This is a genomic window from Streptococcus loxodontisalivarius, from assembly GCF_016908645.1.
Classification (GTDB): domain Bacteria; phylum Bacillota; class Bacilli; order Lactobacillales; family Streptococcaceae; genus Streptococcus; species Streptococcus loxodontisalivarius.
On sequence record NZ_JAFBEH010000001.1, the window covers coordinates 57,672 to 154,262 of the forward strand.

Consider the following 96,591-nt stretch of genomic DNA (forward strand, 5'->3'; position numbering starts at 1 on the left):
CTACGTGAGGAATTTATAACTGAGACTATAAGTATTTTGACAAGAAAGTTTAGAAGGAGTTAATATATGTCACAATATGATTATTTAGTAGTAGGTTCAGGTTTGTTTGGAGCAGTCTTTGCTCACGAGGCAGCCAAAGCAGGAAAAAAAGTAAAAGTTATTGAAAAGCGTGAACACATCGCTGGTAACATTTACACGAAAGAAGTAGAGGGCATCCAAGTTCACCAATACGGAGCTCACATCTTCCATACCTCAGATAAGGAAATCTGGGATTACATCAACCAGTTTGCGGAGTTTAACCGTTACACAAACTCGCCAGTAGCTAATTATAAAGGTGATATCTATAATTTGCCATTCAATATGAATACCTTCAATAAGCTCTGGGGTGTTGTGACACCAGCTGAAGCACAAGCGAAGATTGAAGAACAAAAAGCAGTGCTTAATGGTAAAACGCCAGAGAATCTTGAAGAGCAAGCTATTTCGTTGGTTGGTACAGATATCTACCAAAAATTGATTAAAGACTACACGATGAAACAATGGGGCAAAGAGTGTACAGAGCTTCCAGCCTTTATCATTCGCCGTTTGCCTGTTCGTTTCACTTATGACAACAACTACTTCAATGATACTTACCAAGGTATTCCAATCGGTGGTTATACTCAAATCGTTGAGAAGATGCTTGACCACGACAATATTGATGTTGAGGTCAATGTTGACTTCTTCGCTAACAAGGAAGCCTATATGGCAGAGTTTCCAAAGATTGTCTTTACAGGTATGATTGATCAGTTCTTCAACTATGAGTTGGGAGAGCTTGAATACCGTAGTTTGCGTTTTGAAACAGAGACACTTGATATGGAGAACTATCAAGGCAATGCGGTAGTCAACTACACAGATGCAGAGACACCATACACACGTATTATTGAGCACAAGCACTTTGAGTTTGGTCAACAGGAGAAGACCATCATTACGAAAGAATACTCGAAAACATGGGCCAAGGGAGATGAGCCATATTATCCAGTAAACAACGATCGTAACAACAAACTCTACAAGGCGTATAAGAACTTGGCAGCCCAAGAAGATAAGGTTATCTTTGGTGGACGTCTAGGTCACTATCGTTATTACGATATGCACCAGGTTATTGCAGCAGCCTTGCAATGTGTTAAGAACGAATTGGGGTAAACCATGAAAAGTATTTACATTATCGGTTCAAAAGGAATTCCTGCAAAATACGGTGGCTTTGAGACTTTCGTAGAAAAGCTAACTGAATATCAGAAGGATAGCTCAATCAAGTATTTTGTAGCTTGTATGACTGAAAATTCTGCTAAGTCAGGCATTTCAGATCAAATGTTTGAATATAATGGTGCAACTTGTTTCAATATTGATGTTCCAAGCATTGGACCAGCTAAAGCGATTGCCTATGATATTGCTGCCTTGAAGAAAGCTATTCAAATTGCTAAAGAAAATAAGGATGAAAATCCTATTTTTTACGTTCTAGCTTGTCGCATTGGACCTTTTATCAATCGCTTCCGCAAACAAATTCATGCTCTTGGTGGACAATTATTAGTCAACCCAGATGGACATGAGTGGCTACGCGAAAAATGGAGTGCTCCAGTTCGTCGTTATTGGAAGTATTCTGAAAGTTTGATGGTTAAGCACGCAGACCTACTTGTTTGCGATAGTAAGAATATTGAGTCATATATCCAGAAGGACTATGCTAAATATAAACCTGAGACAACCTATATTGCATACGGAACTGAGCTTGCTGGTACTTGTCTCAAAGCAGAAGATAACACAGTCAGAACTTGGTTTTCAGAAAAAGGTGTTACAGAGGATAACTACTATCTTGTCGTTGGTCGATTTGTTCCTGAAAACAACTACGAAACAATGATTCGTGAGTTTATGAAGTCAAAATCTAAAAAGGATTTTGTTCTGATTACGAACGTAGAGCAGAACGCTTTTTATGAACAGTTGAAAGCAGATACTGGTTTTGACAAGGATAGTCGAATCAAGTTTGTTGGAACAGTCTATGACCAAAGCCTACTTAAATATATTCGTGAAAATGCCTTCGCTTATTTCCATGGACACGAAGTAGGTGGCACAAATCCTTCACTCTTGGAAGCTCTCGCATCAACAAAATTAAATCTCTTGCTTAATGTAGGCTTCAATAGAGAAGTCGGAGAAGATGGGGCAATCTATTGGGATAAGGACAATTTACATCGTGTGATTGACGAAGTAGAGACCATGTCTGAGGCGGAGATTTTTGTCATGGATAAGCTGTCAACAGAACAGGTCAAAAACCGTTTCACATGGGACTTTATCGTTGATGAGTATGAGAAGTGTTTCATGAGCGGGGGTAAGAAATAATGCAAATTTATTATACTGCAGTTGTTGTCTATAATTCATTGCTATCAGATTCAGAAACCTTATCAAATTTAAGCAAAATTAATAATCACAATATCAAGGTAATAATTTATGATAATAGTGATAATAAAGAGTATTACTCCCAAAATGAGTTGCTTGCTAATACAAATAATTGGAAATATTTATCAAATCACGAAAATGTTGGTTTATCACGTGCGTACAACAAAATTTTAGATTCTATATCCGATTCAAAAGGTATTGTGGTTTGGTTAGATGATGACACTAATATAACGCAAGAGTATTTTGATGCACTAGACAGTTCTATTTCTGAAAATATTGACATATATACTCCTGTTATAAAAGCTCAGAATGGAAAATTTTATTCTCCGAATGAGGAAGGTTTTTTTAAGAACAAGCAATTAAAATCACCTTCTGGAAATATTAATCAAAATAAGTTTAATGCAATTAATAGCTGTACTGCAGTTAAATTGTCTATATATAGCAATTATAGATATGACGAGAATTTATTTCTGGATCAAATTGATCACGACTTTTTCAGAAGTCAGAGACTTTTGGGGCGAAGTTTTCTAAAATTACCAGTGATAATCCATCATAATCTATCTCTAAAAGATACCTCTGGCAATATAGAGAGTGTGAAGAAAAGATTTAAAATTTTGATACCTGATTACAAAACTTATGTTGCAAAAAAGGGTAGAACTGCGGTAGTCTTTTCTAAGATAAAAATAGTTGCCTGGGGAGTCCAACAATCTATAAAGAACAGAAATGTCGGTTTTACCTTTTGGGTAATTAAAAATTTTCTCTAAAGGAATATATTATTAATTATGAAAATAAATATAAGTGACTTATTTTTCTATGTAACTTTCGTTTTTATTATTTTTTTTGATTTTCTAACGAAAACACAGTTTATTTCAACTTATCCATTTGTAAATGCTATGATTGTTCCTGGATTTGTGTTTACAAGTATTTTGTTAATAATAACAATTTTTTTAGAGTTGAAAATGACATTAGGGCGTTTTGTCTACGTTATTATACTGTCGGTTTTTATTTTGATTTTAGCTAGAACCTCAGGTAACTATCAAAAAGTTGTTACGTTAGGATTATTATTATTAGCCGTAAAGAATCGAAATTTAATTTCTATTCTTAAAGTACATCTGTATACAGTTGTTACCCTCATTATTCTTCTATTATTTTGTTATGGAATAGGATTATTACCTGGAGGTTATTCATTGAGGGAATCTACTATGAGATACTATCTTGGATTCTCTTATACCTCTTACTTAGCAAATTTCTTATTTCATATTATTATTACAGCAATCTTTGTTTATAAAGAGAGACTCAGTTTGCTTGTCTGTGCAATACTTCTGATAATTAATTATGGTGTCTATGTTTTAACAGACACAAAATCTGCATACTATCTTTCTCTATTGGTTCTATTAGTATTTATTTGTCTGAAAGTGTTTCGATTAGATTTGAGACATGATATGATAAAGAATTCTAGAATATCAAGGTGGGTAGAGCAAATCGCTTTTCCTCTGAGTACAATTTTTGTGCTTATCCTGACCTTGCTATATAATACTGGAAATTCGTTTATGATTAGACTTAATCAAATTTTGACATACAGATTAATGTTGGGTGCTAAGGCAATTGATAAATATCCAATAAATTTATTTGGTCATAAAATTGTTTGGGCAGGTTTTAATACAGGTATGGAATATTTATATGTTGATTCATCATTTTTGAATATCTTATTGAATTACGGAATAATCTCAATTGTATTGTTTAGTTTAGGATATTATATTTTAGGGAAAAAGAATATTTATCGAGATGGTTTTTATATGTTGGCGTTCGTTTTCTTAATATTACATTCTCTATTTGATCCACAATATATTGAAATTTCCTATAATCCATTCACATTATTCTTGAGTCTAACCTTGTTAACTCATAAGGAAGTTCAAAAAATAGAGTTATAAAATATAAAAGGGGCTTAGATGAAAACTAATATTACAACACGAGATATCCAACTACTCGAGCTTGAAGCGTTGATTGAATTAAAGAAATTATGTGATGATAACGGTCTGAAATTCTACCTTCGTGGTGGAAGTGTCATGGGTGCTGTTAAATATAAGGGTTTTGTACCTTGGGATGATGATGTTGATATTGCAGTTCCTAGGAAAGATTTTGAGAAACTTATTGAGCTATCTCAAACAGATTGGTCTAGGAAATTTGAGATAATTTCTTATCATTATCAAGAGGATGCTGGATGCTATTTTCCACGAGTATTTTTAAAAAAACAGTTCATAAAGGAATATGGAGTACCAGAAAATAATCGACACGGTGTATCAGTAATTGATATATTGCCGCTTGATGGTGCACCTGATAGTAATTTTAAGCAAAAGATTTACTTTGCTCATGTATATTTTTTGAGGATAATGGGTAGTCTAACGACAAAAAATTTAACTGGACATAAACTACATAGAAGAATTTTGTTGCGATTTTTATATTTATTCGGTATTGATAAAAAATATAGTCAGACTGATATTTATGAAAAGTTAGATAGATTGTACAGTAGCCATAGCATTGAAGACAGTAAATTTATTGGTACTATTACTGGCTCATTATATACTAAAGAAATTTTTCCGAAGGAAGTTTGGGGAGATGGAGAACTTTTAGATTTTGAAACTGAAAAATTTTTAGTTCCAACTCAGTTTGATTCTTATTTGAAGAAGTTGTATGGTGATGATTATTTAACCTCTGAACCATCTGATAAAGCTAAAAATTGGAAAAAACACATAAAGGAAGTGGAGTAATAAAGATGTTTTGTTTTGTGATATTGCATTACATGGTAATTGAAGAAACAGTAGCATTTGTCGAAAATTTATTATATAAAGTTAACGGTGAGAAGAAAATCGTTATTGTAGATAATAATTCATCAAATGGTAGTGGAAAAGAGTTACAGAGAATGTATTTGGATAATCCAGATATAACTATAATTCTAAATAATGAGAACCTTGGATTTGCTAAGGGAAACAATATCGGATATCGATATGCAAAAGAGCATTTTCAGCCTAAGTTTATTGCAATTGCAAATAATGATATTGAACTTCCACAACCTGAGTTTATTCAATTAGTAGAAGATATTTATAAGAAGGAGAAATTTGCTGTATTAGGTCCAGAAATATTCTCGACAAATGAAAAAATTTATCAAAGTCCCAAGAAGTTGTCACACTATACATATGATCAAGTTCTTGCTGAGAGAGATAAATATGCTAAGAGAAATGCTAGTCAATTTATTGTTCCTCTGAAATCTACACTTAAGAAAAATAAGCTAGTTAAATCACTGAATAGTAAGAGAAAAAAAATCACTTCTCAAATTGATCCGACTAAAAAGTATGTTAATCCAATTATTCACGGTTCGTTTTTAATTGTATCTGAATTATTTATTGAAAAACGTGATAATGCATTTTTTGAAGGAACTTACATGTACTTTGAAACTGAAATACTAGACTATCAATGTCAACGTGACGGTCTTAAGGTTATCTATGATCCAAGTGTTAAAGTACTGCACCACCACAGCACCTCTACAGCATCAAGTTTCTCTTCTGAACTAAAGAAAGTAAGATTTATGAATAGATGTATTTTAGATTCACTGAATGCCTTTTTAGTTGAGATGGAGAAAGAAAAATGAAAAATTATATTATTACACATAAAGAATTTTCTCCTGTTACAGAAGAGATTATTTATGAACCATTGCTTGTAGGAGCAAATAAAAATCATGTTGAAAAATACCCACTAAAAGATAATCTTTACGAAGACAATATTTCTGATAAAAACTCAAGCTTTTGTGAGTTAACTGGCATGTATTGGATTTGGAAACATTCAAAAGAAGATATTGTAGGAATTTCTCACTATAGACGTTATTTTACTAAAAATAGATATTTACTCAAAAAACATGCTATTTTATCACAAAAAGATATTGTAAAAGATTTAAAGAGTTTTGATGTAATCGCTTCTTTGAGAGGGACAGGTGAAATTCTTGATAATAATACGAAAGAATATTTTTATGAAAAACATGATGGAATCGTGTGGGAAGAATGTAAAGAAATTATAAAAAATAAGTTCCCGGATTATCTTGATGCATTTGAATGGTATGAAAATCAAACAGATACCTATGTTTGTAACATGATAATAATGAAAAAAGAATTGTATGACTCATATTGCGAATGGTTATTTTCAATTTTATTTGACCTTGACTTAAAAATCGATTATTCAAAATACGATAATTATAATTCAAGGATGATAGGTTTTGTAGCAGAGAGACTACAAAATGTATGGATTAAGAAAAACAACTTGAAAGTTAAAGAATATCCAATTTATTTTACCGAGGATACTCTTTGGAGTAGATTTACAAAAAAAGTAAATAATTTAAAGCAATAAATAGGGTTAATTTGAATTTGGCGGATATACCTTATTGCTATATGGATAACAGAGAGTGTCAGCTGATGCTCTCTGTTTTCTATCTCAAAGGGCTGATTCACTTCAAATTTCCCATAAATGTAATAAATATTAAATATGAGAACATTCTAATGTAGTTTCTGTATATTCTGTGTTATAATGTAAATAGATTTAACATTTAGAGGAAGGGGTAGTTAGATGTCTGTTGTAGAGAGTAATTCTCATAAACTTTTGGTGCGTACTTTGACGATTAGTCTGCATTATCTAGGTCTTTTTGAAGATGAGCTTGAACTTGTCAAGTCGCGCCCGTCTGTGCTATCCCCATTGGGTTCACCCTTGTCTATTAGAGATGAGGTGAGTCAAATTCTGGATGAATTCTCTAAGATTTCTAGACAGCGTGAGTTGATTAAGAGTGCTTTTTGGTATGATGATCAGGGCTTTTATCTCTTGAATGAGGCGCTTGAACTTGTCGAAACATGGACGAATATGCTGGATGATCTTATCAGCTTTGCCTATTCAAAACCCTTGGTACAAGGGGTTTTGCGTGAAGGGAAGAAGCGTAATTATGGGATTTTAATCAACAATTTTACAGCCTTGATTGACACCAATGATTCTGTGAAGGATATGAATGCCGTTTATCGCAGTCATGATGAGATAGAGCTTGATTCGGAGGCGATTTTGTCCTATGTGGAGAGCTTGGATCCGACGACTACTATGTCGTCAGAGCTTTTTGGGGCAAGCCCAATAGCAGAGCCTGTCAAAAAGTCTACGGGTACAGTTAGTGCCTTGGACCGTTTGGCTGCTAGAGTTGGCAATACAGCACTCATGTCATCTGAAGAGCTTGAACGTAGTTTGGTTCAATCTATTTCAGAAAGTTTGGCATCGTCAGAGCTACATTTCGAAGAGAGTTCTCAGAGTATGGCTTTCTCAGAATCGCTCAATTTGCGTGAGACTATTGATTTGTCTTATACCTTTATTGGTGTGCAGTCGTCAGAGAACGCCCATCAAGCAGTAGAAATTTCAAGTATGATTGCTGCTATTGAAGAAAATCAGATGCTGGATGATATTGACTTTACAGATAATATTAGCCGTAAGGATCTGGTTTCAAAAGTGAAACATTGTCTTTTTGACATGTCTAAGAATACGGTTTTGGTCATTGATTCCAATGAGAGTTTAAAAGCTGATTTGGTGGGCTATTTCGGTTTCAAAGGGCTGACTTATCTCGATGAATCTGAAGGATTGATTTCCTTTGATTCATATTTGAGTGACCAGTCTTTGGCCTATGTCTTCTATCCAAATCAATTGGCTGTTTTGGCTGGTTTCCAAACTCAGTTGAAGTTGCTTAAGCAGACAGCACCTCAAGTTATTTTTCATTCATTCTAACTTGACAAGCTACTTAGCTTAGTCTATAATAGTTACAATTTGTAAACCTTTAAGCTCGTCCAGAGAGGCGGCAAGGGAGACGGTCTGTGGATCATCATGTAGCTCAGGAACTAACTGCGGTTAGTTAACATGTAGAGAGGATGTCCTGCCTTTGTGCGGTCATCAGCCTTTCTATGGAGAATTTGTCTAGACAAATTCAGTCTATGCAACTACAAACCTTGCTGCCTTGGGCGGTGAGGTTTTTTCTATGTATTAGATTAAAGGAGGATATTATGGGTCCAAATTGTGGTAACCGTCATTTTTTGAAAGAGGATTTAACAATTGTAAGTCAGGTTGAGATTGCACCGAGAATTTTTGAGATGGTCTTGACTGGTCGTATGGTTGCTTTTATGAATCCTGGTCAGTTTTTACACCTGCGCGTGCCAGATCCATCTAAGCTCCTCCGTCGTCCGATTTCTATTTCGGAAATTGATAAGGACAAGAATCAGGCTACCATCGTTTATCGTGTGGAGCGTGCTGGGACTGCTCTGCTATCTCAGCTGCAGGCTGGTCAAACGGTCGATACCATGGGTCCTCAAGGGAACGGATTTGATCTGTCGGTGGTGTCAAGTGGGCAAAAAGCTCTGCTCATTGGTGGAGGAATAGGTGTGCCGCCCTTGGTAGAAACGGCTAAGCAGCTGGCAAAAAAAGGTGTCCAAGTGGTTTCAGTGATTGGCTTTGCCAATAAGGATGCGGTTATTTTGGAGGAAAAGCTGAGCGCCTATGGTCCAGTTTATGTAACGACAGATGATGGGTCTTACGGTCTTAAGGGCTATGTGTCAACGGTTGTTGATGAATTTGACTGGACAGCGGATGCTATTTACGCCTGTGGTGCTCCAGGAATGCTCAAGTACGTGGATAGTAAATTTGAAGATCATCCGCATGCCTATGTGTCCATGGAATCTCGTATGGCTTGTGGAATGGGGGCTTGCTATGCCTGTGTGGTCCATGTCAAGGGCGAGGATGAAGCTAAGAATAAGCGTGTCTGTGAAGAAGGTCCTGTTTTTGAGACAGGCAGCATCATTTTATAGGAGGTTGATATGTCAAAGTCAAATAATCGTTTAGCCATTCAGTTGCCTGGTCTCGATTTGAAAAATCCCATTATCCCAGCTTCTGGCTGTTTTGGTTTTGGGCAGGAGTATGCCAAGTACTACGATCTTGATAAATTAGGCTCTATCATGATTAAGGCGACAACCAGTCAGCCTCGTTTTGGTAATCCGACGCCTCGTGTAGCCGAGACACCGTCTGGTATGCTCAATGCCATAGGTCTTCAAAATCCCGGTGTTGATGCTGTTCTAGCTGAAAAACTTCCTTGGTTGCAGGAGCATTATCCAGATCTTCCCATTATCGCTAATGTTGCTGGTTTCTCCAATGAGGAGTACGCAGAGGTGTCCCACAAGATTTCAAAAGCTAGCAATGTGACTGCCATTGAGTTAAACATTTCCTGTCCTAACGTGGATCATGGAAATGCAGGGCTTCTGATTGGGCAAGTTCCTGAATTGGCTTATGATGCCGTTAAGGCTAGTGTCAGTCATTCTGATGTGCCAGTTTATGTCAAATTAACGCCCAGTGTTGCAGATATCACAACTGTTGCCAAGGCAGTAGAAGATGCAGGGGCGACAGGATTCACCATGATTAATACCTTGGTGGGCATGCGTTTTGATCTTGCAAATCGTAAACCAATCATTGCCAACGGAACAGGTGGTATGTCTGGTCCAGCAATTTTTCCCGCAGCACTTAAGTTGATTCGTCAGGTAGCTCAGTTTTCAGATCTTCCTATTATTGGTATGGGTGGTGTTGATTCGGCAGAGGCGGCTATTGAGATGATGATTGCAGGAGCGTCAGCTATTGGTGTGGGAACAGCTAATTTCGCTAATCCATTTGCTTGTCCAGAAATTATTGATAGACTGCCTGAGGTTATGGATCGCTATGGTATTAAGGATTTGGAAAGTTTGAGAAGAGAAGTGAAAGAGAGCTTGAACAAGGGTTATTGAGGAGTTTCTATGGTTTTTGCAAAAGAAGAAGATGCCTATAAATGGCTAGATAAACTGGGAATTTCTTATCAGTCTTATGAGCATCAGGCTATAACTACCGCTCATGAATTGACCTTATCTTTTCCGGGTCAGCAGGTTAAAAATTTACTCTTAAAAAATAAGAAGAAGTCTCAATTTTACTTGTTGGTCTTGTCTATTGACAAGCAAGCAGATTTAGGTAGTTTAGCAGAAATTCTGGGAGAGAAACGTCTATCTTTTGCTAGCGAGAAGGACTTGGAAGACTTGCTGCATGTGCCAGCTGGTACAGTCACACCCTTTGGATTACAGTTTGATCAAGAAGACAAGGTCCAGCTACTTGTTGATGACGAGCTAGACCGCTCACAGCACATAGGCTTTCATCCTTTTAGCAACTCAACAACGGTAATGCTAGCTTATGATGACTTTGATAATTTGATGGAAAACTTCAAACATTCTATTAAACTTGTTTCTTGTTAGTTGAACCATTCCCGTTGTTGCCTATCCCAACCCAGACAAGGGATTACTGAACTGAGAAAATAAAAATCTCCACGAGAAATTAAGGTTCTCGTCATGGAATGAGAAGTTGATTTTAGAAGCATTAGCTGTAGGCGTACGAAGTACGCCATCTCCGATAGTCTCCGCCGTGGTGCAAAGAGCGACAAAGTCGTTTGGGAGTGAAACAGTCCAGTGGACTGTTTCAGGTCTGAGCCTTGAAATTAGAAAGCGAAGAGAAAAGACCCTAGGCTTTTCCTTTAGTAATGAAACCGAAGGTTTGCTTACGACCTCACCACCTAAGGAGACTATCAAAAAAACTAAAAATCCAACAACGGGAATGATTCTACTTTGTTTTTCATTGACAGAGTCTTAAAAAAAAGATATACTAATACAAATTGAAAACCTTTAATCATGTCCAGAGAGGCGAGAAAGGTTGGCTATCTGCGGGTAGCCTTGTTCTACGAATAAGAGAAAAGTATTCTTTTCTACAAGAGTTGGTTGATTCCTTCTTTTTCGTGTAACCTCGTCTCATGGCGAGGTTTTTTCTGTATTTGTCAGATGGTTACCTGGTGGCTTTGGATCATGTTATTTGAACACAGCCTACGAGCAGTGCAAAAAAGATAGTTTTCGTTAGAGCCTTGCGTCTCTCTCAAACTCCTATTTTTGCCTTGCTTGATAACGACTTTTGTATCATTTTATTTGAACACGCCCTAAAAACTTGGAATTTAGATAAGTCTCCTTGTGTACAAGTACACTGCGTTGACTTCCTAAAATTCAGTCGTTTTTTAACGGGCTTTGTATCATTAGAAAGGAATCTTATGCGCGAAATTCGTCCTATTGTTGCTCTTGATTTTCCCTCTTTTGAGGATGTTAAGGCTTTTCTAGCTCTTTTTCCTGAGGAGGAAAAACTTTATGTGAAGATTGGGATGGAGCTCTATTATGCTGCTGGTCCTGAGATTGTCCGTTATGTGAAATCACAAGGACACTCGGTCTTTCTGGATCTGAAGTTGCATGATATTCCCAATACTGTCAAGTCAGCCATGAAGGTCCTTTCTAACCTTGGTGTTGACATGACAAATGTTCATGCGGCTGGTGGTGTAGAGATGATGAAGGCTGCGCGTGAGGGTCTTGGTCAAGGTCCAAAACTCATTGCGGTGACTCAGTTGACATCAACTTCAGAAGAGCAGATGAAGGACTTCCAAAATATCCAGACCAGTCTTGCTGAATCAGTTGTTCATTATGCTAAGAAAACGGCTGAGGCTGGACTTGATGGTGTGGTCTGCTCTGCTCATGAAGTTGAGGCCATCAAATCAGCTACAAACTCAGACTTTGTCTGTTTGACACCAGGTATCCGTCCAGCAGGCTCTGCTATTGGCGACCAAAAACGTGTCATGACACCAAGTGACGCTCGTCAAATTGGGTCGGACTATATCGTGGTGGGTCGTCCAATTACCCAAGCGGAGAATCCAGTCGAGGCTTATCGCCAAATCAAAGCAGACTGGAATGCTTAATCGTCATGGGTAAGATTATCAGCAAGGACCTACTGAGAGGTGGCTTCAAGTATCGCTATAATGATGGCAAGGTTGAACACTTTATGCCTAAATTGTTTGGCGATTACAAGGGAGACGATGGCTCGGTGGTCACCAAAAAGTTTCTTGGTGGTTATCAGGTCAAAAGACGTGATGGTTACAAGGAAAATTTTGAAATTTAAGTTAACCTGCTTACGACCTTGAGATTTTCAAGTAAAAGAATTTATAGTAGAAAAGGGTGTATCAAGCCCTAAATTGAAAAGGAGAATTATTATGACACTTGCTTCACAAATTGCATCAGATTTATTGGATATTAAAGCAGTTTACTTGCAACCAGAAGAGCCTTTTACATGGGCGTCAGGTATCAAATCACCTATCTATACAGACAACCGCATTACGCTTTCATATCCTGAGACACGTACTCTGATTGAAAATGGTTTCGTTGAGAAAATCAAGGAAGAATTTCCAGAGGTAGAGGTTATCGCAGGGACAGCGACAGCAGGTATTCCTCACGGTGCCATCATTGCTGATAAGATGAATCTGCCATTTGCCTACATCCGTTCAAAACCAAAAGATCATGGTGCTGGTAACCAAATCGAAGGCCGTGTGGTTAAGGGGCAAAAAATGGTTATCATCGAGGATTTGATTTCTACTGGTGGTTCTGTTTTGGATGCAGCAGCGGCAGCTATTCGTGAGGGGGCTGATGTCCTCGGTGTGGTAGCAATCTTTACCTACGAATTGCCAAAAGCAGCTGAAAACTTTGAAAAAGCTGGCGTGAAATTGGTTACTCTTTCAAACTATTCAGAGCTGATCAAGGTTGCCAAAGTTCAAGGTTACATCAACGCAGACGGTTTAACGCTGCTTAAAAAATTCAAGGAAGACCAAGAAAACTGGCAAAACTAGTTGTTCTTCCAAAGAGGTGAGCTTATGTTTAAAGACCTGCTCGAATAAAATGATTTGATTTTTGCTGAAAACGATCGTTTTCGCTATATTAAAAACGAAAAGCTTAATCTGCGTTACTATGAGAATTACCTCTCTTACAAGATTCAGCCTGATCTTGCGACCTTTCAGTCTGATTTAAAGTATCTGGTTGAGCAGCAGTCCAACTATCCTGACCCCTTTGCCTTCTTCTTTTTTGCGGAAAATGCAGAGCTGACAGGTGATCTTAAGGACTATCTGACAGGCGCAGGTTTTGACTTATCCAAGCATCTGATTTTCACAAATCAATTGAAAAATTTAAATCTCAAAGAAAAGGATATTTCTCCTGTCAGAATTGAGCTTTTGGACGAGTCCTACTTAGCAGATTTTGTTCAGCTAGAGTATGAAGCGCAGCTAGCTTATGGACAGGACTATGCCAATCAGATGAAAGTCTATCATGAAAATGATCTCTTGGCAGATCCTTCTAAGATTTATCTGGCCTTGGATGGTCAGAAGATTGTGGGTGCTGTAACAGCCTGGCATTTTGGAGATTACATTGAGATTGATGATTATCATGTCGATGAAGCTTATCAAGGTCGTGGTATTGGTACAGCTCTGCAATCGGCTGCAAGCCGTGGCTATGAAAAAGTTATCCTCTTATCGGAGGAGCTTAATCGAGAGATGTATGAACATCAAGGATATGAGGAGGTCGGCTATTATTGGACGGCGCTCAAGGCTTGATTTTCTGCAAGAAATAAAGTGAATCACTAGAGTCCTGGAGGATTTTCTTATACAATAGGTATGGGAAGTCTCTGGGATTTTTTGCTGGAGTCAGTACAGTTCGCTAAAAAGGAGAAAATATGATCGAAAAAGATGCTTCAGGCTTGGCCCAGGCAGTAAGAGAAGGACATTTGTCGGCCTTTGAATTAGTCCAAGAAACGATTGAGAGAGCAGAAGAGGTCAATCCAACCATCAATGCCATATCAAGTAGACGATATGAAGAGGCTCTGAAAGAAGCTCAAGAAAGGGATTTGACCGACCTACCCTTTGCAGGCGTTCCTATCTTTCTGAAAGATTTGGGTCAGGAGCAGGCTGGTCAAGTTTCGACAGCTGGATCTAGACTTTTTCGTTCTGTCGTTTCTAAGCAATCTGACAATTATGTCAAGGCGCTAGAAAAGCTTGGTTTTATCGTGCTTGGTCGAACAAATACACCTGAATTTGGTTTTAAGAATATTTCGGATAGTCTCCTACAAGGCAAGGTCAATCTGCCAGATGATATCAGTCGTAATGCAGGTGGTTCTTCAGGCGGTGCTGCAGCCCTACTTTCTGCTGGTGCGGTGAGTCTTGCGCCTGCAAGTGATGGCGGTGGCTCAATCAGGATTCCTGCTTCCTTCAATGGCTTGATTGGACTGAAACCGACTCGTGGACGAATTCCAGTCGGTCCTGATTCCTTCCGTGGTTGGCAGGGAGCATCGGTTAACTTTGCTCTTACTAAGTCGGTCAGAGACACGCGCAGACTCCTCTATTATTTCCAAACCTGCCAGATGGAAAGTCCCTTTATTCTACCCGAACTTTCTTACCAATCCCTTTTTATGGCTAAGAACAAACCTTTGACAATCGCTGTGCAAACTGAGTCACCTATCGGTGGCGAGGTGTCAGCGGATGCTATTGCAGCAGTGGAAGCTGCTGCGCATTTCCTTGAAAAAGCAGGTCATAAGATTGTTTATCTGGATAAACAAATTATCGATGGAGTTGAGGCTATGAAGACCTACTACCTCATGAATTCCGTTGAGACGGCAGCTATGTTTGATAAGATTGAGGCTGCTTTTGGTCGCGAGATGACCTTGTTGGATATGGAGTTGATGACCTGGGCAATCTTTCAGAGTGGTCAGAAAATTCCTGCCAAAGATTACTCAGCAGCCCTGTCCAAGTGGGATCAGTATAGTCATCAGATGGCTGTTTTTCATGAGACTTACGACCTGCTTCTGACTCCGACGACTGCTGGTCCAGCACCTAAGCATGATCAGTTTCTTTTGTCAGATGACTTGCAGCAGAAGTTGATTCAGATGGCTGAGTTTGACCAACAAGAGCAGCAGGAGTTGATTTGGGAGATGTTCTCAGAGAGTCTGGACTGGACACCATATACTCAGCAGGCTAATTTGACTGGTCAGCCATCGATTAGTCTTCCGACTTATCGTAATGAGCAGGGCTTGTCCTTGGGGATTCAGCTGACAGCAGCCAAAGGGCGTGAAGATTTACTCTTGCAAATAGCAGAGCTTTTTGAAAAAGAGGGACAGTTTAAATAGTAGGGAAGATGGATGGATTTAAGATAGATTCGTCTGTCTTTTTTAATTTAAGCAGATTTCTTGCACAAAAACTGAAAATAGTCTAATGTATTTCTGTAAGCGTTTTATGTATGCTTATGAAAAAGAAAAAAAGAAGGAACTGAAGATGAAAAAAATTCTTTCACTTGTTAGTCTTGCTGCAGCGCTTTTTGTGCTAGTAGCCTGTTCAACTAAGTCCACTTCATCAGATAAGTGGGAGTCAATCAAAGAAGCTGGAACACTTAAAGTAGCCACTTCTGGAACGCTTTATCCGCAGTCTTATCACGATGATGACAATAATCTGACTGGTTATGATGTCGAAATCATCAAAGAGATTGCAAAACGTTTGGACTTGAAAGTTGAGTTTACTGAAATGGGCGTTGACGGCATGTTGTCAGCCTTGAACAGTGGTCAAGTTGATGTTGCCGGTTATTCTATCGAGAAAGATAGTGCCAATGCCAAGAAATTCCTATATACAGATCCTCACAAGTACTCATTTGGGTCAATGATTGTTCGTCAATCAGACGATTCTGGAATTTCTTCTTTGGAAGATTTGAAAGGGAAAAAAGCAGCAGGTGCGTCAACGACTTCTTACATGAAAGTCGCTAAAAAGTTCGGTGCGGAGCTTGTTATCTATGATAACGTAACCAATGATGTCTATCTTCAAGATGTTGCCAATGGTCGTACTGACGTTATCCTTAACGATTACTACCTTCAGTCAATGGCTGTCAAAGCTCTTCCAGATATCAAGGTTAAAGTTTTAGAGGGCGTTTACTATAACCCTTCACAGGCTAACTTTGCCATCAAACTTGGAAATACAACCCTTCAAGAGAAGATGAACGATGCCCTTGCAGACATGAAGGAAGACGGTACGCTAACTGAACTTTCAGAGAAATTCTTTGCAGGACAAGATGTCTCACAAGAAAAGGATTATGATTTCCAAACGATTGATGTTTCTGATGTTGTCATTGAGTAAAGAGAGTAGATAAATGCGATTTATAGATTTTGGCTTGATGTGGGATAGTCTCGGATATGTTTTAACAGGTCTTCCCTATACGCTTGGAATTGCAGCACTGAGTTTTTTGACGGGGATGACCTTCGGTTTCTTTCTAGCTTTGATGCGTCGCTCAAAGAACGGTTTTATTTCTATTTTTACCAGAGTTTACGTATCAATCATGCGTGGTGTTCCTATGATTGTTGTCCTCTTCATGCTGTTTTTTGGACTGCCTTATTTCGGGGTTCAATTGCCTGCGCTGCTCTGTGCTTATATTGGTTTTAGTATGGTGTCTGCCGCCTATATCTCAGAGATTTTTCGCTCTGCTATTTCAGCAGTGGACCACGGTCAGTGGGAAGCGGCTAGGGCCTTAGGTTTACCGCAGAAAACCATTATCAGACGGGTCATTTTGCCACAAGCTTTGAGAATAGCTGTGCCTCCATTGGGAAATGTCGTGGTAGACATGATTAAATCAACGTCCCTAGCTGCTATGATTACGGTGCCAGATGTCTTCCAAAATGCTAAAATCGTCGGTGGACGCGAGTGGGACTACATGTCTATGTATGTTCTGGTTGCCATCATCTATTGGACGCTTTGTTTTCTCTTTGAACGCTTTCAAGCTATGCTGGAAAGGTACCTGTCATATTAATAGATGTAAGAGTTGGAGTTTATCTGACTCTCAGAATGTAGAAAAATCCAACTTTCAACGGAATTGGATACAAAAGCTCTGCTTACTTAAAATAAATTTTCCGATTTTTGCGAGCGTTAGCGAGCACCTCAGGATACTTCCGCCGTGATGAAAGTGTAAGAAATGCCTATATAAAAGCATTTCTTATACTCGGAATGTTTCAGGTCTGAGCCTTGAAACTAAAAAGCGAAGATGCTCAAATGGAATTCCACTGATTCCTGAAATCATCCACTGGATAATTTCACCTGACGTCCGACATCACTTAAGGAAAGTATCGAAAAAGACATTATCTTCAACTAGAGAGTCGGAATTTATCCGACTCTTTTTTCTGTTTAATGCTAAAAAGGTACGGATTTTCTCTTAAAATATACTCTATTTATGGTAAAATAAGACTTAGAAAATTCTAAATCAGGAGGCGCTTATGCAAATTAAAACATCGTTTACAGATGGTGTTATTCCAGACAGATACAGTAAAAAGACTGATGAATTAGTTCAGGGCTGTGCTGCAGTTTCATTTCCCTTCCAAGTCCTTGATCTTCCAGAAGCTTGTGAGACCTTGGCCTGGTCTTTGGTAGATTATGATTCTATTCCTGTCTGTGGCTTTGCCTATATTCACTGGGTAGTGGCAAATGTCCCTGCCAGTCAGACGCAGTTTGAAGCTGATTTTTCTCGTTTGGACAAGACGCATTTGCACGGTGTTAATAGTCTGGTCAGCAAGTTTTTGACAGATGATTTTAGCTTGGTAGATCATTATTATATCGGACCTTATCCTCCTGATAAAGATCATCGTTATACCCTTACCGTCTATGCTTTAGATAGTCAGCTGGACTTGCCAGAAGGTTTTCACTTGAACGAGCTTATGCATGCGACAGAAGGGCACCTTTTAGCAAAAGCAGAGGCTGATTTTATCGGTAAGTTTTAGTTATTGTAAAAGGGAAATTGAGATTTATAGAAAGGATTTACCATGCTTCATTCAACATGGCACGATAAGATAAGAGCTGAGCTACCTGAAAATTATTTTGCGCAGATAAATGCTTTTTTAGATCAGGTATATAGTGAGGGGAGGATTTTTCCGCCACGACAAAAAGTCTTTGCGGCACTTCAAGAGACAAGTTTTGAGGATACAAAGGTTGTTATTTTGGGGCAGGATCCCTATCATGGACCAGGTCAGGCTCAGGGTTTGTCCTTCTCAGTGCCAAATGATTTTCCTGCTCCGCCATCGCTCAAAAATATTCTAAAAGAGTTGGCAGACGATGTGGGTCTTCGTGAACACAATGATTTGACGCCTTGGGCGCAGCAAGGCGTTCTCTTGCTCAATGCCTGTCTAACGGTGCCAGCGGGTAAGGCTAATGGGCATGCTGGCTTGATTTGGGAGCCTTTCACAGATGCTGTTATCAAGGTACTGAATCAAAAGGAAGAGCCGGTGGTCTTTATCCTTTGGGGTGGCTATGCTAGAAAGAAAAAATCCCTAATCAAAAATCCCCTACACAAGGTCATTGAGTCTGCTCATCCAAGTCCCTTGTCAGCTTACAGAGGATTCTTTGGGAGTAAGCCATTTTCACAAACCAATAGCTATCTCAGTCAGGCGGGGATAGAAATAGTTGATTGGTTGAGGTAGTGGAGGCTAGTAGGAGTTCTAATGCAAGTAACAATTTCAGATTTACAGGCTTATCTAGCCCAACATTATAGTCAACATGGTAATGAGACAGCACTTTTTATGAAGTTGGTTGAAGAGATTGGTGAAGTAGCTGAGATTCTCAATCAACGTGCAGGGCGAAAAGCTCATGATAATAGTGATTTGGACAAGGAGTTGTCAAAAGAGATTGCTGATGTCATTCATTATGCAGTTGCTTTAGCAGCCATAAACAAGCTTCCTTTGACGGAAACAATCCTTGAAAAGGATAAGAGCGCAGCGATTAAATACCAACATAGTATTGATTTAGAGACCTTTCTCTCAAAAGAATAGGAGTATTTTGATGATTTTAATTAAAAACGGTCGTGTAATTGATCCTAAATCAGGATTTGACCAGATAGCAGATGTCCTTTTAGAGGGACAAAAAGTGCTTAAAATTGCGGAATCTATTGATGCAGAAGTAGATCAAACCATTGATGCGACTGGTTTAGTTGTAGCACCTGGATTGGTTGATATCCACGTTCACTTCAGAGAACCTGGTCAGACCCACAAGGAAGACATTCACACAGGTGCACTGGCAGCGGCAGCTGGTGGTTTTACGACAGTTGTTATGATGGCGAATACAACCCCAACAATTTCTACTGTTGAGACCCTTACAGAGGTTTTAGAGTCAGCTGCCAAAGAAGACATTCATGTTAAAACAGTGGCAACTATTACCAAAGAGTTTGATGGGCAGAATCTGACTGATTTCCCAGCTCTCTTGGATGCAGGAGCCGTCGGTTTTTCAGATGATGGTATTCCTTTGACTTCTGCTAAGGTCGTCAAGGAAGCCATGGATTTGGCTAAGGCTAATAAGACCTTTATCAGTCTCCACGAAGAGGATCCAGAGCTCAATGGTATTCTGGGACTTAATGAACACATTGCTCAGAAACACTTCCATGTTTGTGGGGCGACAGGTGTCGCTGAGTATTCGATGATTGCGCGTGATGTCATGATTGCTTATGACAGACAGGCACATGTCCACATTCAGCATCTGTCTAAAGCAGAGTCTGTCAAAGTTGTTGCCTTTGCCCAGCAGCTAGGTGCTCAGGTCACTGCAGAGGTAGCACCGCAACATTTCTCAAAAACAGAAGATTTGCTCCTGACAAAAGGTAGCAATGCCAAGATGAATCCTCCTCTTCGCTTGGAAAGTGATCGACTTGCCGTGATTGAGGGACTCAAATCTGGCGTTATTTCAGTCATTGCGACCGACCACGCCCCTCACCATGCCGACGAGAAGAATGTGGATGATGTCACCAAGGCTCCTTCAGGCATGACTGGACTTGAAACGTCACTTTCACTAGGCTTGACCAACTTGGTTGATGCGGGACATTTGACGCTTACTCAACTGCTCGAGAAGATGGCATCAAATCCAGCAGATCTTTACGGCTTTGATGCGGGTTATTTGGCGGAAAATGGCCCAGCTGACTTGGTGATTTTCGCTGATAAGGAAGAACGTTTGGTTTCTGAAGATTTTAAATCGAAAGCAGCAAACTCTCCATTTGTCGGAGAAAGTTTGAAAGGTCAAGTTAAATACACTATCTGCGACGGAAAAATTGTCTTTCAAGCAAAATAGAGAATTAAGAAAGTGACGAATGATGAATAAGTTCTCTTCGTAAATCGTTCACTTTATGGTATACTGTTAAGAGAAAATGTGAAAAAGGAAAGCAACATGAAAAAGAAATCACTTTTAATTCCAGCTTTGTCGACAGTCTTTCTATCGACACTTGTTTTATCAAATGCTGTTAAGGCTGATGAGACAAGTAGTGACCAAACTGCCGAAGCAACAACTAGTCTTGTTACAACAAGCGCTAGCGATCTTGCGACTGAAGCAAGTAGCCAGACTGAAACAACAACTGCTGATGCGAGCACAGTAGATAGCTCTGCTATTGCCACAAGCCGAGAAGAAACTACAGTAGCTGATAGCACTACTGAAACAAGCGTGACTGTAGCAGTTGCAGCAGAAGAAACTGCCAGTCAAGCGACAGCAGAAACAAGTGCGCCATCAAGCTCAGATGAAATCACGATCATCCACACCAACGATGTTCACGGTCGTATGCAGGAGGCTTCAGGTGTTATCGGTGATGCCAAGCTTGCAACAATTGTAAATGAGAGCCGCCAAGAAGGCGAAACAATCGTTCTTGATGCAGGTGATGTTTTCCAAGGTCTTCCAATCTCAAATAGTTCAGAAGGTGAAGACATGGCTACCATCCTTAATACTATTGGATACGATGCCATGACTTTGGGAAATCACGAGTTTGACTTTGGTCTTGAACAATTGAAAAACTTGAGTAGTCAACTTAATTTTCCAATGGTTAGCTCAAACGTTTATGTAGATGGTGCTCGTCTCTTCCAAGCCTACACGATTGTAGACAAAAATAAGGCAGTAACTGGTGATGAGTTCGTTGTTATCGGTGTAACGACGCCTGAAACAGCAACAAAAACACACCCGTCAAACGTTGTTGGTGTAACCTTTACAGATCCTGTAACAGAAGTTAATAATGTCATCGCACAAGTTGAAGCGCAAGCTGCAGCAGAAGGCGTGAACTATGAAAACTATATCATCCTTGCTCACTTGGGTGTTGATACAACAACGCCTACTGAATGGCAAGGAACTTACCTAGCGGAAGCCCTTTCAAAAAATGAACTCCTTAAAGGTAAAAAACTTATCTTGATTGATGGTCACTCTCATACAGTTCTTTCAGGAACTTATGGTGATTTCACTTATAATCAAACAGGTAGCTACCTTAACAATGTTGGTATTATCAAGTTGAACTCACAAGAAGTCTTGTCAGCAGGCGTTATCACTGCTGCAGAAGCTCAGTCAGTTACTCCAGATCCAACAGTAGCTAGCCTTGTTCAAGCTATCGAAGACAAGTACAATGCTGAAAATTCAGTAGTTGTTGTTGAAGAAAGCCCAGTTGAGCTAAATGGCGATCGTATTAATGTTCGTGTACGTGAAACAAACCTTGGTAATGTTGTTGCTGATGCCCTACTTGACTATGGTCAAACAGGATTCAGCCACAAGTCAAATCTTGCCGTTACAAACGGTGGTGGACTTCGTGAAACGATCAAGAAAGGTGAGCCAATCACTAAAGGTGATTTGATTGCTGTTCTTCCATTCGGTAATGTTATTTCTCAAATTCAAGTGACAGGTCAAAATATCTATGATATGTTCGCTAAATCATTGGGATCAATCCTTCAGAAAGACGCTGATGGCAATCTTGTTCTTGATGAAAACGGTCAGCCTTTGATGGAGCCAGCTGGTGGTTATCTTCAAATCGCTGGTGCGCACGTCTATTATGATACAACGCTTGATGCTGCAAACCGCATTCTCTACATCGATATTCTTGACCCAGAGACAAATACTTACAAAGCTCTTGATTTGAACGCTACCTACTATTTGGCGACTAATGATTTCTTGGCTGCTGGTGGTGACGGTTATACAATGCTGGGCGGAGCTCGAGAAGAAGGTCCATCTATGGACGTGGTCTTTGCAGATTATTTGACAAGCCATGCAGCAGAGCTTTCAAAATATGCAGTCATCAATCCTAACTCACGTGCTATTTCAATCTCAAGCACTAAAGATGACAATGGAAATGGCATCGCTGACTATCTTGAATTGATTGCAGCATCAACTGTCAAAGCAGTAGAGCCAACTAAAGATATTTCTGCTACTAACTTCCACAAATCAGATTCACAAGCTCAACCACAAGCCTATACTGGTTGGACATCAGCTAACTACACTGTTTACAATGCCAACTACAAAACAAGCGTTAACCCAAATACTTCAGAAATCGTAACCGTACCAGTTACCTATAAATCTGAATCAAGTAAGACTAACCAGACAGAACTCCCAACAACTGCTAGTCATGAATCAATGCTTGCTATCCTCGCAGGAATTGCACTTATCGGCTATGGTATGTATGGTGTTCGTCGTAAATCACACTAATCAAAGCAAAAAATCAAGACCCGAGATGTTTCTCAGGTCTTTTTGCTATGTCGTTTTCTATTTGAATAAGAAAAAACTCGAGCCAACAAACTCAAGTTTCGTATTTTTATTTTTTGATTTGCTTTGATAGGTTTAGACCAAATGGAACCAGGTTTTCAGATTTATTTCTGATACGTTGGATATTATCCTTATGACGATAAATAATAAAGAGTCCCATGATGATGATGATTAAGGTAAAGAGCCAATCATAGCTAGTCAAGATGAAGTGAATAGCAGGGAAAATCAGAACAGTGATGATTCCAACAACAGAAGCCACAACACTTGATAAGGAAATCATACTATAAAGGTAGAGAGTGATTCCAAATACTAATAGTAGGAAAAGAAGATAGACAGGAGCAAATCCTAAAAGGACTCCTGCACTTGTCGCCACAGCCTTACCACCTTTGAATTGAGCAAAGACTGGGAAAGTATGCCCCAGGATCGCAAAGAAACCAATCAAAAGGGGTGAAATCTCAGTAACACCTAACCAAACTGGCAAGAGAGTTGCTAGCGTTCCTTTTAAAATATCAATGACAAGCGTAGTTGTTCCAGCCTTAACACCCAGAATACGGAAAGTGTTGGTTGTTCCAGTATTTCCAGAGCCATGCTCTCTTAAATTAATATGGTAAAAACGTTTTCCAATCCAAAGTCCAGTTGGAATTGAGCCTAAAAGATAGGCAATGATGATTAATCCTATAATTTTCATACTGACATTATAGCATATTTAATTTGAAAACCAAACTACTTTTAAGCTCTAGACCATAATTCAGTCAGAAACTTCAAATTTCTTTTGCAAAAATTTTCAAAAACTTGTAAGATAGAAAGGATGAATAAAGCAAAGCGGATTTTTGATAGAAAAAGAAGAAGCTGCTTTACTAGAGAAGAATAAGATGACACATTGCGTCTACGGAGCTTTGTCTCATAGTTTTGGAGGTCATAATGGCTAAGAAAGAAATTAACATAAAAAATTATAATGATGATGCCATTCAGGTCTTGGAGGGCTTGGAGGCTGTTCGTAAGCGTCCTGGTATGTATATCGGCTCAACAGATGGCAATGGCCTTCATCACATGGTCTGGGAAATCGTTGACAATGCCGTCGATGAAGCTCTGTCAGGTTTCGGTGATAAGATTGATGTGACCATCAATCAGGATGGTTCGGTTACCGTCTCTGATAGCGGTCGTGGGATGCCTGTTGGGATGCACGCTACTGGTCGTCCAACGGTAGAGGTGATTTTCACCGTCCTACACGCAGGTGGTAAATTCGGTCAAGGTGGCTACAAGACCTCTGGTGGTCTCCACGGGGTTGGTTCCTCTGTGGTAAATGCTCTTTCGAGCTGGCTTGAGGTTGAAATCACACGTGACGGTGCTGTTTACAAGCAGCGTTTTGAAGATGGTGGTAAACCAGCCACAACACTTAAGAAGATTGGCACAGCTCCAAAGTCCAAATCAGGAACAAAAGTTACTTTTATGCCTGATGCGACAATTTTTTCAACGACAGAATTTAAATTCAATACCATTTCAGAACGCCTTAAAGAGTCCGCTTTCTTGTTGAAAGAGGTCACAATGACTCTGACAGATCTTCGTGGCGATGAGGAGATTCATGAAGAATTCCATTATGAAAATGGTGTCCAAGACTTCGTTGCCTACCTAAATGAAGATAAGGAGACTCTGACACCGATTATTTCCATCGAAGGGACGGATCAGGACTTCCAAGTTGAGGTTGCTCTGCAATACAACGACGGCTTCTCCGACAATATCCTATCCTTTGTCAATAACGTCCGCACCAAGGACGGGGGCACCCATGAAACAGGTCTAAAATCAGCTATCACTAAGAGTCTCAACGACTATGCAAGAAAGACCAACCTGCTCAAGGAAAAGGACAAAAATCTGGAAGGCTCTGACTACCGTGAGGGCTTGTCGGCTGTCCTATCCATCCTCGTTCCCGAAGAGCATCTGCAGTTTGAAGGGCAGACCAAGGACAAGCTGGGCTCGCCTCTAGCTCGTCCAATCGTGGACGGCATTGTCTCAGAAAAGTTGACTTTCTTCCTTTTGGAAAATGGTGAACTGGCGTCAAATCTGGTCCGCAAGGCTATCAGAGCTAGGGATGCGCGTGAAGCAGCTAGAAAAGCCAGAGACGAAAGCCGAAATGGCAAGAAAAACAAGAAAGACAAGGGTCTTCTCTCAGGAAAATTGACCCCAGCCCAGTCTAAAAATGCAGCCAAAAATGAACTCTATCTGGTCGAAGGAGACTCAGCCGGTGGTTCTGCTAAGCAAGGACGTGACCGTAAGTTCCAAGCCATCCTACCTCTACGTGGTAAGGTTCTCAATACTGAGAAAGCCAAGATGGCGGACATTCTCAAAAATGAAGAAATCAACACCATGATTTATACGATTGGTGCTGGTGTGGGAGCAGACTTCAAGCTGGACGACATCAACTATGACAAGGTCATCATCATGACCGATGCCGATACTGACGGCGCCCACATCCAGACCCTACTCTTGACTTTCTTCTATCGCTATATGAGACCTTTGGTCGAAGCAGGACATGTCTATATCGCTCTGCCACCTCTTTACAAGATGTCCAAAGGCAAGGGGAAGTCTGAAAAAATTGCTTACGCTTGGACCGACGGTGAATTGGAAGAGCTGCGCCAGCAATTTGGCAAAGGAGCTATGCTCCAACGCTACAAGGGTCTCGGTGAGATGAACGCCGACCAGCTTTGGGAGACAACCATGAATCCCGAAAGCCGCACCCTAATCCGTGTGACCATCGACGACCTCGCCCGTGCAGAACGCCGCGTCTCAGTCCTCATGGGTGACAAACCAGCTCCACGCAGACAGTGGATTGAAGATAATGTTAAGTTCACGCTGGAGGAGAATACGGTGTTTTAGGGAATACTAGATAGAAAGTAAGGTGATTATATGTCAGAAGCAATGTTGGAAAAAGAATTTCAAGAACTTATTTATAGTAATAAAGATATTCAAGGAAGTATAGTCTCTCTATTGAACTTCCCTGATTCAAGTAAATTCGAGAGAGAAATTGAATTTATTAATGGTATTACATCTGATTTTATTATTTATGATACCAACAAAGAAATGAAAGCAATTTTAGAGTGTAAGAGAGCAGATATCGGAGTTACTGAGTATGTTCGAGGTGTAGGACAATTATTTCAATATGAATATTTTCAAGATGAGCATATCAGCCCTCGTAAACATAGTGATATTACTTATTCTTCTGACTGTAATAATAATGCTTTAGTTATTCCATCATCTTTCATAAAAAATACAAGTTTAAATATTGGTCGTTTTAGATATCCGGAGCATTCAGTTATTTTGGAAATTCATGAAACCAATCATCATGTTAGATTGATTGATGAAAATGAGTTAAAAAAACTCTCGGATGCTTCAAAACATGATTTAATAACAATTTGTCAGTATTATGTAAGAGATACAAGAATTTTTGAACACTATATTCTTTTACATTTTTTAAAACTTTTACATGAGTTTAAAAAAGATTTGAATAGAAGAAAAATAGAAAAAGACTATTTAATTGATATAAATGTTATCAATAATGGAAATTGGAGAAATGCTTTTATTTCATTATCTAGCTATGGTCTAATTGGACGAAATAGTCAGTTGACAAATGTAGCATTTTCACTTATGGGTTTATCAGTTTTTGAGTTTATTAATTATGTATACCGAGATTATATTTCTCCTTTTATAGACGAGATTATGGCTATATTAATAGATAATGTTGATGCTAAAACTGGTGTAGTCTCTCTTAATAATAGAGAAATTGCTCAAAAAATTCGTGATAAACACAATGGAAGAGATATTCTTTTCTTAACTGATAGTGATAGTCGTTATATTTCAAGTTGGCTTAATATTATGCGAGATGATATTGGATGTATTTCATTTGAACCTCGAAAACCAGAAAGAAAAATTAATTTTACACCAAGTGAATTAACTGATGAACAACGTTGTAAAAAAATAAAAGAGTTCTCAATAGCTCAAAAATTTATTAATAATTACGAGGGAACGAAAGAAAAATTAGTGAGGAAAATAATAGATGGCTGCTAATACAGGTTATACCATTTTTGAAACCTTTGTTGGTGCTGGAGGCTCTCATCTAGGTTTTATGCAAGAGAACTTCAGGACTGTTTATGTAAATGATTTTGTTAAAGAATGTTTAGATACTTTAGTCTATAACAATCCTAACTTAAAAGAAGAGAAGGCATTTATTGATAATAGTTCTATCACAGATATCAATCCAGCGGCATTACGTCAAAAATTAAATGTAAAAAAAGGGGAGATTGATGTTTTCTTTGGAGGAGTGGTTTGTAAAAGTTTTAGTCTTGCAGGGGAAAGGAATCCTATTGATGAACGTAATTATCTCTATCATAAGCAATTAGAATTAGTAGAAGAGTTCTTACCAAAGATTTCTATCGTTGAAAATGTACCAGGAATCCTAAATGCTAAAATCTATATTGGAGATGATAATGATGAATTAAGAAATGAGATTACTGAGTTATGGACTTCACTAGAAAACTATAAAGGAAGAAAATCGGCGTTACGAAAATCAAAATCTATAACAGAGGAGTTTGAAGAAGAGGGAAAGCGACTTCGAGATCAGAAAAAAATTCTTCTAAAGAGGATAGAAAAATCAGAATACTATATTTCTGTAATGGAGGATATTGAACGTATTTATAAAAGGTTGGGTTATAAACTATATACTTCTGTTTTAAACGCTTCTTGGTATGGTTCTTCTACAAAACGAGAACGTGTTATCATAGTTGCAGTTAGAGAAGATATAAAGTTAGATTTTGTTTTTCCTGAACCTAAGTTTATGAGTCCTTCGGTTTATAAGTCTAGTCTAGATAAAAAATACCTATCATTACCACCAGTACGAACTGTTAATGATGCTCTAGCAATGATTGATTATCAAGATAAAGAAGATATAGATAATCAGCCGATGAATCATAATGCAAAAACAGTAGAACGTTTTAAATATATTCCAGAAGGAGATAGTATTGCTAATCATATTGATGAACTACCTCAGGAGTTAAAAATTAGTAAGTTTTATTCTCGAGGTTCAACAATGCGTCTAGACGGAAAAGAACCTAGTCCAACTTTAGTTCCAGGACATAGTAATTTTCCAGTTCATCCTAAAGAACATCGTAGCATAACAGTAAGAGAGGCTGCTACAATTACTGGTTTTCCACTGAATTATAAATTTTTTGGAACACATAGTAAACGTTGTGAACATGTTGGGAATGCTGTTCCTCCTCATTTAGCTAGGGCAATAGCTCAGGAATGTGTCAAATTACTAGATTCTTACTATGGAAAAGTCTAGGATGTTCTATCTATAAAACCGTCCCAAACTCAGACAACTAGACTTTCTATAAAGTTTATACAGTCTTAGATTAAGTCAGTCACATTTAGGTAATCGGAGTATTTAACTTAGTTTAGGACAAGGATAAAATCTTTTGGGACTAGCTATCTTAGTCTAAGACAGTCTTTTATGAAGTGAGACTTAGTTTGTCTTAAACTAAGTCGGTCGTCTTGTTATGGTTATTGCTATGGCTTAGTCTATGTTTTGCTGTTTGTTTAACTCTGTCTTGTATTTTTAGAAAGGAAAAATGATGAAGAAAAAAATTTATGATATTCAATCTCTGACACTTAGTGTTCTTGATAGTCAGGAGTTTGCTCAGTTGATGACTGAGAGCGCTGAGGTGATTAAGGCTTTTACAAAAAAAGCAAAGCCTGAATTGACCTATGTATCCAAATTAGCTCTTTTTGAACCAACTCTGGATTCTTATAAGGCTAGTCTTCATCAGGCTAGAAAGAGCCAGACAGCGGCTAATCTTTCAGAGGCAGATCGTGAACGTGATGAGGCATTGCTGACACTTTTTCGTCTCCATAAGGCTTATGCCTTGGTTAAGACTCCTGCAACTAAGACAGCTTATGAGGGCTTAGCTCAGCTATTTAACAATTACAAAGGTATCGCTGAAGCTAACTACGAAAAAGAAACAGAAAGTATCAACCATCTTTTGAAGAAGTTAGCAGAGCCTAATTACCAAGATGCTCTTACTCAGCTTAATTTGACAGCTTTTGTTGATAGTCTAACTAGCAGTCAGAGAACTTTTGAAAAGTTATATCAAGAGCGTCTCAAGGAAACAGAAGGTAAACAAGTAGGAAAAACGAAGGAACTGCGTCGTCAACTGACTGAAATCTATGACTTCTTTGTTGATTATACAGCTATCAGTGTTTATGCTTATCCAGAACGTGCTTATTTTGCAGAACTACGTGACCAACTCAATGCTATTCGTAGTCGTTATAAGAAACGTAAAAGTGGGAAGAAGACGATAGATACCTCAACGGATAGTGAGAAATAAGCTGAGGGGAATTGATGATGACTTTACTTGTTAATCGTGAAGAGTTATCTATCATGGGAGTGACTTTCGATAACTTAGCTGATTTTGAAGCAGTTTGGTATGCGATTGGCTCTTCAATGATAGAGGACTTTCAGCCAAAGAAACAAGATGTTGAATACTTGAAAAACTATATCATGAATAAGCGGAAGTGAAAAAATGATATTTAAATTTTTAAAACATAAAGTAAATCTTGATAATTTGAAAGAGGAGCATTATCAATCAAACTATTTAGAGGAGTTGAAATACATTTGGGAAACATACATTCCTACAAATGGTGAGTCAACTTGTTTGCAAGGTGAATTACTTCGTCGGTTAGAAAAGATTCGTTGGGAAGCGCAGGAACATGGTAATATAAATTGGTGGCGTCAGTATGATGAAGATTGTGATTTTATTCGAGATACTCTTGTGAAAGAAAAAATTTATAATCGTCAGCAAAAAGAATGACCGTTATTATGAACTATTTAAAAACTTGTGGTCAATATGCAGAAGCTTATCACAATAATCTCATATCAAATGAGGAGTTAATTATTGAAAATTTAGCTTATGTGGATGATAATCTTTATGACAAGGTGGGAGACATGATTGCCATGTTCTATCACGTTAATAGAGAACCGATTACAAGCTTTGAGAGTTAGCAAATTAAGTAATTTAAATGAAATTTGAAATACACTATTAGCCGTTAATCAGGTCAGAAGAAAGGAATGTTTGATTCGTTTGAATTGAACACGCCCGAACGACTGTGTGAAAAAGACCAATTGCCTAGGAAATCAGGATTTCCTGTCGATTGCCTATTTTCACTGTGTCGTTTACGGGCTTTGTATCTTAAATTATGAGTAACATTCAAAACATGTCCCTTGAGGACATCATGGGAGAGCGTTTTGGTCGCTACTCCAAATACATCATTCAGGAGCGTGCGCTTCCTGATATTCGTGACGGGTTAAAACCTGTTCAGCGCCGCATTCTTTATTCCATGAATAAGGATGGTAATACGTTTGAAAAAGGCTACCGCAAGTCAGCCAAGTCAGTCGGCAATATCATGGGGAATTTCCATCCTCACGGTGATTCATCCATTTATGACGCCATGGTGCGTATGAGTCAGGACTGGAAAAACCGTGAGATTCTTGTTGAAATGCACGGTAACAACGGTTCGATGGATGGTGATCCGCCAGCCGCTATGCGTTATACAGAGGCTCGTCTTTCTGAGATTGCAGGCTACCTTCTGCAGGATATCGACAAGAAGACAGTCCCTTGGGCTTGGAACTTTGACGATACAGAGAAGGAGCCAACGGTACTTCCTGCGGCCTTTCCCAACCTTTTGGTCAATGGTGCAACGGGGATTTCTGCTGGTTATGCAACGGATATTCCACCTCACAATCTCTCGGAGGTAATTGATGCGGTTGTCTACATGATTGACCATCCGTCTGCTAAACTAGACAAGCTCATGGAGTTCCTGCCTGGACCAGATTTTCCGACTGGAGCTATCATTCAGGGAGCTGATGAGATTAGGAAAGCCTATGAGACTGGTAAAGGTCGTGTGGTCGTTCGTTCACGCACAGAGATTGAAAAGCTCAAGGGTGGCAAGGAGCAGATTGTCGTTACCGAGATTCCTTTTGATGTCAATAAGGCTGTGCTGGTCAAGAAGATTGACGATGTCCGTGTCAACAACAAGGTGCCAGGTATCGCAGAAGTTCGTGATGAATCAGACCGTACAGGACTTCGTATCGCTATTGAGTTGAAGAAGGATGCGGATAGTCAGACTATTCTTAATTACCTGCTCAAGTACACTGATTTGCAGGTTAATTACAACTTCAACATGGTGGCTATTGATAATTTCACCCCACGTCAGGTTGGATTGCAGAAGATTTTATCTAGCTACATTGCCCACCGTCGTGACATTATTGTGGCTCGTTCTAAGTTTGACAAGGAAAAGGCTGAGAAGCGCTTGCATATTGTTGAGGGCTTGATTCGAGTAATCTCCATTTTGGATGAGGTCATCGCCCTCATCCGTGCTTCTGAAAATAAGGCTGACGCTAAGGAAAATCTAAAGGTCAGCTATGCTTTTTCAGAGGAACAGGCAGAAGCCATCGTAACCTTGCAGCTCTATCGCTTGACCAATACCGATATCGTTACACTTCAGAAAGAAGAAGCTGATTTGCGAGATCAGATTGCTACATTGACAGCAATCATCGGTGATGAACGCACTATGTTCAATCTCATGAAGAAGGAACTGCGAGAAATCAAGAAAATCTTTGGAAATCCACGTCGTTCAGAATTACAGGCTGAAAGCCAGACCATTGAGATTGATACCGCTAGTCTGATTGTCGAAGAAGAGACCTATGTTAGCGTGACAAGAGGTGGTTATCTTAAACGTACTAGCCTTCGTTCTTTCAATGCCTCAACGCTAGAAGAAGTCGGTAAGCGTGATGATGATGAGCTGATTTTCCATAAACAAGCTAAAACAACTCAGCATCTTCTGATTTTCACCAATCAAGGAAATCTGGTCTATCGTCCAGTTCATGAGTTAACAGACATCCGTTGGAAGGATATCGGTGAGCATCTATCACAGACAATCACCAATTTTGCGACAGATGAAGAGGTTATCTACGCTGAAATTCGTGATGACTTTGAGTCAGGAACATATTTCGCAGCGACTAAGCTTGGTCAAATCAAACGTTTATCTATCACAGACTTGTCACCTTGGCGAACTTATAAGTCTAAATCAAGCAAGTACGCTAAGATTAAAGATTCTAGCGACAGCGTCATTACCGTATCGCCTATCCTCTTAGACGATGTTATGCTGGTCACATACAATGGTTATGCTCTGCGATTTTCAATCGAAGAAGTGCCAGTAGTAGGTGCCAAGGCAGCTGGTGTCAAGGCTATCAACCTCAAGGATGGCGACCATGTCCAGTCAGCCTTCATCGCCAACACAGATTCCTTCTATATCTTGACGCAGAGGTCTAGCCTCAAGCGTGTTGCAATGTCTGAAATCCCTCAGGCTAAGCGTGTTGGTCGCGGTCTTCAAGTTCTGCGCGAGCTCAAGAGCAAGCCACATCGTGTCTATATGGCAGGACCGGTTTTGACGGATAATAGCAGTGCTGACCTTGGTTTATTCACAACTGAAACTAGCATGGTCAAACAAAAATTGAAGGTTCAGTCAACAACTGGCGAAAAAAATGAAAGAGTTCTAGCAGAACTAAGTTTGTCAGACAGAACAAGTAACGGCAGCTTTATCCTAGAACAAGATATTTTCTCAGCACAAATAGTTGATGAAAAGTAACTCTATAAGCCTACGCTCAGCGTAGGTTTTTCTTTTAGCGTCATAGAAAACGCTATCATAAAACTAAATTGTCAGAATTTTACAAAAATCCTTGCCAATGCTTCTAAAAAGCGATATACTAGACAACAGTTAATCACAGAAAAGAGGATACTCATATGACAGTAGATATTGATTGGGAAAACCTAGGATTTGCTTATCGTCAACTTCCATTACGCTATATTTCTTACTATAAAGATGGTAAGTGGGATGAAGGACAATTGACAGAAGATGCAACCCTCCACATTTCAGAAGCATCACCTGCACTTCACTATGGTCAACAAGCCTTCGAAGGTTTGAAAGCCTACCGTACTAAAGATGGTTCAGTGCAACTTTTCCGTCCAGACCAAAATGCAGAGCGTCTTCAACGTACTGCAGACCGTCTTTTGATGCCACAAGTTCCAACAGAAAAATTTGTTGAAGCTGCAAAACAAGTGGTTAAAGCAAATGAAGACTTTGTCCCACCATACGGAACAGGTGCAACTCTTTACCTTCGTCCACTTTTGATTGGTGTTGGTGATATTATCGGTGTTCATCCAGCTGAGGAATATATCTTTACTATCTTTGCTATGCCTGTTGGTAACTACTTCAAAGGTGGTTTGGCACCAACTAACTTCTTAATTCAAGATGATTATGACCGTGCAGCTCCTCATGGAACAGGTGCAGCCAAAGTAGGTGGTAACTACGCTGCCAGTCTTCTTCCAGGTCAGTATGCAAAATCTAAAGGATTTTCAGATGTCATCTATCTCGACCCAGCAACTCATACTAAGATTGAAGAAGTTGGTTCAGCAAACTTCTTTGGTATTACAGCAGATAATGAATTTATCACACCACTCAGCCCATCAATCTTGCCATCAATTACCAAGTATTCACTCCTTTATTTGGCTGAAAATCGTTTCGGTATGAAAGCTATCGAGGGTGATGTTCGTGTAGATGAGCTTGATAAGTTTATTGAAGCAGGTGCTTGTGGTACAGCAGCAGTTATTTCACCAATTGGTGGCGTGCAACACGGTGATGACTTCCATGTTTTCTATTCAGAAACAGAAGTTGGACCAGTGACACGTAAACTCTATGACGAGTTGACAGGAATTCAGTTTGGTGATGTTGAAGCACCAGAAGGCTGGATTGTCAAAGTTGACTAAGAGCTAAGATTTTGAAAAGCTTTGCAGGTTAATCTTGCAAGCTTTTTTGTTTTCGTGTAAAATGGTAAGGAAAATGAGGTCAAGAGGTAAATTATGAGTAAAAAAGACAAAAAAATCGAAATTCAAATCGCTGACGCAAAAGTTTCAGTAAACAATGTGAAACTTGATGGCTATTCACTATCAATCGGTAAGAAAGCTATTGGTGAAATTGCAGAGCTTGACGACCAATTTGTTATTGTTAAAGATGGAATCGCAAGTTCTTTCCACAAGAAGCTTGAAGCAGCCGTAGCAGTAATCGTTGAAGAATATAACCTAAATCGCTAAAAAAATAAAAAAAGTCTTGCACACCAACAAAATCTATGATAGAATAGTTTTTGTTGTTAAGGAAAGATAGCGAAGAGGCTAAACGCGGCGGACTGTAAATCCGCTCCTTCGGGTTCGGGGGTTCGAATCCCTCTCTTTCCATTTAATGGGGTATAGCCAAGCGGTAAGGCAAGGGACTTTGACTCCCTCATGCGTTGGTTCGAATCCAGCTACCCCAGTCAAAGGTATCAGATTTTATCTGACACCGTCAAAGAGATAATTGCTTGTCCTTGCGGGTACCTTGAGAAAATATATTGTTATCAAAAGCTAGCTCTGCTAGCTTTTGTTGGAGGATTTTTTAGAATGAATGAATTTGAAGATTTGCTAAACAGTGTTAGCGAAGTTAACCCTGGTGATGTTGTCACTGCGGAAGTTTTAACTGTTGATAATGGTCAAGCAAACGTTGTTATCGAAGGCACTGGTATTGAAGGTGTTCTTACTCTTCGTGAATTGACTAACGATCGTGATGCTGACATCAACGACTTTGTTAAAGCTGGCGAAACACTTGAAGTGCTTGTTCTTCGTCAAGTTGTAGGTAAAGATACTGATACTGTTACTTACCTTGTATCTAAAAAACGCTTGGAAGCTCGCAAAGCATGGGACAAGCTTGTTGGTCGTGAAGAAGAAGTTGTTACTGTTAAAGGTACTCGTGCCGTTAAAGGTGGACTTTCAGTTGAATTTGAAGGTATCCGTGGATTTATCCCAGCTTCAATGATCGATACTCGTTTTGTTCGTAACACTGAACAATTCGTAGGTCAAGAATTTGGTGCTAAAATTAAAGAAGTTGATGCTTCAGAAAACCGTTTCATCCTTTCACGTCGTGAAGTTGTTGAAGCAGCTGCAGCAGAAGCTCGTAAAGAAATTTTCTCAAAAATTGAAGTTGGTTCAGTTGTAACTGGTAAAGTTGCACGTTTGACAAGCTTCGGTGCTTTCATCGACCTTGGTGGTGTTGACGGACTTGTTCACGTGACTGAATTGTCACACGAACGTAACGTTTCACCAAAATCTGTTGTATCAGTTGGTGATGAAGTTGAAGTTAAAGTTCTTGCTATTGACGAAGAAGCAGGTCGTGTATCACTTTCATTGAAAGCTACAACACCTGGACCATGGGATGGTGTTGAACAAAAACTTGCTGCTGGTGATGTTATCGAAGGTAAAGTTAAACGTTTGACTGACTTCGGTGCTTTCGTTGAAGTATTGCCTGGTATCGATGGACTTGTTCACATCTCACAAATTTCACACAAACGTGTTGAAAATCCAAAAGATGTTCTTTCAGTAGGTCAAGACGTTACTGTTAAAGTTCTTGAAGTAAATGCTGATGCAGAACGTGTATCACTTTCAATCAAAGCTCTTGAAGAACGCCCAGCACAAGCTGAAGGTGAAAAAGAAGAAAAACGTCAATCACGTCCACGTCGTCCAAAACGTCAAGAAAAACGTGATTACGAACTTCCAGAAACTCAAACTGGATTCTCAATGGCTGATCTTTTCGGTGATATTGAATTGTAATTATAATACAGAGCTTGCTTAGCAGGCTCTTTTCTATAGTTTGAACCAATCGTTCAAACTACTTTCCATCCTTAGTGTAATGGATATCACGCAAGATTCCGGTTCTTGAAATAGGGGTTCGATTCCCTTAGGGTGGATAAACACAAGCTAAAAACTCTTGATATATAAGAGTTTTTAATTTTCTTGCTCCAAATCAAAGAAAAGAGATTGAACAATTTTATTCAATCTCTTTTTTCTATTTGTTTTTGAGGTCTTAAATTAGTTACTTAAACCAACTTGATTTTCAGTAGTTAAGATATTATTTGTAAAGTTCAATTCAACTTGTGCTGTTGAATCAGTTTTGAGTCCACTAGTCCAAATTGCTTGAACTTGTTCGCTATCTGAAGAAACTGCACGAGACATAACGTCTGGTTCACCCAGAATTTGTACTGCTTGATCATAGGTAGTTTCATTAACTTTAAGCTTATTATAGTCTTTTAAGGTAACCTTGGCATCGCGAATAAAGCTAAAGCCTGAAATTGATTTTGCAATCGTAGAGTTGTTATACAATTGAGCTTCAATTGTTATTGCATCAATTTGCCAAGTATATGCTTCTACAGTTGCGTCGCCAGCTGCTCTTTGTTCATGGCTGTTAGGTTGACCGAAAAGTTCAGTGAGTTGTTCCAAGGTAGAACCACCTTGGAAATTATTAGCAGCTGTTCCTGTAGTGATTTTGTTAAAATTTAAACGAGTTTCTTGATTATCAGCAGTTAGCTGGTTAACACTACTAGATGAGCTTGAAGAAGTGTCTGTACTTGATGTTGAACATGCAGCTAAGCTTAGACTTGCAATAATTGCCAGTGAGAGACTGACTAGTTTTTTTGATTTCATAAGTTTCTCCAATTTTTATTTATTAAATATTATAGCATATTTAATATGATAATTCCTCTTGCTTATTCTTTGTAATATAAAAGAAAGAACCTAAGACATTGTCTCAAGTTCCTTTTCTGATGGAGCCGGTGGGAGTTGAACCCACGTCCAAACACCTGCCAACATATTTGTCTACAACCATAGGTTATGTTTTTGATTTAACCATCAGACGAGACATAACTCAACCCTTCAGATAGCGAGCCTATCAATCTCTTTTTAACTAGCTAGGCAATAGTTAAACGTATCTTGCTAATAATAAGACCTGAAACTAAACGCAAGCAATCCAGTCCAAGTCACGCGAGCTGGTGTTTAGGCAGCTACAGCGTAAGAGTTTGTATTTTTTGCAGTTATATTTAACTGAGCGTTTACGTCGCCACACGAGTCGCAAAATATGCCTCATAATGCCTGTCGAATCCGTAACGACCCCATATGAGAAATGATACTTCCTTATTATAACAGAGAGTTCTTGAAATAGCAAAAATTTCAATATTGAATCATTCCTGTTGTTTTTGTTTTTTCGATATTCTCCTTAGGTCGGCAACCCAAAATTCAGACTTGCTATAAGTTCATCGGTCTGTTTGAGGAGGGTAACAGGAAACGAAGAATTATCGAAATTACCATTTCGTGTCGCAAACCTTCAGTTTCATTACTAAAGGAAATGCCTAGGGGCTTTTCTCTTCGCTTTCTAGTTTTAAGGCTCAGACCTAAAATAGCCCACTGTGCTATTTTACTCCTAAACGAATGTGTCGCTCTTAGCACCACGGTAGAGAGAATCGAAGGTGGCGTACCTCGTACGCCTAAAGCATCGTCACGATAAATTAACCTCCCATCATATATGATGATATTTTTAATTTATCGTCGCGATTTTTTTGACTTAGCAAAGCCTTGTCTATGCTGAGATAAGCAACAACTGAACTTCTTCAATATCAGGTATGCTAAGAGAACTTTTTGCCTATTTTATCCTATTCATAGTATAATAGATAAGATAAATCAAAAAAGAAGGAGGGGATTTGCCATGTTTGCACCCTTGGATACCAAAACGGTCTATTCCTTTATGGATAGTGTGATTGACTTGAGGACCTACATTGACCGTGCTAAAGATTTGGGTTATAGCCATGTCGGTATCATGGATAAGGATAATCTCTATGCTGGCTATCATTTTATCAAAATGGCAGAGCAGGCTGGTTTAACTGGTGTTCTTGGCTTAGATTGTCAGATTGATTTTTCTGGTCAATTACTATCCACACGTTTGCTTGCGCTGTCTAGTAAGGGCTACCAAAATCTGATGAAAATTTCAACGGAAATCATGTCAGATAATCATGACTATTCTCTCTTAGAAGCCTTCTTTGAAGATATTTGTTTGATTATTCCTCATTTTCAAGGAATTGAGACTCTTAATTTAAATCGTGATTTTTATATTGGTGTTGATTTGGAAACAGAAGAAACTGTCTTTTCAAAACCAATTCTCCCTCTCTATACCATCCGCTATTTTTCAAATGAAGATAGGGAGACCATCCAGGTTCTACATGCCATCAAAGATAACCTACCTCTGAGAGAAGTGAAGCCGGTTGCTGAAAATCAGTTACTGTTTCCAATGAAGACAATGGAGCAAGCCTTTCTTTCAAAATTCCCTGAGAGTATTGATAATTTAGGAAAAGTTATCTCTTCAATTCATTATGACTTCGATAGCAATCTTAAATTACCACGATTCAATCGTCAGAAGGACGCTTACCTTGAACTTCGTGAGAAAACTCAGGCTGGTTTGGAGCAGAAAGGTCTTTGGTTAGCAGACTATCAAGAACGTCTGGAAAGAGAGCTTGCGGTCATCCATAAGATGGGCTTTGATGATTACTTCCTCATTGTTTGGGATTTGCTCCGCTTTGGGCGTAGCCAAGGCTATTACATGGGGATGGGACGAGGCTCTGCTGCAGGAAGTTTGGTTGCCTATTCACTTGATATTACTGGGATTGATCCAGTTAAGCATAATCTTCTTTTTGAGCGTTTCCTAAACGAAGAGCGTTATAGTATGCCCGATATTGATATCGACTTGCCAGATGTTTATCGCAGTGAGTTCCTGCACTATGTTAGAGATCGTTATGGGCGTGATCATGCAGCGCAGATTGTGACCTTCTCGACATTTGGTGCCAAGCAGGCGGTTCGTGATGTCTTTAAGCGTTTTGGTGCTGCTGAGTACGAGCTTTCTAACCTAACCAAAAAGATTGGCTTTAGAGATAACCTCACCAGTGTTTATGAGAAGAATGCCTCTTTTCGTCAGTTGGTTAATAGCAAAGCAGAGTACCAGAGAGCCTATTCTATTGCTAAAAAACTTGAAGGGAGACCAAGACAGACTTCTATCCATGCCGCTGGTATCGTGATGAGTGATGATTTGTTGACAGATCATATCCCACTTAAGCCAGGTGAGGATATGATGGTGACCCAGTATGATGCAGGAGCAGTTGAAGCAAATGGTCTCTTAAAAATGGACTTTCTAGGTCTGCGAAATCTGACTTTTGTCCAGAGAATGAAAGAACTCCTTTTGTCAGAACAAGGGATTGATATTGATATTGCCAGTATCGATCTTGAAGACCAGGAAACCTTAAAACTTTTTGCTGCTGGAAATACTAAGGGTATCTTTCAATTTGAGCAAGCTGGCGCTATCAATCTCCTTAAACGTATCAAACCAAGACGATTTGAAGAAGTAGTAGCCACAACCAGTCTAAATCGACCTGGTGCTAGTGATTACATTGATAACTTCATTAATCGTAAGTTTGGCAGGGAAGAAGTTGACTTAATCGATCCAACCATTGCTAGCATTTTAGAGCCAACTTATGGCATCATGCTCTATCAGGAGCAGGTCATGCAGATTGCGCAGGTCTATGCAGGTTTTACACTAGGTAAGGCGGATTTGCTCCGCAGGGCCATGTCTAAAAAGGATGCTAGTGAAATGCATAAAATGTCAGCAGACTTTTATGAAGGAGCTCAGCGATTGAACAGAAATCCTCAAACAACAGAGCGCCTCTTCACCATGATGGAAAAGTTTGCAGGCTATGGTTTTAACCGAAGTCACGCCTTTGCGTACTCGGCTCTAGCCTTTCAGTTAGCTTATTTTAAGTGTCATTATCCAGCAATTTTCTATAATGTCATGCTTAATTATTCGAGCAGTGACTATATTACAGACGCCCTCAATGCCCAGTTTGAAGTGCAGCCTTTGTCAATCAATCAGGTTCCTTATATGGACAAACTATCTGAAGGGCGAATCTACTTGGGGCTCAACAATCTTAAACCTGTTCCTAGAGACTTAGCTTACTGGATTTTAGAAAACCGTCCATTTCAAAATATGGAGGATTTTCTTAGCCGTTTACCTGAGAAATATCAGAAAGAGGAGTTTCTTGTCCCAATGATCCAAGTCGGACTTTTTGATCAGTTTGACTCAAACAGACGAAAATTGATTGAAAATCTTTCTTCTCTGATAACTTTTGTGAGCGAACTGGGAAGTCTCTTTGCTGATTTGAGCTACAATTGGATAGAAGCTGAAGATTTTTCAAATTTGGAGAAGTACCAAGCTGAAAAAGAGATTCTAGGCATTGGCATCAGTCCACATCCGCTTAAGGAACTTTTGAAACAAGGCGGAGCTTATCAGATGATTGGACAAGTCCAAGCAAATCAACAAGCAACGCTACTGGTACAGCTAGATAAATTGAAAATTATCAGAACTAAAAGTAATGGACAGCAGATGGCATTTGCAACGGTAACAGACACACAATCAACGATTGAAGTTACAATTTTCCCAGAAACTTTCCATCATTATAGCCAGCTTCTAAAGGAAGGCGGGCTCTATTATATGACAGGAAAGATTCAAGAACGAGATGGTAAGAATCAAATGATTCTTGGTAAACTAGAACAGGCAAGTCTTGAAAAGCTCTGGCTTTTAATTGAAAACCACCAGAATGATCAGGCAATTGCCAGAGTTCTAGCAGCTTTTCCGGGTCATCTGCCAGTAGTATTACACTATAAAGAAACTGGAGAAACTATTCAAAGTCAAACCTATTTTGTTATGAAAAATGATGAAATTCAGAATGAATTACAAGGCATAACCTTGAAAACGGTTTTTCGTTAAATTTTTAACAAAAATAGGAGCGTTTTGAAAATCTTTGTGCTATAATAAGAACGTTAAATTAATAAAAGGAGTACCAAGCATAATGAAACGTATTGCTGTTTTGACTAGTGGCGGAGACGCCCCTGGTATGAACGCTGCTGTTCGTGCAGTTGTTCGCAAAGCAATTTCAGAAGGAATGGAAGTTTATGGAATCAACCGTGGCTATGCAGGTATGGTCGAAGGTGATATCCACCAATTCGACGCTAAGAGCGTAGCTAACGTGCTTTCTCGTGGTGGAACATTCCTTCAATCAGCTCGTTACCCAGAGTTTGCCCAACTTGAAGGTCAACTTAAAGGTATTGAGCAACTTAAAAAACATGGAATCGAGGGAGTTGTTGTTGTTGGTGGTGACGGTTCTTACCACGGCGCTATGCGTTTGACAGAGCACGGATTCCCAGCAGTTGGTCTTCCAGGTACAATTGATAATGATATCGTTGGTACAGATTACACTATCGGTTTTGATACTGCTGTAAATACTGCTTTAGAAGCACTTGATCGCCTTCGCGACACTGCTTTCAGTCACGGACGTACATTCGTTGTTGAAGTTATGGGTCGTGGCGCTGGAGATATCGCTCTTTGGGCTGGTATCGCAGGCGGTGCAGACCAAATTATCGTTCCTGAAGAAGACTTTGACATCAACGAAGTTGTTCGTAAAGTCACTGAAGGTTACGAAACTAAAAATAAAAATCACCACATCATTGTTGTAGCTGAAGGTGTTATGAGCGGTGAAGAATTTGCTGCTAAAATGAAAGAAGCTGGAGATACTAGCGACCTTCGTGTTACAAACCTTGGTCACCTTCTCCGTGGTGGTTCACCAACAGCCCGTGACCGTGTCCTTGCTTCATGGATGGGTGCACACGCTGTTGAACTTCTTAAAGCTGGTCGTGGTGGTCTTGCCGTTGGTATCCACAACGAAGAATTGGTAGAAAGCCCAATCCTTGGTACAGCTGAAGAAGGTGCTTTGTTTAGCCTTACTGAAGAAGGTAAAATCGTGGTAAATAATCCACACAAGGCACGCCTTGACTTTGCTGAACTTAATCGTGATCTTGCACACTAAGAAAAAGTCAATTAATTATATTTGTTAAACCGTCGCTAGTCGACATTAAATAAAGGGAGTTTCATATAATCATGAATAAACGTGTAAAAATCGTTGCAACACTTGGACCTGCGGTTGAAATCCGTGGTGGTAAAAAATTCGGTGAAGATGGATACTGGGGTGAAAAACTTGACCACCAAGCATCTGCTGAAAAAATCGCTCAATTGATCACTGAAGGTGCTAACGTTTTCCGTTTCAACTTCTCACACGGTGACCATGCAGAACAAGGTGAACGTATGGAAGTTGTTCGTAAAGCAGAAGAGCTTGCAGGACAAAAAGTTGGTTTCCTTCTTGATACTAAAGGACCAGAAATCCGTACTGAATTGTTTGCTGAAGATGCAAAAGAATATTCATACAAAACTGGTGAACAAATTCGCGTTGCAACTAAACAAGGTATCCAATCAACACGCGATGTTATCGCATTGAACGTTGCTGGTGCACTTGATGTCTTCGACGATGTTGAAGTTGGTAAACAAGTTCTTATCGATGATGGTAAACTTGGACTTCGTGTTGTTGAAAAAGATGCTGATAAACGTGAATTCATCGTTGAAGTTGAAAACGATGGTGTTATCGCTAAACAAAAAGGTGTAAACATTCCTTACACTAAAATTCCTTTCCCAGCACTTGCAGAACGTGATAATGCTGATATTCGTTTTGGTCTTGAACAAGGTCTTAACTTTATCGCTATCTCATTTGTACGTACTGCTAAAGACGTTAACGAAGTACGTGCTATCTGTGAAGAAACAGGTAACGGACACGTTAAATTGTTCGCTAAAATCGAAAACCAACAAGGTATTGACAACATTGATGAAATCATCGAAGCTGCTGATGGTATCATGATTGCTCGTGGTGATATGGGTATCGAAGTTCCATTTGAAATGGTTCCAGTTTACCAAAAAATGATCATCACTAAAGTAAATGCAGCTGGTAAAGCAGTTATTACAGCAACAAACATGCTTGAAACAATGACTGATAAACCACGTGCAACTCGTTCAGAAGTATCTGACGTCTTCAACGCTGTTATCGATGGTACTGATGCAACAATGCTTTCAGGTGAGTCAGCTAACGGTAAATACCCAGTTGAATCAGTTCGTACAATGGCTACAATCGATAAGAATGCACAAACACTTCTTAACGAATACGGTCGTCTTGATTCATCAAAATTTGCTCGTACAACTAAGACAGAAGTTGTTGCTTCAGCTGTTAAAGATGCTGCAAGCTCAATGGATATCAAACTTGTTGTTGCGTTGACTGAATCAGGTAATACTGCACGTCTTATCTCTAAATACCGTCCAGATGCTGATATCTTGGCAGTAACATTTGATGAGAAAACTCAAAAATCATTGATGATTAACTGGGGTGTTATTCCAGTTGTTACTGAAAAACCAGCTTCAACAGACGATATGTTTGACGTAGCTGAAAAAGTAGCTCTTGAATCAGGACTTGTTGAATCAGGTGATAACATTGTTATCGTTGCTGGTGTCCCAGTTGGTTCAGGTGGTACAAACACAATGCGCATCCGCACTGTAAAATAATAAAATAAAAAAGTCTATCGAATAGCGAGATTGCCTATTTGATAGGCTTTTTATCTTGTCTTGAAAATGATAGTAGGCCTTTACCATGTCATTTTACTTTAGGATGATAATTATAATTCATGACTTTCTTACTATTATATTTTAAAGTCATCCTTTTTTTGCCTTCTAATTCATGGTATAATATTATTAGAGGAGTAACGAATGGTAAAAAGAGATTTAATTAGAAATATTATACTTATAGTCATTGCAATCTTAGCTTTTATTCTTTTGAGAATGTTTATTTTTTCAAGTTTTAGGGTTCATGAAGATGCTTCCAATACTTTCTTGCAAAAAAATGACATAGTTGTTGTTAATAAAAATGTTACTCCAGCTTATAAGGACTTCATTGTTTATGAAGTTGATGGTATTTTTTACATTAGTAGGGTAATTGGAACTCCAGGTGATACGGTAACAGTAATGGATGATATTCTGTATATTAATGATGTTGTTCAGGATGAGAGTTATATTGAAGAAGAGAAGGCTGACTACCAAACAAGTAATAATCAGCAAGTTTTTACTTCAGATCTTTCTGTTTCGACAGTTAGCTCAGGAAAATATACCAGTGTACCTGACGGGACTTATTTAGTTTTAAATGATGATCGTCAGAATACTAATGACAGTCGTAAATTTGGTCTCATTAAGAAGAGTCAAATCAGAGGGGTTATTAATTTTAGGCTTTATCCTTTAGATAAATTTGGATTTTTTGATTCAGAAAAATAATTGATTTCTTTTAGAAATTACTAGTTTAGAAGAGCCTGATGTTTACATCAAGCTTTTTATTTTTATGAAATTGACTATACCAATTTATTTCTTGACAGAAAAAATGATTAGGTATATACTGTAATTGCAAGGTTTTGGTAGTCATTGATTGACTATACCAATTCTTAAATAAAACTTAAGGAGAGTAGCAGTTAGTCTCTGCTACGATAATTTATTATGTGTGGTATTGTAGGTGTTGTAGGAAATTCAAATGCAACTGATATTTTGATGCAAGGTCTTGAAAAATTGGAATATCGTGGCTATGATTCAGCTGGTATCTATGTCGTAAACGGTGAACGTTCAAACTTGATTAAATCTGTTGGTCGAATTGCTGATCTTCGTGCTAAGATTGGTATCGATATCGCTGGTTCAGCTGGTATTGGTCACACTCGTTGGGCAACACATGGTCAAGTTACTGAAGATAACGCTCACCCTCATACTTCTGAAACAGGTCGTTTTGTACTTGTTCACAATGGTGTTATTGAAAACTATCTTCAAATTAAAGAAGAATATCTTGCTGGTCATACACTTAAAGGACAAACTGATACCGAGATTGCAGTTCACTTGATTGGCCAATTTGTTGAAGATGGGTTAACAGTTCTTGAGGCTTTCAAAAAAGCACTTCATATTATTGAAGGATCTTATGCCTTTGCATTGATTGATTCTGAGAATGCTGATACAATCTTTGTTGCAAAAAATAAATCTCCTCTTCTTATTGGTCTTGGAGATGGTTACAACATGGTATGTTCTGATGCAATGGCAATGATTCGTGAAACATCACAATTTATGGAAATCCATGATAAAGAACTTGTTGTTCTTACAAAAGATAGTGTTCAAATCTCTGATTATGATGGAAATCTTGTAGAACGTCAAGCGTACACTGCTGAACTTGACCTTTCAGATATTGGTAAAGGAACTTATCCATTCTATATGCTTAAAGAGATTGATGAGCAACCTACAGTAATGCGTAAATTGATTTCAACTTATGCTGATGCTGATGGTAATCTTACTGTTGACCCTGCAATTGTGAAATCTGTACAAGAAGCAGGTCGTATCTATATCCTTGCAGCTGGTACATCATACAATGCTGGTTTTGCATCAAAAGCAATGATTGAAAAATTGACAGATACACCTGTTGAACTTGGTGTTGCATCAGAATGGGGCTATAATATGCCACTTTTGAGTGAGAAACCAATGTTTATTTTGTTGAGTCAATCAGGTGAGACAGCCGACAGCCGTCAAGTTTTGGTTAAAGCAAATGAAATGGGAATTCCTAGCTTGACAGTAACGAATGTTCCAGGTTCAACACTTTCACGTGAAGCAACCTATACAATGTTGTTACACGCAGGTCCAGAAATTGCTGTAGCATCTACTAAAGCCTATACAGCTCAAGTTGCTGCACTTGCTTTCCTTTCAAAAGCTGTTGGTGAAGCTAATGGTAAGAAAGAAGCAGTTGAGTTTGATTTGGTACACGAACTATCACTTGTTGCACAATCAATCGAGGCAACCCTTTCAGAAAAAGACCTCATTGAAGAGAAAGTTCAAGGGCTTCTTGCAGATGCACGCAACGCTTTCTATATCGGACGTGGTAACGATTATTATGTTGCTATGGAAGCATCACTTAAATTGAAAGAAATCTCATACATTCAATGTGAAGGCTTTGCAGCAGGAGAATTGAAACACGGTACAATTTCCTTGATTGAAGATGGTGTGCCAGTTCTTGCCCTCATTTCAAACAACGAAGTCCTAGCAGCCCACACACGTGGTAACGTTCAAGAGGTTATCGCTCGAGGAGCTAACGTTTTGACTATCGTTGATGAAACTATGGCGCGTGAAGATGATGACATCAAAGTCTCAACTGTCCACCCGTATCTATCATCAATCACAATGGTCGTTCCAACACAGTTGGTTGCTTACTATGCAACTCTCCAACGAGGGCTTGATGTTGATAAGCCACGTAACCTTGCAAAATCAGTTACAGTTGAATAAAAATAAGGGCCTTTCGTAAGTTTTCTATCGAAAGGCTTTTCATTTTCTAGGAATGCTTGTCAGCTCTGCTATTTTACGGTAAAATAGTTGTTATATTAAAAAATAGGAGTTAATCATGTCACTACCAAATTGTCCAAAATGTAATTCAGAATATGTTTATGAAGATGGAGTTTTGCTTGTTTGTCCTGAGTGTGCCTACGAGTGGGATCCAAATGAGGTTGAAGAAGAAGGTGTGGTAGCTATTGATGCTAATGGTAATAAATTAGCTGATGGTGATACTGTTACTTTGATCAAAGACCTTAAAGTTAAGGGTGCTCCAAAAGATCTTAAGCAAGGTACTCGTGTTAAAAACATTCGTATCGTTGAAGGTGATCACAATATTGACTGTAAAATTGATGGTTTTGGTGCCATGAAATTGAAATCAGAATTCGTTAAGAAAATCTAAATTTGTAGGATCAGATATTCATTCTCCTAGTAGAGTGCGTCTGGTCCTTTTTACATAGAAAAAACTATCAAAAAAGGTCAAATTTTGGTATAATATTGGTATTAGTTTGGATTTTGGTGCTTAGAATAGGTAATGAAGCCATAAAGTTAGTAAACTGTGCTTGTTTATCTATCATTCAATTGAGTTTTTATCTAAAACACTGAATATCAGGTCCAAAAGATTTTGTTAGGAGAGACTATGTCTTACATTTTACAAGTCCTACCAAGCCTGCTAAGCGGTGCTGTGGTAACATTAGAAGTTTTTGCAATTGTGGTTGTTCTTTCAATCCCAATTGGAGCAGCTCTTGCCTTTCTGATGCAAATTAAATTTAAACCTTTACGTTGGCTCTTGACCATCTATGTTTGGGTTATGCGTGGAACACCTTTACTCTTGCAATTGATTTTCTTCTACTATGTATTGCCAAGTGTTGGAGTGGTTATGGAACGTATTCCTGCGGCAATCCTTGCTTTCACTCTTAATTATGCGGCTTATTTTGCAGAAATCTTCCGTGGTGGTATCGAGGCAATTCCTAAAGGTCAGTTCGAAGCAGCTAAGGTTTTGAAATTCAATCAACTTCAAACCATTCGTTACATCATTTTGCCACAAGTTTTCAAGATTGTTCTACCAAGTGTTTTCAATGAAATTATCAATCTTGTTAAAGATTCTTCACTTGTCTACGTTCTGGGTGTTGGAGACCTTCTTATGGCAAGTAAAACTGCGGCAAACCGTGATGCAACGCTTGCCCCAATGTTTATTGCAGGTGCCATTTACCTTCTATTGATTGGTGCTGTCACAGTACTATCAAAACAAATTGAGAAAAAGTATGATTATTATAAGTAAGGTGATGACATGTTAGAATTAAAAAATGTTTTCAAAAATTTTGGTCAAAAGGTTATTTTTCATGACTTTAGTCTGACAATTCAAGATGGTGAAGTTCTAGCGATTGTTGGTCCATCTGGTGGTGGTAAGACTACATTGCTTCGTATGCTAGCTGGTCTTGAGACAATGGATGCTGGTGAAGTCATTTATAATGGGAAACCAGTTCCTACCAATCACTTAGAAACTGAAAATCTTTTGGGCTTTGTTTTTCAAGATTTCCAACTCTTTCCGCATATGACTGTTTTGGATAATCTCATCTTGTCACCAACCAAAACGATGGGAATGACAAAAAGCGATGCGACAGATAAAGCTCTTGGTCTTTTAAAACGTTTGGGATTGTCTGAGCATGCTAATGTCTATCCATCTTCACTGTCAGGTGGTCAGAAACAGCGTGTTGCTCTTGCGCGTGCAATGATGATTGATCCTGAGATTATTGGTTATGATGAGCCTACATCGGCTCTAGATCCTGAGTTGCGTCAGGAAGTTGAAAATTTGATTAAGCAGAATCGTGAAACTGGTGTTACACAAATTGTGGTTACCCATGATATGACTTTTGCTGAAAATATTGCAGATAATATTCTTCGAGTAAATCCAAAATAAAGTGAGGACTATTTATGAAATTGAAAAAATGGATTGCCCTTGGCGTTGCAGCACTTGCAACTGTAACTTTAGCAGCTTGTAGCTCTTCAAGTTCAAGTAGCTCAAAAGCTAATTCTGATAATTGGTCAACCTATGAGAAAGACAAAACAATTACTATCGGTTTTGATAACACATTTGTACCAATGGGTTACGAGAATGAAGATGGTAAGAATGTCGGTTTTGATATTGACCTTGCTAATGCTGTCTTTGCAGAATACGGTATTACGGTTAAATGGCAGTCAATCAACTGGGATATGAAAGAAACTGAGTTGAACAACGGTACCATTGATTTGATTTGGAACGGTTACTCAGTGACTGATGAGCGTAAGGAAAAAGTAGCCTTTACTGATCCTTATATGGTAAATGAGCAGGTGCTTGTCACTAAGAAATCATCTAATATCACAACTGTAGCTGGTATGAAAGATAAGGTTTTGGGTGCCCAGGCAGGTTCATCAGGTTATGATACCTTTACATCAAATCCAGAAATCTTGAAAGATATTGTTTCAGGTGGCGATGCAACTCAATATGAAACATTTACTCAAGCTCTTATTGACTTAGATAATGATCGTATTGACGGTCTCTTGATTGACCGTGTTTATGCGAATTACTATTTGAATCAAGAAGGTACTTTGGATAATTACAATATCATCAGTACTGGCTATGATGCTGAAAACTTCTCAGTAGGTGCTCGTAAAGCTGATAAAACATTGGTTACTAAAATCAATGAAGCTTTCAAACAACTCTACAAAGAAGGTAAATTCCAAGAAATTTCAAACAAATGGTTTGGAGAAGACGTTGCTACTGACGACATTAAAAGTTAAGAAAAGAGAGTGGGACAAAAATCGGTAATTCCGAAGGAATTCGATTTTGTCAGCAAGTCTTTCTTTTAGGTTGCTGACCTGAAACAGTCTATCCCCAGACTGTTTCACTCCCACCTCCGCACACTTCCAACAGTTCAGTGAACTGTTGGAAGTTGGAAATGAAGCAAACAAAGTTTGCGTCATTCGTTAGGGCTGTAAGAGTTGATTTTTCAACGAATTAGAGCCCACTCAACCACTGCGTCTTGCAAATCAGACTAAAAAGAAAGAGGACTAGGAATTTTTTTCCAGCCTCTTTTTATTTGTGCAAAAATAGTCTAATCAGTTTGATAAGACTATTTTTGGTTTTATGATGATTTTTTAGTAATTTGATGATAAATCAGATACCATTCTTCATTTCGACGCCAGATGCTTGTGTGGAGACAGCCTTCAAGTTCATAGGTGATAAGTTTTGTTTTTTGACTGACTGATTCCATCTTGAAATGGGTAAAATCATTGTGGAAGTGTCTGTCTTTGTCGATGGTTTCTTCTTTATCACGTTTTTGACCAAATTCGTCAATGCTATAAAAGTCATCGGCAAGGAGAAGTTGGTAATCTGGGATTTTTGAGAGAATAAGTTTCTCGTTCTTGAAGAGCTTTTTAAGAACATTACCAAAGATTTCATCCTCTGGAATGGCAGAAGGCTCAACGTGGATATCAATATCATAGACTGAGTAGCGCTGACTAAGCATTTCTTCAACCTGTTCGGTGATGGCATGGCTCTCGTAAACAGAGAGGTCTGGGTTCATCTCGAGGACGATATCGAGATAGATATTGCTACCGTAGGTACGCCCACGTTGGGATTTGACACGTGTAATTTTAGGAATTTCTAAAATGGCTTCTTCATACTGTTTTAACTGCTTATCATCAAATCCATCAGATAGGCTGAAGGTTGCTTCCATGAAAATCTCGTAGGCTGTTCTGAGGATTAGGTAGGTAATGATGATGGCAACTATCTGGTCAAGGATAAGTAGGTTAAATGCAGAAGCGATAATGGCAACTGAGGTTCCTAATGAAGTTAGTGCATCTGAAAGGTTATCTTTTGACGCAGCAACAAGAGCGCTTGATTTGACCTTTTTAGATAATTGGCGGTTGTAGAGATAAACTCCGAACATAACCAGTGCCGACAGAATACCAACCAAGGCACCCAAAGGGTCAATTTCTGTACTGTCACCTGAAATAATCTTTTGGATGGTCTGTATCAAAACCTGAAAACCAACGATAAACATGATGAAAGAGGTAATCAAGCTGGACAGATCTTCTATTTTCCAGTGACCAAACTTATGGTCTTCATCAGCAGGTTGGCTAGCAAGGTGGAGACCAATCAAGAGCGCAATATTACCGACAATATCTGACAGGTTGTTAAACCCGTCGGCAGTCAGTGAGGCTGAGTTGAGAAAGTAACCAGCTCCGAGTTTGGCGACAGATAGTCCGATGTAGGCGATGATACTGAGGATAGGACCTCTTTTAGCAAGTCTGAGGTTATCTGTTGGACTAGACATAGGTCAATTCCTTTCTGTAATAAGTTGTTCAGAGGTTGCCTTATAACTTTTAGCAATTCTTCCTATTATAACATGTTTGGAAAAAGTAAAAAAGCTGAAAATCAGCTTTTTTTATTTTATTTTCTTAAAGTAAGTCTTGGTTTCCTTAATGATAATTGGTGACAAGAAGAGCAGTGCAATCAAATTAGGGAAGGCCATAAGACCGTTTACGATATCAGCGATGACCCAGATTGTTTCAAGACTGATATAACCACCGAGGGCAACCATTGCGACAAAGACGATACGATAGATTGGAATGACTTTAGTTCCGAAGAGGAATTCGAAACATTTTTCGCCATAGTAGCCCCAACCGAGGATTGTTGTAAAGGCAAAGAGGATAAGGCTAATGGTCAATGCCCAAACTCCAAAATCACCAAAGACAGTTGAGAAGGCTGACTGTGTTAAGCTAGCACCATTAAGATCAGTAGACCATTGACCTGTAACGATGATGGCAAGTCCAGTCATGCTACAGATGATGATCGTATCGATAAAGGTACCTGTCATTGATACAAGTCCTTGCTCAACAGGTTCCTCTGTTTTAGCGGCAGCGGCAGCGATCGGTGCAGAGCCAAGACCAGATTCGTTAGAAAAGACACCACGAGCAATCCCTGATTGAATAGCAATCATAACAGTTGCACCAGCAAAGCCACCAGTGGCTGCTTGACCGGTGAAGGCAGATTTGATTACCAAAATCAAGCTAGGAATGATATTAGTCCAGTTGAAAAGAAGGACTGTCAAGGCAGCGATAATGTAGATAATCGCCATGAAAGGTACGACTTTCTCAGATACTTTGGAGATGGATTGAATACCACCAAAGATGATAATGGCAACGACTACTGCAAGGACAATGCTGACAATCTGTGGTGCCAGCCCGAGCGAATTTCTCAAAGAATCTGTAATCGAATTGACCTGAGTGAAGGTACCTGATCCAAAGAGGGCAACCATCACTCCGAAGAGAGAGAAAAGAGTAGCAAGCCATCTCCATTTTTCCCCCATACCATTTGTGATGTAGTACATAGGGCCACCAGCGATTTCGCCCTTGTCATCAACTGTACGGTATTTAATAGCTAGAACACCTTCGGCATATTTGGTTGCCATCCCAAAGAAGGCTGCAACCCACATCCAAAAGAGTGCTCCAGGTCCACCCAGCTTAATAGCTGTTGCAACTCCAACGATATTTCCTGTGCCGACTGTTGCGGCTAGTGCTGTAGCAAGTGCGGCAAAGCTTGAAATATCACCTTCCCCCTTATTGTCGCTTGCAAAGATCAACTTGAGAGCCTTTGGCAATTTAAAGACTTGAAGTAGTCCGAGACGACTTGACAGGTAAATCCCTGTTCCAACAAGAAGAACTAGGAGTGGTGGTCCCCAGACAAGTGTGTCTAGTGACGATAAGAATTGATACATGATTAACTCCTAAATATAATTAATTGAGCATAAAACTCCTGTTGCTTTCTGTAATAGCAGAAAAACAACAACCTATCTATTATATGTTAGAATACTATTATTTGTCAAACTTTGTTAACTATCAAACAATCTTATGTTAAAAAAACAAGTTTGGAAATTTCCAAACTTGCTATGCTATTTAACGATGACGGTCAAAATACGACTTGGTTTCCTTGATGATAACTGGTGATAAGAAGAGTAGGGCAACCAGGTTAGGTAGCGCCATAAGACCGTTAACGATATCGGCGATAATCCAGATAAGGTCAAGGCTGAGGAAGCCACCAAGAGCCACCATAAGGACGAAGATAGTACGGTAGAGGCTGATTCCTTTTGTACCAAAGAGGAATTCAAAACAACGTTCGCCGTAGTATGACCAGCCGAGGATAGTAGTAAAGGCAAAGAGAACAAGTGACAAGGTAAGTGCGAGACTACCCATATCACCAAAGACAGAAGCAAAGGCAGCTTGAGTCATTGGTGCCCCCTCCAAATTACCAGTCCATTGGTTGGTAACAAGGATTGAAAGACCTGTTAGTGTACAGATGATAATGGTATCTATGAAAGTACCTGTCATTGAAATCAAACCTTGTTCAACAGGTTCATTGGTCTTGGCAGCAGCGGCAGCGATTGGAGCAGAGCCGAGACCAGATTCATTTGAGAAAACACCACGAGCAATCCCTTTTTGGATAGCTTCTTTGACAGTCGCACCAGCAAATCCACCGATAGCAGCAGCAGGTGTGAAGGCATCTTGAACAACTAAAACGAGTGTAGGAATAACCTTGTCGATATTAAATCCAATAACAATCAGCGCGGCGATGATATAGAGCGCAGCCATGAAAGGAACAACTTTTTCAGAAACTTTTGAGATAGACTGGATACCACCAAAGACGATGAATCCAACTAAGACCGCAATCAAAATACTAACGATCTGTGGAGACCAGCCAAAGCTATTTTGAAGGGCTGATGTGATTGAGTTAACCTGTGAGAAGGTACCGATTCCCAACCAAGCAACTAGGACACCAAAGATGGCAAAGAGGATAGCCAGCCATTTCCATTGTTGTCCCATACCATTAACGATATAGTACATTGGACCACCAGAAACCTCACCATTAGCATCTTTTGAGCGGTATTTGATAGCGAGAAGCCCTTCGGCATATTTGGTTGCCATACCAAAGAAGGCTGCAACCCACATCCAGAAAAGGGCACCAGGACCACCAGTCTTAATGGCTGTTGCGACCCCAACAATATTCCCAGTACCAACTGTTGCAGCGAGGGCAGTTGCAAGGGCTGCGAAACTTGAGATATCTCCCTCACCCTTGTCTTCAGCGAAGATAAGCTTGAAGGCGCGTGGCAAACGAGTAACCTGCAAGAGTCCGAGACGAACTGTCAAGTAAATCCCTGTTCCGACTAAGAGGATGAGCAGCGGTGCACCCCAGACCAGATTATCCAGAGCAGTGAAAAAAGCTAACATAAAAGGTAATCTCCTTGTAGAATGAGCATTAAAAAAGAGGTTTCTTCAAATGGAAGAACCTCTGGAAATAGATAAGAAGGTTAGCCAAAAAGACCTGAAAATCTCAAAGTCCTAGCCAACATTATTATCTTCTGTCCTTTTGCCTGAGAGATTGAGCGATTACTTTGCCCCTTCGGCGCCTGTAAGAGCAGAAAAAAAGTTTATAGTAAGCCTTTTTCTGCAAGGTCTCTCCAGAAGTCCGTCCCTTAATCAGTCCCACCTCAAACTGAGGCACCTGAGAGTTTACTCCTTCGGCGAAAGTACTAACTTTCTTCTCCTGATTAACGTCATTCGGTATATTTTATTTGTTTTTATTCTAATAAAAAAAACGAACTATGTCAATTGTGTTTTGAAAATAATTCGCTATTTACTGAAATAATAGCAAAGCTTTCTGTAAATGAAAGAGTATTTTCTCATTACAAGATGGACTCAAGAGAGCAATATTTGCCAAAACATGGTACAATAAGAAGGTTAATGATTATAGTAGATTGAGAAAGGAATAGGTCTAGGCAAGGAGGTAGGGATTGAACAGGTGTTCATCAAAAGGACTTGAACCTCATCCTAACCTTATTCCATTCACTATAGAAAGACTAGAGAGGAAAGTTTAGAAGGAACTGTAGCCTTCTAAGTTCTAGGTAGAAGAATGAATCCCTTATTAAATGGAATGAATGACAGACAAGCCCAGGCGGTTGAGACGACAGAAGGACCTCTGTTGATTATGGCTGGGGCTGGGTCTGGAAAGACTCGAGTTTTGACGCATCGTATCGCTTATTTGATTGATGAGAAGATGGTCAACCCTTGGAATATCCTTGCCATTACCTTTACCAATAAGGCTGCGCGTGAAATGCGTGAGCGTGCCATTGCACTCAATCCAGCCACAGAAGAAACCTTGATTGCCACCTTCCACAGCATGTGTGTTCGCATTTTGCGTCGTGAGGCAGATCATATTGGTTATAACCGTAACTTCACCATTGTCGATCCAGGTGAGCAGCGCACGCTGATGAAACGTATCATGAAGGCTCTCAACTTAGATCCCAAGAAATGGAATGAACGTTCTATTCTGGGTACCATTTCCAACGCTAAAAATGACCTACTAGACGAGGTTGGCTACGAAAATCAAGCAGGCGATATGTATACGCAAATCGTCGCTAAATGTTACAAGGCCTATCAAGAGGAGTTGCGCCGTTCTGAGGCTATGGACTTTGACGATTTGATTATGATGACCTTGCGTCTCTTTGATCAGAATCCGGATGTTCTTGCCTACTACCAACAGCGTTATCAGTATATCCATGTGGATGAGTATCAGGATACTAACCATGCCCAGTACCAGTTGGTTAAGCTTTTGGCGTCACGTTTCAAGAATATCTGTGTCGTTGGGGATGCTGACCAATCTATCTATGGTTGGCGTGGTGCCGATATGCAGAATATCTTGGACTTTGAGAAGGATTATCCTGAGGCTCAGGTTGTTCTACTTGAGGAAAATTACCGTTCAACTAAGAAGATTCTTCAAGCGGCAAATGAGGTTATCAATAATAACCGCAACCGTCGTCCTAAGAAACTCTGGACTCAGAATGCTGATGGTGAACAGTTGGTCTATTACCGTGCTAACGATGAGCGAGATGAGGCTGTTTTTGTAGCCTCAACCATTGATAATATCGTTCGTGAGATGGGGAAAAACTTCAAAGATTTTGCCGTTCTTTACCGTACCAATGCTCAGTCACGTACTATTGAGGAGGCGCTCCTCAAGTCAAACATTCCTTATACCATGGTGGGTGGAACCAAGTTCTACAGCCGTAAGGAAATCCGTGATGTTATTTCTTACCTCAACATTATCGCTAACCCAGCTGACAATATTTCCTTTGAGCGTATTGTCAATGAGCCTAAGCGTGGTGTGGGACCAGGGACTTTGGAGAAAATCAGACTCTTTGCTTATGAGCAGAACATGAGTCTGATGGATGCTTCAGCGGATATCATGCTATCTCCCCTTAAGGGAAAAGCTGCGCAGGCAGTCTATGAGCTAGCCCATCTTCTCTTGAATCTCAGAGATAAGTTAGACGGCATGACCATTACAGAGATTGTTGAAGTCGTTCTTAACAAGACAGGTTACCTAGATGCTCTCAAAATTCAAAATACCTTAGAGAGTCAGGCACGTATTGAAAATATCGAAGAGTTCTTATCTGTAACCAAAAACTTTGATGAGACTAATGATGATGGACCTGCTGACGAATCTGGTTTGGACAAGCTCAGCCGTTTCTTGAATGACCTTGCCCTTATCGCTGATACAGACGACGGTCAAGCTGAGGCAGCCGAAGTGACCCTGATGACTCTCCATGCTGCCAAGGGTCTTGAGTTCCCAGTTGTCTTTCTGATTGGGATGGAGGAAGGTGTCTTTCCATTGTCACGCGCAGCCGAAGATCCTGACGAGTTAGAAGAAGAGCGTCGCCTGGCTTATGTTGGTATTACCCGTGCCGAAGAAATCCTCTTCATGACCAATGCCAATACCCGTACCCTCTTTGGTAAGACAAGCTATAACCGTCCGACTCGCTTCTTGCGTGAGATTTCTGACGAACTCATTGCCTACCAAGGCTTGGCAAGACCTGCCAATTCATCCTTCGGCGTTAAATACACCAAGGAACAGCCAACTCAGTTCGGTCAAGGTATGAGTTTGTCACAGGCGCTCCAAGCTCGTAAGGCACAAGCGCAACCTCGTTCAGCAGCTCAGCCATTTGCCCAAAGTACAGGCAAGTCAGCTCCGTTGCCATTTGGAAAAAATGCTGGTGCAGAGAAGGCTGAAGTCAGCTGGCAGATTGGTGACATTGCCCACCACAGAAAATGGGGTGATGGAACTGTCCTTGAGGTGACTGGAACTGGCAAGACGCAGGAACTCAAAATCAAATTCCCAGAAGTTGGTCTCAAAAAGCTTCTAGCAAGCGTCGCACCGATTGAGAAGAAGTAATTAGAAGAAAATAAATCTCCACTTTTCACAAGGTTGGGGATTTTTTTGATACCTGCTTTTTTATAATCATTCTTAAAACTATTATAAATAAAATGAATATTACGTTATTTTAATAATTTTCTTTACCACATGCGACAAATCTTCTATAATAGAGGTGTTCAAACTTTTTTAGGAGAGATTGTATGAAAAAAGTAAAACTTTACACCTTATTGGCAACGGTTGCTTTATCAGCCTTTGCTTTGACTGCTTGTTCTTCAAGCAATACATCAACTAGCACATCTAGCTCATCAACATCAACCTTGTCTTCATCTGAGCAGAAACAGATTGACCAGATTACTGAAGATTACCGTAGCTATGTTGAAGGTCAAATTGATCAACTCTTGACAGATACGGAAAGCTGGGCAACTCTTTTGAAAGAGGGTAAATTGGATGAAGCAAAAGCACAATATCCGCTTATCCGTATGGCCTATGAGCGTTCAGAGCCAATCGCAGAGAGCTTTGGTGAGTTGGACATCAAGATTGACTACCGTTTGGTGGACTATGTTGATGAAAACAATACCGAAGAGGGCTGGACTGGTTTCCACCGTATCGAACGCATCCTTTGGGAACAAAATACGACTTCTGGTACAGAAGAATACGCAACACAGCTTGTCAATGACATCAAGGAATTGCGTGCCAAGGTATCGACCGTTGACGTGACTGCTGATATGATGGCAACAGGTGCTGTGGATCTTCTTAATGAAGTTGCTACAAGTAAGATCACTGGTGAAGAAGAGGTCTACTCACACACAGATCTTTATGACTTCAGAGCCAACATCGAAGGTGCTGAAGAAATCTTTGAACTCTTTAAGCCAATTCTTGAAGAGAAAGATGCCGATTTGGTTGAGACTTTGACAGCTGACTTCAAGACAGTTAATGACTTGCTTGACAAGTACATGACTGATGAAACTCACTACAAGTCTTATACTGAATTGACAGATGCAGATACCAAGGCATTATCACAAGCTGTTACAAAACTTGGTGAGCCTTTGTCACAGATGGGTATCGTCTTAGAATAGGAGAGCAAATGACAGAAGACAAGAAAAAAGGTCTCTTTGACCAAAAATTGTCTCGTCGTGACTTCTTGAAAAAATCTGGAATTGCTGGGGCAGGTGCATTAGTTGGAGCATCTGCCCTTGGCGGTTTTGTTCTTCCAAAAACACAAGAGAAGACCAGAGAAGCCGACGGCGATGAGAAAATTTCATTTTACGGAAAACACCAAGCGGGTATTACGACCAGCATGCAGAAGAATGTTTATTTTGTGGTTCTTGAACTAGAAGATAGCAGTAAGTCTGCCATGAAAGAGCTTTTCAAGGACTGGACAGAATATGCGGCCAAGTTAGTTGACGGTCAAATTGTTGAAACTGAGTCAAGCAATGGCTACCTTCCTCCAAAAGATACAGGTGAGGCAGTTGGTCTCAATCCTTATCGACTAACTCTGACTTTTGGTATCAGCAGAACCTTCCTAAAAAAATGCGGTCTGTCTGACAAAGAGATGTCCATTTTCAGAGATTTTCCACCTTTTCCAAAAGAACAGCTGGAAGACAAGTATACTGGTGGTGATATTGCCATTCAAGCCTGTGCTGATGATGAGCAGGTAGCCTTCCATGCAGTGCGAAATCTGGTTCGAAAAGGGCGAGGCAAGGTGACTATGAAGTGGAGTCAATCAGGCTTTGCAGCAATCGGTGACCGCAAGTCCACACCTCGTAATCTCTTTGGTTTCAAGGACGGAACAGCTAATGCTACCAAGGAATCCGACTTTGATAAGATTGTCTGGTATGATGGCAATGATTGGCTTAAGAACGGTAGCTTTATGGCGGTGCGACGCATTCGCATGCACCTTGAAACTTGGGATAGAACCAATCTTAGGGAGCAGGAGAATACCTTTGGTCGCTATCGTGATAGCGGAGCTCCTATGGGTAAAACAGGCGAGTTTGACGACTTCTCATGGGATGATAAGGACAAGGATGGTAACTATCTCATGCCGGTTGATTCCCATGTCAGTCTAGCAAATAAGGCCGGTAAGAAATTGCTGCGCAGGTCTTATTCTTATGCTGATGGTATCAATGACTCAACAGGACAGTTTGAATCAGGCTTGCTCTTTATCGCTTACGAGAAGGATCCACAGCAGTTTATTGATGTGCAGACCAGTCTTGGTGCCACAGATAAACTCAATGAGTACATCACTCACATCGGAAGTGGGCTCTTTGCCTGCTTTGGTGGTGTAGAGAAGGGAGGCTATCTTGGTCAAGACTTATTTGAATAAACTTATTCTTGTCACATTCTTGGGAATAGCTCTGCTATTTAGCCAAAGAGTATCAGCCACATCTTATAGTGACCTTTTCATCAAAATCACAGATGCTCAGACTGCCCTGAAAGAGGACAATCAAAGTCAAGCCCTGCAATTGATCCAGGAAGTAGGAGACAGTTTCAGCCAAGTTGAAAATGCAGACTCAACTGCAGGAAAAGCCTTTAGTCAAGCAGTCACTAAGGCGACAAAAGATAGCAAAATCACAAATGATGAACTAACTGAACTATCAACAGCCCTCCTAGCCTTTGAAGAGGAACAAAATCCAGTTGACCTAGAAGCAGAAAAAGCAGACTTCAAGAAAAAGGTCTATCCTGCTCTTGAAAACTTGGAAGAAGTCATCAACATAGGTGATGTCGAGGCCATGAAGACCGAGTACCTGACCTTCAACTCCATCTGGACCAGAAATGAATCGGTAGTCAGAAGTTCAGAAGGCGGACACTATGGAACAATCGAGTCTGCTATGTCCTTCCTGAGAGCATCGATGGAGGCAGAACCTTTTGATCTTGCAACGGTTCAATCCAATGTCAAGGACCTGAGAACAGCCATTGATAACTTTATGGATGGAAAATCAGCAACCAGCTCAAGTGATGTCAAGACCTTATCAGAAGGAATTGAGCTTCTAAAAGATGCCTATGATGACTTCACAAGTGGAGATACGGCAGCTGGTCAGAAGAAGATGAAGACCTTTATCAGTAACTGGACAACCTTTGAGGGTGAAGTCAGCACACGTAGCTCTGCCCTTTATTCTAAGGTGGAAAGCCAGACTCCTCTTATCATGGCAAAAGGTGCTAGCGCTGAGTATCAGGAAAAACTCAAGAGTCTCATTAGCGAGCTTGAAGCCATCAACACTGACTCGTCTTACTCTGCTCTTGATGCCATGGTTATCTTACTGCGTGAGGGTGTGGAGGCACTCTTAATCGTCATGGCTCTAGTAGAAGCGCTGCGCTATTCAAAACAAAAACGTGGGATCAAGTGGGTTTACGGAGGTGCTTTGGCAGGTATTGCAGCATCAGGAATTGCTGCCGCCCTTCTTCAAATGCTCTTCCCAACAGTGACATCTGGAACCAACAGAGAAATCATCGAAGGAGCCGTTGGACTCTTTGCAGTTGTCATGTTGATTGGTGTTGGTATTTGGCTACACGGCAAGTCCAATGTCAAGGCTTGGAATGCCTACATGGAAAGACAGATGAATCTAGCCATGTCAACAGGAAGCTTCCTGTCTATGTTTGCCCTCAGCTTCCTTTCAGTTTTCCGTGAGGGTGCAGAGACCATCCTCTTCTATGTGGGGATCTTGCCAAAAATCAGTAGTCAGAATTTGATTATGGGAATTGGCTTAGCTATTTTGGCCTTGGTTATCATTGCGGTGCTTATTAATCGCTTTTCAAAGGTCCTGCCTATGCACTGGCTCTTTAGAATCTTGACTTGGACAATCTACATTCTTGCCTTCAAGATGTTAGGTGTCAGCATCAATGCCCTGCAATTAACCAATATCCTTCCAAATCATGTTCTAGACTTTGTACCATCAATTGATTGGCTGGGAATCTACTCAAGTCTTGAGACAAGCCTAGCTCAGCTCTGCTATATTATTGTTATCTTTGCTTTAAATGTTTGGATGAGTCGTCGTCAGAAAGCAGCAGAACATGGATAAGAAGGAAGAAACGATTGTTGAGCATTTGACTGAGTTGAGACGACGGTTGATTTTCAGCTTAATTTTCTTTATCATCTCTTTTGCTCTGTCACTTTTCTGGGCAGCGGATATCTATCGCTTTTTGACCAGCCAATTTGACCAGAAATTACTAGTGTTGGGACCTAACGATATTTTGTGGATTTATATTAGTCTGGCCTCTCTGTCAGCGGTCTGCTTGTCGGTTCCTTTTATCACTTTTCAGATTTGGGCTTTTGTACGACCTGCCCTTGAGGATAGGGAGGCGCGTGCATTGCTAGCCTACATTCCAGCGGTTTTTATCTTTTTTCTAGCAGGCTTGTCTTTCGGATTTTTCCTAGTGACGCCAGCTCTCTTGACTGTTCTTCTAGGATTTGGAGAGGACTTATTTGAGACTCAGTTGACGGCACAGAACTATATGCTCTTTGTCTTTCATACGACTCTGCCTTTGGCGGTGCTCTTTGAGTTTCCGGTTGTTGTCGCCTTTTTGACATCTATTCGATTGATTAGCTCAGCTTTTTTAAGAAAATACCGAAGGTACGCTTATTTTATCCTCATTGTTATTGCAGTTATTCTAACGCCAGCTGACTTAGTCAGCGACCTGCTGATGGCTCTGCCATTGATTTTTATCTACGAAGTCAGTGTGACTATCAGTAAATTTATCGAGAGAAAAAGGAGATCTTAAAATGGGATTTTTAAGAGATATTGGACTACCGGGCTTACTGGTAATCGTCGTCGCAGCCCTGCTTATCTTTGGACCACAGAAACTACCAGAAGTCGGAAGTTCCTTGGGAAAAATGATTACAGAATTCAAAAAAGCACTTTACGGTGAGAGCGATAAAGACGATAAAAAGTCAGATAAAGAGTAGAGGAGTAACCTCTACTTTTTCTTCATAGTTTCCATAGTATTAGAATACAAAAATAAAGTATTTCAATACTACATCGATATAAACAAAGCTTATCAGACTGATAAGAAAATACTATTAGTCATCGAAAACGTTTTCCGATATGATGGTTATAAGAATATTTAGGAGGCTATCTATGACACGAGAATACAGTTTTGAGACCAAGCAACTTCATGCAGGACAGGCAGTTGATAAGGAGACTAAGTCCAGGGCACTACCTATCTATCAGACGACATCTTATGTATTTGATGATGCTCAGGAAGCTGAGGAGCTCTTTGCCCTCAGTAAACCAGGGAATATTTACACCCGTATCACTAATCCAACGACTGCAGTTCTAGAAGACCGTATTGCAGCCTTAGAAGGTGGAGTAGGAGCTCTAGCAACCGCATCTGGTATGGCTGCCATAACTTATGTAGCCTTGGCTCTTGCTCATGCTGGAGATCATATCGTTTCAGCAACAACTGTCTATGGAGGGACCTTTAATTTACTAAAGGAAACCTTGCCACGCTATGGAATCACTACTAGTTTTGTAGATGTTGCAGATTTTGATGCCATTGAAGCGGCAATCCAGGATAATACGAAGTTTATCATTGCTGAAACTTTGGGAAATCCACTAGGTAATATTGCAGACTTAGAGGTTCTATCAGAGATTGCTCACCGTCATCAGATTCCACTTGTGATTGATAATACTTTCGGAACACCTTATTTGATCAATGTCTTTTCATTTGGTGTTGATATTGTTGTGCATTCTGCAACGAAGTTCATTGGTGGTCACGGTACTTCCATTGGTGGCTTGATCGTGGACTCTGGTAATTTTGACTGGGAGGCTTCAGGAAAATTCCCGCAGTTCGTTGAACCCGACCCATCCTATCATAATATCAGCTACACAAAGGATGTTGGTCCAGCAGCTTTCGTGACGGCTGTGCGCACGCAATTGCTACGCGATACAGGAGCTTGCTTGTCGCCTTTTAATGCCTTCCTGCTTACTCAGGGACTGGAAACCTTATCCTTACGAGTTGAAAGACACGTTGAAAATGCTAAGGCGATTGCGACCTTTTTAGAAAACCACCCTAAGGTTGAGACTGTGAACTATGCAAGTCTCCCATCTAGCCCTTACTATGAGCTAGCCCAGAAGTACCTTCCAAAAGGTGCTAGTTCCATTTTTTCTTTCACGGTAAATGGCGGAGCAGAAGAGGCGAGACGAGTTATAGATCATCTTGAAATTTTCTCCAATCTTGCCAATGTCGCTGACGCTAAATCCCTAGTTGTCCATCCAGCCACAACGACCCATGGTCAAATGAGTGACGAAGACCTTGCAGCTGCTGGCATTCAACCTAATCAAATTCGACTCTCAATTGGCCTTGAAAATGTCAATGATCTTATCGAAGATTTGGAAATTGCTCTGAAAACCATCTAGTTCTAGGAAGTGTTTGCTTGAGTCAAAAAAATTGAAAATTTTCATAAAAATCCCTGTTAAATATGGTATGATAGGGTTATCATAAGAAAATAATAAGTTTTTTATGGCTAATTTGTTTTCTTTTGACAATGTCATATTTTTAGGAGAATTGAGGAGGAAAGTTATGGCAATTATCATTATCTTGTCGCTACTCTTTATTGTAGCTTTGATTATTTTCTTGGCGGGTTTTGTCTCAGCATCACCAGGTGAGATCAAAGTTATTTCAGGACCACGTGGTCAACGTGTTATTCAAGGTAAAACAGGTTGGAAAATCCCTGTCTTGGAACGTGTGGATAGCATGACAGCAGGGATGATTTCTGTTGACGCTAAAACAACTGACTTCGTTCCTACAAACGATTATATCAATGTTAAAGTCGATGCTGCGGTTAAGGTTAAGATTGGGACAGATCGTCCTGAGCTTTTCCAATCAGCAACTCGTAACTTCTTGTACAAGGAACAACAAGAGATTGCAGACGAAGTCCGTGACACACTTGAAGGGCACTTGCGTGCCATTATCGGTCAAATGAAGCTTGAAGCAATCGTGACTAACAGAGCATCATTTTCTGAAAAAGTTCAAGAGAATGCCACCAAAGACCTCGAAGAAATGGGTCTTGAAATTGTTGCTTTCAACATCCAAGGTCTGGTCGATGAAAAAGGTGTTATCGAAAACCTTGGTATTGATAATACGGAACAAATCCGAAAAGAGGCAGCTAAAGCCAAGGCTCGCGCTCAACAAGAAATTGCTGAGCAACAAGCTGCTTCCGATAAATTAGCTAACGATGCACGTGTCGCTGCTGATCTTGAAATCGCTCAAAAACAAACGGAGTTGGCTAAACGTCAAGCCGCCCTCAAGGTTGAAGCTGATACAGAAACAGCCAAAGCCGACGCTGCTTACTCAATCCAACAACAAATCCAGCGTAAAGATATCGAACGTGAAACTGCGGAAGCTGATATCGTGAAACAAGAGCAAGAAGCCCTTGTTAAAGAGCAGGAAGTTAAGGTTAAACGTCAATCTCTTGAAGCTGAAATCAAGGCTCAAGCTGACGCTGAACGTTATGCGCAAGAACAAAAAGCTCAAGCCGATCTCTTTAAACGTCAAAAAGAGGTAGAAGCCGAAGCTTACGAGCGTACACAACAAGCCAAAGCGGATAAAGAAGCCATGCTTGCTGAAGCTGAAGGTATCCGTGCAAAAGGGGAAGCCGAAGCCGCTGCAGTTGCTGCTAAATTGAAAGCCGAAGCCGAAGGTCTTGAGAAAAAAGCTGAAGCCATGGCCAAAATGAACGAAGCTGCTGTGCTTGAAATGTACTTCAATGCGCTTCCTGACGTTGCCAAAGCCGTTGCAGAGCCGTTGTCTAAAATTGATTCAATCACTATGTATGGCGAAGGAAATTCTGCCAGAATGGTTGAAGACATTACTAAATCAATGACTCAGGTGCAATCTGGTTTGAATGATGCCGTAGGACTCGATGTTAAGACGTTGATTAATACCTTGGTTGGTGTTAAGGCTGCAAGCCCAGTAATCGAAGAAGCTGTTGAAAACGGTGTTTCAAAAGCTGGTGATGATAAGCCAACTTATCGTCGTAGCCGATAAAAAGTGAGAGGGTTAAGTAGTTTTACGTAGCTCTCTTTCTGTTTAGTATTGAAATATAGGAGGAACTGATGAAATTTGTATTTGACCTTGATGGGACTATTTGTTTCGATGGACAAACCATAGCTCAGGAGATTAAGGACATCCTTGAGAACGCCCACCTATTTGGACATCAAGTTGTTTTTGCATCTGCTCGTTCTTATCGAGACTGCATAGCAGTCTTGGGAGAGAAACTTGCTCAGAATTTGGTTATTGGTCTTAATGGCGGTCTAGCTTATGAAGAAGGTCAGCTCAAACTATCCCACAAACTCGATGATCATGTCTTTCAATCAGCCTTAAAGTCATGTCAAACTTACAATCTTCCTTATTTTGTCGATGACCATTTTAATTATAGTTACAGCCAAGCAGACAAGATCCCTTTTATTGATAGTGTCAGTCCGTTAGGACAAGCTGTGTTAATCAATGAGCTGACGCAACCAATCAAAATGGTGATTTATATGGGAAATCACCTGAATCTTCTCGATGATATCATTGCAGAGCTTAATTCATTTGATAAGTGTCATCTTTCCTATCATGAACTAGAAGAATGTCTCTACCTGAACCCAGATCAAACGACCAAAGCATCGACAATTCTTGATATCATTGGAAAGAATTATGTAGCATTTGGTAATGATAAAAACGATATCGAGATGTTTGAGCAGAGTTTATATGGCGTACAGGTTGGCGATTTTGCCTATCTTGAGAAGTATTCAGATGAGAAGGTTTCGGCAAATAGCAGAGCAGTTGCTACTAAGATTCATGACTTATTCAAAAACTTTCAAGAGGATTAGATTCTGAGCAAGATATTAGAGAATGCCCGCTATTTTTGATAAAATAATGGTACTAAATGATTGGAGGAGCACTTATATGCCTACATTTATTGGAAAACCAGTTACCTTAGCGGGAAGTCAGTTACAAGTTGGAGACACAGCTCGTGACTTTAAATTGATGGGAACAGATCTTGAGACTAAATCTCTCAGTGATTTTGATGGAAAGAAAAAAGTTCTTTCAATTGTTCCATCAATCGATACAGGTATTTGTTCAACACAAACACGCACCTTCAACAAAGAACTTTCTGAGTTAGACAATACTGTTGTGATTACGGTTTCAGTTGATTTGCCTTTTGCTCAAGCACGCTGGTGTGGTGCAGAAGGTCTCGAAAATGCTATTATGCTATCAGACTTCTATGACAATACTTTCGGTAAAGACTATGGTGTTTTGATGGAAGAATGGCACTTGTTATCCCGTGCAGTACTTGTTCTTGATGAGAATAATCAAGTTACCTACACTGAGTATCTTGAAAATATCAACTCAGAACCAAATTATAGCGCAGCTATTGAAGCTGTCAAAGCCTTGTAAGAAGTCGGATTTCCGACTTCTTTTTCTTATGAACTTCGTGAAAGTCTTTTCAAGATAAGAGATACATGATAAAATAGTAGTACTATATGTTAAAAGGAGATTCCTGTGATTCAAAAGCAAGCTATTAAGACTACTGCACTTCATAGTCTCTATTATTTTCTCTGTGTTTGCCTAGCCGTATTGATAGATCTCTTCATTATCGGTAGTCGAAATATGTACTACACACCAGGAATGGCTGCCTTCTTCTCTGGTTTTGTCTATATGCGTCTGATTAAAAAAACGAAGGCATTTGGAGCAATTACAATTCTTGGTATTGTTATGTCAGCCTTTTTCTTTGCTTCAGGTCATTTTGTTTGGGCTTTTCTACCTAATCTCTTGTGTGGCTTGTTGGCAGACTATGTTGCCAGCCAAGGGAAGTATGAAAATACCAATCTTAATCTGACATCTTTTATTCTCTTTTCATTCGGGAATTTAGCACCAATTCTTACCATGTGGATTGCTCCGAAGCAGTATGTTGCTCAGCTATTGGCAGAAGGAAAAACACAGGATTATGTCAATGCTGTTATGGTGCCATTTGACCTAGCTAACGTTGGATTTTCGATTTGTTTTATCATTTTGATGGCAGCTCTAGGCGGCTTAATCGGTCAAAAGTATCAAAAATAATGTCATTATTATCTAATTAGGAGACTGAAGTTCTATTCAGCTCCTTGTTTTTATTTGTCAGACAAAAGGAGGGAGCATGTCCTTACTGCAACGGACAATTAAACTTGTCCTAGCCACTGTATTATCCATCGCTATCGCAAATTGGCTTGGTCTTCATTATGCTAGTTCAGCGGGAATAATAGCACTTTTGAGTGTTATGGATACACGTCAATCGACGATGCAGATAGCCTGGCAACGATTTCTATCAGTCCTCCTAGCATTCTTGATAGCCATCGTTCTCTTTAGCCTATTAGGCTACCAACTTTGGGTATTTGGCCTTTATCTACTTATTTTTGTGCCTCTATCATACCGCTTGCAGATACAGGTTGGCATTGCCCCCATCTCTGTCTTGGTGCTACATCTTTACGCCGAGCAGGCACTTTCTCTAGCTTTAATTGGAAATGAGCTGGCGCTGTTTAGTATAGGAGCAAGCCTAGCGCTTCTTTTGAATAGTTATATGCCTTCAAGACTTGATGAAATCATGACCTATCATGAAGGAGTTGAACTGAAATTAAAGGCAATCTTGCAAAAATTTCAGCTTTTTCTTGAAGTTGGTGATGGGACAAACGATGCAGAGCTTATCAATGAATTGGAACTTTTTCTCAAGAAGGCTCTTGACTTGGTCTATCTAGAACAGGCAAATCAGTTATTCCAGTCAACCAACTACCATATTCACTATTTTGAAATGAGACAGGCGCAGAATCGCATTTTGAAGCAAATGGCTACTAGTGTGAAACGCTTAAAGGTATCAAGTCAGGAGGCGAGATTGCTGGCAGAGCTTTTTGAGCAAACTGCAGAGCAGCTGAGCCAAGATAACCCAGCAGTAACGCTTCTAGCAGACATAGATAGAACACTTGCGACCTACAGACAAATGCCATTACCAAATAGTCGAGAAGAATTTGAATACCGAGCCTTACTTTTCGAATTATTAAGTGAGCTAGAGCGATTTATTCTTTTGAAGGTCGATTTTTATCAAACCTATGGAAAATCTAGCTCAAAATAGATTTTTGTATTATAATACTAATTAAGAAAAGAAATATTTGGAGACTTACAATGGATTTGATTAGTCAATATCAGGAGAGGAATATCAACCGCTTGCCTCTAGGTGACTTAGTGACAGCTTTCAAAGGAAAGGCTGTTCCCGCTAAAGCAGAAGCGGGAGATGTGGCTGTCGTCAATTTGTCAGATATGACAGAGAATGGTATCTTATACGATCAGTTGAAGACTTTCTCTGATCAAGAGCATAAACTTTTACGCTATCTTTTGAAGGACGGTGATGTCCTGATAGCGTCAAAGGGAACGGTAAAAAAAATAGCTGTTTTTGAGGGACAAGAAAGAGATGTCGTTGCTTCATCCAACATCACCGTTTTAAGACCAGGTGATCAGATTCGTGGCTACTTTATCAAGTTTTTCCTGGATACTGATTTGGGACAAGCTCTTCTTGACCAAGCAGACAAGGGAAAGGCGGTGCTCAATTTATCAACTAAGGAAATTCTTGATATTGAAATACCAGTTGTTCCACTTGTGAAGCAAGATTATCAGATTGCCAACTATCTGCGCGGAAAAGCGGATTATGACCGAAAATTAGCTCGTGCTAAGCAAGAATGGGAAATGACACAAGATAAAGTGTTACAGACACTTTTTAGATAGGAAGTGATGTTATCATGACTGAAATCAAATGCCCGCACTGCGGAACTGCCTTTACCATCAACGAATCGGAATACAGTCAATTACTCAGTCAAGTCAGGACTGCTGAATTTGACAAGGAAGTAACTGAGCGACTCCATAGTCAACAACAACTCTTGCAACAAGAGGCAGACAATAAGCTTCAAGCTCAGCTATTTAGCAAAAATCAGGAAATTGAAAAACTAAAAAGTAAGCTGACAGAAGACCAGCAGGCTTCAGAGTTGAAAAAGCAGGAAAGCCTAGCTGCAAAGGACTTGGAAATCGCACAACTGCAGGCACAGATTGAATCCCTATCAGGCCAGACCCAGCAAGAAGTGGATAAAGCCCTAGCACTCAAAGAGCAAGAAGTCCTCTCTTTGCAGGCTCAGTTAGAAAAGCTGGCGCTTGAGAAAGAGAGCGAGAAGCAGACAGCTTTGACTGTCTTGGAAAAAGAGCGTGATCAGGTCAAGAATCAACTGCAACTTCAAGAGAAAGAGTCAGAGTTGAATTTATCATCGCTTCGTCAGGACTATGAAAGTCAGCTTAAGGCTGCTAATGAGCAAGTTGAGTTCTACAAAAATTTCAAGGCCCAGCAATCTACCAAGGCTATCGGTGAAAGTTTAGAAATCTATGCGGAAACTGAGTTCAATAAGGTCCGAAACCTTGCCTTCCCAAATGCCTACTTTGAAAAAGACAACACAGTATCAAGTCGTGGGTCCAAAGGTGATTTTATTTATCGAGAGCAGGATGAAAATGGTATTGAAATACTATCTATTATGTTTGAGATGAAAAATGAGGCTGATGATACGGTTAAGAAGCATAAAAACGAGGACTTTTTCAAGGAATTAGATAAGGATCGTCGTGAGAAGAATTGTGAGTATGCTGTCCTAGTTTCTATGTTAGAGAGTGACAATGACTATTACAATACTGGTATCGTGGATGTTAGCCATAAGTACGACAAGATGTATGTGGTTCGTCCTCAATTTTTCATTCAACTGATTGGCTTACTTCGAAATGCTGCTATGAATGCTCTCAAATACAAGCAGGAACTGGCACTTGTTCGAGAGCAGAATATCGACATTACTCATTTTGAAGAAGATTTGGATGTCTTCAAAACAGCTTTTGCTAAAAATTATCAGTCAGCTAGCAAAAATTTCCAGAAAGCTATTGATGAAATTGATAAGTCTATCAAGCGAATGGAAGCCGTTAAGGCAGCACTGACAACCTCAGAAAACCAGCTGCGCCTTGCCAATAATAAATTAGAAGATGTCTCTATCAAGAAATTAACCCGCAAAAATCCAACCATGAAAGCTAAATTTGATGATTTGAAAGAGGTTAAGTAAATGATTAGAGAGGTTCAATCTGCTGACTTTTGCCAATTAGTGCCACTCTATGAGCAACTTGGTTATCCTGTAGATGAGTTAGAACTAATTAATCGGCTTGAGCAACTCTTGCTACATGAGGATTACCATTTGCTAGTAATAGAGAGTAGTGGCGAAATTAAAGGATTTTTAGGCTATGCCAAAATGTACTTTTTGAGCATACTGGTTTTTATTTCAGAGTATTAGCGCTTGTTATTGATGAGAATAACCGCCGTCAAGGACTAGCAAGCTCTTTATTGGAGTATTTGAAAGGGCAAGCTATATCTGAAGGAGCTCAAGCGATTGCGCTAAACAGTGGTTTGAATCAGGAACGTCAAAATGCGCATAATTTTTATGAGCATTTTGGATTTGAAAAGTCCAGTATGGGATTTAGATATTCGATTGAAAGTAAGTTGGATAGTAATTAAAAAAGAATCTTTGCAATAACATAAAACAATAAGGAGGTACTTATGAACAACACAATAGATTTATCAAAACCAGTCGCAGAAACTATCGCTGAGCATCCAGAAGTTAAGGATATTTTGGTTGACCTTGGTTTCAAACCTCTAGCTAACCCTGCCATGCTAAAGACTGTTGGTAAGGTGACAAGTTTGAAGACAGGTTCAAAAATGACTAAGATTCCTCTGGAGAAAATCAAACAGACTCTGGAATTTCATGGCTACGATGTGATTGGAGACTAGGATGTCAGAAAATCGTATTGAAATACTAAGAGATATTCTTATCGAACTTCATCAAGGAGCCAGTCCTGAGTCTGTTCAGGAACGCTTTGACCAGCACTTTCAGGGTGTATCTGCTCTTGAAATTTCCATGATGGAGCATGAGCTCATGAATTCTGATTCTGGGGTTACCTTTGAAGATGTCATGAGTCTCTGTAATGTCCACGCCAATCTATTCAAGGGAGCTATCGCAGATGTCGAAGTAGCTGATACTGAGCAAGAAGGTCATCCTGTATATGTTTTTAAGCAGGAAAATCTGGCTCTTCGCTCTGCCATTGCCCGTATCCGTCGTATCATGGACAATTATAGCAAGCCTGAAAATGAGGACTTTCGTGAGGATTTGCTTAAAGGGCTCAAACATCAGGTTAGCCTTGTTGGGCAATTTCATAATCACTATACTCGGAAAGAAAAGCTCTTTTTCCCAGTCATGGAGCGTTACGGACATGATTCGCCTCCAAAAGTGATGTGGGGGGTTGATGATGACATTCGTGAGCTCTTCAAACAGGCTCGAAGTCAGGTGGATCAGCTTCCAGACTTGCCAATCGAAGAGGTTGTTGAAAGTTTTGAGGCTTTTGCCAAGGAGTTTGAGGAGATGATTTTCAAGGAGGAGGCTATCCTTCTCATGATTTTGCTCGAAACCTTTACGCAGGATGACTGGCTGGCTATCGCTGAGGAGAGCGATCCTTACGGCTATGCCATTATCAAACCTACTGCTAAGTGGGTTCCTCACCGTGAGTCCTTTGGACAATCAGCTGACGCTGAGGTCGAGATAGAAGAGCAGTCATCTGACGATTTGCAAGAAGCTGCTAGTCAGGAAATGAATGCTGCGCAGCCCAATACAAGAGTTATTGACACACCAGAAGGTCAGTTCACTATTACCTATACACCAAAAGTTAAGGAAGAAAGTCCAGTTGACCGTCACACCGAACAACCATTTGGGAATGGCTATCTGACTGTAGAACAGGCTAATCTTATCCTAGATCATCTTCCTCTGGAAATCACTTTTGTCAACAAGGATGATATTTTCCAATACTACAACAACAGTGTGCCAGCCAATGAGATGATTTTTAAAAGGACACCGAGTCAAATTGGTCGTCATGTTGAGCTCTGCCATCCGCCTAAAGTTTTGGAAAAAGTGAAAAAAATCTTCCAACTGCTTAAGTCAGGCGAAAAAGATAAGGTTGTTATGTGGTTCAAATCTGAACGACTAGGCAAATTTGTTTATGTCACCTACGCAGCAGTCCGAGATGACCAAGGAGAATTCCAAGGAGCCTTGGAGTACGTTCAAGAAATTCAAGACTTTTTCGAATTAGAAAGTGACTTCAAACGAGATATCGATTAAGTAGATATGCTAAAACAGTCTGGGAGACTGTTTTAGGTTGGAAATAAAGAAAGCGTAGCTTTTATCAAAACAGTCTGGGAGACTGTCTTAGGCATTTACCTGATACTTCCGCCGTGATGAAGGAGTAAGGAATGCCTAATATAAAAGCATTTCTTACTCTCGGAATGTTTCAGGTCTGAGCCTTAAAACTAGAAAGCGAAGAGGCTCAAATGGAATTCCACTGATTCCTGAAATTATCCACTGGATAATTTCACCTGACGTCCGATATCACTTAAGGAAAGTATCGAAAAAAGGTTATGTCTTCAACCCAAGAGTGGACTCAAAGTCCGCTCTTTTTTCATTCTAGGTAAACTTATGCTATAATAGGTGCTATGATTTCAGGAATTATTAATTTGAAAAAAGAGGCAGGAATGACCTCGCACGATGCTGTTTTTAAGCTCCGCAAAATTCTACATGAGAAAAAAATTGGTCATGGTGGCACCCTTGATCCAGATGTGACAGGAGTGCTACCTATTGCTGTTGGCAAATCAACCCGAGTTATAGAGTTTATGACAGAGGCTGGCAAGGTCTATGAAGGGCAGATCACGATCGGCTTTTCAACAACGACAGAGGACGCTTCAGGTGAGGTCGTGGAGTCGACTCCTGTTCTTGATTTGACAGAGGAAGCTGTTGATCAGGCTATGGCGGATTTTCAAGGGGAAATCACTCAGATTCCGCCTATGTATTCTGCGGTAAAGGTCAATGGACGTAAGCTCTACGAGTATGCACGTGCTGGTGAAACCGTTGAACGCCCAGAGCGTCGTGTGACCATTACTTCCTTTGAACGTACCAGTCCTATTGTGCTGGAAAATGGCAGGGCAGTCTTTGATTTTCGTGTGGTATGTAGCAAGGGAACCTATGTTCGAACCCTTTCAGTTGACTTGGGTGCCAAGCTAGGCTATGCTAGTCATATGTCAGCCTTAAAGCGTACAGCGTCAGCAGGATTGGAGCTCTCCCAAGCACTCACACTTGAGGAAATTGCGGAGAAAGTTTCTCAGGAAGATTTTTCCTTCCTTCTACCAATAGAGTATGGTGTTTCAGATCTTCCACGTTATGATTTGACAGAAGAAGAAAAAGTAGAGATCTCTTTTGGTCGCCGTATTAGTCTAGATCGTAAAGAGCCGCTTTTAGCTGCTTTTTATCAAGACAAGGTTGTAGCGATTTTAGAACCAAGAGATGACCAGTATAAGCCACGAAAAGTACTGGTTTAGAGGATTATTATGCAAATTAGACAATTTCAAGATGCCAGCCAACTTACACTCGACCAAGATTGTGTTTTAGTATTGGGCTACTTTGACGGTCTTCACCGTGGTCATAAGGCACTCTTTGATAAGGCAAAAGAAGTAGCTGAGAAGAAGGGACTACCCATCGTTGTTATGACTTTCAATGAGTCTCCCAAGCTAACTTTTGCGCGCTTTTCTCCAGAGTTGCTACTTCATATCAGTCATCCTGAAAAACGATATCAGAAATTTGAAGAATACGGTGTTGACTATCTTTTCCTGACTGATTTTACAAGTTCTTTTTCAAAAATATCATCCGATGATTTTATCCGAGACTACATCTGTCAATTACGTGCGCAGACTGTTATTGTAGGCTTTGATTACAAGTTTGGTCATAATCGCACAAATAGCGACTACCTGGCTCGAAACTTCTCAGGTCAGGTTATTACCATGGAAGAAGTCCAAGAAAATGGTCAGAAAATCTCATCAACTCGCATACGTGAGCTTATCTCCAAAGGTGATGTTGCCGAGGCGAATACTCTCTTGGGTTATGAATTTTCAACTCGAGGTATTGTTGTTCATGGAGATGCTAGAGGACGTACTATCGGATTTCCGACTGCTAATCTTGCACCGATTGATAGAACCTTCCTACCATCAGATGGTGTTTATGTTGCGGATGTCATTGTCGGTGGCAAACGCTATCGCTCTATGACTAGCGTCGGAAAAAATGTGACTTTTGGTGGGACAGAGCTGCGCTTGGAAGCTAATATTTTCGATTTTTCAGGTGATATTTATGGTCAGAGTATTGAAATTATCTGGCTAGAAAAAATTCGTGACATGGTTAAATTTAATGGGATTGATGATCTGGTTGACCAACTACATCAAGATAAAGCTGCTGCATTGAATTGGGGAAAATCTGAAAAATAATAGCTATTTAAGATAATTTTTAGTATAATAAAACATAACTAATTGTTTAAAGAGGGCAAGTGCAATGATTACCTTATTTCTATCCCCCAGTTGTACCAGTTGTAGGAAGGCTCGTGCATGGCTAACTAAGCACGAAGTAGATTACCAAGAACATAATATTATCACCAGTCCCCTAACACCTCAGGAGTTGATGTCGATACTATCCTTCACTGAAAATGGGACTGAGGATATCATTTCAACGCGTTCTAAGGTATTTCAAAAATTAAACATTGATGTCGATGAGTTGTCAATTTCTGAATTGATCAATCTTATCGCAAGTAATCCAAGTCTCCTTCGTCGTCCAATTATCATGGATAAAAAGCGTATGCAGATTGGATTTAATGAGGATGAGATTCGTGCCTTTCTTCCGAGAGATTATCGTAAGCATGAACTCAGACAAGCAACTATTCGAGCAGAGATAGAGGGAAAAAATGACTAATAATTATTCTTATCCGCTTGATCTAACCTGGAGCACTGACGAGATTTCATCAGTGCTTCATTTTTTGAATCAAGTCGAAAAAGCCTATGAGAGCAAGGTTGATGCTCAAACGCTTTTAGAAAGCTATGCTATTTTCAAAACAATCGTAAAAAGTAAGGCGCAGGAAAAACAAATAGACCGTGAGTTCCAAACTTCAAGCGGTTATTCAACCTATCAGGCAGTCAAGGCAGCCAAAGCTAAAGAGAAAGGATTTATCTCTCTTGGAAAGTAAATTGCAATTTGCGCAAGCTTTGGTTCGCCAAGCGGGTAGCTATATTCGACAACACATGTCAGACGATTTGGCTATTGAGACAAAGTCGCGTTATGATGATTTGGTGACTAATCTTGACAAGGATACTCAGAATTTTGTGGTTGAGGCGATTCAGACGGCCTATCCTGATGATTTTCTAATGGGCGAGGAGAATAATCTTCGTCATCCGATAAAGGATGGTAATGTTTGGGTTATTGATCCTATCGATGGGACTGTCAACTTTATCGTTCAAAAAGAGGACTTCGCTATTATGTTGGCTTATTTTGAAGATGGTGTTGGTCAGTTTGGTTTGATTTACGATGTGATGCAGGATAAACTCTATTCAGGAGGTCCTGATTTACCTCTGATGATGAATGACCAAACACTAGAAGCTTTCGACAACCGTCCCTTGACTCGAAGTCTGATTGGTTCAAATGGCTCAATGTACGCTCACAATGTCAGTGGTATTTCAAATTTGATTAACCAGACCTTGGGAGTACGTGTTTATGGAGGTGCTGGAATTAGTATGGCGCATGTTCTCAGCGGTCGTCTCCTAGCCTATTTTTCTCACCTTTATCCTTGGGATTATGCAGCTGCGCAGATTATTGGTAGTCAGTTGGGTTATGAGCTTCTGACGCTTGATGGAGAGCAAGTAGACTACCAGTCAAGGCAGATGGTTATGTTTATCCCAAGCGCTTATAAACAAACAATTCAAGATTATATGGAAAGAGGGAAGTGAGCTGTGCTCTGCCCTTTTTCTCTGCCTAAAATTTTTGAAAGTCATAAGGAAAGTGTAGTATAATAGACGTATGTTTTTACCAAAAGATTTTATTGAAAAATACCAGAAAATTCTGGGTTCAGAATCAGATGATTTTCTGAAAACATTTGACGATTCAGCTGTCTCAGCTTATCGCACTAATCCGCTAAAGAAGGCTCAAAAAGATTTTTCAGATGCCATTCCTGGTACGCCTTGGGGGCATTATGGCAAGGTTTCTGGGAAATCAGCAGAGCATGTGACTGGTCTGGTCTATTCCCAAGAACCAGCTGCTCAGATGGTTGCCCAAGTTGCTGCGCCTGAAAAAGGGATGAAAGTTCTGGACCTGGCTGCTGCTCCAGGGGGCAAGACAACCCAGTTACTCTCTTACCTTGATAATACTGGACTACTTGTTTCTAATGAAATTTCCAAAAAACGCAGCAAAATACTGGTTGAAAATGTCGAGCGTTTTGGTGCTCAAAATGTTCTAGTCACTAATGAAAGTTCGCAAAAACTAGCTAAGGTTTTCAAATCCTATTTCGATCTTATTGTTTTTGACGGTCCTTGCTCGGGTGAGGGAATGTTCCGAAAGGATCCAGACGCCGTTCAGTACTGGCATAAGGCCTATCCAGCAGAATGTGCTAGTTTACAGAAAGAAATTCTGGAAGAAGCGATGAAAATGCTGGCGCCAGGCGGTCGACTCATCTATTCAACCTGTACATGGGCTCCTGAAGAGAATGAGGAAGTTGTTGCATGGCTGCTAGAAAATTATCCAGATCTCTCCTTGTTGAATATCCCTAAAATCAATGGTATGCAAGAAGGAATTGATATGCCTGAGGTTGCTCGTATGTACCCCCATCATTTTAAGGGTGAGGGTCAGTTTGTTGCTCATTTGCAGGATAGGCGTCAGCCAGAAACTAAGAAAATTAAAGCAGGAAAAAGTAATCTTCGTAAGGACCAAACCAAACTTTGGCAGGATTTTGCTAAGAAACATCTGAAAAGGGAGTTGTCAGGTTTTTACCAAACCTTTGGAGATGAACTTTACTTATTGCCTGAAGGGCTCCCTGATCTTTCTAAGTTAAAAATCGCTCGAAACGGTCTTCATCTCGGAACTTTTAAGAAAAATCGTTTTGAACCTTCCTTCGCTCTTGGAATTGCTTTAAGTAGTGACGACGTTTATCAAGGCCTTGAATTAACTGCTGATCAGTTTGCTGCCTATACATCAGGGAATATTGTCCAACTTGATCAAACTTTTCCAAATGGCTGGTATCAGATTAGGGTTGATGGAAATGGCTTAGGTTTCGCCAAAATCGTTGGAAATACAGTGAAAAATTACTATCCAAAAGGTCTCCGATTTAACAGCTAATGAAAGAAGTGAAAATTTTACATTAATAGGAAGAAAAAAAGATTTTCAAGTGAGACATAATATGTTACTATTTGATTATGGGGCTTTTTTCACCCCATAAACGATATTTTTTCAAAATGAATAGGAAAAAACAAATGAAATTGAAGAAGAAACAAATGGGAGTCTTTCTTGCTCTTGCAAGTGTTGCTCTCTTAACTCTTTCTGCCTGCTCTAGTTGGATTGATAAAGGTCAGTCTATTACTAGTGTAGGTTCGACCGCTCTTCAGCCTTTGGTTGAAGCAGCAGCGGATGAATTTGGAACAGAATATTCTGGTAAAATCGTCAATGTCCAAGGCGGTGGATCAGGTACAGGTTTGTCTCAAGTTCAATCAGGTGCTGTACAAATCGGTAATAGTGACCTCTTTGCAGAAGAGAAGTCTGGTATTGATGCTAGCGCTCTAGTAGATCACCAGGTTGCTGTTGCTGGTATGGCGGTTATCTTGAACGAAGATGTAGAAGTTGATAATTTAACAACTGAACAACTCCGTAAGATCTTCACAGGTGAATATACTAACTGGAAGCAAGTTGGTGGACAAGATCTAGAGATCTCAATCATCAACCGTGCAGCAAGTTCAGGCTCACGTGCAACCTTTGATAGTGTTATCATGAATGGTGAATCTGCTGTTCAAAGTCAGGAACAAGATTCTAATGGTATGGTTAAATCAATCGTTTCTCAAACACCAGGTGCCATTTCTTACCTATCCTTTGCCTATGTAGATGACTCAGTTAAAACGATTAGCCTCAATGGTTTTGAGCCAACTGCTGAAAATGTAACAACAAATGACTGGCCACTTTGGTCATATGAACATATGTACACTAAAGGTGAAGCAACTGGTCTTACTAAAGAATTTTTGGACTATGTTTTGAGTGACACTGTACAAAAGGGGATAGTTGAAAGCATGGGCTATATTTCCATTAATGATATGAAAGTTACTAAGAGTGCCGATGGTACGGTAACTGCTAAATAGGAGAAGTTATGAAAAATTCAGATCTTGAAAAACAATTAACCTCCCCTTCTAAGAACTCACGTTTAGAGAAGTTAGGGAAGTACCTGACATTTTTCTGTCTGGGATTGATTGTTTTCATCGTAGCAATGATTTTGATCTTCGTTGCTCAAAAAGGGCTATCTACATTCTTCGTGAATGGGGTTAATCCTTTCAGTTTCCTCTTCGGTACTAAGTGGGAGCCATCTTCTGGTATCTTTGGTGCCCTCCCAATGATTATGGGATCTTTCATTGTCACAATCTTGTCAGCCTTGATTGCGACTCCGATTGCCATCGGTGCAGCTGTCTTTATGACAGAAGTATCACCTAAGTATGGTGCGAAAATTTTGCAACCTGCTATCGAGCTTCTTACAGGTATTCCATCAGTTGTTTATGGATTTATCGGTTTGCAAGTTATCGTTCCATTTACCCGTAGTATTTTCGGTGGGACTGGTTTTGGTATCTTGTCAGGTGTCTGTGTGCTTTTCGTTATGATTTTGCCAACAGTAACCTTTATGACAGTTGATAGTTTGAAGGCAGTACCTCGTCACTACAAGGAAGCTAGTCTTGCTATGGGTGCGACTCGTTGGCAAACAATCTGGCGTGTTATCCTTAATGCTGCACGTCCAGGTATCTTTACTGCGGTTGTCTTCGGTATGGCCCGTGCCTTCGGTGAAGCCTTGGCAATCCAAATGGTTGTTGGTAACTCAGCGATTCTTCCAACATCATTGATAGAGCCAGCATCAACATTGACATCTGTTTTGACAATGGGTATCGGTAACACAGTTATGGGAACTGTTCAAAATAATGTTCTCTGGTCATTGGCCTTGGTTCTCTTGATTATGAGCCTTGCCTTTAATACATTGATTAAATTTATTACAAGAGAGAGAAAGAGAAATTATGAACGCTAAAAAAATTGATAAACTGGCAACAGGTATTCTCTATACGATTGCTGGAGTTATTGTGATTATCTTGGCATCTCTTTTGCTTTATATTTTGGCAAATGGTCTGCCACACATTAGTTGGAGTTTCTTGACTGGTAAGTCATCATCATACCAAGCAGGTGGTGGTATCGGAATTCAACTTTACAATTCCTTCTTCTTGCTAGTGATTACACTTCTGATTTCAGTTCCTCTTTCACTTGGAGCTGGTATCTACCTTTCAGAGTATGCTAAAAAAGGTCGTTTGACTAACTTTATCCGTACCTGTATTGAAATCTTGTCATCTTTGCCATCAGTTGTTGTAGGTCTCTTTGGTTACTTGATCTTCGTTGTGCAATTTGAGTATGGATTCTCAATCATCTCTGGTGCCTTGGCGCTTACTGTTTTCAACCTGCCACAGATGACTCGTAACGTTGAAGATAGTCTTCGTAATGTTCACCACACACAACGTGAAGCAGGGCTTGCTCTTGGTATCTCACGTTGGGAAACAGTAGTGCACGTTGTCGTGCCAGAGGCTCTTCCAGGTATCGTAACAGGTATCGTTCTTGCCTCAGGTCGTATCTTTGGTGAAGCTGCTGCCCTTATCTATACAGCTGGTCAATCAGCACCAGCCCTTGACTGGTCAAACTGGAATATTTTCAGTGTTACCAGTCCGATTTCAATCTTCCGTCAGGCTGAAACCTTGGCCGTTCATATTTGGAAGGTTAACAGTGAGGGAACTATTCCTGATGCGACAGCTGTTTCTCAAGGTAGTGCTGCAGTACTTTTGATTTTCATTTTGATTTTCAACTTGTCAGCTCGCTATATTGGTAAGAAACTTCACGAAAAACTAACATCAGCCTAAGGAGAAGTAATCATGGCAGAATACAATTGGGATGAAAGACATATCATTACTTTTCCAGAAGAAAAGCTAGCTCTTTCAACAAAAGATTTGCATGTTTATTATGGCGAGAAAGAAGCCATTAAAGGTATCGACATGCAATTTGAAAAAAATAAAATTACAGCCTTAATCGGTCCTTCAGGATGTGGGAAATCAACTTTCCTACGTAGCCTGAATCGTATGAATGATACCATTGATATTGCTAAAGTAACTGGCGAAATCCTTTTTGAGGGTATTGACGTTAATGCTCAAAATATCAATGTTTATGAAATGCGTAAGCATATTGGGATGGTTTTCCAAAGACCAAATCCATTTGCGAAATCAATCTATAAAAATATCACCTTCGCTCATGAGCGTGCAGGTGTTAAAGACAAGCAAGTCTTGGATGAGATTGTTGAGACTTCTCTCAAACAAGCTGCGCTTTGGGATCAGGTTAAGGATGATCTCCATAAGTCAGCCTTGACGCTATCAGGTGGACAGCAACAGCGTCTCTGCATTGCCAGAGCGATCTCTGTAAAACCTGATATTCTTCTTATGGATGAGCCAGCCTCAGCCCTTGACCCAATCGCTACCATGCAGTTGGAAGAAACCATGTTTGACTTGAAGAAGAATTATTCAATCATTATCGTGACGCACAACATGCAACAGGCTGCGCGTGCAAGTGACTACACCGCCTTCTTCTATCTTGGTGATTTGATTGAGTACGATAAGACTAAGAATATCTTCCAAAATGCCAAATTGCAGTCTACAAACGATTACGTTTCAGGACACTTTGGTTAATCAAGAAAGGAAGGAAATGATTCTCGGGTGAATTGAGTAAAACTTGATTCATCATAAGAGAGTTCTAAGATTACATATGACAGAACCTATTTTACAAGTGAGAGACCTATCGGTCTACTATAACAAGAAGAAGGCTCTCAATAACGTTTCTATGGATTTCCATCCTAATGAAATTACAGCCTTGATTGGACCATCTGGATCTGGGAAGTCAACCTTACTTCGCTCAATTAACCGAATGGGTGACTTGAATCCTGAGGTGACCTTGACTGGAGCGATTTCCTACAATGGTCACAATATCTACAGTCCTCGTACGGATACCGTAGAATTGCGTAAAGAAATTGGAATGGTTTTCCAACAACCTAATCCATTTCCTATGTCAATCTATGAAAATGTGGTCTATGGTTTGCGTATCAAAGGGATCAAGGATAAGGATGTTCTAGATCAAGCGGTAGAAGAATCTCTTCGCGGTGCTTCAATCTGGGATGAGGTTAAAGACCGTCTTCACGATTCAGCTGTTGGTCTATCAGGTGGACAGCAGCAACGTGTCTGTGTGGCGCGTGTTCTTGCGACAAGTCCTAAAATCATTCTATTGGACGAGCCAACTTCAGCCCTTGACCCAATTTCAGCTGGTAAGATTGAAGATACACTTTATGGTTTGAAGGACAAGTACACCATGCTTTTGGTGACACGTTCTATGCAACAAGCTTCGCGTATTTCTGATAAGACTGGTTTCTTCTTGGGTGGCGATTTGATTGAGTTTGGTGATACTAAACAAATGTTCCTTAATCCTAAGAATAAAGAGACAGAGGATTATATCACTGGTAAGTTTGGATAGATTCAAACTAGATTAGCGAAAGAAAAGAAAGAATAGATATGCTACGTACAAAGTTCGAAGAAGAATTAGATAAATTACATAATCAATTTTATGCTATGGGTACAGAAGTCTTGTCTCAAATTAACAAGACTGTACGTGCTTTTGTCAGTCACGACCGTGACTTGGCTAAAGAAGTTATCGCATCAGATGATGTGGTCAATGAGTATGAGTCAAAACTTGAGAAAAAATCTCTTGAGATTATTGCTCTTCAACAACCAGTTTCAACTGACCTTCGTACTGTAATCACAGTTTTGAAGGCTTCAAGTGATGTTGAGCGTATGGGTGACCACGCGTCAGCTATTGCCAAAGCAACTATCCGCATGAAAGGTGAAGAGCGCATCGAGGCGGTTGAAGTTGAAATCAAGAAGATGGGTAAAGCTGTTAAGCATATGGTAGAAGATGCACTTGATGCCTACCTTGCTGGTGATGCAGACCGTGCTTACGAAGTTGCTGCTACAGATGAAATCATTGATAACTATTTCAAAGATATTCAAACAATTGCAGTTGAAGCTATTCGTGAACAGCCAGAAGCTGCCTTTGCTGGTAAAGAGTACTTCCAAGTCTTGATGTACTTGGAACGTATCGGTGACTACGCACGTAATCTGTGTGAATGGGTTGTTTACCTTAATACTGGTAAAATCATCGAATTGTAATAAAAAATATGATATAATGGAGGTTGAGATGTTTAATTTCAATCTCTATTTTTATGCTTTGGACATATATGTCATGATAAAGGAGAATTATGAGCAAAGTAGAACGTTTAGTTGAAACATTTATCCCTGAAAATTATAATATTTTCTTGGATATCAGCCGTGCAGAAAAAACATTTACAGGTAATGTTGCCATTTCTGGTGAGGCTCTGGATAACGAAATCGCCCTACATCAAAAAGATTTGACGATTCAGTCAATCTTGTTAGATAATCAAGCCTTGGAATTCCAAATGGATAATGCCAATGAGGCTGTGCGTATTAACCTTCCTGAGACTGGAAGCATGACTCTAGTGATTGAGTTTGCTGGTAAAATCACTGATAATATGACAGGAATTTACCCATCATATTACACAGTGGATGGTGTCAAAAAAGAAGTTATCTCAACACAGTTTGAGAGTCACTTTGCCCGTGAAGCCTTTCCATGTATTGATGAACCTGAGGCTAAAGCGACCTTTGACTTCTCTGTAAAATTTGACCAAGAAGAGGGTGAAATCGCCCTTTCAAATATGCCTGAATGCAGTGCTGACCGCCGTCAAGAGACTGGTATTTGGACTTTCGAGACAACACCTCGTATGTCGTCTTACTTGCTCGCATTCGCACTAGGAGACTTGCAAGGCAAAACTGCAAAAACGAAGAATGGAACAGAAGTTGGTATCTTTGCAACTAAGGCACACCCTTCAACATCTTTAGATTTTGCTTTGGATATCGCTGTTCGTGTTATCGACTTCTATGAAGATTACTTTGGTGTTAAGTATCCAATCCCATTATCATATCATGTAGCTCTTCCTGACTTCTCAGCAGGAGCTATGGAAAACTGGGGACTTGTAACCTACCGTGAAGTTTACCTCTTAGTTGATGAAAATTCTACTGTTACAAGTCGCCAACAGGTTGCACTTGTTGTTGCTCATGAGCTTGCTCACCAATGGTTTGGTAATCTTGTAACAATGAAGTGGTGGGATGATCTTTGGTTGAATGAAAGCTTTGCTAATATGATGGAATACGTTTCTATCAATGCTATTGAGCCAAGCTGGAACATCTTTGAAGACTTCCAAACGACAGGTGTACCTGCTGCCCTTAAACGTGATGCGACTGATGGTGTTCAATCTGTTCACGTTGCTGTTAATCACCCAGATGAAATCAATACCCTCTTTGATGGTGCTATTGTTTACGCTAAGGGAAGCCGTCTGATGCACATGCTCCGCCGTTGGTTGGGAGATGAAGCCTTTGCAGCTGGTCTGAAGATTTACTTTGACCGCCACCAGTATGGTAACACTGTTGGTCGTGACCTTTGGAATGCTCTCTCAGAATCTTCAGGTAAAGATGTTGCTAGCTTTATGGATGCTTGGTTGGAGCAACCTGGTTATCCAGTCTTGACTGCTAAGGTTGAGAATGACAACTTGATTTTGTCACAAAATCAATTCTTTATCGGAGAAAATGAAGACAAAGGTCGTCTTTGGGAAATTCCGCTTAACGCTAACTGGTCTGGGCTCCCAGACACAATGGTAGAGCGAGAAGTAGTTATTCCAAACTTCAGCCAACTTGCTGCCCAAAATGAAGGTGCTCTTCGTTTCAATACTGAAAATACTGCTCACTATATTACTAACTACGAAGGCGAACTCTTGACTGCTCTTATGTCACAATTGACTGACTTGGATACAACATCTAAGTTGCAAGCAATTCAAGAACGTCGTCTATTGGCAGAGTCAGGTCGTATCTCATACGCTGGACTTGTTTCTATCTTGAAAGAGCTTGAGCATGAAGATTCTTATCTTGTTGCTTCAGCCATCAATCAGGTACTAGCTGGTTTGGAACGTTTTGTAGATGAAGATTCAGACACTGAAGTAGCTTATAACAATCTTGTAGTTGATATCTTCCGAGAAAACTTTGAACGTCTTGGTTTCCAAGCGAAGCCTGATGAGGCAGATGAAGATGAGATGGTACGCCAAATTGTCCTTTCTTATATGATTTCTGTGGGTAATGCAGAAGTTGCTAAAGAAGCGTCAGCTATTTACCAAGAGTACAAGACTAATATCGAAAACATTCCGGCTGCTATCCGTCAAGTTGTCTTGATTAACCAAATCAAGCAGGAAGACAGTCTGGAGCTTGCTCAATCATACTTGGATGCCTATGTTGCAACAAATGATAGTAATTTCCGTCGTCAGTTAGCCCGTGCGCTTTCAAATACTAAGAATCCAGAAACAATTGCCCTCGTTGTTGAACAATTCAAGAACAAGGATGTTATCAAACCTCAGGACTTGTCAATGTGGTATGCTGTTTTCTTGATGAAATCAGCTGCGCAAGAAACTGTCTGGACTTGGTCACGTGAAAACTGGTCATGGATTAAAGCTGCGCTTGGTGGCGACATGTCCTTCGATAGTTTTGTGGTTTACCCAGCTGCAACCTTTAAAACACAAGAGCGCTTGGACGAGTTCAAAGCCTTCTTTGAACCACAATTGGATGATTTGGCTATTAGCCGTAACATTTCAATGGGTCTTAAAGAAATTGCTGCGCGTATCCAGCTTGTTTCAACAGAAAAAGCAGCAGTTGAAGCAGCTTTGAAAGCTTAATAGTCAAAGAAAGAGGTTGAAAATTATTTCACCTCTTTTTGTTTGTTAAATCAAATTAAATTTAAGCTTTTAGCAAAAATTAAGCAAAGTCTGTTAGGATACTTTTAGGAAAAATAATACTCTTATTAAGATAAAATTTAGCGATCTTTAATGACTAGGACTCGCTACTAACATGATATAATGGAAAAAAGGAGATAGCTATGATTAAACTATTATTGGTGGAAGATGATTTAAGTCTTTCAAACTCAGTTTTTGATTTTTTGGATGATTTTGCAGATGTTATGCAGGTCTTTGATGGTGAAGAAGGACTCTACGAAGCTGAAAGTGGTGTCTATGACCTTATCCTTTTGGACTTGATGTTGCCTGAAAAAAATGGTTTCCAAGTTTTGAAAGAATTGCGTGAAAAAGGTGTAACAACACCTGTTCTTATCATGACTGCCAAAGAAAGTCTTGATGATAAGGGGCATGGTTTTGAGTTGGGAGCAGATGACTATCTCACAAAACCTTTCTATTTGGAAGAGTTGAAGATGCGTATCCAGGCTCTTTTGAAACGTTCTGGTAAGTTGACTGACAACAATCTTACTTATGGTGATATTGTTATCAATACTTCAACAAATGTAACAACAGTCAATGATGTTGAAGTGGAACTTTTAGGTAAGGAATTTGATCTCTTGGTTTATTTCCTTCAAAATCAAAATGTTATTCTACCTAAAACACAGATTTTTGATCGTCTCTGGGGATTTGATAGTGATACAACAATTTCAGTTGTAGAAGTTTATGTTTCAAAGATTCGTAAAAAACTTAAAGGGACTAAATTCGCTGAAAATCTTCAAACCTTGCGTAGTGTGGGATATATTCTAAAAGATGCTGAATAAGTTATATAAGAAAACCAAGTCAGAGAATTTCTCTTCCTTTCTACATTTTTTAGCTGTCTTTACTGGTATCTTTGTCATTATGACAGTCATTATCCTAAACGTCTTGCGTTACGGGCTTTATACGACAGTTGACACCTCTCTTGAGGCTAGCAGTCAAAACGCCAATGACTATGTTACCATGTCTATGATGCGCAGCTATGAAACTCAGTCGGGAACCAGTTCGGATGGCAGTACAGCTCCTAGCAGCTCATCTAGCAGCTCGGCTTCTTCCAGCTCTGATAAAAGTTACCGCGATCTTTTCAAACCAACAACGACTGCAAATACGAGCTATCTGATTTACGATAAGGATGGTAATATCCTTAATGGTAATCTCTTCGATGTCTTTTCAACTGTTTCATCAATCAAGCTCAATAAGAAAAATCTCGGGCAGGTTTATTCGATTAAGGATGTTGAAAATAGTTATGGTTTGGTTGATAGTTACCACGCTATTACAGTTGCCGTTGATAATGAATTTTACGAAGATGCAGCCTATGTTACAATTGTTGTCAATACAACTCAGGTTGAGTCAACTAATGATCGCTATATTAAGATTATCATCATTGTCATGGCTACATTTTGGCTCATTTCTATTTTTGCTAGTGTTTATTTGGCAAAATGGAGTCGTAAACCGATTGTGGCTAGTTATGAAAAGCAGAAGGCTTTTGTTGAGAATGCCAGTCATGAATTGCGTACTCCCTTAGCGGTTCTGCAAAATCGTCTAGAGTCGCTTTTTAGAAAGCCTGATGCTACTATTTTGGATAATAGCGAAAGCATCGCAGCTAGTTTAGATGAGGTTCGTAACATGCGTATCCTGACGACTAATCTTCTGAATCTAGCACGAAGAGATGATGGTATTACGCCTGAAATTGTTGAATTGAAAGCAAGTTTCTTTGATGATATTTTTGAAAACTATGAAATGATTGCAGAAGAAGCTGATAAGATTTTTATTAGTTCAAATACAGTTAGTCGTGACTTTAAGTCTGATAAAACCTTGCTCAAGCAATTGATGACTATTCTATTTGATAATGCGGTTAAATATACCGAAGACGATGGTCAGATTGCTATCAGCGTGTCATCAACAGAAAAAAATCTCTTCATCCGAGTTTCAGATAATGGACCTGGAATCTCAGATGAAGATAAGAAGAAAATTTTTGATCGTTTCTACCGTGTTGATAAGGCAAGAACGCGTCAAAAAGGCGGTTTTGGATTAGGTCTATCCTTAGCAAAACAAATTGTAGATTCCCTAAAAGGACAAATCACCGTTAAAGATAACGATCCTAAAGGGACTATCTTTGAAGTGAAATTATAAAAAATAACCACAGCCTTTTGTCTGTGGTTTTTTGCGGTAAACTATTTCTGTTTATTCGATGTGTTTTAAAAATTGATCAATCTCTTTCTGTGAACGCAGGATGATACATTTTGAACTATAATCACGACAAATCTGCTTATACATTTGCTGCCTCTGAGGATTTCTGGAATCAAAGAGAATGAATTTTAGGAAAGCCCAGTCGATCTTTTCTTGGCAATTTGCTGCAGCTGACGGTCTGACCTTTCCGTGATATTTGGCGTAACGCTTTAAAATTCTAAAAAGTGATGTCAGTCTATTGAATTTGAGATAGATAATCTTATCAGCAGCCTCAAGTCTTTCCTGAAAGCAGTAGCGACTATAAACGCCTTCGATGACCCAATGGTCATTTTTTTCTAGAAATGTGTGAATATCACTTGTAATTGCTGTATTCTCTCTAAATTGCCAATTATCTTTAAAAGCTATCTGATCAAGGTGAAGGCATGGAAGTTCTAGTTTTTTAGAGAGGTTTTGGGCTAGTGTTGACTTTCCAGCGCCGCTATGTCCGATAATCATTAGTTTCATAATCAGTCCTCGAAGGTAAAAAGAAAAACCTCAGATGAGGTTTTCAATTATTTAGCTAATTTAGCTGCAAGACGTGATTTGTCGCGGCTTGCTTTGTTTTTGTGAATCAAACCTTTTGTTTCAGCTTTATCGATAACTGCAGATGCAGCGCGGTAAAGTTCTTCAGTTGGGTTAGCTTCAAATGCTTTGATAGCAGTACGCATAGCTGATTTTTGTGCTGAGTTTTTTTCGTTTTGTTTAACGTTAAGTTCAGCGCGTTTGATAGCTGATTTAATATTTGCCAATGTTTTCACCTCCATATTAATCTAACTATATCAGTATATAAAATTTTTAGACGTTTGGCAAGTCTTTCGCTGAAAAACCTTATTTTTTCAACAAAATATAGTCAATCTTATGATCGTGAGCCTTATGAAGAATGACATCAGCACGATTTCTCGTAGGCTCAATATAGGTTTCAAGATTGATGAGATTGATGGTTTTCCAGGTATTTTTACCAATAGCTAGCGCTTCAGTTCGAGGCATCTGAGTAAATTGATGGTAATGATTGCTGCTGTCATACTGGGCTAAATTAAGCAGTTTTTCAAATCTTTCTAGGTACCAGTGTTCGATATTTTCAACTTCAGCATCAATATAGATAGAGAAATCGAAGTAATCATTGACATAGAGGCGTTCGTTCTGTGGTGTTTGAAAGACATTAATCCCTTCTACAATGATAAAATCTGCCTGGGGAATAGTCTGAAATTGATCAGGAACAATATTGTAAATCTCATGAGAATAGATCGGAATCTTTGCAGCGCTGCCATTTTTAACAGTGTCTAGAAAGTTGAGTAGCAGAGGCATATCGTAGCTCTCAGGGAAGCCCTTACGGTGGAGAATACCGTTGTCCTTCAAAACTTGGTTAGGATAGAGAAAGCCATCGGTTGTTACCAATTCGACGGTAGCATCTTTGAAAATGCGTTGTAGGAGTAGCTGGATAAGACGGCTAGTTGTTGATTTACCAACTGCAACTGATCCAGAAACACCGATGATGAAAGGTCTTTTATAGTCGTTTTTTTGGAGGAAGATACTTTTTGAAAATGCTAGGTCTTCGATTGATTTTTTATAGATACGAATCAGATTTATCAAGGGAAGATAGATATCGGTAACGTCTTGAATACTGATTTTATCATTTAAACTTTTTAAAGAATCAAGTTCTTGACTAGTCAAAAGTGGTTTGGACTCTTGATGAAGTCTCTGCCAGGTTTGACGTGAAATTTCTTGAAAATTGATAAATTCATTTAGCATAGTTTCCTCCTTGTATGCAGGTCATTATACCATTTTTTAGACTTGTTGAAAACATTTTCATAGAAATAGAAATTTCAAGTTATTTGTGGTAAAATATTATTTGAAGTTTAAAGTTAGAATGTGTAGGAAAAAAGATGGCAAACATGTATTATGCTGAAAATCCAGATACGGCTCATGACATTCATGACCTGTCAGTAACTTTGTTGGGGACATCCTTTCATTTTTTGACTGACGCGGGTGTTTTTTCGAAAAAGATGATTGATTTCGGAAGTCAAGTTCTCCTTAACTGTCTTCAATTCAACCAAGGAGACAGTGTTCTAGATCTAGGATGTGGATATGGACCGCTAGGCATCTCGCTTGCTAAGGTACAAGGTGTTCAAGCAACTATGGTCGATATCAATAACAGAGCCATCGATTTAGCCAAGAAAAATGCAGAGCGAAATGGTGTAGAGGCGCAAATCTTCCAATCTAACATCTACGAAGAGGTCGAAGGGGAGTTCAATCATATCATCAGCAATCCTCCTATCAGGGCAGGTAAGCAGGTTGTTCATACGATTATCGAAGAGGCCTTCGACTATTTGAAGGCCGATGGTGATTTGACCATTGTTATCCAGAAAAAACAAGGGGCTCCAAGTGCTAAGGCCAAGATGGAAGATGTTTTTGGAAATGTAGAGACTGTGAAGAAAGATAAGGGTTACTACATCCTTAGAAGTAGGAAAGACTAATGCGTGCAGTAGATTTAATTCAGAAAAAAAGAGATGGTCTTGAATTGAGCACTGAGGAAATCCAGTGGTTGATTGAAGGTTATACAGATGGCTACGTTCCTGATTATCAGATGTCAGCGCTAGCTATGGCCATTTACTTTAAAGGCATGACCATGCGTGAGACACGTGATATGACTATGGCTATGGTGGCTTCGGGACAGCAGATCGATCTATCTGCCATTGCGGGTGTTAAAACAGACAAGCACTCGACTGGTGGTGTCGGTGATAAAGTTACTTTGATTTTAGCTCCTCTGGTTGCTAGTTTTGGTGTTCCAGTTGCCAAGATGAGTGGACGAGGTCTAGGTCACACTGGTGGTACTATCGATAAATTGGAATCTATCAAAGGCTATCAAATTGAGAGAAGTCAGGAAGACTTTATCAAGCAGGTTCAGGAGATTGGGTTATCAGTTATTGGTCAATCTGACAATCTAGTTAAGGCAGATAAGCTTCTCTATGCTTTGCGTGATGTGACGGCTACTGTTGATATCATTCCCTTGATTGCTAGTTCTGTTATGAGTAAGAAAATCGCTGCTGGTGCTGATAGCATCCTCTTGGATGTGACAGTCGGCGACGGCGCCTTTATGAAAACCATCGAGGAAGCAGAAGAACTGTCACGCACCATGGTTGATCTTGGTAAAGAGGTTGGCCGCAAGACCGTGGCGGTCATAACAGATATGAGTCAGCCTGTTGGACGTGCTATCGGTAACCGTCTGGAGGTGCTTGAAGCTTTAGAAATTATGCAAGGCAAGGGACGTGCAGATGTAACAGAGTTTATCTGTGACTTGGCTCAGATTATGTTGGGGCTTGCAGGTGTTGAGAAGTCTCTTGAGGAGATTGAGGATCATTTGGTCAATGGCAGAGCTCTTGAAAAGTTTGAAGCCATGGTTCAGGCTCAAGGTGGTGACCTAGAAGATTTACACCGTCCATCAGCTGCGCCTGTTGTGACATCTATCTATGCTGAAGAAGATGGTTTTATCACAGAATTGCCAGCCTTAGAATTCGGACTCTTTGCTATGAAATTAGGTGCTGGTCGAGCTGTAAAAACCGACCCTTTGGATTATGAAGCTGGAATAGTGTTCGAGAAAAAGGTCGGAGATGCTGTGAAAACGGGTGATTTAGTCGCCAAAATTTATTCAAACGAAAAAATTAGCCAAAATGGGCTTACAGAATTCCAAAAAAATGTTAAAATAGGTGGAGTGCAAATGAAACCTAAAGAAATCATAAAAATTATTTCTTAGTTAGGGGATATCATGAACTTAAATCACTATATTGATCACACACTCTTGAAACCAGAGAGTACACAAGATCAAATTAAATCATTAATTGAAGAAGCAAAAGCCTACGAATTTGCTAGTGTTTGCCTAAACCCAACTTGGGTGGCCTACGCAGCTAAGGAATTAGAGGAATCTCCTGTTAAAGTATGTACCGTTATTGGATTTCCTTTAGGAGCTACGACATCTGATGTTAAAGCTTTTGAAACCAAAACGGCTATTGCAAACGGTGCAGATGAAGTTGATATGGTTATCAATATTGGTGCTTTGAAATCTGGTCAGACTGATCTTGTAAGAGAAGATATCCAAGCTGTTGTTGATGCAAGTGGTGATAAACTGGTTAAAGTTATTATTGAAACTTGTCTTTTAACTGATGATGAGAAGGTTCTCGCTTGTCAGTTAGCAAAAGAAGCAGGAGCTGATTTTGTCAAAACATCTACAGGATTTTCAACTGCAGGAGCTAATGTTGCTGACTTGAAATTGATGCGTCAAACAGTTGGACCAGATATGGGAGTTAAGGCTGCTGGAGGTGCGCGTTCTTACGAGGATGCCTTGGCCTTTATTGAAGCTGGTGCAACTCGTATTGGAACATCAGCAGGTGTTGCCATCATGAAAGGACAAGTCAATGACACAGACTACTGATTTGATTCAAGCAGCAGTTGAAGCAAGTCAATCAGCCTATGTGCCTTATTCTAAGTTCCCAGTTGGAGCTGCCTTGAAAATGTCTGATGATCATATTTTCAAAGGTTGTAATATTGAAAATGCTAGCTTTGGTTTGACCAATTGTGCTGAACGCACAGCGATTTTCAAAGCTATATCTGAAGGACGTAAGGATTTCTCAGAAATTGCCATTTATGGTGAAACTGCGGATCCTATTTCACCTTGTGGAGCTTGTCGTCAGGTAATGGTTGAATTTTTTGAAAAAGATACCAAGGTAACATTGATTGCTAAAAATGGTAAGACGGTCGAGATGACGGTCGGGGAGTTACTTCCATATTCATTTACGGACTTAACATAAGTCTGTATCTATTGGTAAAGTCGCAACCAGGGTGTTGCAAAGAAGTTTTTTTAGGGAGGTTCATTTTGATGAACAAGAAACTTATTGGTTTGGGTCTTGTTGCTGCGGCAGCATTGACACTTGGTGCATGTAGCCGTTCTAACTCTTCATCTAGCTCAGATTCAAGCGTTAAAGCAGCTATCGTTACTGATACTGGTGGTGTTGATGATAAATCATTCAACCAATCAGCATGGGAAGGTCTTCAAGCTTGGGGTAAAGAAAACAACTTTACTAAAGACTCTGAATACACATATTTCCAATCAGATTCTGAATCAGACTATGCAACTAACCTTGATTCAGCAGTATCAAAAGGTTACAATCTTATCTTTGGTATCGGTTATGCCCTTCACGATGCAGTTGAAGAGTCAGCTAAATCAAACTCAGATGTAAACTTTGTTATTGTTGATGACGTTGTTGAACAAGATAACGTTGAAAGTGTTCTCTTTGCCGATAACGAAGGTGCCTACCTTGCAGGTATTGCTGCGGCTAAACAAACTAAAACGAAAAAAGTTGGTTTCGTTGGTGGTGTAACTTCTGACACAATCACTCGTTTCGAAGCTGGTTTCAAAGCTGGTGTAGCTTCTGTTGATAGCTCAATCGAAGTTCAAGTACAATACGCAGAAAGCTTCTCAGATTCAGCTAAAGGTAAAACAATCGCTGCAACTATGTACTCATCAGGTGCTGATGTAATCTATCACGCTGCTGGTGGTACTGGTACAGGTGTCTTCTCACAAGCTAAAGAAATTAACGAAAAACTTCCTGCAGATTCAGACAAGAAAGTTTGGGTTATCGGTGTTGACCGTGACCAATCAGCTGAGGGTGACTATACTTCATCTGATAACAAAGATTCAAACTTCGTATTGACATCTACAATTAAAGAAGTTGGTACTGTTGTTAAAGATATCGCTAATGGTCAACTTGATGGTGATGATTTTGCCGGTGGCACTACTAAGACTTACGGTCTTAAAGATAAAGGTGTTGATATCGTAACAACTAACTTGTCAGATGATATCAAAACAGCAGTAGAACAAGCTAAACAAGATATCATCGATGGTAAAATTACTGTTGACGACGGTCTTTCAAACTAAACGTCGTTCCTGAAAAGCGGCCCTAGCGGTCGTTTTTTTCAAAGCTGAGACATTTTTGTCTCAGTAAAGAGAATCACATTTTGGTTCTCTTTACTGACATAAAAATTATTCTTGAAAGGAATTAGTATGACAAAGGAACATGTCATTGAAATGCGTAACATCACCAAAAAATTTGGTGAGTTCGTAGCGAATGACCAGATTAATCTGGATGTCAGACCGGGTGAAATTCATGCCCTTCTCGGTGAGAATGGTGCAGGGAAATCAACCCTGATGAATATGCTAGCGGGTCTTCTTGAACCGACTAGTGGTGAGATTTTAGTGAATGGGGAAGTCGTTTCAATCGATTCTCCATCAAAAGCGAGAAAGCTTGGTATTGGTATGGTGCACCAGCACTTTATGCTTGTTGAAGCTTTCACAGTTGCTGAAAATATCATCCTAGGCTCAGAAGTAACAAAAGCTGGTGGCGTTCTTGATCTCAAAAAGGCAACTAAAGACATTAAAGAACTTTCTGAAAAGTATGGCTTGGCGATTGATCCAACAGCTAAGATTTCAGATATCTCAGTCGGTGCTCAACAGCGTGTTGAAATCTTGAAAACACTTTACCGTGGAGCAGATATTTTGATTTTCGATGAACCGACAGCGGTTCTTACCCCTTCTGAAATCGAAGAACTTCTTAATATTATGAAGTCGCTTGTTAAAGAAGGAAAATCAATTATTCTGATTACCCACAAACTGGATGAAATTCGTGCAGTTTCTGATCGTGTAACTGTTATTCGTCGTGGTAAGTCTATTGAAACAGTAACTATCGAAGGATCTACAAACGAGGACCTTGCTGAAATGATGGTTGGTCGTTCAGTTTCTTTCAAAACTGAAAAAATCGCTTCAAATCCTAAAAAAGTTGTTCTTTCTATCAAAGACTTGGTTGTTAATGAAAACCGTGGAGTTCCAGCTGTAAAAAATCTTTCTCTAGATGTTAGAGCTGGTGAAATTGTTGGTATCGCTGGTATTGATGGTAATGGTCAGACAGAACTTATTGAAGCTATTACTGGACTTCGTAAGGTTAAATCTGGAGATATTACAATCAAAGGACAGTCGATTACTAATATGTCAACTCGTCAGATTACAGAGTTGAGTGTTGGACATATTCCTGAGGACCGTCACCGTGATGGTATGATTTTGGAAATGACTGTCGCTGAAAACATCGCTCTTCAAACCTACTACAAACAGCCAAACTCTAAAAATGGTATCTTGAATTATTCTTACATTAACGAGAAAGCTCGTCAATTGATGGAAGAATTCGATGTCCGTGGGGCTGGTGAGTTGATTGCAGGTGGTGATCTTTCTGGTGGTAACCAGCAAAAGGCTGTTATCGCTCGTGAAATTGACCGCGATCCAGAATTATTGATTGTCAGTCAACCAACACGTGGACTTGATGTCGGTGCGATTGAATACATTCGTAAACGTATTATCGGTGAGCGTGACAAAGGTAAGGCTGTCGTTGTTGTGAGTTTCGAATTAGATGAAATTCTTGATATGTCAGATAGAATTGCCGTTATTTACGATGGTTCTATCCAAGGTATCTTAGATCCTGCTCAAACCAATAAACAAGAACTTGGTATGCTTATGGCAGGTGGACAATTGAATAAGGAGGGTGCAAATGTCTAAGAAAACTCAAAGTTGGGCAGTACCTCTTATCGCTGTCCTACTAGGTATGCTATTAGGAGCAATCCTGATGCTTGCCTTTGGCTATGATCCTTACTGGGCTTACGTTGACTTGTTTAACACTGCCTTTGGTTCTGTCAAAAATATTGGTGAAATTCTTCGAGCGATGGGTCCACTGATCTTGATTGCTCTAGGTTTCTCGGTTGCTTCAAAAGCAGGTTTCTTCAACGTTGGTCTGCCAGGTCAGGCCTTGGCAGGATGGACTGCCTCTGTTTGGTTTGCATTGTCATTCCCTGATCTTCCACGTTTTGTATCAATCATCTGTACTGTTTTAGTTGGTTTGATTGCAGGTGGTATCGCAGGTGCAATTCCAGGTATCCTTCGTGCCTATCTTGGAACAAGTGAAGTTATCGTGACGATTATGATGAACTACATCATCCTATACTCAGCGAACGCTATTGTTCGTGATGGCTTCCCAGATTCATTCATGCGTTCATCTGAGGCGACAAACAAGGTTTCTGAGGCAGCTTCTTATCAGCTGGGTTGGTTTGACGGATCTCGCTTTAACATCGGTTTCTTCCTTGCCTTAATTGCAGTTGCACTTATATGGTTCATGATGAAGAAAACAACCACAGGTTACGAAATTACTGCTGTTGGTCTTAACCCACATGCTGCCGAGTATGCAGGGATGTCTTCAAAACGTGTTATCGTTATGTCAATGATTATCTCTGGTGCTTTAGCTGGTCTTGGTGGTACTGTCGAAGGACTTGGTACTTTTGAAAATGCCTATGTCCAAACAAGTTCTCTGAGTATTGGTTGGGATGGTATGGCTGTTGCTCTACTTGCTTCAAATTCACCAATCGGTATTCCATTTGCAGCTCTCCTCTATGGAGTTCTATCAATTGGTAAGACTGGTATGATTGGTGTGCCATCTGAGGTTATCGATGTTGTGTCAGCCTTGATCATCTTCTTTGTTGGTGCTAACTACATCATCAAATACTATCTTCAACCTCGTAAAAAAGCAGTAAAAGGAGGTAAAAACTAAGATGAGTTTTACAACTATTCTAACCCTATTAGTTTCTTCTATGCTTATCTACTCTGCGCCTTTGATTTTCACAAGTATCGGTGGTACTTTCTCAGAGCGTGGTGGTATTGTTAACGTTGGTCTTGAAGGAATTATGGTCATGGGAGCCTTCTCTGGAGTTGTCTTCAATAACTTCTTTGCAGATTCTCTTGGCAAAGCAACACCTTGGATTGCAGCCTTGGTAGCCGGTGTTGTCGGTATCTTGTATTCATTGATTCACGCAGTTGCGACAGTTAATTTCCGTGCAGACCATGTTGTCTCAGGTACGGTTCTTAACTTGATTGCACCATCACTTGCTGTCTTCTTGACACGTGTTATCTACGGTGCAGGTCAAACATCAACCATTGAAGCAACTTTTGGACGTTACTCATTCCCAATTTTGAAAGATATTCCATTTATCGGTGAGATTTTCTTTGATAATACGTCCCTTGTAGCTTATGTGGCTATCCTTGTTGCATTTATCTCTTGGTATATTATCTTCAAAACTCGCTTTGGTTTGCGTCTACGTTCTGTTGGTGAACATCCGCAAGCGGCAGATACTTTGGGGATCAATGTTTATCGTATGCGTTACTATGGTGTTATGATTTCAGGTTTCCTTGGTGGTGTTGGTGGTGCTGTTTATGCACAATCAATCTCAACGAACTTTGCGGTAACAACAATCGCTGGACCTGGTTTCATCGCTCTTGCGGCAATGATTTTTGGTCGTTGGAATCCAATCGGAGCTATGCTGTCAAGTCTCTTCTTTGGGCTTTCACAGTCTCTTGCTATTATCGGAAGTCAGATTCCTGGGCTTTCAAGCATTCCATCAGTTTACCTTCAAATCGCACCTTATGTATTGACTATCCTTGTCTTAGCAGCCTTCTTTGGAAAAGCTGTCGCACCTAAGGCAGATGGTATCAACTACATTAAGTCTAAATAATAAAACACACAAAAGGTTGAGGGCACTAGCCCCCACAAATGAGACACAAGAAAAAACACTTCTGTTGAAATCTAGTAAACTAGAAACAGGAGTGTTTTGTTATGGTCAAAAAAGCTTATTCAGTGGAAACGAAGTTAGCCTGTATCGAAATGAAAAAGGCAGGTAAATCCAACAAGGTTATCATGGAGACCTTAGGTATCAAAAATGTTAGTCAGGTAAAGACCTGGTGGCGATGGTACAA

92 protein-coding genes, 3 tRNA genes, 1 other RNA gene, 2 pseudogenes and 1 riboswitch (1 of these 99 cut by a window edge) are annotated in these 96,591 nt (G+C 39.9%); of the genes and pseudogenes, 89 read left to right on the forward strand and 9 right to left on the reverse strand.

Annotation, left to right across the window (positions count from 1 at the left end; genetic code table 11):
- The 24 genes from JOC28_RS00275 to nt5e form a co-directional block, all read left to right on the forward strand.
- A protein-coding gene (locus JOC28_RS00275; protein ID WP_205008649.1) for a flippase crosses the window boundary here: on the forward strand, positions 1-63 show its 3' portion. 1,392 nt of this gene lie to the left of the window's left edge; the window shows 63 of its 1,455 coding nt (coding positions 1,393-1,455); its start codon lies beyond the left edge, outside the window; the stop codon is at positions 61-63.
- 3 nt (positions 64-66) lie between these two features.
- Positions 67-1,176, forward strand: a complete 1,110-nt coding sequence (glf, locus tag JOC28_RS00280; protein WP_205008650.1) for a UDP-galactopyranose mutase — start codon at positions 67-69, stop codon at positions 1,174-1,176.
- A 3-nt stretch (positions 1,177-1,179) separates the two neighbouring features.
- Positions 1,180-2,361: a beta 1-4 rhamnosyltransferase Cps2T gene (gene cps2T, locus JOC28_RS00285; RefSeq protein ID WP_205008651.1), complete on the forward strand. Its 1,182-nt coding sequence runs from the start codon at positions 1,180-1,182 to the stop codon at positions 2,359-2,361.
- On the forward strand, positions 2,361-3,182 hold the full coding sequence (locus JOC28_RS00290) for a glycosyltransferase (RefSeq protein WP_205008652.1): 822 nt from the start codon (positions 2,361-2,363) through the stop codon (positions 3,180-3,182). Before cps2T ends, JOC28_RS00290 begins: the two co-directional genes overlap by 1 nt.
- Before the next feature lie 18 nt (positions 3,183-3,200).
- Positions 3,201-4,349 carry a hypothetical protein gene (locus JOC28_RS00295; RefSeq protein ID WP_205008653.1) on the forward strand — a complete coding sequence of 383 codons (1,149 nt, stop codon included), beginning with the start codon at positions 3,201-3,203 and terminating at the stop codon, positions 4,347-4,349.
- A gap of 18 nt (positions 4,350-4,367) precedes the next feature.
- Entirely contained in the window at positions 4,368-5,186 is an 819-nt protein-coding gene (locus tag JOC28_RS00300; protein ID WP_205008654.1) for a LicD family protein, read from the forward strand.
- Positions 5,187-5,218: 32 nt separating this feature from the next.
- Entirely contained in the window at positions 5,219-6,064 is an 846-nt protein-coding gene (locus JOC28_RS00305) for a glycosyltransferase (protein WP_205008655.1), read from the forward strand.
- On the forward strand, positions 6,061-6,813 hold the full coding sequence (locus JOC28_RS00310) for a DUF4422 domain-containing protein (RefSeq protein ID WP_205008656.1): 753 nt from the start codon (positions 6,061-6,063) through the stop codon (positions 6,811-6,813). Before JOC28_RS00305 ends, JOC28_RS00310 begins: the two co-directional genes overlap by 4 nt.
- A gap of 216 nt (positions 6,814-7,029) precedes the next feature.
- The gene (locus tag JOC28_RS00315; RefSeq protein WP_205008657.1) at positions 7,030-8,214 is read left to right on the forward strand and encodes a hypothetical protein; all 1,185 of its coding nucleotides are present in this window, start codon (positions 7,030-7,032) and stop codon (positions 8,212-8,214) included.
- Positions 8,215-8,486: 272 nt separating this feature from the next.
- On the forward strand, positions 8,487-9,284 hold the full coding sequence (locus tag JOC28_RS00320) for a dihydroorotate dehydrogenase electron transfer subunit (RefSeq protein ID WP_205008658.1): 798 nt from the start codon (positions 8,487-8,489) through the stop codon (positions 9,282-9,284).
- A gap of 9 nt (positions 9,285-9,293) precedes the next feature.
- Positions 9,294-10,247: a dihydroorotate dehydrogenase gene (locus JOC28_RS00325; RefSeq protein WP_205008659.1), complete on the forward strand. Its 954-nt coding sequence runs from the start codon at positions 9,294-9,296 to the stop codon at positions 10,245-10,247.
- Between the two features lie 9 nt (positions 10,248-10,256).
- Positions 10,257-10,742: a YbaK/EbsC family protein gene (locus JOC28_RS00330; RefSeq protein WP_205008660.1), complete on the forward strand. Its 486-nt coding sequence runs from the start codon at positions 10,257-10,259 to the stop codon at positions 10,740-10,742.
- 836 nt (positions 10,743-11,578) lie between these two features.
- Positions 11,579-12,271, forward strand: a complete 693-nt coding sequence (gene pyrF, locus JOC28_RS00335; protein ID WP_205008661.1) for an orotidine-5'-phosphate decarboxylase — start codon at positions 11,579-11,581, stop codon at positions 12,269-12,271.
- A 5-nt stretch (positions 12,272-12,276) separates the two neighbouring features.
- Entirely contained in the window at positions 12,277-12,471 is a 195-nt protein-coding gene (locus tag JOC28_RS00340; RefSeq protein WP_205008662.1) for a hypothetical protein, read from the forward strand.
- A gap of 91 nt (positions 12,472-12,562) precedes the next feature.
- The gene (gene pyrE, locus JOC28_RS00345; RefSeq protein WP_205008663.1) at positions 12,563-13,192 is read left to right on the forward strand and encodes an orotate phosphoribosyltransferase; all 630 of its coding nucleotides are present in this window, start codon (positions 12,563-12,565) and stop codon (positions 13,190-13,192) included.
- 54 nt (positions 13,193-13,246) lie between these two features.
- The gene (locus JOC28_RS00350) at positions 13,247-13,948 is read left to right on the forward strand and encodes a GNAT family N-acetyltransferase (protein WP_239548654.1); all 702 of its coding nucleotides are present in this window, start codon (positions 13,247-13,249) and stop codon (positions 13,946-13,948) included.
- Between the two features lie 119 nt (positions 13,949-14,067).
- Positions 14,068-15,513 (forward strand): amidase, encoded by a 1,446-nt coding sequence (locus tag JOC28_RS00355; RefSeq protein ID WP_205008664.1) that lies wholly within the window; start codon positions 14,068-14,070, stop codon positions 15,511-15,513.
- A gap of 145 nt (positions 15,514-15,658) precedes the next feature.
- Entirely contained in the window at positions 15,659-16,507 is an 849-nt protein-coding gene (locus JOC28_RS00360; protein ID WP_205008665.1) for a transporter substrate-binding domain-containing protein, read from the forward strand.
- 13 nt (positions 16,508-16,520) lie between these two features.
- Positions 16,521-17,174 (forward strand): amino acid ABC transporter permease, encoded by a 654-nt coding sequence (locus JOC28_RS00365; RefSeq protein WP_205008666.1) that lies wholly within the window; start codon positions 16,521-16,523, stop codon positions 17,172-17,174.
- 460 nt (positions 17,175-17,634) lie between these two features.
- Positions 17,635-18,135, forward strand: coding sequence for a YbhB/YbcL family Raf kinase inhibitor-like protein (locus JOC28_RS00370; protein WP_205008667.1), 501 nt, complete (start codon positions 17,635-17,637; stop codon positions 18,133-18,135).
- Positions 18,136-18,177: 42 nt separating this feature from the next.
- Positions 18,178-18,831: a uracil-DNA glycosylase gene (locus tag JOC28_RS00375; RefSeq protein WP_205008668.1), complete on the forward strand. Its 654-nt coding sequence runs from the start codon at positions 18,178-18,180 to the stop codon at positions 18,829-18,831.
- Positions 18,832-18,852: 21 nt separating this feature from the next.
- Positions 18,853-19,179, forward strand: a complete 327-nt coding sequence (locus JOC28_RS00380) for a MazG nucleotide pyrophosphohydrolase domain-containing protein (protein ID WP_205008669.1) — start codon at positions 18,853-18,855, stop codon at positions 19,177-19,179.
- Between the two features lie 10 nt (positions 19,180-19,189).
- The gene (locus JOC28_RS00385; RefSeq protein WP_205008670.1) at positions 19,190-20,461 is read left to right on the forward strand and encodes a dihydroorotase; all 1,272 of its coding nucleotides are present in this window, start codon (positions 19,190-19,192) and stop codon (positions 20,459-20,461) included.
- Between the two features lie 96 nt (positions 20,462-20,557).
- Positions 20,558-22,837, forward strand: coding sequence for a cell surface ecto-5'-nucleotidase Nt5e (gene nt5e / locus JOC28_RS00390; protein ID WP_205008671.1), 2,280 nt, complete (start codon positions 20,558-20,560; stop codon positions 22,835-22,837).
- A gap of 106 nt (positions 22,838-22,943) precedes the next feature.
- Here the strand turns inward: nt5e and plsY are convergent, their stop codons facing one another.
- Positions 22,944-23,582, reverse strand: coding sequence for a glycerol-3-phosphate 1-O-acyltransferase PlsY (gene plsY, locus JOC28_RS00395; RefSeq protein WP_205008672.1), 639 nt, complete (start codon positions 23,580-23,582; stop codon positions 22,944-22,946).
- A gap of 233 nt (positions 23,583-23,815) precedes the next feature.
- Between plsY and parE the strand changes: the two genes are divergently transcribed.
- The 14 genes and pseudogenes from parE to JOC28_RS00460 all read left to right on the forward strand — a co-directional run bounded on the left by parE (position 23,816) and on the right by JOC28_RS00460 (position 35,771).
- Positions 23,816-25,765 carry a DNA topoisomerase IV subunit B gene (gene parE / locus JOC28_RS00400; RefSeq protein ID WP_205008673.1) on the forward strand — a complete coding sequence of 650 codons (1,950 nt, stop codon included), beginning with the start codon at positions 23,816-23,818 and terminating at the stop codon, positions 25,763-25,765.
- A gap of 30 nt (positions 25,766-25,795) precedes the next feature.
- Entirely contained in the window at positions 25,796-26,953 is a 1,158-nt protein-coding gene (locus JOC28_RS00405; protein WP_205008674.1) for a hypothetical protein, read from the forward strand.
- Positions 26,943-28,226, forward strand: a complete 1,284-nt coding sequence (locus JOC28_RS00410; protein ID WP_205008675.1) for a DNA cytosine methyltransferase — start codon at positions 26,943-26,945, stop codon at positions 28,224-28,226. Before JOC28_RS00405 ends, JOC28_RS00410 begins: the two co-directional genes overlap by 11 nt.
- Before the next feature lie 286 nt (positions 28,227-28,512).
- Positions 28,513-29,268: a DUF6261 family protein gene (locus JOC28_RS00415; protein ID WP_386700733.1), complete on the forward strand. Its 756-nt coding sequence runs from the start codon at positions 28,513-28,515 to the stop codon at positions 29,266-29,268.
- A gap of 14 nt (positions 29,269-29,282) precedes the next feature.
- On the forward strand, positions 29,283-29,459 hold the full coding sequence (locus JOC28_RS00420) for a hypothetical protein (RefSeq protein ID WP_205008739.1): 177 nt from the start codon (positions 29,283-29,285) through the stop codon (positions 29,457-29,459).
- 4 nt (positions 29,460-29,463) lie between these two features.
- On the forward strand, positions 29,464-29,751 hold the full coding sequence (locus JOC28_RS10630; RefSeq protein ID WP_239548657.1) for a hypothetical protein: 288 nt from the start codon (positions 29,464-29,466) through the stop codon (positions 29,749-29,751).
- Between the two features lie 8 nt (positions 29,752-29,759).
- On the forward strand, positions 29,760-29,942 hold the full coding sequence (locus JOC28_RS10635; RefSeq protein ID WP_239548660.1) for a hypothetical protein: 183 nt from the start codon (positions 29,760-29,762) through the stop codon (positions 29,940-29,942).
- Between the two features lie 194 nt (positions 29,943-30,136).
- Positions 30,137-32,587, forward strand: a complete 2,451-nt coding sequence (gene parC / locus JOC28_RS00430; RefSeq protein WP_205008676.1) for a DNA topoisomerase IV subunit A — start codon at positions 30,137-30,139, stop codon at positions 32,585-32,587.
- Between the two features lie 146 nt (positions 32,588-32,733).
- Positions 32,734-33,765 (forward strand): annotated as a pseudogene (locus JOC28_RS00435) (branched-chain amino acid aminotransferase); the annotation flags it as partial.
- Between the two features lie 93 nt (positions 33,766-33,858).
- Positions 33,859-34,089: a DUF2969 domain-containing protein gene (locus JOC28_RS00440; RefSeq protein ID WP_205008678.1), complete on the forward strand. Its 231-nt coding sequence runs from the start codon at positions 33,859-33,861 to the stop codon at positions 34,087-34,089.
- Positions 34,090-34,149: 60 nt separating this feature from the next.
- A tRNA-Tyr gene (locus tag JOC28_RS00445) sits at positions 34,150-34,230 on the forward strand.
- A gap of 5 nt (positions 34,231-34,235) precedes the next feature.
- Positions 34,236-34,307 (forward strand) — tRNA-Gln (locus JOC28_RS00450).
- 124 nt (positions 34,308-34,431) lie between these two features.
- Positions 34,432-35,634, forward strand: coding sequence for a 30S ribosomal protein S1 (rpsA, locus tag JOC28_RS00455; protein ID WP_205008679.1), 1,203 nt, complete (start codon positions 34,432-34,434; stop codon positions 35,632-35,634).
- A gap of 65 nt (positions 35,635-35,699) precedes the next feature.
- Positions 35,700-35,771: transfer RNA gene (locus tag JOC28_RS00460), tRNA-Arg, on the forward strand.
- A 121-nt stretch (positions 35,772-35,892) separates the two neighbouring features.
- Here JOC28_RS00460 and JOC28_RS00465 read toward each other — a convergent pair.
- Positions 35,893-36,504: a DUF3862 domain-containing protein gene (locus tag JOC28_RS00465; protein ID WP_205008680.1), complete on the reverse strand. Its 612-nt coding sequence runs from the start codon at positions 36,502-36,504 to the stop codon at positions 35,893-35,895.
- Positions 36,505-36,621: 117 nt separating this feature from the next.
- Positions 36,622-36,970: a transfer-messenger RNA gene (gene ssrA, locus JOC28_RS00470) on the reverse strand.
- Between the two features lie 588 nt (positions 36,971-37,558).
- Between ssrA and JOC28_RS00475 the strand changes: the two genes are divergently transcribed.
- The 9 genes from JOC28_RS00475 to JOC28_RS00515 all read left to right on the forward strand — a co-directional run bounded on the left by JOC28_RS00475 (position 37,559) and on the right by JOC28_RS00515 (position 48,940).
- Positions 37,559-40,660 carry a DNA polymerase III subunit alpha gene (locus JOC28_RS00475; RefSeq protein WP_205008681.1) on the forward strand — a complete coding sequence of 1,034 codons (3,102 nt, stop codon included), beginning with the start codon at positions 37,559-37,561 and terminating at the stop codon, positions 40,658-40,660.
- Between the two features lie 82 nt (positions 40,661-40,742).
- Positions 40,743-41,756: a 6-phosphofructokinase gene (gene pfkA, locus JOC28_RS00480; RefSeq protein ID WP_205008682.1), complete on the forward strand. Its 1,014-nt coding sequence runs from the start codon at positions 40,743-40,745 to the stop codon at positions 41,754-41,756.
- 71 nt (positions 41,757-41,827) lie between these two features.
- Positions 41,828-43,330, forward strand: coding sequence for a pyruvate kinase (pyk, locus tag JOC28_RS00485; protein WP_205008683.1), 1,503 nt, complete (start codon positions 41,828-41,830; stop codon positions 43,328-43,330).
- A 201-nt stretch (positions 43,331-43,531) separates the two neighbouring features.
- A complete protein-coding gene (lepB, locus tag JOC28_RS00490) occupies positions 43,532-44,089 on the forward strand; it encodes a signal peptidase I (protein WP_205008684.1) in 558 nt (185 codons plus the stop codon).
- A gap of 216 nt (positions 44,090-44,305) precedes the next feature.
- Positions 44,306-46,117, forward strand: a complete 1,812-nt coding sequence (gene glmS / locus JOC28_RS00495) for a glutamine--fructose-6-phosphate transaminase (isomerizing) (RefSeq protein ID WP_205008685.1) — start codon at positions 44,306-44,308, stop codon at positions 46,115-46,117.
- A gap of 112 nt (positions 46,118-46,229) precedes the next feature.
- Positions 46,230-46,562: a zinc ribbon domain-containing protein YjdM gene (locus tag JOC28_RS00500; RefSeq protein ID WP_205008738.1), complete on the forward strand. Its 333-nt coding sequence runs from the start codon at positions 46,230-46,232 to the stop codon at positions 46,560-46,562.
- Positions 46,563-46,799: 237 nt separating this feature from the next.
- The gene (locus tag JOC28_RS00505; RefSeq protein WP_205008686.1) at positions 46,800-47,441 is read left to right on the forward strand and encodes an amino acid ABC transporter permease; all 642 of its coding nucleotides are present in this window, start codon (positions 46,800-46,802) and stop codon (positions 47,439-47,441) included.
- Positions 47,442-47,450: 9 nt separating this feature from the next.
- Positions 47,451-48,080 carry an amino acid ABC transporter ATP-binding protein gene (locus JOC28_RS00510; RefSeq protein ID WP_205008687.1) on the forward strand — a complete coding sequence of 210 codons (630 nt, stop codon included), beginning with the start codon at positions 47,451-47,453 and terminating at the stop codon, positions 48,078-48,080.
- Between the two features lie 14 nt (positions 48,081-48,094).
- Positions 48,095-48,940, forward strand: coding sequence for an amino acid ABC transporter substrate-binding protein (locus JOC28_RS00515; RefSeq protein ID WP_205008688.1), 846 nt, complete (start codon positions 48,095-48,097; stop codon positions 48,938-48,940).
- A 344-nt stretch (positions 48,941-49,284) separates the two neighbouring features.
- Here JOC28_RS00515 and JOC28_RS00520 read toward each other — a convergent pair whose 3' ends face one another.
- From JOC28_RS00520 to JOC28_RS00530, 3 genes are all read right to left on the reverse strand, one after another.
- Positions 49,285-50,478 (reverse strand): cation diffusion facilitator family transporter, encoded by a 1,194-nt coding sequence (locus JOC28_RS00520; RefSeq protein ID WP_205008689.1) that lies wholly within the window; start codon positions 50,476-50,478, stop codon positions 49,285-49,287.
- A gap of 111 nt (positions 50,479-50,589) precedes the next feature.
- A complete protein-coding gene (locus JOC28_RS00525; RefSeq protein WP_205008690.1) occupies positions 50,590-51,921 on the reverse strand; it encodes an alanine/glycine:cation symporter family protein in 1,332 nt (443 codons plus the stop codon).
- Between the two features lie 178 nt (positions 51,922-52,099).
- Complete coding sequence (locus tag JOC28_RS00530; RefSeq protein WP_205008691.1) at positions 52,100-53,428, reverse strand: alanine/glycine:cation symporter family protein; 1,329 nt, start codon at positions 53,426-53,428, stop codon at positions 52,100-52,102.
- 121 nt (positions 53,429-53,549) lie between these two features.
- A riboswitch (glycine riboswitch) is annotated at positions 53,550-53,672 on the reverse strand.
- 438 nt (positions 53,673-54,110) lie between these two features.
- Between JOC28_RS00530 and pcrA the strand changes: the two genes are divergently transcribed.
- From pcrA to JOC28_RS00690, 33 genes are all read left to right on the forward strand, one after another.
- Positions 54,111-56,423, forward strand: coding sequence for a DNA helicase PcrA (pcrA, locus tag JOC28_RS00535; RefSeq protein WP_205008692.1), 2,313 nt, complete (start codon positions 54,111-54,113; stop codon positions 56,421-56,423).
- A 182-nt stretch (positions 56,424-56,605) separates the two neighbouring features.
- Positions 56,606-57,481 (forward strand): iron uptake system protein EfeO, encoded by an 876-nt coding sequence (efeO, locus tag JOC28_RS00540; RefSeq protein ID WP_205008693.1) that lies wholly within the window; start codon positions 56,606-56,608, stop codon positions 57,479-57,481.
- An 8-nt stretch (positions 57,482-57,489) separates the two neighbouring features.
- Positions 57,490-58,728 carry an iron uptake transporter deferrochelatase/peroxidase subunit gene (efeB, locus tag JOC28_RS00545; RefSeq protein WP_205008694.1) on the forward strand — a complete coding sequence of 413 codons (1,239 nt, stop codon included), beginning with the start codon at positions 57,490-57,492 and terminating at the stop codon, positions 58,726-58,728.
- Positions 58,706-60,421, forward strand: a complete 1,716-nt coding sequence (locus JOC28_RS00550) for an FTR1 family iron permease (protein ID WP_205008695.1) — start codon at positions 58,706-58,708, stop codon at positions 60,419-60,421. Before efeB ends, JOC28_RS00550 begins: the two co-directional genes overlap by 23 nt.
- Complete coding sequence (gene tatC / locus JOC28_RS00555) at positions 60,414-61,121, forward strand: twin-arginine translocase subunit TatC (RefSeq protein WP_205008696.1); 708 nt, start codon at positions 60,414-60,416, stop codon at positions 61,119-61,121. The genes JOC28_RS00550 and tatC overlap by 8 nt, the downstream gene beginning before the upstream one ends.
- Before the next feature lies 1 nt (position 61,122).
- The gene (gene tatA, locus JOC28_RS00560) at positions 61,123-61,305 is read left to right on the forward strand and encodes a twin-arginine translocase TatA/TatE family subunit (protein WP_205008697.1); all 183 of its coding nucleotides are present in this window, start codon (positions 61,123-61,125) and stop codon (positions 61,303-61,305) included.
- 172 nt (positions 61,306-61,477) lie between these two features.
- Positions 61,478-62,758: an O-acetylhomoserine aminocarboxypropyltransferase/cysteine synthase family protein gene (locus tag JOC28_RS00565; RefSeq protein WP_205008698.1), complete on the forward strand. Its 1,281-nt coding sequence runs from the start codon at positions 61,478-61,480 to the stop codon at positions 62,756-62,758.
- A 163-nt stretch (positions 62,759-62,921) separates the two neighbouring features.
- On the forward strand, positions 62,922-64,388 hold the full coding sequence (locus tag JOC28_RS00570) for a flotillin family protein (RefSeq protein WP_205008699.1): 1,467 nt from the start codon (positions 62,922-62,924) through the stop codon (positions 64,386-64,388).
- 68 nt (positions 64,389-64,456) lie between these two features.
- On the forward strand, positions 64,457-65,215 hold the full coding sequence (locus JOC28_RS00575; RefSeq protein ID WP_205008700.1) for an HAD hydrolase family protein: 759 nt from the start codon (positions 64,457-64,459) through the stop codon (positions 65,213-65,215).
- A 76-nt stretch (positions 65,216-65,291) separates the two neighbouring features.
- The gene (tpx, locus tag JOC28_RS00580; RefSeq protein WP_205008701.1) at positions 65,292-65,783 is read left to right on the forward strand and encodes a thiol peroxidase; all 492 of its coding nucleotides are present in this window, start codon (positions 65,292-65,294) and stop codon (positions 65,781-65,783) included.
- A gap of 105 nt (positions 65,784-65,888) precedes the next feature.
- Positions 65,889-66,446 carry an MptD family putative ECF transporter S component gene (locus JOC28_RS00585; protein WP_205008702.1) on the forward strand — a complete coding sequence of 186 codons (558 nt, stop codon included), beginning with the start codon at positions 65,889-65,891 and terminating at the stop codon, positions 66,444-66,446.
- A gap of 76 nt (positions 66,447-66,522) precedes the next feature.
- Complete coding sequence (locus JOC28_RS00590) at positions 66,523-67,488, forward strand: aromatic acid exporter family protein (protein ID WP_205008703.1); 966 nt, start codon at positions 66,523-66,525, stop codon at positions 67,486-67,488.
- A 50-nt stretch (positions 67,489-67,538) separates the two neighbouring features.
- The gene (locus JOC28_RS00595) at positions 67,539-68,135 is read left to right on the forward strand and encodes a restriction endonuclease subunit S (RefSeq protein ID WP_205008704.1); all 597 of its coding nucleotides are present in this window, start codon (positions 67,539-67,541) and stop codon (positions 68,133-68,135) included.
- 14 nt (positions 68,136-68,149) lie between these two features.
- Positions 68,150-69,493, forward strand: coding sequence for a DUF2130 domain-containing protein (locus JOC28_RS00600; protein ID WP_205008705.1), 1,344 nt, complete (start codon positions 68,150-68,152; stop codon positions 69,491-69,493).
- Entirely contained in the window at positions 69,494-69,718 is a 225-nt protein-coding gene (locus JOC28_RS10640; protein WP_239548666.1) for a hypothetical protein, read from the forward strand.
- A gap of 8 nt (positions 69,719-69,726) precedes the next feature.
- Complete coding sequence (locus JOC28_RS10645; RefSeq protein ID WP_338058050.1) at positions 69,727-69,939, forward strand: GNAT family N-acetyltransferase; 213 nt, start codon at positions 69,727-69,729, stop codon at positions 69,937-69,939.
- Positions 69,940-69,981: 42 nt separating this feature from the next.
- On the forward strand, positions 69,982-70,212 hold the full coding sequence (locus JOC28_RS00610; protein ID WP_205008706.1) for a DUF1858 domain-containing protein: 231 nt from the start codon (positions 69,982-69,984) through the stop codon (positions 70,210-70,212).
- Position 70,213: 1 nt separating this feature from the next.
- Entirely contained in the window at positions 70,214-71,590 is a 1,377-nt protein-coding gene (locus JOC28_RS00615; RefSeq protein WP_205008707.1) for a DUF438 domain-containing protein, read from the forward strand.
- Positions 71,591-71,961: 371 nt separating this feature from the next.
- Positions 71,962-72,840: a tRNA pseudouridine(55) synthase TruB gene (gene truB / locus JOC28_RS00620; RefSeq protein ID WP_205008708.1), complete on the forward strand. Its 879-nt coding sequence runs from the start codon at positions 71,962-71,964 to the stop codon at positions 72,838-72,840.
- A 9-nt stretch (positions 72,841-72,849) separates the two neighbouring features.
- Positions 72,850-73,776: a bifunctional riboflavin kinase/FAD synthetase gene (locus JOC28_RS00625; RefSeq protein ID WP_205008709.1), complete on the forward strand. Its 927-nt coding sequence runs from the start codon at positions 72,850-72,852 to the stop codon at positions 73,774-73,776.
- Positions 73,777-73,840: 64 nt separating this feature from the next.
- Positions 73,841-74,254, forward strand: coding sequence for a Spx/MgsR family RNA polymerase-binding regulatory protein (locus JOC28_RS00630; protein WP_205008710.1), 414 nt, complete (start codon positions 73,841-73,843; stop codon positions 74,252-74,254).
- Positions 74,247-74,525 (forward strand): UPF0223 family protein, encoded by a 279-nt coding sequence (locus JOC28_RS00635; RefSeq protein WP_205008711.1) that lies wholly within the window; start codon positions 74,247-74,249, stop codon positions 74,523-74,525. The genes JOC28_RS00630 and JOC28_RS00635 overlap by 8 nt, the downstream gene beginning before the upstream one ends.
- Complete coding sequence (locus tag JOC28_RS00640) at positions 74,515-75,282, forward strand: inositol monophosphatase family protein (RefSeq protein ID WP_205008712.1); 768 nt, start codon at positions 74,515-74,517, stop codon at positions 75,280-75,282. The genes JOC28_RS00635 and JOC28_RS00640 overlap by 11 nt, the downstream gene beginning before the upstream one ends.
- A 70-nt stretch (positions 75,283-75,352) precedes the next feature.
- Positions 75,353-76,663: an RsmF rRNA methyltransferase first C-terminal domain-containing protein gene (locus JOC28_RS00645; RefSeq protein WP_205008713.1), complete on the forward strand. Its 1,311-nt coding sequence runs from the start codon at positions 75,353-75,355 to the stop codon at positions 76,661-76,663.
- Between the two features lie 155 nt (positions 76,664-76,818).
- Positions 76,819-77,670, forward strand: a complete 852-nt coding sequence (locus JOC28_RS00650) for a phosphate ABC transporter substrate-binding protein PstS family protein (protein WP_386700778.1) — start codon at positions 76,819-76,821, stop codon at positions 77,668-77,670.
- An 8-nt stretch (positions 77,671-77,678) separates the two neighbouring features.
- Complete coding sequence (gene pstC, locus JOC28_RS00655) at positions 77,679-78,596, forward strand: phosphate ABC transporter permease subunit PstC (protein ID WP_205008715.1); 918 nt, start codon at positions 77,679-77,681, stop codon at positions 78,594-78,596.
- Positions 78,586-79,470, forward strand: coding sequence for a phosphate ABC transporter permease PstA (pstA, locus tag JOC28_RS00660; RefSeq protein WP_205008716.1), 885 nt, complete (start codon positions 78,586-78,588; stop codon positions 79,468-79,470). Before pstC ends, pstA begins: the two co-directional genes overlap by 11 nt.
- Positions 79,471-79,482: 12 nt before the next feature.
- Positions 79,483-80,286, forward strand: coding sequence for a phosphate ABC transporter ATP-binding protein PstB (gene pstB / locus JOC28_RS00665; RefSeq protein ID WP_205008717.1), 804 nt, complete (start codon positions 79,483-79,485; stop codon positions 80,284-80,286).
- Positions 80,287-80,362: 76 nt separating this feature from the next.
- On the forward strand, positions 80,363-81,121 hold the full coding sequence (gene pstB, locus JOC28_RS00670) for a phosphate ABC transporter ATP-binding protein PstB (RefSeq protein WP_205008718.1): 759 nt from the start codon (positions 80,363-80,365) through the stop codon (positions 81,119-81,121).
- A gap of 38 nt (positions 81,122-81,159) precedes the next feature.
- Positions 81,160-81,813, forward strand: coding sequence for a phosphate signaling complex protein PhoU (phoU, locus tag JOC28_RS00675; protein WP_205008719.1), 654 nt, complete (start codon positions 81,160-81,162; stop codon positions 81,811-81,813).
- 89 nt (positions 81,814-81,902) lie between these two features.
- Positions 81,903-84,437, forward strand: a complete 2,535-nt coding sequence (locus JOC28_RS00680) for a M1 family metallopeptidase (protein ID WP_205008720.1) — start codon at positions 81,903-81,905, stop codon at positions 84,435-84,437.
- 200 nt (positions 84,438-84,637) lie between these two features.
- The gene (locus JOC28_RS00685) at positions 84,638-85,312 is read left to right on the forward strand and encodes a response regulator transcription factor (protein WP_205008721.1); all 675 of its coding nucleotides are present in this window, start codon (positions 84,638-84,640) and stop codon (positions 85,310-85,312) included.
- Entirely contained in the window at positions 85,302-86,660 is a 1,359-nt protein-coding gene (locus JOC28_RS00690) for a sensor histidine kinase (RefSeq protein ID WP_205008722.1), read from the forward strand. Before JOC28_RS00685 ends, JOC28_RS00690 begins: the two co-directional genes overlap by 11 nt.
- A 51-nt stretch (positions 86,661-86,711) precedes the next feature.
- Here the strand turns inward: JOC28_RS00690 and JOC28_RS00695 are convergent, their stop codons facing one another.
- The 3 genes from JOC28_RS00695 to coaA form a co-directional block, all read right to left on the reverse strand.
- Positions 86,712-87,221 (reverse strand): P-loop NTPase family protein, encoded by a 510-nt coding sequence (locus JOC28_RS00695; RefSeq protein ID WP_205008723.1) that lies wholly within the window; start codon positions 87,219-87,221, stop codon positions 86,712-86,714.
- A 47-nt stretch (positions 87,222-87,268) separates the two neighbouring features.
- On the reverse strand, positions 87,269-87,520 hold the full coding sequence (rpsT, locus tag JOC28_RS00700) for a 30S ribosomal protein S20 (protein ID WP_205008724.1): 252 nt from the start codon (positions 87,518-87,520) through the stop codon (positions 87,269-87,271).
- A 64-nt stretch (positions 87,521-87,584) separates the two neighbouring features.
- Positions 87,585-88,505: a type I pantothenate kinase gene (coaA, locus tag JOC28_RS00705; RefSeq protein WP_205008725.1), complete on the reverse strand. Its 921-nt coding sequence runs from the start codon at positions 88,503-88,505 to the stop codon at positions 87,585-87,587.
- A 134-nt stretch (positions 88,506-88,639) separates the two neighbouring features.
- Between coaA and JOC28_RS00710 the strand changes: the two genes are divergently transcribed.
- The 9 genes and pseudogenes from JOC28_RS00710 to JOC28_RS00750 all read left to right on the forward strand — a co-directional run.
- Complete coding sequence (locus tag JOC28_RS00710) at positions 88,640-89,230, forward strand: class I SAM-dependent methyltransferase (RefSeq protein WP_205008726.1); 591 nt, start codon at positions 88,640-88,642, stop codon at positions 89,228-89,230.
- Positions 89,230-90,507, forward strand: a complete 1,278-nt coding sequence (locus JOC28_RS00715) for a pyrimidine-nucleoside phosphorylase (protein ID WP_205008727.1) — start codon at positions 89,230-89,232, stop codon at positions 90,505-90,507. The genes JOC28_RS00710 and JOC28_RS00715 overlap by 1 nt, the downstream gene beginning before the upstream one ends.
- A 12-nt stretch (positions 90,508-90,519) precedes the next feature.
- Positions 90,520-91,182, forward strand: coding sequence for a deoxyribose-phosphate aldolase (gene deoC, locus JOC28_RS00720; protein WP_205008728.1), 663 nt, complete (start codon positions 90,520-90,522; stop codon positions 91,180-91,182).
- A complete protein-coding gene (locus tag JOC28_RS00725) occupies positions 91,166-91,558 on the forward strand; it encodes a cytidine deaminase (RefSeq protein ID WP_205008729.1) in 393 nt (130 codons plus the stop codon). The genes deoC and JOC28_RS00725 overlap by 17 nt, the downstream gene beginning before the upstream one ends.
- Positions 91,559-91,626: 68 nt before the next feature.
- Positions 91,627-92,685 carry a BMP family lipoprotein gene (locus JOC28_RS00730; protein ID WP_205008730.1) on the forward strand — a complete coding sequence of 353 codons (1,059 nt, stop codon included), beginning with the start codon at positions 91,627-91,629 and terminating at the stop codon, positions 92,683-92,685.
- Positions 92,686-92,811: 126 nt separating this feature from the next.
- Entirely contained in the window at positions 92,812-94,350 is a 1,539-nt protein-coding gene (locus tag JOC28_RS00735) for an ABC transporter ATP-binding protein (RefSeq protein ID WP_205008731.1), read from the forward strand.
- The gene (locus JOC28_RS00740) at positions 94,343-95,392 is read left to right on the forward strand and encodes an ABC transporter permease (RefSeq protein ID WP_205008732.1); all 1,050 of its coding nucleotides are present in this window, start codon (positions 94,343-94,345) and stop codon (positions 95,390-95,392) included. Before JOC28_RS00735 ends, JOC28_RS00740 begins: the two co-directional genes overlap by 8 nt.
- A 1-nt stretch (position 95,393) precedes the next feature.
- Positions 95,394-96,350 (forward strand): ABC transporter permease, encoded by a 957-nt coding sequence (locus JOC28_RS00745; RefSeq protein WP_205008733.1) that lies wholly within the window; start codon positions 95,394-95,396, stop codon positions 96,348-96,350.
- A gap of 101 nt (positions 96,351-96,451) precedes the next feature.
- A pseudogene (locus tag JOC28_RS00750) lies at positions 96,452-96,591 on the forward strand (IS3 family transposase); the annotation flags it as partial.

Excerpts from the sequence above, each read along its gene's own strand:
- glf (WP_205008650.1), top strand. The coding sequence starts at position 67 with ATGTCACAATATGATTATTTAGTAGTAGGTTCAGGTTTGTTTGGAGCA.
- cps2T (WP_205008651.1), top strand. The coding sequence starts at position 1,180 with ATGAAAAGTATTTACATTATCGGTTCAAAAGGAATTCCTGCAAAATAC.
- JOC28_RS00290 (WP_205008652.1), top strand. The coding sequence starts at position 2,361 with ATGCAAATTTATTATACTGCAGTTGTTGTCTATAATTCATTGCTATCA.
- JOC28_RS00295 (WP_205008653.1), top strand. The coding sequence starts at position 3,201 with ATGAAAATAAATATAAGTGACTTATTTTTCTATGTAACTTTCGTTTTT.
- JOC28_RS00300 (WP_205008654.1), top strand. The coding sequence starts at position 4,368 with ATGAAAACTAATATTACAACACGAGATATCCAACTACTCGAGCTTGAA.
- JOC28_RS00305 (WP_205008655.1), top strand. The coding sequence starts at position 5,219 with ATGGTAATTGAAGAAACAGTAGCATTTGTCGAAAATTTATTATATAAA.
- JOC28_RS00310 (WP_205008656.1), top strand. The coding sequence starts at position 6,061 with ATGAAAAATTATATTATTACACATAAAGAATTTTCTCCTGTTACAGAA.
- JOC28_RS00315 (WP_205008657.1), top strand. The coding sequence starts at position 7,030 with ATGTCTGTTGTAGAGAGTAATTCTCATAAACTTTTGGTGCGTACTTTG.
- JOC28_RS00320 (WP_205008658.1), top strand. The coding sequence starts at position 8,487 with ATGGGTCCAAATTGTGGTAACCGTCATTTTTTGAAAGAGGATTTAACA.
- JOC28_RS00325 (WP_205008659.1), top strand. The coding sequence starts at position 9,294 with ATGTCAAAGTCAAATAATCGTTTAGCCATTCAGTTGCCTGGTCTCGAT.
- JOC28_RS00330 (WP_205008660.1), top strand. The coding sequence starts at position 10,257 with ATGGTTTTTGCAAAAGAAGAAGATGCCTATAAATGGCTAGATAAACTG.
- pyrF (WP_205008661.1), top strand. The coding sequence starts at position 11,579 with ATGCGCGAAATTCGTCCTATTGTTGCTCTTGATTTTCCCTCTTTTGAG.
- JOC28_RS00340 (WP_205008662.1), top strand. The coding sequence starts at position 12,277 with ATGGGTAAGATTATCAGCAAGGACCTACTGAGAGGTGGCTTCAAGTAT.
- pyrE (WP_205008663.1), top strand. The coding sequence starts at position 12,563 with ATGACACTTGCTTCACAAATTGCATCAGATTTATTGGATATTAAAGCA.
- JOC28_RS00355 (WP_205008664.1), top strand. The coding sequence starts at position 14,068 with ATGATCGAAAAAGATGCTTCAGGCTTGGCCCAGGCAGTAAGAGAAGGA.
- JOC28_RS00360 (WP_205008665.1), top strand. The coding sequence starts at position 15,659 with ATGAAAAAAATTCTTTCACTTGTTAGTCTTGCTGCAGCGCTTTTTGTG.
- JOC28_RS00365 (WP_205008666.1), top strand. The coding sequence starts at position 16,521 with ATGCGATTTATAGATTTTGGCTTGATGTGGGATAGTCTCGGATATGTT.
- JOC28_RS00370 (WP_205008667.1), top strand. The coding sequence starts at position 17,635 with ATGCAAATTAAAACATCGTTTACAGATGGTGTTATTCCAGACAGATAC.
- JOC28_RS00375 (WP_205008668.1), top strand. The coding sequence starts at position 18,178 with ATGCTTCATTCAACATGGCACGATAAGATAAGAGCTGAGCTACCTGAA.
- JOC28_RS00380 (WP_205008669.1), top strand. The coding sequence starts at position 18,853 with ATGCAAGTAACAATTTCAGATTTACAGGCTTATCTAGCCCAACATTAT.
- JOC28_RS00385 (WP_205008670.1), top strand. The coding sequence starts at position 19,190 with ATGATTTTAATTAAAAACGGTCGTGTAATTGATCCTAAATCAGGATTT.
- nt5e (WP_205008671.1), top strand. The coding sequence starts at position 20,558 with ATGAAAAAGAAATCACTTTTAATTCCAGCTTTGTCGACAGTCTTTCTA.
- plsY (WP_205008672.1), bottom strand. The coding sequence starts at position 23,582 with ATGAAAATTATAGGATTAATCATCATTGCCTATCTTTTAGGCTCAATT.
- parE (WP_205008673.1), top strand. The coding sequence starts at position 23,816 with ATGGCTAAGAAAGAAATTAACATAAAAAATTATAATGATGATGCCATT.
- JOC28_RS00405 (WP_205008674.1), top strand. The coding sequence starts at position 25,796 with ATGTCAGAAGCAATGTTGGAAAAAGAATTTCAAGAACTTATTTATAGT.
- JOC28_RS00410 (WP_205008675.1), top strand. The coding sequence starts at position 26,943 with ATGGCTGCTAATACAGGTTATACCATTTTTGAAACCTTTGTTGGTGCT.
- JOC28_RS00415 (WP_386700733.1), top strand. The coding sequence starts at position 28,513 with ATGATGAAGAAAAAAATTTATGATATTCAATCTCTGACACTTAGTGTT.
- JOC28_RS00420 (WP_205008739.1), top strand. The coding sequence starts at position 29,283 with ATGATGACTTTACTTGTTAATCGTGAAGAGTTATCTATCATGGGAGTG.
- JOC28_RS10630 (WP_239548657.1), top strand. The coding sequence starts at position 29,464 with ATGATATTTAAATTTTTAAAACATAAAGTAAATCTTGATAATTTGAAA.
- JOC28_RS10635 (WP_239548660.1), top strand. The coding sequence starts at position 29,760 with ATGAACTATTTAAAAACTTGTGGTCAATATGCAGAAGCTTATCACAAT.
- parC (WP_205008676.1), top strand. The coding sequence starts at position 30,137 with ATGAGTAACATTCAAAACATGTCCCTTGAGGACATCATGGGAGAGCGT.
- JOC28_RS00440 (WP_205008678.1), top strand. The coding sequence starts at position 33,859 with ATGAGTAAAAAAGACAAAAAAATCGAAATTCAAATCGCTGACGCAAAA.
- rpsA (WP_205008679.1), top strand. The coding sequence starts at position 34,432 with ATGAATGAATTTGAAGATTTGCTAAACAGTGTTAGCGAAGTTAACCCT.
- JOC28_RS00465 (WP_205008680.1), bottom strand. The coding sequence starts at position 36,504 with ATGAAATCAAAAAAACTAGTCAGTCTCTCACTGGCAATTATTGCAAGT.
- JOC28_RS00475 (WP_205008681.1), top strand. The coding sequence starts at position 37,559 with ATGTTTGCACCCTTGGATACCAAAACGGTCTATTCCTTTATGGATAGT.
- pfkA (WP_205008682.1), top strand. The coding sequence starts at position 40,743 with ATGAAACGTATTGCTGTTTTGACTAGTGGCGGAGACGCCCCTGGTATG.
- pyk (WP_205008683.1), top strand. The coding sequence starts at position 41,828 with ATGAATAAACGTGTAAAAATCGTTGCAACACTTGGACCTGCGGTTGAA.
- lepB (WP_205008684.1), top strand. The coding sequence starts at position 43,532 with ATGGTAAAAAGAGATTTAATTAGAAATATTATACTTATAGTCATTGCA.
- glmS (WP_205008685.1), top strand. The coding sequence starts at position 44,306 with ATGTGTGGTATTGTAGGTGTTGTAGGAAATTCAAATGCAACTGATATT.
- JOC28_RS00505 (WP_205008686.1), top strand. The coding sequence starts at position 46,800 with ATGTCTTACATTTTACAAGTCCTACCAAGCCTGCTAAGCGGTGCTGTG.
- JOC28_RS00510 (WP_205008687.1), top strand. The coding sequence starts at position 47,451 with ATGTTAGAATTAAAAAATGTTTTCAAAAATTTTGGTCAAAAGGTTATT.
- JOC28_RS00515 (WP_205008688.1), top strand. The coding sequence starts at position 48,095 with ATGAAATTGAAAAAATGGATTGCCCTTGGCGTTGCAGCACTTGCAACT.
- JOC28_RS00520 (WP_205008689.1), bottom strand. The coding sequence starts at position 50,478 with ATGTCTAGTCCAACAGATAACCTCAGACTTGCTAAAAGAGGTCCTATC.
- JOC28_RS00525 (WP_205008690.1), bottom strand. The coding sequence starts at position 51,921 with ATGTATCAATTCTTATCGTCACTAGACACACTTGTCTGGGGACCACCA.
- JOC28_RS00530 (WP_205008691.1), bottom strand. The coding sequence starts at position 53,428 with ATGTTAGCTTTTTTCACTGCTCTGGATAATCTGGTCTGGGGTGCACCG.
- pcrA (WP_205008692.1), top strand. The coding sequence starts at position 54,111 with ATGAATCCCTTATTAAATGGAATGAATGACAGACAAGCCCAGGCGGTT.
- efeO (WP_205008693.1), top strand. The coding sequence starts at position 56,606 with ATGAAAAAAGTAAAACTTTACACCTTATTGGCAACGGTTGCTTTATCA.
- efeB (WP_205008694.1), top strand. The coding sequence starts at position 57,490 with ATGACAGAAGACAAGAAAAAAGGTCTCTTTGACCAAAAATTGTCTCGT.
- tatC (WP_205008696.1), top strand. The coding sequence starts at position 60,414 with ATGGATAAGAAGGAAGAAACGATTGTTGAGCATTTGACTGAGTTGAGA.
- tatA (WP_205008697.1), top strand. The coding sequence starts at position 61,123 with ATGGGATTTTTAAGAGATATTGGACTACCGGGCTTACTGGTAATCGTC.
- JOC28_RS00565 (WP_205008698.1), top strand. The coding sequence starts at position 61,478 with ATGACACGAGAATACAGTTTTGAGACCAAGCAACTTCATGCAGGACAG.
- JOC28_RS00570 (WP_205008699.1), top strand. The coding sequence starts at position 62,922 with ATGGCAATTATCATTATCTTGTCGCTACTCTTTATTGTAGCTTTGATT.
- JOC28_RS00575 (WP_205008700.1), top strand. The coding sequence starts at position 64,457 with ATGAAATTTGTATTTGACCTTGATGGGACTATTTGTTTCGATGGACAA.
- tpx (WP_205008701.1), top strand. The coding sequence starts at position 65,292 with ATGCCTACATTTATTGGAAAACCAGTTACCTTAGCGGGAAGTCAGTTA.
- JOC28_RS00590 (WP_205008703.1), top strand. The coding sequence starts at position 66,523 with ATGTCCTTACTGCAACGGACAATTAAACTTGTCCTAGCCACTGTATTA.
- JOC28_RS00595 (WP_205008704.1), top strand. The coding sequence starts at position 67,539 with ATGGATTTGATTAGTCAATATCAGGAGAGGAATATCAACCGCTTGCCT.
- JOC28_RS00600 (WP_205008705.1), top strand. The coding sequence starts at position 68,150 with ATGACTGAAATCAAATGCCCGCACTGCGGAACTGCCTTTACCATCAAC.
- JOC28_RS10640 (WP_239548666.1), top strand. The coding sequence starts at position 69,494 with ATGATTAGAGAGGTTCAATCTGCTGACTTTTGCCAATTAGTGCCACTC.
- JOC28_RS00610 (WP_205008706.1), top strand. The coding sequence starts at position 69,982 with ATGAACAACACAATAGATTTATCAAAACCAGTCGCAGAAACTATCGCT.
- JOC28_RS00615 (WP_205008707.1), top strand. The coding sequence starts at position 70,214 with ATGTCAGAAAATCGTATTGAAATACTAAGAGATATTCTTATCGAACTT.
- truB (WP_205008708.1), top strand. The coding sequence starts at position 71,962 with ATGATTTCAGGAATTATTAATTTGAAAAAAGAGGCAGGAATGACCTCG.
- JOC28_RS00625 (WP_205008709.1), top strand. The coding sequence starts at position 72,850 with ATGCAAATTAGACAATTTCAAGATGCCAGCCAACTTACACTCGACCAA.
- JOC28_RS00630 (WP_205008710.1), top strand. The coding sequence starts at position 73,841 with ATGATTACCTTATTTCTATCCCCCAGTTGTACCAGTTGTAGGAAGGCT.
- JOC28_RS00635 (WP_205008711.1), top strand. The coding sequence starts at position 74,247 with ATGACTAATAATTATTCTTATCCGCTTGATCTAACCTGGAGCACTGAC.
- JOC28_RS00645 (WP_205008713.1), top strand. The coding sequence starts at position 75,353 with ATGTTTTTACCAAAAGATTTTATTGAAAAATACCAGAAAATTCTGGGT.
- JOC28_RS00650 (WP_386700778.1), top strand. The coding sequence starts at position 76,819 with ATGGGAGTCTTTCTTGCTCTTGCAAGTGTTGCTCTCTTAACTCTTTCT.
- pstC (WP_205008715.1), top strand. The coding sequence starts at position 77,679 with ATGAAAAATTCAGATCTTGAAAAACAATTAACCTCCCCTTCTAAGAAC.
- pstA (WP_205008716.1), top strand. The coding sequence starts at position 78,586 with ATGAACGCTAAAAAAATTGATAAACTGGCAACAGGTATTCTCTATACG.
- pstB (WP_205008717.1), top strand. The coding sequence starts at position 79,483 with ATGGCAGAATACAATTGGGATGAAAGACATATCATTACTTTTCCAGAA.
- pstB (WP_205008718.1), top strand. The coding sequence starts at position 80,363 with ATGACAGAACCTATTTTACAAGTGAGAGACCTATCGGTCTACTATAAC.
- phoU (WP_205008719.1), top strand. The coding sequence starts at position 81,160 with ATGCTACGTACAAAGTTCGAAGAAGAATTAGATAAATTACATAATCAA.
- JOC28_RS00680 (WP_205008720.1), top strand. The coding sequence starts at position 81,903 with ATGAGCAAAGTAGAACGTTTAGTTGAAACATTTATCCCTGAAAATTAT.
- JOC28_RS00685 (WP_205008721.1), top strand. The coding sequence starts at position 84,638 with ATGATTAAACTATTATTGGTGGAAGATGATTTAAGTCTTTCAAACTCA.
- JOC28_RS00690 (WP_205008722.1), top strand. The coding sequence starts at position 85,302 with ATGCTGAATAAGTTATATAAGAAAACCAAGTCAGAGAATTTCTCTTCC.
- JOC28_RS00695 (WP_205008723.1), bottom strand. The coding sequence starts at position 87,221 with ATGAAACTAATGATTATCGGACATAGCGGCGCTGGAAAGTCAACACTA.
- rpsT (WP_205008724.1), bottom strand. The coding sequence starts at position 87,520 with ATGGAGGTGAAAACATTGGCAAATATTAAATCAGCTATCAAACGCGCT.
- coaA (WP_205008725.1), bottom strand. The coding sequence starts at position 88,505 with ATGCTAAATGAATTTATCAATTTTCAAGAAATTTCACGTCAAACCTGG.
- JOC28_RS00710 (WP_205008726.1), top strand. The coding sequence starts at position 88,640 with ATGGCAAACATGTATTATGCTGAAAATCCAGATACGGCTCATGACATT.
- JOC28_RS00715 (WP_205008727.1), top strand. The coding sequence starts at position 89,230 with ATGCGTGCAGTAGATTTAATTCAGAAAAAAAGAGATGGTCTTGAATTG.
- deoC (WP_205008728.1), top strand. The coding sequence starts at position 90,520 with ATGAACTTAAATCACTATATTGATCACACACTCTTGAAACCAGAGAGT.
- JOC28_RS00725 (WP_205008729.1), top strand. The coding sequence starts at position 91,166 with ATGACACAGACTACTGATTTGATTCAAGCAGCAGTTGAAGCAAGTCAA.
- JOC28_RS00730 (WP_205008730.1), top strand. The coding sequence starts at position 91,627 with ATGAACAAGAAACTTATTGGTTTGGGTCTTGTTGCTGCGGCAGCATTG.
- JOC28_RS00735 (WP_205008731.1), top strand. The coding sequence starts at position 92,812 with ATGACAAAGGAACATGTCATTGAAATGCGTAACATCACCAAAAAATTT.
- JOC28_RS00740 (WP_205008732.1), top strand. The coding sequence starts at position 94,343 with ATGTCTAAGAAAACTCAAAGTTGGGCAGTACCTCTTATCGCTGTCCTA.
- JOC28_RS00745 (WP_205008733.1), top strand. The coding sequence starts at position 95,394 with ATGAGTTTTACAACTATTCTAACCCTATTAGTTTCTTCTATGCTTATC.